Source organism: Frigidibacter sp. SD6-1 (assembly GCF_030143255.1).
GTDB lineage: Bacteria > Pseudomonadota > Alphaproteobacteria > Rhodobacterales > Rhodobacteraceae > TMP-24.
Genome location: NZ_JARJNR010000002.1, coordinates 164,556 through 275,970 on the forward strand (window position 1 = coordinate 164,556; position 111,415 = coordinate 275,970).

The 111,415-nt window shown below is 66.6% G+C and carries 113 protein-coding genes and 1 riboswitch (2 of these 114 only partly in view); of the genes, 50 read left to right on the top strand and 63 right to left on the bottom strand.

The genetic code is table 11. From position 1 onward, the window contains the following. On the top strand, window positions 1–79 hold the final stretch of the coding sequence (locus P0645_RS05330; RefSeq protein ID WP_284163539.1) for an adenine phosphoribosyltransferase. The gene continues 455 nt to the left of window position 1, outside the view; the window shows 79 of its 534 coding nt (coding positions 456–534); its start codon lies off the left edge, out of view; its stop codon occupies window positions 77–79. 89 nt (window positions 80–168) lie between these two features. Here P0645_RS05330 and P0645_RS05335 read toward each other — a convergent pair whose 3' ends face one another. The 11 genes from P0645_RS05335 to coxB form a co-directional block, all read right to left on the bottom strand. Then, window positions 169–1,584 (bottom strand): FAD-binding oxidoreductase, encoded by a 1,416-nt coding sequence (locus P0645_RS05335; protein WP_284163540.1) that lies wholly within the window; start codon window positions 1,582–1,584, stop codon window positions 169–171. Continuing rightward, window positions 1,581–2,117 carry a DUF1697 domain-containing protein gene (locus P0645_RS05340; RefSeq protein ID WP_284163541.1) on the bottom strand — a complete coding sequence of 179 codons (537 nt, stop codon included), beginning with the start codon at window positions 2,115–2,117 and terminating at the stop codon, window positions 1,581–1,583. The genes P0645_RS05335 and P0645_RS05340 overlap by 4 nt, the downstream gene beginning before the upstream one ends. A gap of 72 nt (window positions 2,118–2,189) precedes the next feature. Further along, the gene (locus tag P0645_RS05345) at window positions 2,190–2,774 is read right to left on the bottom strand and encodes a GNAT family N-acetyltransferase (RefSeq protein ID WP_284163542.1); all 585 of its coding nucleotides are present in this window, start codon (window positions 2,772–2,774) and stop codon (window positions 2,190–2,192) included. Then, a complete protein-coding gene (locus P0645_RS05350) occupies window positions 2,771–4,036 on the bottom strand; it encodes a M16 family metallopeptidase (protein WP_284163543.1) in 1,266 nt (421 codons plus the stop codon). Before P0645_RS05350 ends, P0645_RS05345 begins: the two co-directional genes overlap by 4 nt. After that, on the bottom strand, window positions 4,033–5,421 hold the full coding sequence (thrC, locus tag P0645_RS05355; RefSeq protein ID WP_284163544.1) for a threonine synthase: 1,389 nt from the start codon (window positions 5,419–5,421) through the stop codon (window positions 4,033–4,035). The genes P0645_RS05350 and thrC overlap by 4 nt, the downstream gene beginning before the upstream one ends. A 9-nt stretch (window positions 5,422–5,430) precedes the next feature. Next, a complete protein-coding gene (locus P0645_RS05360) occupies window positions 5,431–6,129 on the bottom strand; it encodes an SURF1 family protein (protein ID WP_284163545.1) in 699 nt (232 codons plus the stop codon). Window positions 6,130–6,194: 65 nt separating this feature from the next. After that, window positions 6,195–7,016 (bottom strand): cytochrome c oxidase subunit 3, encoded by an 822-nt coding sequence (locus P0645_RS05365; protein WP_284163546.1) that lies wholly within the window; start codon window positions 7,014–7,016, stop codon window positions 6,195–6,197. Between the two features lie 30 nt (window positions 7,017–7,046). Further along, on the bottom strand, window positions 7,047–7,628 hold the full coding sequence (locus tag P0645_RS05370) for a cytochrome c oxidase assembly protein (protein WP_284163547.1): 582 nt from the start codon (window positions 7,626–7,628) through the stop codon (window positions 7,047–7,049). Continuing rightward, a complete protein-coding gene (locus P0645_RS05375) occupies window positions 7,625–7,804 on the bottom strand; it encodes a cytochrome c oxidase system small membrane protein (RefSeq protein WP_284163548.1) in 180 nt (59 codons plus the stop codon). The genes P0645_RS05370 and P0645_RS05375 overlap by 4 nt, the downstream gene beginning before the upstream one ends. Next, window positions 7,804–8,736, bottom strand: a complete 933-nt coding sequence (gene cyoE, locus P0645_RS05380; RefSeq protein ID WP_284163549.1) for a heme o synthase — start codon at window positions 8,734–8,736, stop codon at window positions 7,804–7,806. Before cyoE ends, P0645_RS05375 begins: the two co-directional genes overlap by 1 nt. Before the next feature lie 61 nt (window positions 8,737–8,797). Continuing rightward, window positions 8,798–9,658, bottom strand: a complete 861-nt coding sequence (coxB, locus tag P0645_RS05385; RefSeq protein WP_284163550.1) for a cytochrome c oxidase subunit II — start codon at window positions 9,656–9,658, stop codon at window positions 8,798–8,800. Between the two features lie 290 nt (window positions 9,659–9,948). On the opposite strand from coxB, the gene P0645_RS05390 reads away from it, so the two are divergent. The 7 genes from P0645_RS05390 to topA all read left to right on the top strand — a co-directional run bounded on the left by P0645_RS05390 (window position 9,949) and on the right by topA (window position 18,339). Continuing rightward, entirely contained in the window at window positions 9,949–10,764 is an 816-nt protein-coding gene (locus P0645_RS05390) for an alpha/beta hydrolase (RefSeq protein ID WP_284163551.1), read from the top strand. 101 nt (window positions 10,765–10,865) lie between these two features. Further along, on the top strand, window positions 10,866–12,287 hold the full coding sequence (gene tldD / locus P0645_RS05395; RefSeq protein WP_284163552.1) for a metalloprotease TldD: 1,422 nt from the start codon (window positions 10,866–10,868) through the stop codon (window positions 12,285–12,287). Between the two features lie 113 nt (window positions 12,288–12,400). Beyond that, entirely contained in the window at window positions 12,401–12,997 is a 597-nt protein-coding gene (locus P0645_RS05400) for a hypothetical protein (protein WP_284163553.1), read from the top strand. Between the two features lie 19 nt (window positions 12,998–13,016). Further along, window positions 13,017–13,625, top strand: coding sequence for a hypothetical protein (locus tag P0645_RS05405; RefSeq protein ID WP_284163554.1), 609 nt, complete (start codon window positions 13,017–13,019; stop codon window positions 13,623–13,625). A 9-nt stretch (window positions 13,626–13,634) separates the two neighbouring features. Next, complete coding sequence (locus P0645_RS05410) at window positions 13,635–14,240, top strand: hypothetical protein (RefSeq protein ID WP_284163555.1); 606 nt, start codon at window positions 13,635–13,637, stop codon at window positions 14,238–14,240. 111 nt (window positions 14,241–14,351) lie between these two features. Beyond that, window positions 14,352–15,479, top strand: a complete 1,128-nt coding sequence (gene dprA / locus P0645_RS05415) for a DNA-processing protein DprA (RefSeq protein ID WP_284163556.1) — start codon at window positions 14,352–14,354, stop codon at window positions 15,477–15,479. A gap of 268 nt (window positions 15,480–15,747) precedes the next feature. Then, window positions 15,748–18,339, top strand: coding sequence for a type I DNA topoisomerase (gene topA / locus P0645_RS05420; protein WP_284163557.1), 2,592 nt, complete (start codon window positions 15,748–15,750; stop codon window positions 18,337–18,339). A 79-nt stretch (window positions 18,340–18,418) separates the two neighbouring features. Here the strand turns inward: topA and P0645_RS05425 are convergent, their stop codons facing one another. Then, window positions 18,419–18,997, bottom strand: a complete 579-nt coding sequence (locus P0645_RS05425; protein ID WP_284163558.1) for a LuxR C-terminal-related transcriptional regulator — start codon at window positions 18,995–18,997, stop codon at window positions 18,419–18,421. Window positions 18,998–19,122: 125 nt separating this feature from the next. Between P0645_RS05425 and P0645_RS05430 the strand changes: the two genes are divergently transcribed. The 5 genes from P0645_RS05430 (at window position 19,123) to P0645_RS05450 (ending at window position 23,681) form a co-directional block, all read left to right on the top strand. Further along, window positions 19,123–19,827: a CoA transferase subunit A gene (locus tag P0645_RS05430; RefSeq protein WP_284163559.1), complete on the top strand. Its 705-nt coding sequence runs from the start codon at window positions 19,123–19,125 to the stop codon at window positions 19,825–19,827. Continuing rightward, complete coding sequence (locus tag P0645_RS05435; RefSeq protein ID WP_284163560.1) at window positions 19,827–20,456, top strand: CoA transferase subunit B; 630 nt, start codon at window positions 19,827–19,829, stop codon at window positions 20,454–20,456. The genes P0645_RS05430 and P0645_RS05435 overlap by 1 nt, the downstream gene beginning before the upstream one ends. Before the next feature lie 192 nt (window positions 20,457–20,648). Beyond that, window positions 20,649–21,620, top strand: a complete 972-nt coding sequence (locus P0645_RS05440) for a lysylphosphatidylglycerol synthase transmembrane domain-containing protein (protein WP_284163561.1) — start codon at window positions 20,649–20,651, stop codon at window positions 21,618–21,620. A gap of 1 nt (window position 21,621) precedes the next feature. Then, window positions 21,622–22,935 carry an FAD-binding oxidoreductase gene (locus P0645_RS05445; RefSeq protein ID WP_284163562.1) on the top strand — a complete coding sequence of 438 codons (1,314 nt, stop codon included), beginning with the start codon at window positions 21,622–21,624 and terminating at the stop codon, window positions 22,933–22,935. Then, the gene (locus tag P0645_RS05450) at window positions 22,932–23,681 is read left to right on the top strand and encodes an SDR family NAD(P)-dependent oxidoreductase (protein ID WP_284163563.1); all 750 of its coding nucleotides are present in this window, start codon (window positions 22,932–22,934) and stop codon (window positions 23,679–23,681) included. Before P0645_RS05445 ends, P0645_RS05450 begins: the two co-directional genes overlap by 4 nt. Before the next feature lie 154 nt (window positions 23,682–23,835). Here the strand turns inward: P0645_RS05450 and P0645_RS05455 are convergent, their stop codons facing one another. Then, window positions 23,836–25,269 carry a UbiA family prenyltransferase gene (locus P0645_RS05455; RefSeq protein WP_284163564.1) on the bottom strand — a complete coding sequence of 478 codons (1,434 nt, stop codon included), beginning with the start codon at window positions 25,267–25,269 and terminating at the stop codon, window positions 23,836–23,838. 2 nt (window positions 25,270–25,271) lie between these two features. Beyond that, entirely contained in the window at window positions 25,272–26,165 is an 894-nt protein-coding gene (locus P0645_RS05460) for a lytic transglycosylase domain-containing protein (protein WP_284176654.1), read from the bottom strand. 351 nt (window positions 26,166–26,516) lie between these two features. Here P0645_RS05460 and P0645_RS05465 point away from each other — a divergent pair, with 351 nt between their 5' ends. From P0645_RS05465 to P0645_RS05525, 13 genes are all read left to right on the top strand, one after another. Continuing rightward, window positions 26,517–26,702, top strand: coding sequence for a hypothetical protein (locus P0645_RS05465; RefSeq protein ID WP_284163566.1), 186 nt, complete (start codon window positions 26,517–26,519; stop codon window positions 26,700–26,702). A gap of 221 nt (window positions 26,703–26,923) precedes the next feature. Continuing rightward, complete coding sequence (locus P0645_RS05470; RefSeq protein WP_284163567.1) at window positions 26,924–27,112, top strand: Flp family type IVb pilin; 189 nt, start codon at window positions 26,924–26,926, stop codon at window positions 27,110–27,112. A gap of 232 nt (window positions 27,113–27,344) precedes the next feature. Continuing rightward, window positions 27,345–27,533 (top strand): hypothetical protein, encoded by a 189-nt coding sequence (locus tag P0645_RS05475; RefSeq protein ID WP_284163568.1) that lies wholly within the window; start codon window positions 27,345–27,347, stop codon window positions 27,531–27,533. A gap of 192 nt (window positions 27,534–27,725) precedes the next feature. Continuing rightward, window positions 27,726–28,604, top strand: coding sequence for a Flp pilus assembly protein CpaB (gene cpaB / locus P0645_RS05480; RefSeq protein WP_284163569.1), 879 nt, complete (start codon window positions 27,726–27,728; stop codon window positions 28,602–28,604). Window positions 28,605–28,795: 191 nt separating this feature from the next. Further along, on the top strand, window positions 28,796–30,214 hold the full coding sequence (locus P0645_RS05485) for a type II and III secretion system protein family protein (protein ID WP_284163570.1): 1,419 nt from the start codon (window positions 28,796–28,798) through the stop codon (window positions 30,212–30,214). Between the two features lie 4 nt (window positions 30,215–30,218). Beyond that, window positions 30,219–30,890, top strand: coding sequence for an OmpA family protein (locus tag P0645_RS05490; protein WP_284163571.1), 672 nt, complete (start codon window positions 30,219–30,221; stop codon window positions 30,888–30,890). Between the two features lie 249 nt (window positions 30,891–31,139). Then, window positions 31,140–32,390, top strand: coding sequence for a CpaE/TadZ family protein (locus tag P0645_RS05495; RefSeq protein WP_284163572.1), 1,251 nt, complete (start codon window positions 31,140–31,142; stop codon window positions 32,388–32,390). 33 nt (window positions 32,391–32,423) lie between these two features. Beyond that, a complete protein-coding gene (locus P0645_RS05500; RefSeq protein ID WP_284163573.1) occupies window positions 32,424–33,863 on the top strand; it encodes a TadA family conjugal transfer-associated ATPase in 1,440 nt (479 codons plus the stop codon). 5 nt (window positions 33,864–33,868) lie between these two features. Further along, entirely contained in the window at window positions 33,869–34,837 is a 969-nt protein-coding gene (locus P0645_RS05505) for a type II secretion system F family protein (RefSeq protein ID WP_284163574.1), read from the top strand. Between the two features lie 7 nt (window positions 34,838–34,844). Then, a complete protein-coding gene (locus P0645_RS05510; RefSeq protein ID WP_284163575.1) occupies window positions 34,845–35,834 on the top strand; it encodes a type II secretion system F family protein in 990 nt (329 codons plus the stop codon). A 5-nt stretch (window positions 35,835–35,839) separates the two neighbouring features. Continuing rightward, window positions 35,840–36,406, top strand: a complete 567-nt coding sequence (locus P0645_RS05515; protein WP_284163576.1) for a tetratricopeptide repeat protein — start codon at window positions 35,840–35,842, stop codon at window positions 36,404–36,406. Between the two features lie 24 nt (window positions 36,407–36,430). After that, complete coding sequence (locus tag P0645_RS05520) at window positions 36,431–37,291, top strand: tetratricopeptide repeat protein (protein WP_284163577.1); 861 nt, start codon at window positions 36,431–36,433, stop codon at window positions 37,289–37,291. Window positions 37,292–37,295: 4 nt separating this feature from the next. Beyond that, window positions 37,296–37,856, top strand: a complete 561-nt coding sequence (locus P0645_RS05525) for an A24 family peptidase (protein WP_284163578.1) — start codon at window positions 37,296–37,298, stop codon at window positions 37,854–37,856. On the opposite strand, the gene P0645_RS05530 is transcribed toward P0645_RS05525, so the two are convergent. Beyond that, a complete protein-coding gene (locus P0645_RS05530) occupies window positions 37,823–39,469 on the bottom strand; it encodes a hypothetical protein (RefSeq protein WP_284163579.1) in 1,647 nt (548 codons plus the stop codon). The two genes, P0645_RS05525 and P0645_RS05530, sit on opposite strands and share 34 nt — an antisense overlap. A gap of 141 nt (window positions 39,470–39,610) precedes the next feature. Here P0645_RS05530 and P0645_RS05535 point away from each other — a divergent pair, with 141 nt between their 5' ends. The 8 genes from P0645_RS05535 (at window position 39,611) to P0645_RS05570 (ending at window position 46,700) form a co-directional block, all read left to right on the top strand. Then, window positions 39,611–40,921, top strand: coding sequence for a DUF8689 domain-containing protein (locus P0645_RS05535; protein WP_284163580.1), 1,311 nt, complete (start codon window positions 39,611–39,613; stop codon window positions 40,919–40,921). Further along, entirely contained in the window at window positions 40,921–41,679 is a 759-nt protein-coding gene (locus tag P0645_RS05540) for an NAD(P)-binding domain-containing protein (protein ID WP_284163581.1), read from the top strand. The genes P0645_RS05535 and P0645_RS05540 overlap by 1 nt, the downstream gene beginning before the upstream one ends. Before the next feature lie 222 nt (window positions 41,680–41,901). Continuing rightward, window positions 41,902–44,322: a ligase-associated DNA damage response DEXH box helicase gene (locus tag P0645_RS05545; RefSeq protein ID WP_284163582.1), complete on the top strand. Its 2,421-nt coding sequence runs from the start codon at window positions 41,902–41,904 to the stop codon at window positions 44,320–44,322. Window positions 44,323–44,390: 68 nt separating this feature from the next. After that, on the top strand, window positions 44,391–45,038 hold the full coding sequence (gene pdeM / locus P0645_RS05550; protein ID WP_284163583.1) for a ligase-associated DNA damage response endonuclease PdeM: 648 nt from the start codon (window positions 44,391–44,393) through the stop codon (window positions 45,036–45,038). 68 nt (window positions 45,039–45,106) lie between these two features. Further along, complete coding sequence (locus P0645_RS05555; protein ID WP_284163584.1) at window positions 45,107–45,421, top strand: ArsR/SmtB family transcription factor; 315 nt, start codon at window positions 45,107–45,109, stop codon at window positions 45,419–45,421. Beyond that, window positions 45,418–45,882: an SRPBCC domain-containing protein gene (locus P0645_RS05560; protein WP_284163585.1), complete on the top strand. Its 465-nt coding sequence runs from the start codon at window positions 45,418–45,420 to the stop codon at window positions 45,880–45,882. Before P0645_RS05555 ends, P0645_RS05560 begins: the two co-directional genes overlap by 4 nt. 18 nt (window positions 45,883–45,900) lie before the next feature. Further along, window positions 45,901–46,293: a VOC family protein gene (locus P0645_RS05565; protein ID WP_284163586.1), complete on the top strand. Its 393-nt coding sequence runs from the start codon at window positions 45,901–45,903 to the stop codon at window positions 46,291–46,293. Further along, window positions 46,290–46,700, top strand: coding sequence for a DUF1801 domain-containing protein (locus tag P0645_RS05570; protein ID WP_284163587.1), 411 nt, complete (start codon window positions 46,290–46,292; stop codon window positions 46,698–46,700). The genes P0645_RS05565 and P0645_RS05570 overlap by 4 nt, the downstream gene beginning before the upstream one ends. A gap of 73 nt (window positions 46,701–46,773) precedes the next feature. On the opposite strand, the gene folD is transcribed toward P0645_RS05570, so the two are convergent. From folD to ruvC, 18 genes are all read right to left on the bottom strand, one after another. Continuing rightward, a complete protein-coding gene (gene folD / locus P0645_RS05575; protein ID WP_284163588.1) occupies window positions 46,774–47,664 on the bottom strand; it encodes a bifunctional methylenetetrahydrofolate dehydrogenase/methenyltetrahydrofolate cyclohydrolase FolD in 891 nt (296 codons plus the stop codon). 98 nt (window positions 47,665–47,762) lie between these two features. Next, complete coding sequence (locus P0645_RS05580; RefSeq protein ID WP_284163589.1) at window positions 47,763–49,439, bottom strand: formate--tetrahydrofolate ligase; 1,677 nt, start codon at window positions 49,437–49,439, stop codon at window positions 47,763–47,765. A gap of 135 nt (window positions 49,440–49,574) precedes the next feature. Beyond that, a complete protein-coding gene (locus P0645_RS05585; RefSeq protein WP_284163590.1) occupies window positions 49,575–50,180 on the bottom strand; it encodes an MOSC domain-containing protein in 606 nt (201 codons plus the stop codon). 1 nt (window position 50,181) lies between these two features. Next, window positions 50,182–50,952, bottom strand: a complete 771-nt coding sequence (locus tag P0645_RS05590; protein WP_284163591.1) for a methyltransferase domain-containing protein — start codon at window positions 50,950–50,952, stop codon at window positions 50,182–50,184. A gap of 15 nt (window positions 50,953–50,967) precedes the next feature. Then, on the bottom strand, window positions 50,968–52,884 hold the full coding sequence (gene ftsH, locus P0645_RS05595; RefSeq protein ID WP_284163592.1) for an ATP-dependent zinc metalloprotease FtsH: 1,917 nt from the start codon (window positions 52,882–52,884) through the stop codon (window positions 50,968–50,970). A gap of 100 nt (window positions 52,885–52,984) precedes the next feature. Continuing rightward, window positions 52,985–54,235 (bottom strand): tRNA lysidine(34) synthetase TilS, encoded by a 1,251-nt coding sequence (gene tilS, locus P0645_RS05600; RefSeq protein ID WP_502854459.1) that lies wholly within the window; start codon window positions 54,233–54,235, stop codon window positions 52,985–52,987. Continuing rightward, the gene (ybgF, locus tag P0645_RS05605) at window positions 54,232–55,035 is read right to left on the bottom strand and encodes a tol-pal system protein YbgF (protein WP_284163594.1); all 804 of its coding nucleotides are present in this window, start codon (window positions 55,033–55,035) and stop codon (window positions 54,232–54,234) included. Before ybgF ends, tilS begins: the two co-directional genes overlap by 4 nt. A gap of 73 nt (window positions 55,036–55,108) precedes the next feature. Continuing rightward, window positions 55,109–55,645 carry a peptidoglycan-associated lipoprotein Pal gene (gene pal, locus P0645_RS05610; RefSeq protein ID WP_284163595.1) on the bottom strand — a complete coding sequence of 179 codons (537 nt, stop codon included), beginning with the start codon at window positions 55,643–55,645 and terminating at the stop codon, window positions 55,109–55,111. Window positions 55,646–55,725: 80 nt separating this feature from the next. Beyond that, window positions 55,726–57,051: a Tol-Pal system beta propeller repeat protein TolB gene (gene tolB, locus P0645_RS05615; protein ID WP_284163596.1), complete on the bottom strand. Its 1,326-nt coding sequence runs from the start codon at window positions 57,049–57,051 to the stop codon at window positions 55,726–55,728. A gap of 104 nt (window positions 57,052–57,155) precedes the next feature. Further along, entirely contained in the window at window positions 57,156–58,355 is a 1,200-nt protein-coding gene (gene tolA / locus P0645_RS05620; protein WP_284163597.1) for a cell envelope integrity protein TolA, read from the bottom strand. A 1-nt stretch (window position 58,356) separates the two neighbouring features. Further along, window positions 58,357–58,842: a protein TolR gene (tolR, locus tag P0645_RS05625; protein ID WP_284163598.1), complete on the bottom strand. Its 486-nt coding sequence runs from the start codon at window positions 58,840–58,842 to the stop codon at window positions 58,357–58,359. 3 nt (window positions 58,843–58,845) lie between these two features. Next, on the bottom strand, window positions 58,846–59,544 hold the full coding sequence (gene tolQ, locus P0645_RS05630) for a protein TolQ (protein ID WP_284163599.1): 699 nt from the start codon (window positions 59,542–59,544) through the stop codon (window positions 58,846–58,848). Window positions 59,545–59,924: 380 nt separating this feature from the next. Further along, window positions 59,925–60,326, bottom strand: coding sequence for a tol-pal system-associated acyl-CoA thioesterase (ybgC, locus tag P0645_RS05635; protein WP_284163600.1), 402 nt, complete (start codon window positions 60,324–60,326; stop codon window positions 59,925–59,927). Window positions 60,327–60,376: 50 nt separating this feature from the next. Then, a complete protein-coding gene (locus P0645_RS05640; protein ID WP_284163601.1) occupies window positions 60,377–61,972 on the bottom strand; it encodes a trimethylamine methyltransferase family protein in 1,596 nt (531 codons plus the stop codon). 69 nt (window positions 61,973–62,041) lie between these two features. Then, the gene (locus P0645_RS05645; protein WP_284163602.1) at window positions 62,042–62,692 is read right to left on the bottom strand and encodes a hypothetical protein; all 651 of its coding nucleotides are present in this window, start codon (window positions 62,690–62,692) and stop codon (window positions 62,042–62,044) included. 134 nt (window positions 62,693–62,826) lie between these two features. After that, window positions 62,827–63,855, bottom strand: coding sequence for a Holliday junction branch migration DNA helicase RuvB (ruvB, locus tag P0645_RS05650; protein WP_284163603.1), 1,029 nt, complete (start codon window positions 63,853–63,855; stop codon window positions 62,827–62,829). 63 nt (window positions 63,856–63,918) lie between these two features. Then, on the bottom strand, window positions 63,919–64,581 hold the full coding sequence (gene ruvA / locus P0645_RS05655; protein WP_284163604.1) for a Holliday junction branch migration protein RuvA: 663 nt from the start codon (window positions 64,579–64,581) through the stop codon (window positions 63,919–63,921). Continuing rightward, window positions 64,578–65,081 carry a crossover junction endodeoxyribonuclease RuvC gene (gene ruvC, locus P0645_RS05660; RefSeq protein ID WP_284163605.1) on the bottom strand — a complete coding sequence of 168 codons (504 nt, stop codon included), beginning with the start codon at window positions 65,079–65,081 and terminating at the stop codon, window positions 64,578–64,580. The genes ruvA and ruvC overlap by 4 nt, the downstream gene beginning before the upstream one ends. A 347-nt stretch (window positions 65,082–65,428) precedes the next feature. On the opposite strand from ruvC, the gene P0645_RS05665 reads away from it, so the two are divergent. Beyond that, a complete protein-coding gene (locus tag P0645_RS05665; RefSeq protein ID WP_267633590.1) occupies window positions 65,429–65,623 on the top strand; it encodes a DUF1127 domain-containing protein in 195 nt (64 codons plus the stop codon). A gap of 115 nt (window positions 65,624–65,738) precedes the next feature. Here the strand turns inward: P0645_RS05665 and P0645_RS05670 are convergent, their stop codons facing one another. The 4 genes from P0645_RS05670 to P0645_RS05685 form a co-directional block, all read right to left on the bottom strand. Then, window positions 65,739–66,086 carry a hypothetical protein gene (locus P0645_RS05670; protein WP_284163606.1) on the bottom strand — a complete coding sequence of 116 codons (348 nt, stop codon included), beginning with the start codon at window positions 66,084–66,086 and terminating at the stop codon, window positions 65,739–65,741. Between the two features lie 75 nt (window positions 66,087–66,161). Continuing rightward, on the bottom strand, window positions 66,162–67,031 hold the full coding sequence (locus P0645_RS05675) for a 50S ribosomal protein L11 methyltransferase (protein ID WP_284163607.1): 870 nt from the start codon (window positions 67,029–67,031) through the stop codon (window positions 66,162–66,164). 29 nt (window positions 67,032–67,060) lie between these two features. Then, window positions 67,061–68,434, bottom strand: a complete 1,374-nt coding sequence (locus P0645_RS05680; RefSeq protein WP_284163608.1) for an MATE family efflux transporter — start codon at window positions 68,432–68,434, stop codon at window positions 67,061–67,063. Between the two features lie 87 nt (window positions 68,435–68,521). After that, window positions 68,522–70,717, bottom strand: a complete 2,196-nt coding sequence (locus P0645_RS05685; RefSeq protein WP_284163609.1) for a primosomal protein N' — start codon at window positions 70,715–70,717, stop codon at window positions 68,522–68,524. 83 nt (window positions 70,718–70,800) lie between these two features. Between P0645_RS05685 and fsa the strand changes: the two genes are divergently transcribed. From fsa to P0645_RS05705, 4 genes are all read left to right on the top strand, one after another. Beyond that, complete coding sequence (gene fsa / locus P0645_RS05690; RefSeq protein WP_284163610.1) at window positions 70,801–71,454, top strand: fructose-6-phosphate aldolase; 654 nt, start codon at window positions 70,801–70,803, stop codon at window positions 71,452–71,454. Between the two features lie 41 nt (window positions 71,455–71,495). After that, the gene (locus P0645_RS05695; RefSeq protein ID WP_284163611.1) at window positions 71,496–72,221 is read left to right on the top strand and encodes a DUF484 family protein; all 726 of its coding nucleotides are present in this window, start codon (window positions 71,496–71,498) and stop codon (window positions 72,219–72,221) included. Window positions 72,222–72,231: 10 nt separating this feature from the next. Beyond that, window positions 72,232–73,161 (top strand): tyrosine recombinase XerC, encoded by a 930-nt coding sequence (locus P0645_RS05700; RefSeq protein WP_284163612.1) that lies wholly within the window; start codon window positions 72,232–72,234, stop codon window positions 73,159–73,161. A gap of 63 nt (window positions 73,162–73,224) precedes the next feature. Next, window positions 73,225–73,926, top strand: coding sequence for a CDP-alcohol phosphatidyltransferase family protein (locus P0645_RS05705; RefSeq protein ID WP_284163613.1), 702 nt, complete (start codon window positions 73,225–73,227; stop codon window positions 73,924–73,926). 61 nt (window positions 73,927–73,987) lie between these two features. Here the strand turns inward: P0645_RS05705 and P0645_RS05710 are convergent, their stop codons facing one another. Genes P0645_RS05710 through ileS form a run of 3 tightly spaced genes read right to left on the bottom strand, consistent with a single transcriptional unit; the run spans window position 73,988 to window position 78,375 of the window. After that, window positions 73,988–74,824, bottom strand: coding sequence for an EamA family transporter (locus P0645_RS05710; RefSeq protein WP_284163614.1), 837 nt, complete (start codon window positions 74,822–74,824; stop codon window positions 73,988–73,990). A gap of 59 nt (window positions 74,825–74,883) precedes the next feature. Beyond that, window positions 74,884–75,351: a methylated-DNA--[protein]-cysteine S-methyltransferase gene (locus P0645_RS05715; protein WP_284163615.1), complete on the bottom strand. Its 468-nt coding sequence runs from the start codon at window positions 75,349–75,351 to the stop codon at window positions 74,884–74,886. 42 nt (window positions 75,352–75,393) lie between these two features. Beyond that, the gene (gene ileS / locus P0645_RS05720) at window positions 75,394–78,375 is read right to left on the bottom strand and encodes an isoleucine--tRNA ligase (protein WP_284163616.1); all 2,982 of its coding nucleotides are present in this window, start codon (window positions 78,373–78,375) and stop codon (window positions 75,394–75,396) included. 310 nt (window positions 78,376–78,685) lie between these two features. On the opposite strand from ileS, the gene P0645_RS05725 reads away from it, so the two are divergent. Next, complete coding sequence (locus tag P0645_RS05725; protein ID WP_284163617.1) at window positions 78,686–79,093, top strand: group III truncated hemoglobin; 408 nt, start codon at window positions 78,686–78,688, stop codon at window positions 79,091–79,093. Between the two features lie 88 nt (window positions 79,094–79,181). On the opposite strand, the gene P0645_RS05730 is transcribed toward P0645_RS05725, so the two are convergent. The 3 genes from P0645_RS05730 to P0645_RS05740 form a co-directional block, all read right to left on the bottom strand. Further along, complete coding sequence (locus tag P0645_RS05730) at window positions 79,182–81,962, bottom strand: DUF2339 domain-containing protein (RefSeq protein WP_284163618.1); 2,781 nt, start codon at window positions 81,960–81,962, stop codon at window positions 79,182–79,184. A 160-nt stretch (window positions 81,963–82,122) separates the two neighbouring features. Then, window positions 82,123–83,157: a TIGR01620 family protein gene (locus tag P0645_RS05735; protein WP_284163619.1), complete on the bottom strand. Its 1,035-nt coding sequence runs from the start codon at window positions 83,155–83,157 to the stop codon at window positions 82,123–82,125. Beyond that, on the bottom strand, window positions 83,154–84,542 hold the full coding sequence (locus P0645_RS05740; RefSeq protein ID WP_284163620.1) for a YcjX family GTP-binding protein: 1,389 nt from the start codon (window positions 84,540–84,542) through the stop codon (window positions 83,154–83,156). The genes P0645_RS05735 and P0645_RS05740 overlap by 4 nt, the downstream gene beginning before the upstream one ends. A 122-nt stretch (window positions 84,543–84,664) precedes the next feature. Here P0645_RS05740 and P0645_RS05745 point away from each other — a divergent pair, with 122 nt between their 5' ends. Beyond that, on the top strand, window positions 84,665–85,096 hold the full coding sequence (locus P0645_RS05745; protein WP_284163621.1) for a hypothetical protein: 432 nt from the start codon (window positions 84,665–84,667) through the stop codon (window positions 85,094–85,096). Between the two features lie 197 nt (window positions 85,097–85,293). Here the strand turns inward: P0645_RS05745 and folE2 are convergent, their stop codons facing one another. The 3 genes from folE2 to metZ form a co-directional block, all read right to left on the bottom strand. After that, window positions 85,294–86,391 carry a GTP cyclohydrolase FolE2 gene (folE2, locus tag P0645_RS05750; RefSeq protein ID WP_284163622.1) on the bottom strand — a complete coding sequence of 366 codons (1,098 nt, stop codon included), beginning with the start codon at window positions 86,389–86,391 and terminating at the stop codon, window positions 85,294–85,296. A 194-nt stretch (window positions 86,392–86,585) separates the two neighbouring features. Next, window positions 86,586–86,891, bottom strand: a complete 306-nt coding sequence (locus tag P0645_RS05755; protein ID WP_284163623.1) for a hypothetical protein — start codon at window positions 86,889–86,891, stop codon at window positions 86,586–86,588. A gap of 114 nt (window positions 86,892–87,005) precedes the next feature. After that, complete coding sequence (metZ, locus tag P0645_RS05760) at window positions 87,006–88,181, bottom strand: O-succinylhomoserine sulfhydrylase (protein WP_284163624.1); 1,176 nt, start codon at window positions 88,179–88,181, stop codon at window positions 87,006–87,008. A gap of 42 nt (window positions 88,182–88,223) precedes the next feature. Further along, window positions 88,224–88,302: riboswitch (SAM riboswitch) on the bottom strand. An 81-nt stretch (window positions 88,303–88,383) separates the two neighbouring features. Between metZ and P0645_RS05765 the strand changes: the two genes are divergently transcribed. Continuing rightward, window positions 88,384–88,635, top strand: a complete 252-nt coding sequence (locus P0645_RS05765; protein WP_284163625.1) for a hypothetical protein — start codon at window positions 88,384–88,386, stop codon at window positions 88,633–88,635. A gap of 93 nt (window positions 88,636–88,728) precedes the next feature. On the opposite strand, the gene P0645_RS05770 is transcribed toward P0645_RS05765, so the two are convergent. The 5 genes from P0645_RS05770 to P0645_RS05790 form a co-directional block, all read right to left on the bottom strand. Beyond that, the gene (locus tag P0645_RS05770; protein ID WP_284163626.1) at window positions 88,729–89,334 is read right to left on the bottom strand and encodes an inner membrane-spanning protein YciB; all 606 of its coding nucleotides are present in this window, start codon (window positions 89,332–89,334) and stop codon (window positions 88,729–88,731) included. Between the two features lie 8 nt (window positions 89,335–89,342). Beyond that, the gene (locus P0645_RS05775; protein WP_284163627.1) at window positions 89,343–90,242 is read right to left on the bottom strand and encodes an EamA family transporter; all 900 of its coding nucleotides are present in this window, start codon (window positions 90,240–90,242) and stop codon (window positions 89,343–89,345) included. Window positions 90,243–90,246: 4 nt separating this feature from the next. Beyond that, a complete protein-coding gene (gene ftsY / locus P0645_RS05780) occupies window positions 90,247–91,413 on the bottom strand; it encodes a signal recognition particle-docking protein FtsY (RefSeq protein ID WP_284163628.1) in 1,167 nt (388 codons plus the stop codon). Between the two features lie 59 nt (window positions 91,414–91,472). Further along, window positions 91,473–92,120 (bottom strand): lysoplasmalogenase, encoded by a 648-nt coding sequence (locus tag P0645_RS05785; protein WP_284163629.1) that lies wholly within the window; start codon window positions 92,118–92,120, stop codon window positions 91,473–91,475. Window positions 92,121–92,222: 102 nt separating this feature from the next. Next, window positions 92,223–92,501: a hypothetical protein gene (locus tag P0645_RS05790; protein ID WP_284163630.1), complete on the bottom strand. Its 279-nt coding sequence runs from the start codon at window positions 92,499–92,501 to the stop codon at window positions 92,223–92,225. A 302-nt stretch (window positions 92,502–92,803) separates the two neighbouring features. Here P0645_RS05790 and P0645_RS05795 point away from each other — a divergent pair, with 302 nt between their 5' ends. After that, window positions 92,804–93,883, top strand: coding sequence for an alkane 1-monooxygenase (locus P0645_RS05795; RefSeq protein WP_284163631.1), 1,080 nt, complete (start codon window positions 92,804–92,806; stop codon window positions 93,881–93,883). Next, window positions 93,880–94,281 carry a hypothetical protein gene (locus tag P0645_RS05800; RefSeq protein WP_284163632.1) on the top strand — a complete coding sequence of 134 codons (402 nt, stop codon included), beginning with the start codon at window positions 93,880–93,882 and terminating at the stop codon, window positions 94,279–94,281. Before P0645_RS05795 ends, P0645_RS05800 begins: the two co-directional genes overlap by 4 nt. A 68-nt stretch (window positions 94,282–94,349) precedes the next feature. On the opposite strand, the gene xseA is transcribed toward P0645_RS05800, so the two are convergent. After that, window positions 94,350–95,846 carry an exodeoxyribonuclease VII large subunit gene (gene xseA / locus P0645_RS05805; RefSeq protein WP_284163633.1) on the bottom strand — a complete coding sequence of 499 codons (1,497 nt, stop codon included), beginning with the start codon at window positions 95,844–95,846 and terminating at the stop codon, window positions 94,350–94,352. Between the two features lie 70 nt (window positions 95,847–95,916). Between xseA and purD the strand changes: the two genes are divergently transcribed. Continuing rightward, complete coding sequence (purD, locus tag P0645_RS05810) at window positions 95,917–97,179, top strand: phosphoribosylamine--glycine ligase (protein ID WP_284163634.1); 1,263 nt, start codon at window positions 95,917–95,919, stop codon at window positions 97,177–97,179. A 103-nt stretch (window positions 97,180–97,282) separates the two neighbouring features. Here the strand turns inward: purD and P0645_RS05815 are convergent, their stop codons facing one another. Together P0645_RS05815 and P0645_RS05820 are read right to left on the bottom strand one after the other, a co-directional pair. After that, window positions 97,283–98,053 carry an FG-GAP repeat domain-containing protein gene (locus tag P0645_RS05815; protein ID WP_284163635.1) on the bottom strand — a complete coding sequence of 257 codons (771 nt, stop codon included), beginning with the start codon at window positions 98,051–98,053 and terminating at the stop codon, window positions 97,283–97,285. After that, window positions 98,053–98,376 carry a 2Fe-2S iron-sulfur cluster-binding protein gene (locus tag P0645_RS05820; RefSeq protein ID WP_284163636.1) on the bottom strand — a complete coding sequence of 108 codons (324 nt, stop codon included), beginning with the start codon at window positions 98,374–98,376 and terminating at the stop codon, window positions 98,053–98,055. The genes P0645_RS05815 and P0645_RS05820 overlap by 1 nt, the downstream gene beginning before the upstream one ends. Before the next feature lie 155 nt (window positions 98,377–98,531). Here P0645_RS05820 and P0645_RS05825 point away from each other — a divergent pair, with 155 nt between their 5' ends. Beyond that, window positions 98,532–99,419, top strand: coding sequence for a DMT family transporter (locus P0645_RS05825; protein WP_284163637.1), 888 nt, complete (start codon window positions 98,532–98,534; stop codon window positions 99,417–99,419). Between the two features lie 43 nt (window positions 99,420–99,462). Here the strand turns inward: P0645_RS05825 and P0645_RS05830 are convergent, their stop codons facing one another. From P0645_RS05830 to rpiA, 6 genes are all read right to left on the bottom strand, one after another. Continuing rightward, window positions 99,463–100,896: a DegQ family serine endoprotease gene (locus tag P0645_RS05830; RefSeq protein WP_284163759.1), complete on the bottom strand. Its 1,434-nt coding sequence runs from the start codon at window positions 100,894–100,896 to the stop codon at window positions 99,463–99,465. A gap of 185 nt (window positions 100,897–101,081) precedes the next feature. Further along, the gene (locus P0645_RS05835; protein ID WP_284163638.1) at window positions 101,082–101,288 is read right to left on the bottom strand and encodes a DUF2065 domain-containing protein; all 207 of its coding nucleotides are present in this window, start codon (window positions 101,286–101,288) and stop codon (window positions 101,082–101,084) included. 1 nt (window position 101,289) lies between these two features. Then, on the bottom strand, window positions 101,290–102,183 hold the full coding sequence (gene hflC / locus P0645_RS05840) for a protease modulator HflC (RefSeq protein WP_284163639.1): 894 nt from the start codon (window positions 102,181–102,183) through the stop codon (window positions 101,290–101,292). Beyond that, window positions 102,183–103,355 carry an FtsH protease activity modulator HflK gene (gene hflK, locus P0645_RS05845; RefSeq protein WP_284163640.1) on the bottom strand — a complete coding sequence of 391 codons (1,173 nt, stop codon included), beginning with the start codon at window positions 103,353–103,355 and terminating at the stop codon, window positions 102,183–102,185. The genes hflC and hflK overlap by 1 nt, the downstream gene beginning before the upstream one ends. Window positions 103,356–103,421: 66 nt before the next feature. After that, window positions 103,422–104,780 (bottom strand): glutathione-disulfide reductase, encoded by a 1,359-nt coding sequence (gene gorA / locus P0645_RS05850; protein ID WP_284163641.1) that lies wholly within the window; start codon window positions 104,778–104,780, stop codon window positions 103,422–103,424. 30 nt (window positions 104,781–104,810) lie between these two features. Next, window positions 104,811–105,596, bottom strand: a complete 786-nt coding sequence (gene rpiA / locus P0645_RS05855) for a ribose-5-phosphate isomerase RpiA (RefSeq protein WP_284163642.1) — start codon at window positions 105,594–105,596, stop codon at window positions 104,811–104,813. Window positions 105,597–105,843: 247 nt separating this feature from the next. Here rpiA and P0645_RS05860 point away from each other — a divergent pair, with 247 nt between their 5' ends. Then, window positions 105,844–106,530 carry a glutathione S-transferase family protein gene (locus tag P0645_RS05860; protein ID WP_284163643.1) on the top strand — a complete coding sequence of 229 codons (687 nt, stop codon included), beginning with the start codon at window positions 105,844–105,846 and terminating at the stop codon, window positions 106,528–106,530. Between the two features lie 40 nt (window positions 106,531–106,570). Next, window positions 106,571–107,251, top strand: a complete 681-nt coding sequence (locus tag P0645_RS05865) for a glutathione S-transferase family protein (RefSeq protein WP_284163644.1) — start codon at window positions 106,571–106,573, stop codon at window positions 107,249–107,251. Window positions 107,252–107,267: 16 nt separating this feature from the next. Here the strand turns inward: P0645_RS05865 and P0645_RS05870 are convergent, their stop codons facing one another. Next, the gene (locus P0645_RS05870) at window positions 107,268–107,873 is read right to left on the bottom strand and encodes an EF-hand domain-containing protein (RefSeq protein ID WP_284163645.1); all 606 of its coding nucleotides are present in this window, start codon (window positions 107,871–107,873) and stop codon (window positions 107,268–107,270) included. Between the two features lie 207 nt (window positions 107,874–108,080). On the opposite strand from P0645_RS05870, the gene P0645_RS05875 reads away from it, so the two are divergent. Continuing rightward, window positions 108,081–108,743 (top strand): glutathione S-transferase family protein, encoded by a 663-nt coding sequence (locus P0645_RS05875; RefSeq protein WP_284163646.1) that lies wholly within the window; start codon window positions 108,081–108,083, stop codon window positions 108,741–108,743. Between the two features lie 7 nt (window positions 108,744–108,750). Further along, the gene (locus P0645_RS05880) at window positions 108,751–110,124 is read left to right on the top strand and encodes an L-serine ammonia-lyase (RefSeq protein ID WP_284163647.1); all 1,374 of its coding nucleotides are present in this window, start codon (window positions 108,751–108,753) and stop codon (window positions 110,122–110,124) included. Between the two features lie 173 nt (window positions 110,125–110,297). Here P0645_RS05880 and P0645_RS05885 read toward each other — a convergent pair whose 3' ends face one another. Beyond that, window positions 110,298–111,125 carry a DMT family transporter gene (locus P0645_RS05885; protein WP_284163648.1) on the bottom strand — a complete coding sequence of 276 codons (828 nt, stop codon included), beginning with the start codon at window positions 111,123–111,125 and terminating at the stop codon, window positions 110,298–110,300. Then, on the bottom strand, window positions 111,122–111,415 hold the 3' portion of the coding sequence (locus P0645_RS05890) for a YqfO family protein (protein WP_284163649.1). Its footprint extends 144 nt past the window's final position; 294 of the gene's 438 nt are visible here — the last part of the coding sequence; its start codon lies beyond the right edge, outside the window; the stop codon is at window positions 111,122–111,124. The genes P0645_RS05885 and P0645_RS05890 overlap by 4 nt, the downstream gene beginning before the upstream one ends.

Here is a 111,415-nt window from a genome sequence, read left to right on the forward strand (position 1 = left end):
GCCGGAGCTTGGCGGGCGAAAGCGCTTGGAGCGGCTGGGCATGTCCGTCCATGTCCTGTGCGAATTCGAGGGGGCGTGATTTCGCCGCCTTCGGCGTCGACCCGCCGGGGAGGCTCTGCCTCCCCGGACCCCTCCGGAGTATTTGAAGACAGAAAGTGAGACGCAGGATCAGCGCGTCAGGACCGCCCCGGGGTTCATGATGCCCTGAGGGTCGAGCGCCTGCTTGATGGCGCGCATCGCCGCGAGTTTCGCAGGCTCGGCGTAGCGTTCGAGATCGGATGTCTTGAGCCGCCCCACCCCGTGTTCGGCGCTGAAGGAGCCGCCGAGTGCCGCGACCCGGTCATGGACGGCGCGCTGGATCGCGGATGTCCGGGTCAGGTAGTTGTCGCGTTTCTCGCCCTTCGGCGGGAAGATGTTGAAATGCAGGTTGCCGTCGCCGAGATGGCCGAAGGCATGGATGCGGAAGGGGCCGAAGGGCGCGATGAGCGCGGGGCCTTCGTCGAGGAAGGTGGGGATTTCCGACAGCGGCAGAGAGATATCGTGCGAGGCCACGGCACCGATCTTGCGGTTCGCCTCGGGCAAGGCCTCGCGCAGGCGCCAGAAATCCCGGGACTGCGCCGCGCCGCGCGCGATCACCCCGTCGCTGACGAGACCCTCGGCCTCGGCAGCGGTGTAGAGCGCACCAAGGGCGTCGGTCGGGTCGAGGCCGCCGGGCAGGCCCGCCTCGATCAGCACCATCCAGTCGGGGCGGGTGGCGAAGGGCTGGCGGACCTCCGGCATCACCTCGTCCAGGAAGGCGAGGCCCTGGCCCGCGATCAGTTCGAACGCCGTCACCCCGCCGGCAAGGCGGCTCTGGGCGCGGGCGAGGAGCGAGAGTGCGGCGGCGGGCGAGGCAACGGTGAAGATCGCCGTGCCGGTGGCGGCGGCAGGCGGGAAGAGCTTGAGGCTCGCCGCCGTGATCACGCCCAGCGTACCTTCGGCGCCGATCAGAAGGTTGCGGATATCGTAGCCGGTATTGTCCTTCCTGAGGCGCTTCAGTTCACTCAGGACCGACCCGTCGGGCAGCACCGCCTCGATCCCGAGGCAGAGGTCGCGGGCGCTGCCGTAGCGCAGAACGTTCACCCCGCCCGCATTGGTAGACAGCAGGCCGCCGATCCGGGCCGAGCCCTGCGAGGCGAGCGCCAGCGGGAAGAGCCTGCCCTCGGCCTCGGCCGCCTTCTGCACCTCGGCGAGGATCGCGCCCGCCTCGGCCACCAGAACCCCTTCCGCCGCATGGACCGCGCGCACCCGGTTCATCCGCTCGGGCGACAGGATCAGCGGCGCGGGCCCCTCGGCCATCACCTGCCCGAGGACCAGCCCGGTGCCGCCGCCATAGGGCACGATGCCGACCCGCGCCTCCGCGCAGGCGCGGACGATCGTGGCAACCTCGCTGGTCATCCGGGGCCGCGCCAGGCATCCGCCGATCCCCGTCACCCGCCCCCGCGCCTCCGCCAGATAGCGCGGCTCGACCGGGCCAATGACGCCTTCGGGCAGGGCAGCCTCAAGTCGCGCCGCGAAGGCCTGATCGGCGGGATTGAGCGTCATGCCGCCTCCAGCTTCCGCGCCATGGCCATCAGCGCCTCGACGGTCTTGAGATTGCGCGCCGTCATATCGACGGGAAGCCGCCCGACCCTGTCGGCAAGCTTCGACCGCCCCGCCCCGCCCGGCAGATGCAGCCAAAGGACCTTGCCCTGAAACGCGTACCGCTCCTCCACCGTCGCGAGCGATTTCAGGAAATCGCCGGTGGCGCGGGGCAATTCGCGCTCCATGAAATGAAAGAAGACCTTCTCGCCCGGCTCGCCCTTGAACGGGCAGCCACGATGGGCGGCCTCCATCTCGGCCAGCGTCCGCATCAGCACCGGCGGGCGGAAACCGAAGCGCTTGAACACATTGTCGGCGATCAGCGCCTGCAACGCGCCCGCGCTCTTCTCGGACCGGAAGACCGCATTGCCGCTCTGGATATAGGTCTTCGCGCCCTCCAGTCCCATCACCCCCAGAAGCGCGCGAAATTCCTCCATCGGCAACCGGTTCACGCCCGAGACATTTACCGCCCTGAGAAGTGCAATCCAGACCGTCATGATCCTCTTTCATCTTGGTCCAAATACCTCGGGGGTCCGGGGGCAGCGCCCCCGGCCTTGGCCCGGGAAAGATCAACCGGCGTAGGTGCGCCCGCGCCGGTCCGCCCTCAGATTGGCGTAAAGCACGTGATTGCGCCAGCGGCCGTTGATCTGCAGATAGCTTTGCGCCACGCCCTCGTACTTGAAACCCACCTTTTCCAGCACGCCGCGCGAGGCGGTGTTTTCCGGCAGGCAACCCGCTTCCAGCCGCGAGAGATCAAGATCGGTGAAGGCGTAGTGCACGACCGCCTCCAGCGCCTCGCGCATGTATCCCTTCCGCGCATGTGGGGCGCCCACCCAATAGCCAAGCGTGCCTGCCTGCGCCGGGCCGCGACGGATATTGTCGAGCGTCACACCGCCCACCAGCGCCTCGTCGGCGCGGCGGACGAGGAGAAGCGGCACAGCCGTCCCCGCGGCCTCGGCCCGCGCTGCCCAGTAGACGCGGTTGGTGAAAGCCTTGCGCGACAAGGCGTCGGCGGCCCAGACCGGGTCCCAGGGGCTGAGGAAATCGCGGCTCGCCTCGCGCAGCGCGGCCCAGCCGCGATAGTCGGAATGCTGCGGCAGGCGCAGCGTCAGCCGCTCGGTCTCGAGCCTCGGGCGGCGGCGCAGGAAGCTCATCCTTGCCCGAGCCTCTCGCGCAAGGGTTCAAGCCCGGGCGCGCCCGCGACCGGCCCGTAAAGCGCCAGCGCAGCCTCCGCCCCGCTCGCAAGCCGTTCGCCGAAGGCGCGCACATCTGCCGTCGTCACCCCGTCGATCTCGGCCGTCGCCTCTTCAAGGCCCGGCACCCTTCCCCAGATCGCCAGATAGCGCGCCATCCGTTCGGCGCGCGACGAAGGGCTCTCAAGCCCCATCAGCAGACCCGCCTTCAGCTGCGCCTTGGCCCGCGCCACTTCCGCTTCGCTCATGTCAGCGGCCGCGCGCTTCAACTCGTCCATCGTCAGCATCGCAAGATCGCCGATCTCTTCAGCCGAGGTACCCGCGTAAAGCGTGATCATGCCGGTGTCGTCATAGCTTCCGGCCTGGGCATAGATCGAGTAGCAGAGCCCCCGCTCCTCGCGCAGCTTCTGGAACAGGCGCGAGGACATGCCGCCGCCAAGCGCCATGGAATAGACCTGCGCGGTATGGGCATCGGCATCGCGGTAAGCGGGGCCGCGGAAACCCATGGCGAAATGGACCTGCTCGAGATCCTTGATCTCATGGCGCTCGCCGCCCTGCCAGCGTGCCGGTTCGGGATGAGGCCCGGGCTTCGCGGCGAGATGGCCGAATTTCTCTTCGGCCAGCCTGACGAGCGCCGCGTGATCGACCGCGCCTGCCGCCGAGAGGATCATCCGCTCCGGCCCGTAATGCGCGGCGACGAAGGTGCGGAAATCCTTTCGACCAAAGGCTTGCACCCGCTCGGCGGGGCCGAGGATCGTGCGGCCCATCGCCTGATCGGGGTAGGCAGCTTCCTGCAGCCAGTCGAAGATGATGTCGTCGGGCGTATCGAGCGCCTGGCCGATTTCCTGCAGGATCACATGGCGCTCGACCTCGATTTCCTTCCTGTCGAAGGCGGGGTTCAGCACGATGTCGGCGATCACATCGACGGCAAGGCCCACGTCCGCTTCCAGCACGCGGGCATAGAAGGCCGTCATTTCACGCGAGGTATAGGCGTTGATATAGCCGCCCACATCCTCGATTTCCTCGGCGATCTGCAGGGCGCTGCGCCGCTCGGTGCCCTTGAAGGCCATATGTTCAAGGAAATGAGCGATGCCGTTCTGCTCGGGCCGTTCATGCCGCCCCCCGGCCGTGACCCAAAGGCCGACGGCGGCGGAGGCAAGGCCGGGCATCGCCTCGGACACGATGCGAAGCCCGTTTGGAAGCGTGGTGAGGTCGGTTCTCAACGGCGGCGTCTTTCCCGGACAAGGGCTTCCAGTGCGCCAAGGTCGTTTGTCACCCGCGTCAGACGTTCCGGCCGGTCGAAGAGGTCGGCCATGCGCGCGGGCAAACCGGGGCGGGTGCCGGTCGCTGCCTCGACGGCGTCAGGGAATTTTGCGGGGTGCGCAGTGGCGAGCGTGATCATGGGTGTCGGGCCAAGATGGTCGTTGGCCACCTTTACGCCAATCGCCGAATGCGGGCAAAGCAGTTCGCCCGAGGCCGCGCGCTCGGCACGGATCGCGGCCGAGGTCTCCTCCTCGGACACCCGGCCCGAGGCGAAGGTGGCGCGCAAGGCCCGAAGCGCGCCCTGACTGACGGCGAAACCGCCCGTTGTCTTCAGCTCCTCCATCAGCTGCGCCACGGCCTTGCCGTCACGGCCATAAGCGTCGAAAAGCGCGCGTTCGAAGTTCGAGGATATCTGGATATCCATCGACGGGCTGATCGAGGGGCGAACCTCGCCCATCTGATAGCGCCCGCCGGTCAGGCAGCGGTGCAGGATGTCGTTCTGGTTGGTGGCGACCACCAGCTTGTCGATCGGCAGGCCCATGCGTTTGGCGATGAAGCCCGCATAGATGTCGCCGAAATTGCCGGTGGGCACGGTGAAGCTGACCTGGCGATGCGGCGCGCCGAGCGAGACGGCGGAGGTGAAATAATAGACGACCTGCGCCAGCACCCGCGCCCAGTTGATCGAATTCACGCCCGCAAGCCCCACCTCATCGCGGAAGGTGAAGTCGTTGAACATGTCCTTCAGGCGGCTCTGGCAATCGTCGAACGTGCCGTCGAGGGCGAGCGCATGGACATTGGCCTCTGACGGCGTGGTCATCTGGCGGCGCTGAACTTCCGAAACGCGTCCGTGGGGGTAAAGGATGAAGACATCGACATTGTCGAGGCCACGGAAAGCCTCGATCGCCGCCGACCCCGTGTCGCCGGAGGTCGCACCGACGATCGAGATGCGGCGGCCTTCCCGCGCCAGCGCGATCTGGAACAGCTGGCCGATAAGCTGCATGGCGAAGTCCTTGAAGGCCAGCGTCGGCCCGTGGAACAGCTCCAGCAGGAAGTGGTTGGGCGCCAGCTGCACCAGCGGCGCGCGGGCGGCATGGCCGAAACCGTCGTAGGCCTTGGCGATGGCTGTGCGGAATTCGTCATCGCTGAAGGCATCGCCCACGAAGGGCCGCATCACCCGGAAGGCCGCCTCCTCGTAGGACCGACCCGCAAGTGCCGCGATCTCGGCATGGCTGAGGGTCGGCACGTTTTCCGGCACATAAAGCCCGCCGTCGCGGGCAAGGCCGGTCAGCATCGCCTCGCCGAAGTTCAGGACCGGCGCCGTGCCGCGTGTGGAAATGTAGCGCATCGTCTCTCCTCAGGCCTTCGTTTGCCCAATATCCCTTGTCCGCGCCGTGCGCCAGATCAGGTATCCGCTCATCGCCACCCACACTCCCGCCAGCGAAAACCAGGTGATCGCATAATTGAGGTGATCGTTCGGGATACCGCTCGTGTCGACCGGCACGGGGACAATAGACTGCGCGTCGCCCTCTGCCGTCCTCAGGACGACAAGAACGGGTTCGGTTTTCAGGTTTTCCGACATGGTCGCGACATCGCGGGCGAACCACAGGCGGTTCGCCGGATCGGGCGCGGGCGTGTAGCCGTCTGCCTCGGCGGGCCAGTGAAGGTTACCGGTCACGGCGAGCGCAACAGGCGGACGCGACGCGTCACGACCCGCCTCGGGCACGAAACCGCGGTCGAGAAGAATGCGGCGGCCATCTTCGGTCTCGAAGGTCGCGATGATCTCATAGCCGCCACCTATGTCCTTCTTGCCGGACAGGACGCGGACTTCATCGCCGGTCGTGCGGCCGGTGACCCTGACCGGCAGGTAGCGGTCGCGTTCGGGGTCGAGCGCCGGGGCGGGCGGCAGTTCGACCGGGCTTGCGGTGATCCGCGCCTCGATATCGGCGATGACCGTCTCTTTCCAAGCCAGCCGCCTGAGCTGCCATGTGCCCAGCGACAGCAGGATCGCCACACCGACAAGTCCGAGGATCAGGGGAAAAGCCAGACGCCGCATCGTGTACCTTCAAAGAAAAAGCGCGGGGGAATGCCCCCGCGCCTGCTTTCTTGTCGCACCCGGCGTCAGCCGCCGACCACGGCACCGTGGCTGCCCCAGATGTAGATCGCGGCGAAGAGGAAGAGCCAGACCACATCGACGAAGTGCCAGTACCAGGCGGCAGCCTCGAAGCCGACATGCTGTTCGGGGGTGAAATGGCCCTTCATCGCGCGGAACATGCAGACCAGAAGGAAGATCGTCCCGATGATCACATGCGCGCCATGGAAGCCCGTCGCCATGAAGAACGAGGCGCCATAGATGTTGCCCGCGAAACCGAAGGCGGCATGGCTGTATTCGTACGCCTGGAAGAAGGTGAAGAGCGCGCCGAGCGCGACCGCCAGCAGAAGGCCGTTGATCATGTCCTTGCGGTTGTTCTCATGCGCCATCGCATGGTGCGCCCAGGTCGCGGCGGCACCGGAACACAGCAGGATCAGCGTGTTGATCAGCGGCAGGTGCCAGGGGTCGAAGACCGTGATCCCCTCCGGCGGCCAGACGCCATCGACCGCCGGGCTCATCGGCCCCATCGGATAAAGCGCATGCTTGAAGAAGGTCCAGAACCAGGCCGAGAAGAACATGACCTCGGACATGATGAACAGGATGAAGCCGTAGCGCAGGCCGATGCGGACGACCGGCGTGTGATCGCCGGTATTGCCCTCATGCACCACGTCCGACCACCAGCCGAACATCACGTAGGCGACGAGCGCCAGCCCGATGAGGAACATCCAGGGCGTGATCCCGTGCATCCAGAGCACCGCCCCGAACAGCATGATGAAGCCGCCGACCGCGCCCAGAAGCGGCCAGATCGAAGGTTTCAGAATGTGGTAGTCGTGGTTCTTTGCATGCGCCATGTCGGTTACCCTGTTTGGGCCTCGGTTTTCTCAGTTATAGGGAGCCTTTGCGCCGGGCGAAAGGCTCGCCTGCGCATCCGGCAGTTCAGTTTCGAAGAATGTGTAGGACAGGGTGATATGTTTCACCTGCATCGTGTCGGTGTCGCGGGTAATCTCCGGATCGACGAAGAACACGACCGGCATCTGCACCCGTTCATGCGGCTTCAGCACCTGTTCGGTGAAACAGAAACACTGGATCTTGGTGAAGTAAGCCCCGGCGATGTCGGGCGCGACATTGTAGGAAGCGGTCCCGGCGATCACGCGGTCGGTCGGGTTGTAGGCCTCGTAGAAGGCCATGCCCTGTTCGCCGATACGCACTTCCATCTGGTTGACGACCGGCTTGAATTCCCACGGCATGCCGTCGCCGGTATTGGCGTCGAAGCGGACGGTGATCGTCTGATCCAGGATTTCGCCGGTCGATGTCGCGGCGGTCTGCGGGGTTCCGGCAAAGCCCGTGACCCGGCAGAACCAGGAATAGAAGGGTACGGCTGCAAAGCTGAGGCTGACCATGGTCGCCACGATGCCCAAGAGCATCAGCGCGAGGCGGCCATTCTGACCGGGCCGTGCGCTCATTGACCCTGCTCCATGGTAGAGGCCATCCCGGGCGGGTTGCCATGCTCATCCTGACGCGAGACCTTCACGATGGTGAGGACGAAGACCAGTAGCACGAACGCCCCGAGTGCGAGCCCGAGCGCCATGTTCCGGCCCAGTCGGCGGCGGTGCAACTCGTGCTCTACCTGAATGGCCATTACCAGCCCCCCATGCCGAAGGCGGCAAGGCTCTTCTCGATCAGAAGCGCGCCGAAATGCAGGAAGAGATAGGCGAGCGAGAAGGCGAAGAAGGCTTTCTCGGCCTTGTATTTGTCTGCCTCGGCCTGCGTCTCGTCACGGCGGAAAATGCCGACCGCTCCCTTGATGAACCAGAGGTTCAGAGCGACGGATATCGCCAGATAGACCGGCCCGCCGATCGAAGTGAAGCCGAGCGCCAGCGCGAAGGGCGCAAGCGCGAGCGTGTAGACCAGAATATGTTTGCGGGTCGCGGGGCGGCCGTGCGTCACGGTCAGCATCGGCACGCCGGCCTTGGAATAGTCGTCCTTCATGAAAAGCGCCAGCGCCCAGAAATGCGGCGGCGTCCACATGAAGATGAGGGCAAACATCAGGACCGATTCGAGGCTGACCCCGCCCGTAGCGACCGCCCAGCCGATCATCGGCGGGAAGGCCCCCGCCGCGCCGCCGATCACGATGTTCTGCGGCGTCGAGCGTTTCAGCCACATCGTGTAGATCACGACATAGAAGAAGATGGTGAAGGCCAGGAACGCGCCCGCGAACCAGTTGGCCGCAAGCCCGAGCATCAGGCAGGAGAGGAGCGACAGCGCCAAGCCAAAGCCTAGGGCCTCGCCTTCCGAGATGCGGCCCGCAGGCACCGGACGGTTCTGGGTGCGACGCATGATGCGGTCGATGTCGGCATCGTACCACATGTTCAAGGCACCCGAGGCCCCGCCGCCGAGCGCGATGAAGAGGATCGCGGTGAAGGCGACGAACGGGTGGACCGGGACGGGCGCGACAAGCAGGCCGACGAACGCCGTGAAGACGACAAGCGACATTACGCGCGGCTTCAGGAGCTGGACGAAATCGCCCGCCCCCGCTTCCTTGCCCGTGTCGATGGCGCTGAAGTCGCTCATGTCTTTCCCGATGACGAGGGGCGCCCTTCGGCGCCCCGACTTGGATCGGCCGTGCGGCGGCTCAGTTCGAGGCGACGGCGAGCGGCGCCGAAGTGCCCGCGTCGGCGGTCTTGGTCCGCGCGAGCCAGTCATTGTAGACCTGCTCGCTCACCACCTTCACGGTGATCGGCATATAAGCATGATCCTTGCCGCAAAGTTCCGAGCACTGGCCGAAATAGACGCCTTCCCTCTCGGCCTTGAACCACAATTCCGCGATCCGGCCCGGCACGCCATCCTGCTTCACCGCGAAAGCGGGGACGGTCCACGAGTGGATCACGTCGCTCGCGGTGACCTGGACGACGACGGTCTTGTTGACCGGCACCACGACGGCATTGTCGGTGGCCAGCAGATATTCGTCCTCGCTGTAGCCATTGGCGGCAAGTGCGGTCTTGTCGAGGAGGAAGCTGTCGAAGGCCACGCCTTCGTCGGGATATTCATAGGACCAGAACCACTGGTTGCCGGTGGCCTTGATCGTCACGTCCGCAACCGGGATTTCCTGCTGCTTGAAGAGGATCGGCAGCGAATTGGCGCCCAGAACCACGAGGATCAGCACCGGAACCAGCGTCCAGACGATTTCCAAGGGAGTGTTGTGGGTGAAGCGCGCAGGTGTCGGGTTCGCGCGGCTGTTGTAGCGCACGATCACGATCAGCAGCAGCGCCATGACGAAAGCCGCCACGACGATGCAGAGCCACAGAAGCACATGATCGAGCCACTGCTGGTCGCGCGCCAGCTCCGTCGCTGCCGGCTGGAAACCGGTGAGGCCCGCATGGGGCTTGCCGACCGTCTCAAGGCCCGAAATCCCGTCCTGGGCAAAGGCCGCGACGGCGAGGCCCATCGAGGTGAAACCGGCCGCGAGGCCCGCAAGATGTTTCGCAAAACGCATGTCGTGTTCCCGTTCCTCAAGCGGCTTTGCGCCGCCCCGACCCAACGCTTCCCTTTCGCGCGGGGCCGGTTGTATCCGCGCTCTCTAAAATCATATTAGAGGCAAGGCGACAAGCAAAACCGTTGCCCCCGGAAGCTGCATTTTGACGCGCATGCGATCTGTCACGCGATCGACGACGCCGAGACTGGAATTTGAATGACACTGCTCGCTGCGGAGAGCTGTTCGGCGAATCCCCCGTTTGCGGCTGATTGCTGCCTTGGGCTGCGGCAAGACGCTGGCGGGTCGCGCCGATGAAACGATTGCTCAAGGGCCTTCTCGCGGCATGCGCGGCGCTCTATCTCCTCGTGCTGATCAGCCTTTACGCCTTCCAGCGTGACCTGCAGTATTTTCCGGGCCATCGCGCCCCGTCACCGGAGGAGGTCGGGCTGGACGGGGTGGAGGCTCTGTTCCTGACGGCACCGGACGGCACGCGCCTAAGACTGTGGCATGCGCCCCCAAGACCGGGCCACCCAACGATCCTCTATCTGCACGGCAACGCGGGCGAGATCGCGGACCGCGTGGGCGCGTTCAGCTATTTTCAGTCGCGCGGCTACGGGGTCGCCCTTCTGTCCTATCGTGGCTTTGCCGACAGCGGTGGCGCGATTTCCGAGGCGGGGCTGATCGAGGATGCGGAGACCGCTTATCGCTGGTTGACCGACGGCGGTGTCGCGGCGGGCGATCTGATCGTCATCGGAGAATCGCTTGGCACCGGCGTTGCCGTGCAACTGGCCGCGCGCCATCCGGTGGCCGCCCTCGCGCTTGAGGCGCCCTACACCTCGACGCTTGATGTCGCGCGCCGGAGCTATTGGTGGCTGCCGCTTGCACTTCTGATGAAGGACCAGTTCAGGTCGCTCGAGCATATCAAGGCGGTTACCGCACCGCTTCTGATCCTGCACGGCGACAGCGATACCGTCATCCCCTATGCGCAAGGCGAACGGCTCTTCGAGGCCGCCAACGCCCCCAAGCGTTTCATCCCCTTCCCCGGAAGAGGCCACGGCATCATCTCCGATTCCGCCGTCTGGGAGGAAGAGGCGCGGTTCTTCGAGGAGGTTCTGGCCGGGCGCTAGACCTGCGGACGCAACCTTGCGTCCTTGCGATCCGCGCGACCGAAGCTTAGCTTCACCTGATGCGCCGAACCGGCCGCCCGACCAACGTGAGCGAGAGCGAGATGACAGATACCCCCTTCCGCCCCTTCGAGACGCATCTGGACGAGAGCCGCGCGCTGGCGATTGTGCGAGACGCAGTGGCGGGCGCCGACGATGGCGAACTGTTCCTGGAACGGAAGCGCTCCGAGGGGCTGGTGTTCGACGATGGGCGGTTGAAGAATGCGAGTTACGACGCTTCCGAAGGGTTTGGCCTTCGGGCGGTGAATGGCGAGGTCGCGGGCTATGGCCATTCGACCGAGATTTCCGAGGCGGCGCTCTCGCGCGCCGCTGAAACCGCGCGGCTTGCCGTGGGCGACGGCGGCGGGAGGCTCGCCTCGGCGCCCGCGGGCACCAACCGGCGGCTCTATTCCGACGCAGACCCGATGCTGGATGCGACCTTCGGGCTGAAGGTCGAAACCCTGCGCGAGATCGACGCCTTCGCCCGCGCGCTCGACAGCCGCGTCGTGCAAGTGTCGGCGACGCTCGCCGCCTCGCTGCAGGAGGTCTTCATCCTGCGCCCCGAAGGTGGCCTCGTCTCGGATATCCGGCCCATGTCGCGGCTGAACATTTCGGTCATCGTCGAACAGGGCGGGCGGCGCGAATCCGGCTCGTTCGGCGGCGGCGGACGGTCCGGGCTGAAGGCGCTTATGGAGCCCGGCCACTGGCAGGGCGTGGCGCGCGAGGCCTTGCGGATCGCGCTCGTCAACCTCGACGCGGTCGCGGCCCCGGCAGGCGTGATGGACGTGGTCGTCGGCCCCGGCTGGCCCGGCGTTCTGTTGCACGAGGCCGTGGGCCATGGCCTTGAGGGCGACTTCAACCGCAAGAAAACCTCGGCCTTCGCCGGGCTGATGGGCAGCCGCGTTGCCGCCCCGGGCGTCACCGTGCTCGACGACGGCACCATTCCCGACCGGCGCGGGTCGATCACCGTCGATGACGAGGGCACGCCTTCGGGCAGGAACGTGCTGATCGAGGACGGCATCCTCGTGGGCTACATGCAGGACCGCCAGAATGCCCGGCTGATGGGCGTGAAACCCACCGGCAACGGCCGCCGCGAAAGCCACGCCCATATTCCGATGCCGCGCATGACCAACACCTACATGCTGGGCGGCAGTGCCGCGCCCGCCGACATAATCGCAAGCCTCAAGGACGGGATCTATGCCGTGGGCTTTTCCGGCGGCCAGGTCGACATCACCAACGGCAAGTTCGTCTTCAACTGCACCGAGGCCTACCGGGTCAGGAACGGCGTCGTGGGCGAGCCGGTGAAGGGCGCCACATTGATCGGCGACGGGGCGACGGCGCTGAAGCAGATCAGGGCCATCGGCAATGACATGGCGCTCGACCCCGGGATCGGCAATTGCGGCAAGGCGGGCCAGTGGGTGCCGGTGGGCGTGGGGCAGCCGACGCTGATGATCGGCGGGCTGACGGTCGGCGGCTCGGCCGCCTGACGTTTCTCACTGCCCGATCCTTGGGTCATGGATTCCACCGTTGACGGTCGGCGGCGCCTGCCTAGGGTGCGGCGGCAAGAGATTGCGCCACCACTCAACCGGACAATCCGTCGATGAATAGACTTTCCCTCTGTGTGCTGCTGTGCGCGGCCACGCCCTCCATGGCCGAAACGATTCTTTCCGAGGCCTCGGGCAACTGGCAGCCCCCAGACATGGCCGCCTATGCCCGCGCGGTTCTCACCCAGGACGGCGAGGCGCTGCGCCTGCGGATTTATGAAAGCGAGACGCCGGGCGCGACCGACGGCACGCTCGTCCTCGACAATCCGGCGATCGGGACCGCGGCGATGATCGCCGATGGCCGCGCGTGGCTGGAGTTTGACGGTACCGGCACGCTGGGCCTGATGACCCGCGGGATCGACGGCACCGGCCTGACCGTGACGCGTACCGCAATCGCCTCGACATCCGAGGGGCTGCTTGTCGTTGGCTACTACCGCGGCCATTTCTCCGCCAAAGCCCAGAACAGCGAAGACGAGCTTCTGAACTGCTACGGAACCGAATGCCCGACCTGCAGCCTGAGCGTGATGAAAAGCGACCTGCTGCTATGGGGCGAGCGGATGGCGCTTCCCGACCTTCGCAGGTCGGACTTCACGCTCGGCGACTGGCGCGACGCAAAGATCGCCGAATTGGGCCTGTGCGAAATCGAACCCTGAAAGAGTGAAAAGGCAACCGATGCGTATCTCAACCTATGCACTTCTGGCCGGTCTCGCCGGGGCCTTGCCCGCCTCGGCCGAAACGGTCCTCAGCGAGGTGACCGGCAACTGGGCCGCACCCGCGAACGACGGTTTCTATTATCGTGCTCTTCTGACGCACGAAGGCGACTATCTGCGGCTGCGCATCTTCGAGGGGATGAGCGCCGACGCGCTGCCCGCCGAACCAACCTTCGACAGCCCGAGGATCGCCTATGCCAGCACCCTGCCCGAGGCGCGCGACTGGCTGGAGGTCGGGCCGGAGGGCCAGCTTTTCCTGAACAGCGTCGCGGTGAACGAAAGCCACGTCTATTCCGAGCGGTTGTGGGTCCATCACATGGACAACCAGGTCACCGTGATGGGCTACGAGACCTACAACAACGGTCCCGACGCCGTCGCATCGATGCCCGCCAATCCTTTCACCTGCTGGGGAACGCACTGCTATTCCTGTGTCGCCGATGTGTGGGACGGAACATCCGCCATCGGCGACGAGCCTTACGCCCATATCAGCGCGCCGGTCGAGGCGATCAATGCCGCGACCTGGACCCCCGAGACAATCTATGAACTCGGCCTTTGCCCGGCCCCAGACTGAGGATCTTTCATGCGCCCTCTGCTTTCCCTTTGCCTCCTGCCGCTCGGCCTTCCCGCCGCTGCGGACGAACTTGCCCGCGCAGAAGGCACCTGGGCCGACGGCTCGGCCTATACCGCGATCGTCACCGACGAGGGCGAGGATGGTCAGGCGCGGATCATGATCTACGATTCCCCCAGCGCCCGGGGCGAGGCGGGCGGCGAGGCGGGCGGCGAGGCGGGCGGCGATCCGCTTGTCGACAATCCCGCGCTGACCTGGGTCTTCGAGACGGTCGCGATGGAGCCCGGTCCCGACGGCACGCTGATCTTGCGGACGCGGGCGGACATTCCCGACCAGGTGATCTTCAACGAGGTCTTCACCATCGGCCAGTGGGACAGCGAGATCGCCGTATTGCGTTACCAGATCCTCTTCGGCGACCCGGCGGCACCGGATGCCGAGCCGGGCCTCTTCTGCGATGCCGATGTGGCAGCGGGCCGCATCACCTGGCCCGACCCCGAGATGCAGCGTGACCCCGCCCTGCCGATGCCGACGGCGGCCGACATGCGGTTGCAGGACTGGACGATGAACCGCGCCACGTCGGTCGATCCGGGCCTTGGCCTGTGCATCGCGTTCGGGTGAGCCGAGAAAATTCTCGCGGCTCGGATGAAGGCGCGCGAATCGTAACGATTGATTAACCTTAAGGTTGCAAGGTGGCCTTGCGAATGAGGCGAAGGCACGAGGGAAAAAGGTTTGTTCTCTTACCCCACCCCCTTCACCCCACCCACCACGGAAGAAGACAGACTGTCGTGGCTCCGTCTCATTCGCTCCCGCCGGGTCGGCCCTGCGACCTTCTGGCGGCTTCTCAGCGAACATGGCTCCGCCCAGGCCGCGCTTCTGGCCCTGCCCGGGCTTGCGCGCGCCGCAGGCGTCCAGGGCTATGAGCCCTGCCCCGAAGGCGTGGCCCTGGCCGAGATGAAAGCGGCGCGACGCGCGGGCGCCCGGATGATCGTCAAGGGCGACAGTTCTTATCCACCCGATCTGGCGCTTCTGCCCGAGGCTCCGCCGCTTCTCTGGGCACTGGGCGATCCGGGGTTGATGGCGCAGCCGATGGTGGCGCTCGTCGGCGCCAGGAACGCATCCTCGCTCGGCACCCGCATGGCGCGCCGCCTCGCCGAAGGGCTCGGCGCGGCGGGCGTCGCCGTCGTGTCGGGCCTCGCGCGCGGCATCGACGCGGCCGCCCATGCGGCAGCGGTCGAAACCGGCACGATCGCCGTGCTCGCGGGCGGGGTGGACGTGATCTATCCGGCCGAGAACGCGGGCCTTGCGGCCAGCCTGCGCGACAAGGGGCTTCTGCTTTCGGAACAGCCGATGGGGCTTGAACCGCTCGCGCGGCATTTTCCGATGCGCAACCGCATCATCTCGGGCCTTGCGAAGGCAGTCGTCGTGGTCGAGGCCGCGCATGCCTCGGGCAGCCTGATCACCGCGAAATGCGCGCTCGATCAGGGGCGCGAGGTGCTTGCCGTGCCGGGCCACCCGTTCGACGGCCGCGCGGGCGGCTGCAATGCGCTGATCCGCGACGGCGCAACCTTGGTACGCGGGCCCGAGGATGTGCTTGAGGCGCTGGCTCTCGACAAAGTGCCCGCCACCGCGCCGCCGGTACCGCAGAACGACGCTGGGCCTGCCGCCCCCATACCGGCCCGCGACATGCGGGCGCTCCACCAGCTGATCCTCGACCGGCTCGGGCCAAGCCCGCTGGCCGAAGACCAGCTTCTGCGCGATCTTTCCCTGACGGCGGCGCAGGCGGCACCCGAACTTCTGGCGCTCGAACTCGACGGACAGATCCTGCGCGCGCCGGGTGGTCTCCTGTCCCGGGTCTGAGGGGCGGCGCAGCCCCTCGTCGCGCCCTTGCGCGCGCTCCCCGGGTCCGGCGAAGACGGCGCAACGCGCCGGATGAGTCGCTGGCGAGAAAGCACCACGCCGCCATCACCCCGGCATAACAGGCAGTCGGCGCCGACCGGCGAAGAGAGCACGAAGGGCTTGATGAGCCGCACTCCGGACAGGCCCGCAACCGCATGTCATTGACAGTCCCCGCCCCGCCCCCCATGTTCGCCGCCCATATCGCAAAACCGCTTCGCCCGAGGATCCCATGGCCGTCGTCGTCGTCGAATCTCCCGCCAAGGCCAAGACAATCAACAAATATCTGGGCTCCGACTATACGGTCCTCGCCTCTTACGGTCATGTCCGCGACCTGCCGCCGAAGGACGGATCGGTCGACACGGAGGACGGATTCGGCATGACCTGGGAAGTGGCCGCCGACAGCCGCAAACATGTCCGCGCCATCGCCGAGGCGCTGAAATCCGACGATACGCTCATCCTCGCCACCGACCCCGACCGCGAGGGCGAGGCGATCTCCTGGCACCTGAAGGAAGCGCTGGCCTCCTCCCTCAAGAAAGGCAAGACCGTCCGCCGCGTGACCTTCAACGCCATCACCAAGGCCGCTGTAACCGAGGCGATGGCCAAACCCCGCGATGTCGACATGGAACTGGTCGAGGCCTATCTCGCCCGCCGCGCGCTTGATTATCTCGTGGGCTTCAACCTGTCGCCCGTCCTGTGGCGCAAGCTTCCGGGCGCGAAGTCCGCGGGCCGCGTGCAGTCGGTCTGCCTGCGCCTCATCGTCGAGCGGGAACTGGAGATCGAGGCCTTCCGCGCCCGGGAATACTGGAGCGTCAAGGCACTCCTGAAGACGCCGCGCGGCCAGGAATACGAGGCGCGGCTGACCGTCCTCGGCGGCAAGAAACTGGACAAATACGATATTGCGAACGCCACGGCGGCGGAGATCGCCGTCCAGGCCGTCACTTCCCGCACATTGGCGGTCAAGCGGGTCGAGGCCAAGCCCGCCGCCCGCAACCCCTACCCGCCCTTCATGACCTCGACGCTCCAGCAGGAAGCCTCCCGCAAGTACGGCATGGGGGCGAAGGCCACGATGTCGGCCGCCCAGCGCCTCTACGAGGCAGGCCACATCACCTACATGCGGACCGACGGCATCGACATGGCGCCCGAGGCGGTGATGGCGGCGCGTGACGAGATCAGGCGGCGCTTCGGTGCCGACTACGTGCCCGACAGCCCGCGCATGTACAAGAACAAGGCCAAGAACGCGCAAGAGGCGCATGAGTGCATCCGGCCGACCGACATGGGTGCCTCGCCCGAGAAGCTGCGCCTCGAAGACGATCAGAAGAAGCTCTACGACCTGATCTGGAAGCGCACGATCGCCAGCCAGATGGCGGCGGCGCGGATGGAACGGACCACGGTCGACGTGGGCAGCGCCGACAGCGAGGTCGAACTGCGCGCCACCGGTCAGGTGGTGATGTTCGACGGGTTCCTGAAAGTCTATGACGAGGGCCGTGACGACGAAGAGGGCGACGACAGCGCCCGCCTGCCGCAGATCATGGAAGGCGAACCGGCCGAGAAACGCGCGATCACGCCCGAACAGCATTTCACGCAAGCCCCGCCCCGCTATACCGAGGCGACGCTGGTGAAGCGGATGGAGGAACTGGGCATCGGCCGCCCCTCCACCTATGCCTCGATCGTCACCACGATCCAGGACCGCGACTATGTGCGCAAGGACAAGGGCCGCCTGATCCCCGAGGACAAGGGGCGTCTGGTCACCGCCTTCCTCACGAACTTCTTCCGCCGCTATGTCGAATATGACTTCACCGCCGATCTGGAAAACGAGCTGGACGAGATCTCGGCGGGCGAGCGGAACTACAAGGAGGTTCTGGCCCGTTTCTGGCGCGATTTCACCGCGGCAATCGCGGAAACCTCCGAACTCAGGATCGGCGAAGTCCTTGAAAAGATCGACGATTTCCTGGCACCGCATCTCTATCCGGCCCGCGCCGACGGCGGCGATCCGCGTCTTTGCCCGACCTGCGGCAAGGGACGGCTGAACCTCAAGACCGCGCGTTCCGGCGGGGCCTTCATCGGCTGCTCCAACTATCCAGAATGCCGCTATACACGGCCGATCTCGGCCCCGAACGGCGAAGAGGCCGCGGTTGACGGCAAGGTCCTCGGGCAGGACGATCAGGGCAACGACATTACCGTCCGCGCCGGCCGCTTCGGACCCTACGTCCAGCGCGGCGAGGCGACTGAGGCGCAGCCCAAGCCCGACCGCGCCAGCCTGCCCAAGGGCTGGGGCGCCGACACGCTCTCGCTTGACCGCGCGCTGGCGCTTCTGTCCTTGCCGCGCGCAATCGGCCCCCACCCGGAGGACGGCGCACTGGTCGAGGCGGGCATCGGCCGCTTCGGTCCCTATGTGAAGCACAATGCGACCTATGCGAACATTCCCGATGTCGAGGAGGTCTTTACCATCGGCATGAACCGCGCGGTCGAGGTGCTGGCGCAGAAAGCCGCACGCGGCAGCCGGAGCGGCACGGCGCCCGCCGCGCTGCGCGAACTGGGCGCCCATCCCGATGGCGGGCCGATCCAGATGATGGCCGGGCGCTACGGGCCCTATGTGAAGTGGGAAAAGGTCAATGCCACCCTGCCCAAGGAGGCCGATCCCGCGACAGTGACGCTGGAGGAAGCGCTTGTCCTGATCGCCGAAAAGGCGGCGAAGGGCGGAAAGAAACCTGCCCGCAAGGCCGCCGCCAAGGCAAAACCTGCGCCGAAGGCCAAGACGACGAAAACCGGGGCGGCGACGCCGAAGGGCAAGGCCGGGGCGGCGAAGGCGGCGGCTGGATAGGACCGGGGCCGGGGCACGACCCCGCCCCCACCCCCAGCCCCTCCCCACGAGGGGGAGGGGAGGCACGAAACACCTGCCGTCAGCGCGGCGGGTCCGGTGCGGCCAGAAGCTTCCGGACCAGTTCGAAACTGTTCCTCACCCCCATCTTGCGGATCATGTTCGCGCGGTGAACCTCCACCGTCCGGTGCGAACAGGAGAGCGCCTGGCCGATCTCCTTGCTGGTGAAACCGTTCACCAGGTAATGCGCGATGCGCTTTTCGGCGCCGGTCAGCGGGCCGAAGGCCGCCTTTTCCGCCGCCGGGCGGTAGGTCCAGATCGCCAGCCTTTGCGGATCGGCCCGGTCGAGCGCCGCCCCGCAGCCCTCCATCCACACCACCTGCCCGTCCTTGCGCAGCATGAACCGCTCGTCACGATAGACGGGCTCAGCCTGCAGCGCCCGCCGCGCCCGTTCGCCGATCAGCTCGTAGTCGCTCTGCCCCGGATAAAGCAGGCGGATCGACTGGCCCTCAAGCTCCGCGGGCGTCCATCCGAAGACGTCACCCACCCTGAGGCTCGCACGCAGGATCACGCGGTCGGCGAGGATCAGCGTCGCATCCGGCGCATGCCGGAAGGCCAGCCGTTCATAATCACGCCCCTGCGCGCCCTGCCCGCTTTGCATCGCCAACCTCTACGTATCCACATACGTATTCTTACGGATGGCAGCCTGCCCGGCAATCCGTCACTTTCACTCCCGAAAACCGCGCCGGGGCACCGGCAGACGGCGACATCGGAAGGAGGATGCCGGTGAAGAAAGTCTACAAGGATGCAAGATCCGCGCTGGAAGGCGCGCTGTTTGACGGAATGACGATCGCCGCGGGCGGCTTCGGCCTCTGCGGCATACCGGAACTCCTGATCGCGGCGATCCGCGATGCGGCAACGAAGAACCTGACGATTGCGTCCAACAATGCGGGCGTCGACGGGTTCGGCCTTGGCCAGCTTCTGGCGACGCGCCAAGTGAAGAAGATGATCTCCTCCTACGTGGGCGAGAATGCCGAGTTCATGCGCCAGTACCTGTCGGGCGAGCTGGAACTGGAATTCAACCCGCAAGGCACGCTCGCCGAACGGATGCGGGCGGGCGGCGCGGGCATCCCCGGCTTCTACACCGCGACCGGCGTCGGCACGGTCATTGCCGAGGGCAAGGACCACAAGCAATTCAACGGTCGCACCTATATCCTCGAAACCGGGATCGTCGCGGACCTTTCGATCGTCAAGGCCTGGAAGGCGGACCCGTCGGGCAACCTCGTCTTCCGCAAGACCGCGCGCAATTTCAACGCGCCTGCGGCGACCTGCGGCAGGATCTGCGTGGCGGAGGTCGAGGAAATCGTGCCGCTCGGCTCGCTCGACCCCGACAAGATCCACCTGCCCGGCATCTATGTGCACCGCATCATCGAAGGCACGCACGAGAAGCGCATCGAAAACCGGACCACCCGCAAGAAGGAGACCGTCTGATGCCTTGGGATCGTGATCAGATGGCCGCGCGGGCGGCACAGGAACTGCAGGACGGCTGGTATGTGAATTTGGGCATCGGCATCCCGACGCTGGTGGCGAACTACATCCCCCATGGCGTCGAGGTGACGCTGCAATCGGAAAACGGCATGCTGGGCATGGGGCCCTTTCCTTTCGAGGGCGAGGAAGACCCCGACCTGATCAATGCGGGCAAGCAGACGATTACCGAACTGCCGCAGACCGCCTATTTCGACAGCGCCCAAAGCTTCGCGATGATCCGGGGCGGCAAGATCGCCATGGCGATCCTCGGCGGCATGGAAGTCTCCGAAACCGGCGATCTCGCCAACTGGATGATCCCCGGCAAGCTCGTCAAGGGCATGGGCGGCGCGATGGACCTGGTGGCAGGCGTCGGCCGCGTCGTTGTCGTGATGGACCATACCTCGAAGCACGGCGAATCGAAGGTGCTGAAGGAATGCACGCTCCCCCTGACCGGCAAGGGCGTGGTGAACCGGATCATCACCAACCTCGGCGTCCTCGACGTCGTCCCCGGCGGGCTGAAGATCGTCGAGACCGCCGATGGCGTGACCGAGGCGGACCTCCGCGCCGCGACCGAAGCGACTATTGTAGACTGATCCTTTCATCTTGGCCCAAATACCTCGGGGGGTCCGGGGGGCAGCGCCCCCCGGCGGATCGGCCCGCCAAAGGCGGGACGAAATTCGGTGGCGATTGTAAGAAATTCCGAAACAACTCCATAAAGCTGCCCCAATCTGTCTCTAGCTCCTTCCTGAATGATGAGCAGAGACCTCCCAGGCCCCGGACCGCTTTTGCCGCGCCCCCCGTCGCGGGCGCGCGATCGGTTCCTTGTCGGCGCTCTGCTCCTCCTGCTGGCCATCGGACTTGTCGGCGTCAGCCGTGGCACCGACTGGGCCGAGATCGGCCAGGTCGCCAAGCGCCTCACCCTGGTCAATATCGCGCTTCTCCTCGCGCTTTCGCTTCTGAACTACCTGCTGCGCGCCTTCCGCTGGCAGATCTTCTCCCGCGCACTCGGGCTGCAGGTCCCGCCACGGACCGGGCTCCTTCACTATTTCGGCGGCTTCGCCATGAGCGTGACGCCCGGCAAGGTCGGCGAGCTTGTGCGCCTTCGCTGGCTCGCCCGGGCGGCAAACGCCCCGGTCGAACGGGCCGCGCCCGCCGCTCTCGGCGATCGGGCATTCGACCTCGCGGCCCTGGCGCTGCTCCTTGCCGCCGCCCTGCCCTTCGCCATCCGCATACCGGGCGCCCCGGCCATCGCGCTCCTGGCGCTCGGCTTCGCCGCTGCCGCCACCCACCCGCGCCTCCTCGCCGCGCTCGTCGGGCTCGCCCATCGCCTGAGCGGTCGCCGCTTCCCGCGGCTGACGGCGCGGCTTCGCCGCGCGGCGCTCTCGCTCGGCGCCTTCGGCGCGCCGCCTGTGCTGGCCGCCGCGCTCGGCCTCGGCCTCGCGGGATGGCTCGCGGAGATCTGGGCCTTCCACCTTCTCCTCGGCTGGCTCGGCGCCGAGGTGGGCTTCGCGACCGCGCTCGCGATCTTCGTCTTCTCGACGCTTGCTGGCGGGCTCACCGGCGCGCCGGGCGGGCTTGGCGGGGCCGAGGCGGCGATGGTCGCGCTTCTTTCGGTCGCGGGCGTCCCGCTGCCCGCCGCCATCGCCGCGACCGCGCTCATCCGTTTCACGACCCTCTGGTTTGCCGTCCTCCTTGGCCTTCTGGCCTTCCCCTTCGCGGAACGGGGCGGACACGCGACCAAAGGACCTAGGGGCTGACATGATCTGGAAAGACACGACATACACCGGCTGGGGCCGCGCGCTGGCGGCCAAGGGTGGACTGGCGCGGCCCGAGCGGCAGGCGGCACTTGCATCGCTCCTCGCCGACGGGCTCCTGCCCGCCATCGGCAACCGCCGGTCCTATGGCGACGCGGCCCTCAATACCGATGGCCGCGCCATCGACATGACACGGCTCGACCGGTTTCTATCCTTCGACACGGAGAGCGGCGTGCTCGAGGTCGAGGCGGGCGCCATGATCGGCGATATCGCCCAGCGTTTCGCCCCCCTTGGCTGGCTGCCCGCCGTGATGCCCGGCACCGGCTTTGCCACCGTCGGCGGCTGCATCGCCCAGGATGTGCATGGCAAGAACCACCATCACATGGGCTCCTTCTGCCAGCATGTGATCTCGATCCGCATCCGCACCCACAAAGGCGTGCAGGAGGCGGGACCGGAGAAGAATGCCGACCTCTTCCGCGCCACGGCGGGCGGCCTCGGCCAGACCGGGGTAATCCTTTATGCGAAACTCCAGCTGATCCCCTGCAAGGGTGACGTGATGGTCGTGACCGAGCGGCGGATCGCGGGCTGGGAGGATTTCCTCGCCCATCTCGACCGGTCGGAGGCGACCTATACCGTCGGCTGGATCGACGCGACCGCGACCGGTGCGTCGCTCGGGCGCGGCATCCTGGAAGAGGGCGAGACCGGCGCAGGCCTGGTGCCCAAGCGGATCAGATACCGCAAGGTTCCGTTCGAGGCCCCGCATTTCGCTTTGTCGGCGCCGATCGTGCGGGCCTTCAACCAGCTCTACTATCGCCGCGTTCCCGCCTCGGGCCGCACGGTGGTGAAACCGATCTCGGATTTCTTCTTCCCGCTCGACAAGATCCACGACTGGAACCGGCTCTACGGCAAGCGCGGCTTCCACCAGTTTCAGTGCGTGGTGCCGATTGCCTCAGCGCCCGCGCTGCGGGAGATGATGGAAAAGATCGCCACCTCCGGCCTCGCCTCGCCGCTTGCGGTCCTCAAGCGCATGGGGCCGGGACGGGCGGGCCATCTGTCCTTCCCGATGGAAGGCTATACGCTCGCCGTCGACTTCCCGAACCGCGCCGAGGCCCGCGAACTGATCGGGCGGCTCGAAGGCATGACGGTCTCGGCGGGCGGTCGGCTTTACTTCGCCAAGGATGCGCTCGCGGGGCCAGAGAGCATGGCGGCGATGTATCCCGAACTTTCCCAGTGGCGCAAACAAGTGACAAAGGCCGATCCCGAAGGGCGGCTCGCGACCGACATGGTGCGGCGCCTGAAATTGAGGGACGAGGCATGACCAAGACCGCGAACCAGACCTGGATCATCCTTGGCGCAACCTCCTCGATGGCGCGCGCCTTCGCCCGCAAGCAGGCGGCAGAGGGCGCGGCCGTCCTTCTCGCCGGCCGCGACATGGACGATCTGAAGCTGCTGGCCGAAGATTGCCGCCTGCGCGGCGCGCGCCTCGCCGAGGCGCTGGCCTTCGATGCGCGCCGGCCGGAGGGGTTCGATGCCCTTGTCGCGCGGATGGAGGCAGAGGACGGCCTTCTGAACGCCGCCGTCTTCGTCGGCTCCATGCCGCCGCAGGCCGAGATCGACGCCGACCCGTCGTTGATCGACGGCACCATAACCGACAGCTTCACCGGCCCGGCCCGATTCCTGCAGCTGCTTGCGCCCAGGATGGAGGCGCGCGGCGGCGGAACGGTGGTGGGCGTCGGCTCGGTCGCGGGCGACCGGGGGCGGCTAGGCAATTATGTCTACGGCGCCGCCAAGGCGGGCTTCCACACCTATCTCTCGGGCCTTCGCAACCGCCTCACGCGCGCGGGCGGTCATGTGGTGACGGTGAAGCCCGGCTTTGTCGACACGTCGATGACCTGGGGCCTGCCCGGCATGTTCCTCGTCGCCGCGCCCGAGAAGGTGGCGGACGATATCGCCCGGGCGGTCCGGAAGCGGCGGAACGTGATCTATACGCCCTTCTTCTGGCGCTTCATCATGCTGATCATCATCCATGTGCCGGAGATGATCTTCAAGAAGATGAAGATCTGACGGCAAGGGGCTACTCGTCGGCCTCCGGCCGCTCGTCGCCGACGAGAAGCGGAGCGTACGAGGAGGCTTTTCGAGCCAGCCGCTCATCCGCCCTTTCAGGCGTCTTCGCTGAGAGAGGCGAGGAGCGCCCGCCCGGGCGCGAGGAGCCGCCCGGTCAGCCGCCGAACCACTCTGCCCAAAGGCCCGCCGCCCAGAACATCAGGCTCAGGATGATCATCAGAAGGCCGATCCCGAACTTGTCGCGCATGGCAAAGACGATCGGGTCGTAATCCTGCTTGCCGAACCAGCCCAGAAGCACCATCCGGACAAGCCAGACAGCCATCGGGATCATGGCAAGCCAGAGGATCCAGGTCGTGGGATAAAGCTCCCGCCCCTGCGCCGACAGCGAATAGAGGAAGAAGATCAGAAGCGCGCCCGCCGTGCCCAGACCCGCGACATTCAGCAGGTCGCCGCGGTCCGGGCGGCCATAGCCGCGGCCGGGCAGGCGCTCGTCCGAGGTCGCGAGCGTCAGTTCGGTCAGCCGCTTGACGCAGCCGAGCGTGATGAAGATCGGGAAGATGAAGATCAGCATGTAGATCGAGACATAGACCTGCGCCGCCGCTGCCCCGGCGATCACCCGGATCGTATAAAGGGCGGCGAGCGTCGCCACATCGACCCAGCGCATGCGCTTCAGTTTCAGCGAATAGGCCAGCGACGTCACCATATAGAGGACGACGACCGCCAGGAACCCGACGTTCAGTGCGGCGGCGATGCCCAGTGCGGCAGAGGCCAGGATCAGGAAGGCCACCATCCCCCACTGGATCGGCACCGTGCCGCTCGCGAAGGGCCGGTTCTTCTTGGTCGGATGCAGCCGGTCGGCCTCCAGATCGAGAAGGTCGTTCACTATATAGATAGACGAGGCCGCGGCCGAGAAGGCGGCGATCGCCCAGAGGATCGGGATGAGCGTGGCCAGATCGAACCGGTGCGCCGCGATCATCGGCAGGATCAGAAGCGCGTTCTTCACCCATTGATGCGGCCGAAGCGCCTTGAGGAGTGCTGCGGGCCGGTGCGGACGGCTGAGTTCCACCACATTGCGCCCCTGCGCGGCGAGCGCGCGCGCCGAGGACGTATGACCGATGATCAGCGCGTGATCGGATTTTTCCCATATCGCCATGTCTCGCGCTTCGTTTCCGGCGTAGTCGAACCCGCCTTCGCCAAGCGCCGCCGTCAGGGCAGCCGCCTTCGCGCGGCTCACGAGGTTCGTCTGCCCGTCCGAGGCGAAGACCCGGTCAGAGAGGCCGTATTCGGCGGCGAGACGCCGGACGAGGCTTTCGTCCGACCCGGAGGCAAGGATGACCTCGCGCCCCGCGACGCGGCTGTTCAATGCCAGCTCCGCCACCTCCGGATTGACCGGCAGCAGATCGGTCCGTATCCCGGCCAAGGCGGCCAGTTCGGCCTTGAGCATGGCCGGACTGGAAAAATGCCGGAGCGCCGCCTTCAGCGTCGCCAAAGGGTGCCGTCCAAGCCCGGCCCAGAAACATTCCCACAGCATGTCGGTCTTCAGGAACGTGCCATCCACGTCCAGAACCAGCGGCTTCACCTCAGACATCCTTATCCTTTCACCGCGAAGACACAGCCATCCGAGACCAGCTCCGGCGGCGTGACGCACAGGCCGCGCGCCACCGCCCAGGCGGCAAGTACCTTGGGGACATAGTCGCGCGTCTCGGCGTAATTCGGCACGCCCCCCGCGCCCTTCACCGAGTTCTCGCCCGCGTTATAGGCGGCGAGCACCATCAGGGGATCGCCGCCGAACTCACGCATCAGCCAGTCGAGGTAGGCGACGCCACCGGCAATGTTCTGCACCGGGTCCTTGGCGTCCGCGACACCGAACCGGTCGGCCGTCGCCGGAATAAGCTGCATCAGCCCCTGCGCCCCGGCCGAGGAAACCGCATCGACCCGCCCCGCACTTTCGACAGAGATCACCGCCAGCACCAGCGCGGGCGACACCTGCTTGTCGATCGTCGCCTTGAGAATGTCGGTCCCGTGCGCTTCCGCGATATTCTGCAGGGCCTGCAGGCGCGGCGCCGCGACGGTCGCGCCATCCGGCCCCTGCGTCAGAGAATGAAGCGCGAGCGAGAAACGCCCCGCACCCTCGCCGAGATTCGGCGAGACCCGATCCCAGAACCAGGCATAGCTACCCAGAGGAACGCCGGGCATCGCCGGAAGCGGCTTCAGGTCCGGGTCCGCTCCCCCGCGCGGGATCGGATTTTCCGGTGGCGGCAGGACGGGTGCGGCCAGCCGGGCGGCCTGTTCCGCCGGATCGATCTGAACGGTGATCCGCTTTGTGGTGCCCGCTTTGGGCGCCGAGATACGTTTGAACGTGAAGGAAGGGTAAGGCTCGGGCGCGGCGGCCGCAGGCGCGCTCTGCGCATATGACAGCTGACCGGCCGCGCATGCGAACACGCAAGCGATCAGTACCGCTGCCCCTCGCCTGGCCTGCGCCATGTTTGCTGCCCTGACTTGCCTCGTTCTGTTCTTGGAAATCAGTCTGACGATTTTTCGAGGGGCTTTCCATTGCTTTCGCGCGAAGGGGCAGAGAATGTGGCCGCAGCGGCTCTTTTGGCAACATATTCCAGCGCCACACAGCGGCCGACAAGCACAATAATCATTTATATTCAATGATTTAGATTGAGAATGCCAACATGGAAAATCACGAAAAATGTACGAACAGCGCCCCAATCGCGCCACGATTCGCGGGCTAGATATGTCCATGCCGCGACGGGGACGGGATCAGAGATCTCCCGGGAGACACGGGTGCGGATGGTGCAGAAGCTGAACATCTACGGAGACAGACAAATGAAATTCTTCAAATCGGTCAAAGAGTTCCACAATGAAGAAGAAGGCGCGGTCACGGTTGACTGGGTCGTGCTGACCGCCGCCGTCGTCGGCCTCGGCGTTCTCGCCCTCGGCGCGATCAAGTCGGGCACCGGCGCGCTCTCGACCAAGATCAACAACTACCTCTCGACCGTCAGCGTCGGCTAATCGCCGATCTCGCGCAAATCGGATCGAGCCGCGCCCGAGGCGCGGCTCGTTTCGTTTGTGCCTTCTGGCAACGCCTGCACTATGCGCAAATGAGCATCGGTCTGTTTCGCAGTTGGAGCTTTCGTTTCACCAAATTGAACCATCCTCGCCCAATTATCGTCACCGACACAGCGGACCGTCTCCATGCTTGTAGACCAGTGTGATCCAGTTTGGAGTAGAAAATGAGAATCTTGGCGATCGATATCAAGAAATTCAACCGCGATGAAAGCGGTGCAGTAACCGTCGACTGGGTCGTTCTGACCGCCGCCGTCGTCGGCCTCGGCGTGCTCGCCCTCGGCGCGGTCAAATCGGGCACCGGCGCGCTCTCGACCAAGATCAACAAATACCTCTCGAGCGTGTCCGTCGGCTGATCGCCGCGCTCACGCAAATCGGATCGAGCCGCGCCCGAGGCGCGGCTCGTTTCGTTTCTGGCTTCGCGCATCCGGTATTTGTGCGTCTTTGGGTATCGCACTGTTTCCATACCGTGCGCCCGGTCCGCCAAATCGGCCTATGCCTGCCCAATTCCTGACATTAACCGCAGGCAACCTCTTCACAAGATTGGGAACCACGCGGGCGCTGCGCGCCGCGACTTGGGAGATTGAAATGAAGCGCTTCGTACTCGATTTCAAGAAGTTCAACGACGATGAGACCGGTGCAGTCACCGTCGACTGGGTCGTGCTGACCGCAGGCGTCGTTTCACTGGTGGCAATCGCCATGGGGGCGATCAAGGGCAACATGTCCTCGATCGGCGACAAGGTGGAAGCCTATCTCAGCAGCGTGTCGGTTCCCTGATCGCCGCGCTTTGCGCCGGCTTCCGACGGAAGTCCGGCCCTGGCGGAATGTTTCGAGAAGCGGCTATTTCCATCTCCAAGACCCGCTTTGACCACCATTAAGTCATAATCCATTCGGATAGTGCGGCCAGACGGGTACGGTCGCCGGATCAGCAAGCGCCGACTCAGAGGATTGAATGAGAGGGCGCGTTTCATGCGGATCATCTTCGGACTAGTCTTTGTCGTCGGCCTCGGGCTCGCCGGCTTCGCCGTCTACATGGCGCAAGACTTCATCAAGCAAACCCAGGTCGACCGGGACCGGCTCCTGGCCGAGCAGGCCGCCGCGCCGCGCCTTGTCGATGTCGTCGTCGCCACCAAGGCGATGAAATACGGCGAGCGCTTCACCCGTAACGATCTGGAAGTCATCAAATGGCAGGCCGACAAGGTTCCGGCTGGCGCCTTCCCGATCGTCGTCGCGGCCCAGGGCGGCGATCCGGCCATCGTGCCGGTGTTCTTCGAAGGCGAGACCCGCCCGCGTGCGATGCTGAGGTCGATCGAACCGTTCGAGCCGCTCTTGGCCTCGAAGATCACCGAGCCCGGCATCGACGCGGGCATCACGGCAAACCTCAGCCCCGGCATGCGGGCGCTTGCGCTGAATGTCGACGTCTCCTCGGGCGTGTCGGGCTTCCTGCGCCCAGGCGACCGCGTGGACGTGATCTGGACCGGCGACGCCAACAACCGGCAGATCACAAAGCTCATCCAATCGGCGGTGCGCATCATCGCCATCGACCAGAGCGCAGACGCCGACCGGACCGAGGAAACCCAGATCGCCCGCACCATCACGATCGAAGGCTCGATCGACCAGGTGAACGCTCTGACACTCGCCCAGAACTCCGGCCGCCTGACGCTCGCTCTCGTCGGCGCGAGCGACGACAGCTCGGCCGCAGCCGTCGGCAGCGAGATCGACCGCAAGACGCTGCTTGGCATCGAGGACGCCCCCGCGCCCGTCGTGGTCGAGGAAGAAAAGGTCTGCACGATCCGGACCAACAAGGGCGGCGAAATCGTCGAGACACAAATCCCCTGCACCAACTGACTCCGTTCAGGGCCACCCTATCTGGTGGATCGGGTGGCCCTTGAACACAACGGCTTCCCGACTGTTGCGGACAACCCACATAAGCGACGCGCCACAAACAGCTGATTCTTGAAATAAATCCGGCTTTGGCGCATGCTGGCGGCAATATGGGCATGAAGACCCGATAACCGTGATCCGAGAGGCAGGTCACAATGAGCGCTAAATATATCCTGACGGCAGGATTGCTGGGCCTTGTGCTTGGCACTCCGATGAACCGGGTCCATGCCGAGACCCTCAAGGTTGTGGAAGGCTCCACCTCCTCGACGCTCGAGGTTCCGATGAACCGCGCCGTCGTGGTCGAAGCCGACCAGCCCTTCGCCGAACTGTCCATCGCCAATCCGGCGATCGCCGATATTTCCACCCTGTCCGACAAGTCGATCTACGTACTCGGCAAGGCGCCGGGGCGCACGACGCTGACCCTTCTTGGTCCGGACGGCAAGCTCATCACCAATGTCGATGTGCAGGTGTCGCTCGACGTGGCCGAGTTCAAGGAGCGGCTGAAGCAGATCCTCCCGAACGAGAATATCGAGGTCCGCACCGCCAATGACGGCATCGTGCTGTCGGGCGTCGTTTCCTCGATCGCCGCCCTCGACCGCGCTCTCGATCTCGCGGAGCGTTACGCGCCGCAGCGGGTCTCGAACCTGATGGGCGTCGGCGGCACACAACAGGTGATGCTCAAGGTCCGCTTCGCGGAAATGCAGCGCTCGGTCGGCAAGACGCTGAATGGCGGCCTGCTGTTCAACAGCGGCAATGTCGGCGGCGGCACGGGTACGGGCGGTCTTACATTGCGCCCGGACCCAACCACGCCGGGCCGGAACGTCATCGACACCGGATTCAGGGTATCCCAGAACTTCGCTGGGGCTGGGATCATCGACTTCAGTCTTGGCGGCGTCCAGCTTGCGGCAATGCTTGAAGCATTGGAAAGCAAAGGTTTGGTGCGCACTCTCGCAGAGCCCAATCTTACAGCTCTCTCGGGTCAAGAAGCGAAGTTCCTCGCCGGGGGCGAGTACCCGATCCCGGTGCCCGACAAGGACAATAACGTCACTATCGAGTACAAACCCTTCGGTGTGGAATTGGCCTTCACACCGCGTGTCGTCGATGGAGACATCATCAATATTGCACTGAATGCGGCGGTTTCCGGAATTGACACCACCGTGAGCATCCAGAACGGAAGCTTCGCGGTAAATGCGTTCAAACGGCGCGAAGCGGAAACCACAGTTGAAGTGCGTGACGGCGAGAGCTTCGCCATCGCAGGGCTTTTGCAGGACGAATTCACCGACCTGAACAACCAGGTGCCATGGCTCGGCGACATCCCGGTTCTTGGCATTCTGTTCCGCAGCGCCGACTATCAGCGCAACCAGACCGAGCTCGTGATCATCGTGACCCCGCATCTGGTGTCGCCGGTCCGTGGCGAGGCGCTCGCGCTTCCCACAGACCGTGTGAAGCCGCCGACCGAGGCACAGCTTTTCCTCTTCGGCCAGACCTCGGCGAACGGAAAATCCAAGAGCGGGTCCGCCGCAGAAGTCGCCAAGCAGGACTTCTCCGGTTCCTACGGCTATGTGATGGAGTAAGACGATGCAAAAGCACCTTGCCCTCGCCCTCATCTCCGTCAGCGCGCTCGCCCTCGCGAGCTGCTCGAAGGAAACCAACATCGCCCGGTCCTTCTACGCCGAGGCCGGATCGGAGATCGAAACCCGCGACTTCGGCCATTCGACCATGGCCAACACCCAGATCCAGTCCGGCGAACGGGACTATGTCATTGACCTGACACGCAGATTCGCAGCGGACGTCCCGAACACCGTGAACTTCGAATTCAACAGCGCGGTCCTCGACGGCGCCGCGCAGGACGCGCTCATGCGTCAGGCCGACTGGATCCGGCAGTTCCCGGAAGTGCGTTTCCGTGTCTACGGTCACACCGACCTCGTGGGTTCGGACGCCTACAACAAGCGGCTCGGCCTGCGCCGGGCGAATGCGGTCGTGTCCTTCCTCGCCTCGCAGGGCATCAGCAAGTCGCGGCTGGAAGCAGTGGCCTCGTTCGGCGAGACCCAGCCGCTGGTCTTCACTCAGGACCCCGAGCGCAAGAATCGCCGGACGGTCACCGAAGTGTCGGGTTTCGTCGCCAACAGTTCTCTGGTGCTGAACGGAAAGTACGCGCAGATCATCTTCCGCGAATATGTCGCCAGCGCGATGCCGGTCCATACCCAGGCGGAAGTCACCGAAGGCAGCGGGGCGGCGGGTTCCAATTAGTCCTGACTTCCCATTGTTTCAGCTTCGGGGCGGCCTTTGGCAACAAAGGCCGCCCTTCGCTTTTGATCGTCTCAACAAATCGCATAATTTCGATCTTTTGGCCCCAATCTTGCCAAGTTTCTCCCTGAGTTTCGAAACCCGGGAGTAAGGCCGAAGGCTTATCTTCGGTCGCTGTGGCGAGTGACGGGTGGGCAAAGTCCGCCGTTCGGAACTGTGGCGCGGGAAATCGCGCGGAAAAGGACGTTGGGAATGAGCAGTGTAGCAGCTTTGCAGCCGGAGGCGGCGCCGATCCTCGCCTGTACGGTGGCGCGCGATGTCTCGAACTTCGATCTTCTGATTGAGGATATGGAGGCCGAGCTTGGCGAAAGCTGGGGCGACCTGACCTTCGCCGACGCCCAGGTCTTTCTCGGCCAGCCCGAAGCCAATGCCCTTGAATTCATCGCCATCGCCGTCGACGCCCAGGACGAAAGCGACATCGCCCAGATCGCCGCGACCATCACCACCGCCAAGGACAAGGGCGTGAAGGTGATCCTGATCGCCGACGAGGTCAGCCCGATCGCGCTCCACCAGCTTCTGAAGCTCGGCGCCGACGGATTCGTTCCCTACCCCCTACCTGAAAACGCTCTGCACGAGGCAATCGAACGGATGCGTGCCGCGGCTCAGGCGGCCGAACACGGCGAGCATGGCGCCCATGCGCCGGCCTTCAAGGGCAAGGGCGACAGGGACGGCGTGATTCTGCCGGTCCACAGCCTCGCCGGCGGCTGCGGGGCGACGACACTGGCGGTAAACCTCGCCTGGGAACTGGCGACCGTCCAGAAGGACAATCCCCCGCGCGTGGCGCTTCTGGATTTCAACTTCCAGTTCGGTTCGGTTTCGACCTACCTCGACCTGCCCCGCCGCGAGGCGGTCTATGAAATGCTGTCGAACACCGCAGCGCTCGACGCGGAATCGCTTCTGCAATCGATGGTCGTCTATCAGGAAAAGCTCAGCGTCCTGACCGCGCCCGCCGACATGCTGCCGCTCGACATCGCCACATCGGACGATATCAACCGCATCCTCGACGTGGCGCGCGCGAATTTCGACTATGTCGTGATCGACATGCCCGCGACCATCGTGCAGTGGACCGAAGCGGTTCTGTCGAAGGCCAGTGTCTATTTCGCCCTGATGGAACTCGACATGCGCTCGGCCCAGAATGCCTTGCGGATGATCCGCGCGCTGAAGTCCGAAGACCTGCCGCACGAAAAGCTCCGGTTCGCACTCAACCGGGCACCGAAGTTCACCGACCTGTCGGGCAAGAGCCGCGCCAAACGCCTGGCGGAAAGCCTTGATATCACGCTTGAATTGCAGCTTCCGGATGGTTCCGCCCAGGTGACCCAGTCCAATGACCACGGGGCGCCCCTGGCCGAGACCGCGCCGAAGAATCCGCTGCGCAAGGAAATCGCCAAGCTCGCCAAGCAGATCTTCGACCTGAACAAGGCCGCGGCTGACGCCCGGGCCTGACCGACCTGACCGACTTACCCCTGGGGGAAGACAATGTTCTCGCGTTTCAAGAAGCCCGATCAGGCCGCGCCGCAGCCGGCCGCACCCGCCGTCGCGCAGGCGGCGCCGCAGGCCGCCGCCCAGGCGGTATCGATGCGGCGTCCTGCCGCGGCGGGCGCCCAGCCCGCGCAGGTCACCGCCGCCGACAAGGAAAGAAAACGCCGCGAGCGGATGGGGGAAATCAAGGTCGAGCTGCACAAGCGGCTTCTCGACAACCTCAACCTCTCGGCGCTTGAACATGCGACCGAACAGGATCTGAAGCAGGAAATCAGCGCGATTTCCATCGAGGCCCTCGAGGAACTGAGCGTCGTGCTGAACAAGGACGAACGCGCGACGCTGAACCAGGAACTCTATGACGAGGTCATGGGCCTTGGCCCGCTGGAACCCCTGCTCAAGGACGAGACGGTCAACGATATTCTGGTGAACGGTCCGCAGCAGATCTTCGTGGAACGCGCGGGCAAGCTGCAGCTGACCGACATCACCTTCAAGGACGAACGCCATCTTCTGAGGATCATCGACAAGATCGTGTCGGCCGTGGGCCGGCGCGTCGACGAATCGAACCCCTATTGTGACGCCCGTCTGGCCGACGGATCGCGTTTCAACTGTATGGTGCCGCCGGTCGCGGTCGACGGCTCGCTCGTCTCGATCCGGAAATTCAAGAAAGACAAGCTCGGGATCGACGACCTCGTGCGCTTCGGCGCCTTCACCGAGGAAATGGCCGCCTATCTTCAGGCCGCCGTCGCCACGCGCCTCAATGTCATCGTCTCGGGCGGTACGGGCTCGGGTAAGACGACGACGCTCAACGCGCTCTCGTCCTTCATCGACAATGACGAGCGCATCCTGACGATCGAGGATACGGCGGAACTTCAGCTGCAGCAGGTCCATGTGGGCCGGATGGAAAGCCGCCCGGCGAACGTCGAGGGCAAGGGCGCTGTCACCCAGCGCGACTGTCTGAGGAACGCGCTTCGTATGCGTCCCGACCGCATCATCGTCGGCGAAACCCGCGGCGAGGAAGTCATCGACATGCTGCAGGCCATGAACACCGGCCACGACGGATCGATGACCACTATCCACGCCAACAGCGCGCGCGACGGCATCAGCCGTCTGGAAAACATGGTCGCCATGGCCGGTATCGAGATGCCGCTGAAAGCCGTGCGCAGCCAGATCGCCAGCGCCGTCAACCTGATCGTGCAGGCCTCGCGCCTGCAAGACGGCTCCCGCCGCATGACCTCGGTCACCGAGATCACCGGGATGGAGGGCGAGGTCATCTCGATGCAGGAGATTTTCCGCTACGAGCGGCTCGGCCTAACGCCCGAAGGCAAGATCATCGGCCGCTTCACCGCGACCGGCGTGCGCTCGGCCTATGCCGACCGCTTCAAGCAGTGGGGCTATGACCTGCCTGCCTCGATCTATGAACCCGTGGCTGCGGAGTAAGCGCCATGATCATCAGCCCGACCCCGATCATCTACGGCCTGATCTTCGTTGCCGTGCTCTTCCTCGTCGAAGGCATCTATCTGCTAGCCTTCGGCAAGTCGATCTCGATGAACTCGAAGGTCAGCCGCCGCCTTGCCCTTCTGGAGAAGGGTGGCCAGCGCGAGAAGGTCCTTGAACAGCTCCGCAAGGAAGCCAGCCAGCACCTGCGCGCCACCGGCATTCCGCTCTATTCCCTCCTCGCCAAGAAGGCGCAGAAGGCCAACATCGCCTTCTCGCCGCAGGCGCTTATGGGGGTGATGGCTCTTCTGGCGGTCGTGGCCTTCCTCGGCCTGACGATCGGCACCGCCGCATCGCTGCCGATCCGCATCGCGGTGTCAATCATCATGGGCGTCGGCGCGGTCTTCTTCTGGGTCAACAAGAAGGCCAAGAAGCGCATCGACATGATCGAGGAGCAATTGCCCGAGGCGGTGGAACTGATGGTCCGCAGCCTGCGCGTCGGCCACCCTTTCTCGGCGGCGATCCAGATCGTGGCGAAGGAAATTCCCGATCCCCTTGGGACCGAATTCGGCATGATCGCCGACGAGGCGGCGTATGGCCGCGAGATCACCGAATCCCTGAAGGACCTCGCCGAACGTATCGACATGCAGGATCTCCGCTTCCTTGCCGTCGCCGTGACCATCCAGAGCCAGTCGGGCGGCAACCTGGCCGAGATCCTCGACGGCCTGGCCAAGGTCATCCGCGCCCGCTTCCGGCTGTTCCGCCGGGTGCGCGCCATCACCGCAGAGGCGAAATGGTCGGGCATGTTCCTGTCGGGCTTCCCCTTGGGCGTCCTGGTGATCATCCAGGTGACGAAGCCCGACTATTTCGACACCGTGAAAGACACGCCCTACTTCATCCCGGCGGCGCTCATCGTGTTCACCTTCCTCGCGGTGAACATCATCTTCATGAAAATCATGACCAACATCAAAGTCTGAGGCGGCGATGGAACAGCTGAACCAACTGCTCACCGACACGCTCGGACCGCTCGGGCCGCTGATCGTCGTAGGCGTTCTAGGAATCGCCCTGATCGCCGCCGTGCTGCCTGTGCTGCTGAAGAAGACGGTCGATCCCCTGTCGAAGTTCCGCGACATGGCCAAGCCGCAGGCGGCGACGACCACGGCCAAGGACGGCAAGCAGAAGAAGCTCCGCGCCAGCGCCGGCGGCGGTGCCAAGCTCGACAAGTTCGCGACCTTCCTCGAACCGCAAAGCCAGGAAGAGATGAGTGCGGCACGCCTGCAAATGACCCGCGCGGGCTATCGCGGCAAGCATGCAGTCCGCACCTTCCACGCGATCCAGTTCATGCTGGGCATCATCTGCCTGATTCTCGGCGTGATCTATGCCTTGTCTCAGGCGGGTTCCGCCGACGTATCGACCACCAAGCTCGCCATGTATGTGATCGGGCCGGGTTGCCTGGGCTATTACTTCCCGAAATACTGGGTGCAGCGCCGGGTTGAATCCCGCCAGGCCGAGATCCAGAACGGCTTCCCCGATGCGCTGGACATGCTCCTGGTCTGCGTCGAGGCGGGCCAGTCGCTCGACCAGGGGATCATCCGCGTCTCGAAGGAACTGAAGACCGGCTATCCCGCGCTGGGCGAAGAGCTGGAGATCGTGTCGCAGGAAGTGAAAGCGGGCAAGGACAAGCCCACCGTTCTCAAGGGCTTCGCCGAACGGTCGGGTGTGCAGGACGTCGCCTCCTTCGTCACCGTGATGATCCAGTCCCAGCAATTCGGCACCTCGATCGCCGAGGCGCTCCGCGTCTATGCCGGGGAAATGCGCGACAAGCGCGTGATGCGCGCTGAAGAGGCTGCGAACAAGCTGCCGACGAAGATGACGCTCGGCACGATGATGTTCACCGTGCCGCCGCTGCTGATGATCCTTGTCGGCCCCTCCGTCTACGATATGATGCAGCTGTTCGCGAATTTCAGACTGTAGGACGGATGATCCGTACAAAGCTCGGCCTGGCCGCCCTGATCGGCCTTCTGGCCGCCTGCCAATCGGCAGGCGGCCTTTTGGCACCGAAGAAGGACAATCCCTATGCGCCCGGCGTGGCGCGCGGCGAGGACTCCGTCGATGGCCTGATCGTCGGCCACCGGCTGATGGCGGCGGGCGAGTATGAACTGGCGCTGAAGGCCTATTACCGCGGCGCGGCCGAACAGGGGCCGACGGTCGATGTCCTTTCCGCGATCGGATCGGCCGACCTGAAACTCGGTCGCCTCGGGCAGGCGGAACGCATCCTCCGCCAGGCGATCGAAGTTGACGAGACCTTTGTGCCCGCCTGGAACAACCTTGGCGTCGTGCTGATGGAAAAGGGCGAGGTCGCCGAGGCAAGCCTCGTCTTCAAGACCGCCTTCGCACTCGACAGTGGCCAATCGGACGAAATCCGCGAGAATCTGCGTCGGGCGCTCGCAAAACTGGAAAATCCCACCTATGATGCGCCCGAAGAGGCGAAGTTCTCGCTGGTGAGACGTGGCAACGGCACCTATCTGCTTCTCACCAATAACTGAGGCAACGAGCAAAGGACGCAGCAAATGCGCCACCCGGTTCTGATCTCGCTCTGCATCGCAGGGATGTTTTCGCTGTCGGCCTGCCAACAGGATCGCAGCAAGGAAGCCGCCAAGGCCTTGAAGGAATTCACGGAATCCGATCAGGCGGGTCTCAATGCCCTGATGCTGCAGGCAGCCAATCCCGACGAGGCGGTCGCCTATTTCACCAAGGCTTCCGCCGCAAACCCCGAGAACATCGATTACCGCCGGGGGCTTGCCAAATCGCTCGTCCGCGCCAAGAAACCGCTCGAAGGCGCCCAGGTCTGGCGCGAGGTGATCGCCATGCCCGGCGCGACCAACGACGACCGGGTGGAACTTGCCGATGCGCAGATCCGCAACAATCAGTGGAAAGAGGCGGAAGCCACGCTGAACCAGATCCCGCCGACGCACGAGACGTTCGAGCGCTACCGGCTGGAAGCGATGGTGGCGGATTCGAAGAAGAACTGGAAGAAGGCCGACAGTTTCTATGAAACCGCCTTCGGGCTGACGACCAAGCCCTCGGGCGTCCTGAACAACTGGGGCTTCTCGAAGCTGACGCGCGGCGATTATGCCGGGGCCGAGAAGCTTTTCACCCAGGCGCTGACCTACGACCCTTCGGTCTTCACCACCAAGAACAACCTTGTCCTCGCCCGCGCCGCGCAGCGCAAGTACGACATGCCGATCGTGTCGATGACGCAGGCCGAACGCGCGCAGCTTCTCTATACGGCGGCGCTCAGCGCCATCAAGCAGGGCGATGTGGCGACCGGCCGGACCCTTCTGCAAGAGGCGGTCGACACCGCGCCCCAGTATTTCGAGGAAGCCCAGCGCGCCCTCGATACGCTTGACGCCAACGTGACGAAGGGCTGAACCGATGCTGAACATGCCGGTAGAAGATATCCAGCGCGCCTATCTCATCCTGCTCGCGCTGACGCTTCCCATCTCGCTCTGGGCCTTCTTCTCCGACCTCAAGCACATGAAGATCCCCAACCGCGCGGTCTATGCGCTGGCAGGGGTCTGGCTGGTGGCCGGTGCGCTTCTCTTTCCGCTCGACGCCTGGGCCTGGCGCTGGGTGAATGCGGTCGTCGTCTATTTCGTCGGCTACATCCTTTTTGCCCTGCGCGCGCCCGTCGGCCCGGGCGACGCGAAATTCGCCGCCGCCGCCGCACCTTTCGTCTTCCCCAACCATCTGGGCGTGATCCTCGTCTCGCTTTCGGTCTTCGCGATTGCCGCGCTCATCGCCCACCGCACGCTGCGGGCCATCCCGGCGGTCGTGCGTGCCACGCCCGACTGGGCCTCGTGGAAGCGCGGCAAGAACTGGCTGACCGAGAAGTTCCCCTTCGGCCTGGCGCTTGTTGCCACCTTCGTCTTCTACCTCAGCTTCGTGGCGCTGCCGCCGGTTCACGGTTGGGTCGCAAGCCTCATGAGCCGGTAAAGCGGCGTCCGCCGCTCCTCGGTCAGCACATAGTTGCCGTCCTTCAGCGATTTCAGGGTGCCGTAGCGGGCCTTCTCGTAGAGCGGGCATTCCGGCACCAGCACGTAGTCGGCATGCTCGATCCCCGGCAGGCCGCCGTAATACCAGGGCGCGGCGCCCTTGATCGGCTCGAAAGGTCCATACATCCAGAGCTGCGTGAAAAGGTCGGCCACGAAGATGCGCTTGCCCGCATAACCCGCCCCGTCCAGATCGCGCGCCAAGGTCTCGAACCAGGCCGCGAAGCCGCCCCCGGTTTCGCACTCGGGCAGGCTCTCGCCATTCAGAACCGCGATGTCGCGCGCGCCGGCAAGCGGCCGGTATAGCGCGAAGGGCGCGCCCGGCCCGTCCGCCGTGACCGTTTGCGTGACCTTGTAGATACGTCCCTGTTCGGTCAGCACATCGCCGTGTTGCGGCAGGTTCGACAGAAGCGGGCGCGTCTTGTCGGTCGGCTGTGCCAGATGCCTCAGCGGGCTGTAGGCGAGATTGAGCGCCGAGGGCAGGCCGAAACAGACGAGCGCCACGGCAGAAAGGCCCATCGCCTTCCGCAAGTCCCAGCCAAACCCGTTCACCAGACCCGCCGCAGGCCTCAGGCCAAGGCCGATCAGGGCCGCCAGCGCCAGCCATTGCGGATCGTTGCCGTAATTCTGGTAGGTGATGTAGAGAAACGCCGGCGCGAGGAAGAGAAGCGCCACCCCGGCTGCATCCCGGCCCGCCTGCCTGAGAAAGATCACCAATGCGAATAGCGCGATCGTGCCGCCAAGATAGGCGGGCGCGGCGGCAATCATGCCGAAATCCTTGCCCGGCATCGGACGCACTTCAGAGGCGGAAACGATGGCGAGGTCGTGCAGATAGGCGAGCCAGAAGGCAGGTCCGGAAAAAGCCGTCACGATGCCAAGGACGACAAGACCCGCGATCACCGCAAAAGCGACTTCCGCCCACCAGCGTCTAGCGATCAGGCCGATCAGGAGGCCGGGGAACAGAGCGACCGCATAGGTCATCTTGATCAGCACCAGTGCCGCCATCCCTGCGCCGATCAGCATACCATCCAGACGTCTCCCGGTGACAGTCGGCTCGCCGCTCCGGTCCAGCACGACAAGCGGCACGATCAGAAAGGCGATGGCCCAGGCCCAGCGGTTGTAATGCATCGAGACCGAGATGCTGATCTCTGCCTCGCCATGGACGAGCGCAAGGCAGAGCACCATCACCAGCGCGCCATAGGCCCAGGCTGCCGCGCGCCCGGTCAAGGGTTCCACCCGCCGTGCACTCACCCAGACGGTCGGCACCAGAAGCACCAGCGCCACCAGAAGCTGCGCGAGGAAGATCGCATGCCCGAACCCCCAGCCCGCCTTCACGAAGAGCGCAATGGGCGCGGTGGCCATAAGCCCGATCGGCGTCATGAAATCCAGATGCGGCCATTCGCCCGCCGCCATGCGCAGCACGATATCCGCCAGATGCAGCGTATCGCCCTCGTGCTTGCCGATATAGAAGCCGCCCTTCAGGAACGGCAGCCCGCCCATGACCAGAACAACGCCCAGAAGCAGGGCCGTCAGCCCGCGCCAGTCAAATCTTCTCATGCCCAAATTTCCCGCCCGATCTTCCCTTTTTTGGCCACATTAGCCCGCCAGTCTCGCCATTGGAAATCTTTTGCGCAGGCCTGCCACCGCCCCTGAGTCGGGCGGCCCATGCCGGGGGCGCACGAACACGGGCAGAGTGCAATGAACATGCAGGTCACCAACGTCATCGCACCGGCGCAGCCGAAGTCGCTGGCCGAGACCGGACTGAACACGGTGATGATGCGCGATGTGGTCCTGAAGACCATCTTCCGCATGAACATCGACCAGGCGAGCGACATCGCGCGCCAGGTCTGCCTGCCGCTCGGTCTTGCCCAGGAACTGATCGACCTCTGCCGCAGCCAGCGCCTTCTGGAAGCGACAGGCACGCTCCATGCCAATTCGGGCGGCGAGATGGGCTATCAGCTGACCGACGCGGGCAAGGCGCGCGCGCTCGATGCGCTGGCGCAGTCGGAATATTACGGCGCCATGCCCGTGCCGCTGGAAATGTACCGCGAGCAGGTCAAGAAACAGTCGATCCGCAATATCCAGATGACCCGCCAGCAGCTCACGGGCGCCATGGGCCATCTGATCCTGCCCGACGAACTGCTCGACCATCTCGGGCCCGCCGTGGGCTCGGGCCGCTCGATCCTCATGTACGGTCCGCCCGGCAACGGCAAATCCTCGATCTCGAACGGTATCCGCGACGCGCTCGGCGACAAGATCTATGTGCCGCGCGCCATCGAATATGCCGGGCAGGTGATCACCGTCTATGACCCGATCGTCCATTCCGCGGCGCAATCGTTCGAGGATGACCCGACCAGCCTGCGCCGATCCTCCGGCCGGTTCGACACGCGCTATGTGCTGTGCGAGCGCCCCACCGTGATCACCGGCGGTGAACTCTCGCTCGACATGCTCGACCTCACCTACAACCCGACCGCGCGGACCTATACCGGCTCGCTGCAGCTCAAGGCCACCGGCGGCGTCTTCATCATCGACGACCTTGGCCGTCAGGCCGAGCCGCCGCAGAAGATCGTCAACCGCTGGATCGTGCCGCTTGAAGAAAGCCGCGACATCCTCGCCCTGCAATCGGGCGAGAAGTTCGAGGTGCCCTTCGACACGCTCGTGATCTTCTCCACGAACTTCCACCCCAACGACATCTTCGACAAGGCGGCCCTGCGCCGGATCTTCTTCAAGATCAAGATCGACGGGCCGAACCAGGAAAACTTCCTGAAAATCTTCGCGATGGTCGCGAAGAAGAAGAAGATGCCCTTGGAAGAGAAGGCACTGCTTCACCTTTTGAAAGTCAAATATCCCACCATCAACAACGAATATGCCAATTACCAGCCGGTCTTCCTGATCGACCAAATGATTTCGATCTGCAATTTCGAAGGCATCCCCTACCAGATGACGCCGGAATTGATCGACCGGGCTTGGGCGAACATGTTCGTCAAGGAAGAAAAGATCGTTCATTGATGTCTTCGATCGCTGCTGCCGGCACGCATTCCGCCCTGCCCTTCCTTGCTGCCCGCCTGCGCGATGGCGGCGGGGCGGTCACGCGCCCCGCGCAGCCGGGCGACGAGGCGGTCGAGACGCTTCTCTTCATGCCGCGCGACCTGATGGAAAGCGAGCGGCTCCTGTTCGAGGAGGAGCGTCTGGCCAAGGCGCTTCCGTCGCTCAGGACGATCATCCTGCTTTCGACCTTGTCGCCACGCTATGTGCGGGCGCTGCGTGGCCGGGTGGCGAAACATGTCACATTGATCGACGCGCCGGTGATCGGCGCGCAGCGCCTCGCCGACGGCGGCCAGGTGACGCTGCTTCTCGGCGGTCCGGCCGATGCGCTCGATACGCTGGCACCGCTCTTTGCGGCAATGGCCGGGTCGGCGGTCAGGATGGGCGAGTATGGCACCGCGATGGCCGCGAAGGCCCTGCAGGATTGCCTCGCGGCCGCCTCCTCGGCGATCACCCGCAGCGCGCTTGGCTGGGCCGAGGCGCAGGGGATCGACGAACAAAGGATGCTGCCCTTCCTGCGCGCCACCTTCGGGCCGAGTGCCGCCGACGGGCTCTTCGATCCCGCCGCGCTGATGCCGCGGGCGCTGCCTGAGGACAATGCGGGCGAGGTGCTGGTCAAGACGGTGGAATCGGCGCTCGACAAGGCGCTGACCGGCGCCCACCTGACGCCGCCGACGCAACTGCCCGGCGCGCTCGCCGCGCGGCCGCGTCACCTGCACTGAAGGCTCATCGTCGGGCTTGCGCCCGCTCTTCGCAGATGCGCAAACGACGAGCAGGCGCTAGCCTGACGAGGAGTGACGGTCGCGGGCCCCGGCTGCCGCGCGCAACCGCTCATCGCCGGGCGTGCGCCCGCTCTTCGCCGTTGTCCATGCGACGAGCAGGCGCTAGCCTGACGAGGAGCAGCCCCTCTGGCCAGCAGCGCGGCGCCGTCCTATCGTCGCCGCATGTCCGCGCTGCCGCCACCCTTTTCAGACTGGTTCGCCGCCCGGGGCTGGCAGGTCCATCCCCATCAGCGGGCGCTCCTCGCCCGCGCGGGCGAGCCCGCGCTCCTGCTCCTCGCGCCCACCGGCGGCGGCAAGACGCTTGCGGGCTTCCTGCCGACATTGGTCGAACTGGCGGACGGCAGGCATCAGGGCCTGCACACACTTTACATCTCGCCCCTGAAGGCGCTTGCCGCCGACATCCGCCGCAACCTCTCTCGCCCGGTCGAGGAGATGGGCCTGCCCGTCCGGATCGAGGATCGCACCGGCGACACATCCTATCAAAGGCGCCTGCGCCAGCGCGCCGATCCGCCGCATATCCTGCTGACGACGCCGGAAAGCCTGGCGCTGATGCTTTCCTACCCCGACGCCGCCCGCACCTTCGCGGGCCTTTCCCGGGTGATCGTCGACGAGATCCACGCGCTCGCGGAATCCAAGCGCGGCGATCAGCTGATGCTCTGCCTCGCCCGCCTGCAATCGCTCTGTCCGGGCCTGCGCCGCGTCGGCCTGTCGGCCACGGTCGAGGACCCCGAGGCCATCGCCAGCTTCCTCGCCCCCCATCCCGCCCCCTGCCCGATCGTCGCCGCCGACCCCGGCCCCGATCCCGAGATCTCGATGCTCGTCACCGACGAGCCGCCCCCCTGGTCGGGTGGCGGCGGCCGTTACGCGATCCCCGCGATCCTGAACGAGGTGCGCGGTCACAGGACGACGCTCATCTTCCACAACACCCGCGCCCAGGCCGAGATTTTCTTCCACGACCTCTGGCTGCAGAACGAGGATGCACTTCCCATCGCCATCCACCACGGCTCGCTCGCCCGCGAGGCGCGGCTCAAGGTCGAGGCAGCGATGGTCGCAGGCAGCCTGCGCGCCATCGTCTGCACCGGCTCGCTCGACCTCGGCATCGACTGGGGCGATGTGGACCTGGTGATCCAGGTCGGCGCGCCGAAGAACGTCAAGCGCCTCGTCCAGCGGATCGGGCGGGCCAACCATCGCTACAACGCGCCCTCGAAGGCGCTTCTGGTGCCCGCGAACCGCTGGGAGGTCGTGGAATGCGCGGCGGCGCTTGCGGCGGTCCGCGCCCGTGACCTCGACGGCGAGCCCCGGGGCCCGGGGCCGAAGGATGTGCTCTGCCAGCATATCCTGATCGCCGCCTGCGCGGCGCCCTTCGAGGCCGACGCGCTTTTTGCCGAGGTCACGGCCGCCGGCCCCTATGCCACCCTCACCCGCGCCGAATTCGACGCCTGCCTCGATTTCTGCGCGACGGGCGGCTATGCGCTGAAGGCCTATGACAAATGGCAGAGGCTTGTGCTGAAGGGCGGCCACTGGCAGCTGCGCGACCCGCGCGCGGCCCAGATGATCCGCATGAACGTGGGCACCATCACCTCGTCCGAACTTCTGACGGTCGCGCTGAAGGCCCGCTTCGGGGCCAAGCCCCTGGGCGAGGTCGAAGAGGCCTTTGCCGCCTCCCTCACCCCCGGCGACACGTTCCTGATCGGTGGCGAGGTGGTGCGCTACGAAGGCCTGCGCGAACTGACGGTCGAGGTCAGCCGCGAACGCGGCCGCGAACCGAAGGTCGCGGTCTTTTCGGGCACGAAATTCTCGACCTCGACGGAGCTTTGCGCGCGGATGCTCGCCATCATGGCCGAGCCCGATTGGCCGGACCTGCCCGCCCATACCGCCGACTGGCTGCGCCTTCAGCGCGAGCGTTCGGACCTGCCGCGCGACGGCGAGTTGCTGATCGAGAGCTTTCCCGCCGAGGGGCGCGAGTACGTCTGCATCTACGGCTTCGCGGGCCGCAATGCCCAGCAGACGCTCGGCCTTCTCATGACCAAGCGGATGGAGGAGGAGGGGCTGCACCCCCTTGGCTTCGTCGCCACCGATTATGCGACGCTGATCTGGGGTCTCGATCCGGTCACCGACCCCGCACCGCTCTTCGATCTCGCCCGCCTGCGCGCGGGGCTCGAGGACTGGCTTGCGGGCAATGCGGTGATGAAGCGCACCTTCCGCAATGTGGCGATCGTCGCGGGGCTGACGCCGCGCAACCATCCCGGCCAGCGCAAGTCCGGGCGGCAGGCGACCTTCTCAACCGACATACTCTATGACACGCTTCGCAAATACGACCCCGACCATCTGATGCTGAAGGTCACGCGCGAGGAGGCGATGCGCGGCATGGTCGATTTCGCCCGGATCGAGGCACTGATCAACCGCACCGGCGCCCGCATCCGCACCCGGCGGCTGGACCATGCCACCCCCTTCGCGGCGCCGCTCTTCTTCGAGGTGGGCAAGGTGCCGGTCTTCGGCGCAGCGCGCGAGCGGCTTCTGGAGGAAGCGGCGGAACGGTTGATGGCGGAGGCCGGTCTTTCCGGGCCAAAGGCGGGGGGCTGACTGCCCCCCGACCGCCCCGGATTGCATCCGGGGCGCCCCCCGTGGATATTTGCGCCAGAATGAAGGACATGGGCGGTTTCGATTTCGATCTTCAGGGCGCGCGGCTGACGGCGCTGCCTTCGGGCGCGCTTTACTGGGCGGCGGAGGCGATCGTGACCGTCTCTGACCTGCATCTTGGCCGCTCGGAACGTTACGCGCGGCGGGGTGGGGCATTGATCCCACCCTATGAGACGTCGGATACGCTCTCTCGGCTCGACGCCGACCTGGATCGCACCGGGGCGCGGACAGTGATCTGCCTCGGCGATTCCTTCGACGATCTGGCCGCCAGCGCGCTGCCCGAGGCGGATGCGCTTTGGCTGGCGCGGATGCAGGCAGGACGGCGCTGGGTCTGGATCGAGGGCAATCACGATCCGGGGCCGGTCGATCTGGGCGGCGCGCATCTGGCCGCGGTGACTATTGGCCCCCTGACGTTCCGCCATATCGCGCTGGACGGGGCGGCTGGCGAGATTTCGGGCCATTATCACCCGAAGGTCCGCCTGGCCGGCCAGGCGCGCCCGGCCTTCCTGACCGATGGCAACCGGGCGATCCTGCCGGCCTACGGCACCTATACCGGCGGCATGGAGGCGACCCACCCAGACCTGCGCGGACTGTTCGAAGCGGGGGCGCTGGCAATCCTGACCGGATCACGCTGCGTCCCCTGTCCCTTGTCCCGCTAACGCGCTGTCATGGATTGACCGGATCGAGGTTTTAATATAGTTATGTACTTATATAAGGAATTGACTCAATGGATTCGACCCTGCACGCTCTTGCCGATCCGACCCGCCGGGCCATCCTGGCGCAACTCGCGCGGGGCGAGGCGACCCCAACCGACCTTGCGCGCCCCTTCGCGATCAGCCAGCCGGCGATATCGCAGCATCTGAAGGTTCTGCAGGACGCGGGCCTGATTCTCCGGCGCATTGACGGCAACCGCCGCCCCTGCCGCCTCGCGCCCGATCGATTGGGCGAGATCGAGGACTGGCTCGGCCAGTTGCGGCGCACTTTCGAGGCCAATTATGCCCGCCTCGATATCCTCCTTGCAGAACTGGAGACCAAGGAATGAGCCTGACCGTCGATCTCGTCGGCGACACGCAAGTCGTCATCACCCGGCTGTTCCGCGCCCGACCCGAATTTGTCTGGCGCGCCCATACCGACGCCGTCCTCATTCCGAAATGGTGCACCGGACCCGATGGCTGGACCATGCCCGTCTGCCAATGCGACCCGCGCCCGGGCGGCAGCTTCCGCTACGAATGGACCAACGGCGAGATGGGATTTCATGCGACCGGCGAATTCATCAGCCTGACGCCCCATTCCCGCATCGAGCATGTCGAGCGGATGTTCCTGCCCGACCCGACGCCTGAAAACCATGTCGTGACGGTATTCACTCCTGTCGAGGCCGGTACCCGCATGGTCATGACAATGTCGCTTCCCGACGCGTCCACGCGCGAAGCGATGCTCGCGACCGGCATGGCCGACGGGATGGAAGACAGCTACGCCCGCATGGAAGGCCTGCTGGCCGCCTGACATCCCAGGGACAACGCCATGAAGATCGCCGTGTCCGTCGATGTCCCGAGCATTGAAGAAGGCCTGGCCTTCTTCGGCGACACTTTTTGCTTCCGCACCGTGGCCGAACCCTACACCGGCCTCGCGCTGATCGAGGCCGATGGCCAGCGCCTTCTGTTGACGGCACGGGCCGAGGGCAGCACGCCCCATCCCGACGCGACCGCCGGACGGACCTACCGGCGCCACTGGACGCCCGTGCACCTCGACTTCCATGTCGCCGATGTCGCCGCCACGCGCGACCGGGCGCTTGCCGCCGGGGCGCGGCTCGAGGCCTGGCACGAGCCGCCCGGCCGTCCGCCGGTCGCCTTCATGAGCGACCCGTTCGGCCATGGTTTCTGCCTGATCGGCGACCCAGCGCAGGCCGCGACATGACACCCGACATCCCGGCATACAACCAGCGTCAAGCACCCGAGCCCCGGGCGATCTGCGACCGCCTGGCGGCCGAGATTACCGCCGGACTGCCCGAGGCCCAGGCGAAGGTCTGGCATGGCGGGCCGGTCTGGTTCCTGAACGGCAATCCGGTGGCGGGCTATTGGGTGCGCAAGGCCCATGTCCAGCTTCTGTTCTGGAGCGGCCAGTCCTTCGGCGAAACCTCGCTGCGCCCCGAAGGCAAATTCAAGGCGGCTGAAGCGCGACTGACCGATGTCGCGCAGATCGATCGCGCGGCCCTCGTCTGCTGGTTTGAGAAGGCGCGCGCCATCCAGTGGGATTACAAGAACCTCATCAAACGGCGCGGCGTCCTGGAATGGCTGGCTCGACCGGATGAGCCGATTTCTTGAAAAGAAATCGGACCGGAACCTTTGAAAGGTTCCGGCCGGATTTCGTATCGAAATCCGGCACGCGCAGCAAGGATCAGGCGGTCAGACCCTTCGGTTCCGCCAAACCATGCGCCCGACAGGCGGCCGTCAGCGTATTGGCCAGAAGGCAGGCGATGGTCATCGGGCCGACGCCGCCCGGAACCGGGGTGATGGCGCCCGCGACGGCGGCGCAGCTTTCGTAATGGGCATCGCCCACCAGCCTGGCCTTGCCATCACGCTCGATACGGTTGATGCCGACGTCGATCACCGTCGCGCCCGGCTTCACATAGTCGCCCGTGATCATCTCGGGGCGACCGACGGCAGCCACCAGAATGTCGGCCTGACGGCAGACGGCCGGAAGGTCCTTGGTCTTCGAATGCGCGATCGTCACCGTGCAGCTGTCGCCCAGCAGCAGCTGCGCCATCGGCTTGCCGACGATGTTCGACCGACCCACGACAACCGCATTCATGCCCGCCAGCGATCCGTGATGGTCGCGCAGCATCATCAGGCAGCCAAGCGGCGTGCAGGGCACCATCGACTTCTGACCGGTGCCCAGAAGGCCGACGTTCGAAATATGAAAGCCGTCGACATCCTTGGCCGGATCGATCGAGTTGATCACGAGGTCCGAATTCAGATGAGAAGGCAGCGGCAACTGCACGAGAATGCCGTGAACTTTCGCATCCGCGTTCAGCGACTTGATCAGCGCGAGAAGATCGGTCTCGGACGTGTCGGCGGGCAGCTTGTGTTCGAAAGAGTTCATGCCGACCTCGACGGTCATCTTGCCTTTCGACGAGACATAGACCTGAGAAGCCGGATCCTCGCCCACCAGCACCACCGCCAAGCCCGGGGTCAGGCCGCTCTCCGCCTTCAGCCGCGCCACATGGTCTGCCACCTGGCCCCGTACCTTCGCCGCGAAGGCCTTGCCGTCGATCACCTTAGCCGTCATCTCGTTCCTCTTTCCTGCTCCCGGGGCCTCGGGATGAAACAGGCGCCCACCAGAGATGATCCTGGGGGCGCCTGAGGGTTATTCCATGTCAGAGAGGCTCAGAACAGCCCCTCGACGTTTCCTTCCGCGTTCAGCCTGATCACCTCGGCCGACGGTACCTTGGGCAGGCCCGGCATCGTCATGATCTCGCCGCAGATCACCACGATGAAGCCGGCGCCCGCCGACAGGCGCACCTCGCGGACCGGCACCGAATGGCCCGTGGGCGCGCCACGGCGGTTCGGATCGGTGGTGAAGCTGTACTGGGTCTTGGCCATGCAGACCGGGAAATGGCCGTAGCCCGCCTCTTCCCAGGCCTTCAGCTGGTCGCGGATCGACTTGTCGGCCAGAACCTCGTCAGCGTGATAGATGCGCTTGGCGACGGTCTCGATCTTCTGAAAGAGGCTCATCTCGTCGGGATAGAGCGGGGCGAAATTGGCCGATCCGCTTTCGGCGAGGCTCACGACCTTCTTCGCCAGGTCCTCGATGCCCGCCGAGCCGTTCGCCCAGTGCTTGCACAGGATCGCCTCGGCGCCCTGTTCGGCGACATAGGCCTTGACCGCTTCCACTTCCGCATCGGTGTCGGAATAGAAATGGTTGATCGCCACCACGACCGGCACGCCGAACGATTTCACGTTGGCGATATGGCGGCCGAGGTTCGGGCAGCCTTTCCTGACCGCATCGACATTCTCGGCGCCCAGATCGGCCTTGGCGACGCCGCCGTTCATCTTCATCGCGCGCACGGTCGCGACGATGACTGCGGCCGAGGGCTTCAGCCCCGCCTTGCGACACTTGATGTCGAAGAACTTTTCCGCACCGAGGTCGGCCCCGAAGCCCGCTTCGGTCACGACATATTCCCCCAGCTTCAGCGCGGTCTTGGTCGCGATGACCGAATTGCAGCCGTGCGCAATGTTGGCGAACGGGCCGCCATGGACGAAGGCGGGGTTGTTTTCCAGCGTCTGCACCAGGTTCGGCTGCATCGCATCCTTCAGCAAAACGGTCATGGCGCCGTCGGCCTTCACGTCGCGGGCATAGACCGGCTTCTTGGCGCGGGTATAGCCGATGACGATGTCGCCCAGACGTTTCTGCAGGTCTTCTAGGTCTTTCGAGAGACAGAGGATCGCCATCACTTCCGAGGCGACCGTGATGTCGAAGCCGGTCTGGCGCGGGAAGCCGTTCGCGACACCGCCCAGCGACACGACGATGTCACGCAGCGCGCGGTCGTTCATGTCCATCACCCGGCGCCACGACACGCGGCGCTCGTCGATGTCAAGCTCGTTGCCCCAGTAGATATGGTTGTCGATCATCGCCGAGAGCAGGTTGTGCGCCGAGGTGATCGCGTGGAAATCGCCGGTGAAATGAAGGTTCATCTCCTCCATCGGCACGACCTGCGCGTAACCGCCGCCAGCCGCACCACCCTTCATGCCGAAGTTCGGCCCGAGCGAGGCTTCGCGGATGCAGATCACCGCCTTCTTGCCGATGCGGTTCAGACCGTCGCCAAGGCCCACGGTGGTCGTGGTCTTGCCCTCGCCCGCGGGCGTCGGGTTGATCGCGGTCACCAGGATCAGCTTGCCGTCCTGTCTGCCTTCCAGCGAGCGGATGAACTCCTGGCTGACCTTGGCCTTGTCGTGACCATAGGGCAGAAGATGCTCCGCCGGGATGGCCAGCTTGGCACCGATCTCCATGATCGGTTTCTTCTTCGCCTCGCGGGCAATCTCGATATCGGTCTTGAAACCCATGGATCTCTCCTCTGATCACGGCGGCGGGCGCATTCCGGGGCACCGGCCTTTGCGAAAGGTTCTAGCCCCGGCACACGATGGGATACGGACGATTTCCGACATTTTCCAGTCGGGAATCGCCAAGGGGCTGTTTCTCTATCCGGCCGCCACCGCGGCCGTCTCCGGCGCCCAGGCCCGCTGGTCGGGAATATGCAGGCGCAGCCGGTCACCGACCTTCAATATCCCCTCGCGTTCCACCCAGGCGGTCACGCCGCGCCGCCCCTCCGCCGCCGGTTTGAAGGCCTTGCCATGGCCTGGCCGGGCAGCCTCGATCGTGCGGGCGGGGAACTGGCAGGGGCGGTTCTGCATGTCGATGACTAAAGTCGCGCCGCTTTCCGCCTGCAGGCGTGCGGAGGGCGGCAGGTGGCTGAAATCGGCGATGCCCGACACGACGACCGATGCCCCGACCCAGGCCGGGTCGATCGCCTCAAGCCCCAGCTCACGGGCAATCAGCGCCAGTTCCTCGGCGGAGACCAGCGACAGTTGCCGCGTATTCCGGATCTCGGTGCCGACTGGATGCTGGCTCTTCACCCGGCTGCAGGAGGGCCGCGTCAGGCCCGCATGGCAATCGCCCGCCTCGCCCGCGAAGGTCAGAGCCATCTCGCCCAGCGCCAGGCTTTCCAGTTCCGGCCGGTCGCGATGCGCCATGCGACCAAGCCAGGTGACGGTGCCGACATGGTCGGTGGGGATGAGCGCGGGCATTCTACCTCGTGACGATCAGGAACAGGCGGCGGAAGGGGAAAAGGACAGAGCCGTCCGCCTCGGCCGGATAGGCGGATGCGAGCGCCGCCTCGTAGCGGGCAAGGAATTCACGGGCCTCGCTCTCTTCCATCTTCTCAAAGAAAGGCCGCATCGCGGTGGATTCGGTGAAGCGGCGCACCGGATGGCCGTCCTTCGACGGCGCAAGGCGCTGCACATAGTCGGTCTCCCAGACATTCACCTCGCCCAGCGGCGACAGCGTCCTTGCGTATTCGACCGGCGGCGCGACCGGCGCTTGCCAGCCGGACAGGTCGAAGCGACCCGGGAACATGTCGGCGGCGAAATCCCTCAGAAATCGGTGCGACGGCGCGCCATACTGGCGCGGCATCTGCACGGCAAGCGAGCCCCCGGGCGCCAGGAAGCCCGCAAATCGGGGCAGAAGCGCGCCGTGATCGGGCAGCCAGTGCAGCGCCGCATTGGAAAAGATCAGCGCGGGCGGCTGATCGGGCGACCAGTCGCCCGCGTCCGCCTCTTCCAGCCGCGCGTAAATCCCCCGCTCGGCCGCCTTGGCCAGCATCGCGGGCGACGCGTCGATGCCAAGCAACTGAAGCCCCGGCCAGCGCCGCGCCAGTTCCGGCCCGACGACCCCGTCGCCACAGCCGAGATCGACAATCGCCCCCGCAGGCAGGTCCGGCACCCGGTCCATGAGATCGAGCGCCGGGCGCAGCCTCAGGTCACGGAAGCGGGCATAGGCGTCGGGGTTCCAGTCCGCCATCGCCCGCCCCTCCGATCAGGCCGACGGCTCGGGTTCCAGCCCGCCCGCCTTCGGCGCCTTGGGACGGCCGGCCTTGGGCACCATCGTGACGGGAGGCGCTTCGCCGCCGCCATCGCCCTCGTCGCCGCCCAAGGGCTGCCCGGCCACCACCTTGCGGATCTCGTCGCCGGTCAGCGTCTCATATTCCAGCAGCCCCTTCGCCAGCCGCTCGAACGCCTCGGACTTGGCCAGAAGGATCTTGCGCGCGCTGTCGTAACCTTCCTCGATCAGGCGTTTCACCTCGCCCTCGATCAGCTCCTTGGTCTTGGCGGAGATGGAGAAGCCCGGCGTCTGGCCCTGATAGCCTTCATGCGCCTCCGCATAGTCGATATTGCCGACCTTGTCGGACATGCCCCAGCGCATCACCATCGCCCGCGCAATCGCCGAGGCCTGCTGGATATCGCCCGCCGGGCCGTTCGACACCCGCTCTTCGCCCCATTTGATGATCTCGGCCGCCTTGCCCGCCATCGTCATGGCGATCTTCTGCTTGGCCTCGTCCTTGTGATAGTTCAGCCGGTCCATCTCGGGCAGGCTGACGACCATGCCAAGCGCCTGGCCGCGCGGAATGATCGTCGCCTTGTAGACCGGATCGCAGAGCGGCAGTTCCATGCCGACGATGGCGTGACCCGCCTCGTGATAGGCGGTCATTTCCTTCTGCTCGGGTGTCAGCACCATCGACCGGCGCTCGACCCCCATCATCACCTTGTCCTTGGCATTCTCGAAATCGTCCATCGTCACGAACCGGCGGCCAACGCGCGCGGCCATCAGCGCCGCCTCGTTCACGAGGTTGGCGAGGTCGGCGCCGGAGAAGCCAGGCGAACCACGCGCGATCAGGCGCAGGTCGACATCGGGGCCCAGCGGCACCTTGCGGGCGTGAACGGTGAGGATCTTCTCCCGCCCCTTGATGTCGGGGTTCGGCACATGGATCTGGCGGTCGAAGCGGCCGGGGCGCAGAAGCGCGGGGTCCAGCACATCCTTGCGGTTCGTCGCCGCGACGATGATGATCCCCTCGTTCGCCTCGAACCCGTCCATCTCGACCAGAAGCTGGTTCAGCGTCTGCTCGCGTTCGTCATTGCCGCCGCCGATGCCCACGCCGCGCGACCGGCCGACCGCGTCGATCTCGTCGATGAAGACGATGCAGGGCGCGTTCTTCTTGGCCTGTTCGAACATGTCGCGCACGCGGCTCGCGCCGACGCCCACGAACATCTCGACGAAGTCGGACCCAGAGATAGTGAAGAACGGCACGCCCGCCTCGCCCGCGATGGCGCGCGCCAGAAGCGTCTTGCCGGTACCGGGCGGACCCACAAGCAGCGCGCCCTTCGGAATCTTGCCGCCGAGGCGCGAGAATTTCTGCGGATTGCGCAGGAACTCGACGATCTCCTCAAGTTCCTCCTTCGCTTCGTCGATGCCCGCGACATCATCGAAGGTCACGCGCCCCTGCTTTTCGGTCAGAAGCTTCGCGCGCGACTTGCCAAAGCCCATGGCCCCGCCCTTGCCGCCGCCTTGCATGCGGTTCATGAAAAACACCCAGACGCCAATCAGCACGATGAACGGCAGCCAGACGCCAAACAGCGACATGAAGCCCGACTGGCTTTGCTTTTCGGCGACGACATCGACGTTCTTGCCAATCAGCCGATCGACAAGCTGGTTGTTCAGCTCCTCGCCCTCGGGCTTGATCGTCACCCACTGGCTGCCGTCGCCGGTCTTCACGATCAGCTGCTCGCCGTCGATCGTCACGCTCTTCACATCGCCCGCATCGACCTTCGCGATGAAGTCCGAATAGGACAGGGTCCGCGCGCTGAGCGTCGCCTGATTGCCGCTGAACAGATTGAACAGCGCCAGGATCAGGACGAACAGCACGACCCAAAAGGCGATATTTCTCGCGTTGCCCAAGGAAGCCTCCAGTTATCTTCTCGCGCGGGGCCGGGTCGGCCGGAGCATCCCGGGGGCCGCCGCGCAGTTCCTGACTAAAATAGAGATTAGCGTGCCGGGTTCAATGCACGATTAAGCCATGAACGAGGCTTGTCTTGTCATAAAGGCACTCTACCGCCCATCCTTCGGCCCGTCCTGCCAGCGGCGCGGCGATCAGCCGACCGTTTTGCCAGACCGCCGGTGACGCCAGAAGCGACGGCCGCGGCGAGCCCGTCGCCCGCCAGTCGGGGCATTCGGCGAGCCCCGCCTCGCCCAAAGCGCGAACCTCCTGCCCCGGCTCGGCCGGCCCGGTCACGCGCCAGCGCCCATCCCAGACCCTTCCGATCTGCGCCGTCACGCCCAAGACCGCCGCTGGCTCACGGGTGATGTGTAGCGTGCCCTTGCGCGGCAGGATGATGCACCCCGACAGCGTCGCCCGGGTCCCCGACAGCGCCTTGGCCAGAACCGCCTTCAGCGCGTCGAAGCGCGGGCGGTAGTCAGTTCCCGAGACCAGCATCAGCGCCTGCGCAAACAGCCGGTATCGCAACTCTTCCGCCGCGCCGCCCATTTCGTCGCGGGCAAGGATCACATCCCCGGCCTCGACCCTCGCCGCTTGCCTCGCCAGCGCCGCCGCCGCCTCGGCCAGCGCCGCCCGCGCCATCGCCATCCGCTCTGCCGTGTCCACAAGACCCTCGACGGATAGGCCAAGCGGCGCGAGCGCGCCAAGCGCAGCGCGCGCCTTCACCCGGTCATAGCTCGCATCCTCGTTCGTCGGATCCTCGATCCAGCTCACCCCGCGCGCGGCAAGAAAGGCGCGCAGCGCCGCCCGCCGCGCCGTCAGAAGCGGCCTGACCCAACGCCGTCCCAGATGGTCGCGGCTGTCCGCCATGCCCGACAACCCGTCCACCCCCGATCCACGCGCCAGCCGCATCAGAACCGTCTCGGCCTGATCGTCTGCCGTATGGCCAAGCGCGACAGTCCCGATCCCTTCCTCCTTCGCCCACTCCGCGATCAGCCCATAGCGCGCCCGCCTTGCGCGGTCGGACAGGTTTCCGCCCTCCGGTCCGCCTTCCCAGCGCAACGTCCGGTGCGGCAGGCCAAGTGCCCTGGCCGCCGCGGCCACGCCCGCTGCCTCCGCCGCCGCCTCGGGTCGCAAGCCATGGTCGACCGTGATCACCGTAAGATCCGGGCCGCACTCCCGCCGCCAGTCGTTCAGCAGATGCAGCAGCGCCACGGAATCCCCGCCCCCCGAAACGGCGACGCCCAGCCGCGCGGGCGGGCTGGGCGTGAAGAAGGTCCGGACAAGGGTCGCGAGGTCCGCTTGATCCGTCACTGGCATCCGAGCGACTGCATGGTGGACCGCGCCTCGCCCGCTTCGGGCGCCTGCGGGAACCGCGCGGGCACTTCGTTCAAGGTGACGCAGGCATCCTGCGTCTGGCCAAGCAGGCCAAGCGCCGCCCCGAGCCGCAGAAGCGAGGCGGGCGCACGCGGCCCCGCCGGATCGCCGGAGAAGGAGGCGAGATAGGCCCGCGCCGATCCCGCCGCGTCACCAGTATGTCCAAGCGCCTCGCCCTGCAGGAACTGCGCCTCGCCGGTCAGGGGGCCGCCCGGATAATTCGCCACGAACTGCGCAAAGCCAAGCGAGGCGCCGGGATAATCGCCCGCATCGAGCTTGGCCTTGGCCGCGTCGAAATCGGCCTGCTCGTTCATCGCAAGTTCAACCTTGGGCGCGTCAAGCGTTGCCGTGGGGGCGGTCGTAGCTCCGCCCGTCGCGGGCACCGCGCCAGCCGCATCGCCGCCGATCGTCGCCGTGATCGGCAGGTTCGCCGGATCGCAGCCCTCTTCCAGCTCGCAGATCCGAAACTCCAGATCGCCGACCCGGTTGGTGCCGTCGGCCACCACCTTCTCGACCCTCAGCTGCAACTGCTCGGTCGCCGCCGTCAGCCGCGACAGCTCCGCCTCCATCGCATTCATCCGGTCAAGCGCGCCCGGGCCGCCCGCGGCCTGAATCGCCGCCTGCCCGCCCGCGACAAGCTCGGACCGCAAGGCCTGCAACTGGCCCGCCAGCACCTGCAATTCGGCGCGCATCTGGGCAAGGCTCTCGGCCTTGTCCTGCGCCGCCGCACTGCTCATGGCCCCTCCGGCGGCCAGAAGGGCCGCCGAAAGAAACGATCCTGCGAGAAAGGCTCTCAGTGCCACGATCGCCTCAGACCCCTGCGCCCGCGCCGATCACCGTGACCGAGCGGCGGTTCTGGGCAAAGCAGCTTTCCTCCGAACAGACCGCAAGCGGGCGTTCCTTGCCGTAGGAGACGGTCTTCAACCGGGCCCCGGCCACGCCCTGCGCGATCAGGTACTGTTGCACGGCGCTGGCGCGGCGGGCGCCGAGGGCGAGGTTGTAGTCCCGCGTGCCCTGTTCGTCGGCATGGCCCTCGATGATCGCGGTCGCGGCGGGGTGCGAGTTCAGCCACTGCGCCTGCGCGGTCAGCGTCGCCTGCGCCTCGGGCGTCAGCACCGACTGGTCGACGGCGAAACGCACGGTATCGCCGATCCGCTGGTTGAAATAAGCCACGGAATTCGGGTCGTTCGGATCGCCGAGCGCGCCCGAGGTGATGCCGCCCGCACCGCCAAGGCCGCCCGCGCCACCGGCGCCGGCACCGCCCGCGCCAAAGCCGCGCTGGGGATTGTTACAAGCGGCCAGCGCCAGCGCGCCGACCATCAGGATCGTCAGGGAAAGTTTGTTCATCTGCTCCGCCTCTTTTTTTCTGCCCGAAGGTTGCCTTCAATCTATCATCCCGTTTGACGCTTGGAAACGCCCCTTCCGCCTCACGGCAGAAGCGGCGACCAGGCCGGGTCGGACGCCGCGCCGACGGTCGGCACCTGCCTGAGCGCCCGGCCCGAGATATCGACCGAATAAAGCTGCGCCGAGCCTGCCGCGCCGGGGCTTTCGCGGGTGAACATGATCACCCGCCCGTTCGGTGCCCAGGTCGGGCCTTCGTCGAGGTAGGAGGCGGTCAGAAGCCGTTCCTCGCTGCCATCGGTGCGCATGACGCCGATATGGAACCGCCCGCCGTTTTGCTTGGTGAAGGCCACGAGATCGCCGCGCGGCGACCAGACCGGCGTCGAATAGCGCCCCTCGCCCGACGATACCCGCACCGGCTCGCCGCCCGAGACCGGCATGATATAGATCTGCTGGTTGCCCGACCGGTCGCTTTCAAAGGCGATCTGGCTGCCGTCGGGGCTGAAGGACGGCGCCGTCTCGATCGAGGGCGCATTCGTCAGCTGCGTCGTCTGGCCCGAGGACAGGGACATCGCGTACAGGTCTGTATTGCCGTCATTTTCCAGCGAGAAGACCACCGTATCGCCATCGGGCGAGAAGCGCGGCGCGAAGGTCATGTTGCCCTGCAGATCGGCGATGGCGCGCGCTTGCAGCGTGGCGAGGTCCATCAGCTTGATCCGGGGGAAGCCGCTATCGAACGACGTATAGAGAATCCGGTCCCCCGCGGCCGAGAAGCGCGGCGCCAGCACAATCGCGGAGGCATCGGTCAGATACTGCACATTCGCCCCGTCATAATCCATGATGGCGAGCTGCTTCTGCCGCGCATCCTTCGGTCCGCTCTCGGAAACGAACACCACCCTGCTGTCGAAATAGGGGCCCTCGCCGGTGATCTCGTGATAGACCGCATCGGCGATCTTGTGCGCGATCCGGCGCCAGTCACCCTGCCCGCCGCCGAACTGGAAACCGTCATTGTAGGCTTCGCCCGCGAAAACGTCGTGGAGGCGGAATTTCACATTGATCCGCCCGTCGCCGCCCACCGCGACCGCGCCCGAAATCAGCACCTGCGCATTGATCGCCTTCCAGTCGGCAAAGGCGACCGGCGCGTCGAAGCTGGTAACCTGGCTGATGTAGGCGCCAGTCGGAATGTCCTTCAACAGGCCAGTACCGGTCAGATCGGCGCGGATCACGTCGGTGATTGCCTGTGCGACATCGGCCGCGCCGCCCTCGTCAACGAAGGTCGGCAGCGCATAAGGCAAGGGCTCGATCACCGGATTGTCGAAAACGATCCGGGGGCGATCCTGAGCCTGCGCGGAACCCGGAGGCACGAGCGCGGCAAACAGCAGAAGACCTGCCACGAAAACCCTGTTCAACATCTGCCTTCCCTCAAACATACTCGTCCCTACTGTGCATATCATCCGCCGACAGGCGATGGTCAATTTCGCGGTTTCTTCCCCGCAACGCGACGCTGCATACCGCATCACCGGATTCCCTTGGTGTTTTCGAAGACCATCTCGATCTCCTTCCAGGTTTCATACTTGCCCTCTGGCATCGGATAGCCGTCGGCCCCGCACCGCAGGATCGCGCGCCGGGCGGCCTGAAACGCCGTCTGTACCGCCGCATCGCTGCCCTCCGAACCCAGAAGCTCGACGCTTGCCGGTTTGGTATCTTGCGAAAATTTCACCAGAACGGTCACGACCGCGCGGGTCGCGTCGGTCGAAACCGCCCCGAGGCTCCAGCATTTGTTCACATCCACCTTGATGGCCTCCAGCTCCCCGCTCGTGAGAGGCGGCCCCCGTTCGGCGGCGCCCGTCCCCGGCGCAGGCTCCTCGGAGGCCTCGCCCGACAAAGCCTCGCCCAGTGCCGCCGCGACCGCATCGTCAGCATTCACGCTCGGCGCCTCGGCCGGCACCTCGGCAGGCGCCTCGGGCGGGGCCTCCGCCGTCTCGACCGGCGCAGGCTTCGGTTCCTCTGGCTTCCTCTCGGGCTTCTTCTGCGGTCGCGGCGAGGTCGCGGGCGCGGCGGTTTCCGGCTCCTTGTCCTTGTTCTCCTCGGTCAGAAGCACTTCGCCCGTGTCCCTGGGCGCGGCCTCCTCGGTCGGAGGCTCGGGCGTCATGTCCGGCGCGGGTTCGGCCGTCGTCGCCTCGGTCACCGTGTCCGAGGTCGTGGTCTCGGGCGGGCTGTCGGGCGAGGGGTCGGGCGCCACGATCTCGGCCGCCTTGGGTTGCGGCTTGTCGGTCGGCTGATCGGGGATCTGCGACAGGCTGTCGGGCGTAGGCGCCGTGGTTTCCTCGGGCGGCGCATCGGTCACCTCGGCCTCGACCACCTGCGTCTCCTCGACATCCGGCGGCTGTTCCGGCTCGGGCTGGGTGACCTCGGGCGCGGGCTGCGGCTCGGGCTTGGTCTCGGGCTTCGGCCTCGCCGGCGGCGCGACGCTCGCCTCGGGCGCCGACGGCTGGGGCGGGCTCTCTTCGGCCGCCGTGGGCTTGCGGCCCTCAAGTTCGGCAAATTCCGCCGATGACATCAGCGAGACATTGGTGGCAATCGGCGCGGGCGCCGGTTCCGGCGTGAAGAAGATGCCGCCCAGCAACGCCCAGAGGATCAGCGCCAGATGCGCGCCCCCCGAGACGTAAAGACCGATGCGCATCGCCCGGTCCTCTGGAAGCCATCTCTCCAGCATCTCAGCCGCCGTTCTGGCCCGCGCCGTTCATCGACGGCCCGCCGCCGTCGGTGACGAGCGTGATGTTGGAAAAGCCGCCATTGTTCAGCGCCCCCATCACCTGCACCACCCGCTCGTAGGGAATGGCGCCATCGGCGCGCAGGAACAGCTTGTCATCCTGCCGCTCGGCCGCGATGGCCTGCAGCTTGGCGATCAACTCGCCCTCGGCAATCGGCGTGTTCTGGATCGAGATCGTGCCATCGGCCTGAACCGAAATGGTCAAGGGCTCCTCCTGCTCGGTCGGCACGGCCTTCGCCGCCGTCTTCGGCAGTTCAAGCGGCACACCCACGGTCAGAAGCGGCGCTGCCACCATGAAGATGATCAGAAGCACCAGCATCACGTCCACGAAGGGCGTGACGTTGATCTCGCTCATCACCGCCGCCTTGCCGCGCGAGCCACGGCGGCGCCGTCCGCCCCCGCCCCCGCGCTTCATCACACCTGCGCCCATGGCTCAGGCGTCCAGCTGGCGTGACAGGATGGTGGCGAATTCGTCGGCAAAGGCCTCGTAGCCGCCGATGATCCGGTCGCTGTCGGTGGAAAGCTTGTTGTAGAAGATGACCGCCGGGATCGCCGCCAGAAGGCCGAGCGCCGTCGCCACCAGCGCCTCGGCGATACCGGGCGCCACGACGGCGAGCGAGGTGTTCTGGCTGATCGCGATCTGCTCGAAGGCGACCTTGATCCCCCAGACCGTGCCGAAAAGCCCGATGAACGGCGCGGTGGATCCCACGGTCGCCAGGAAGGGCAGACCGCGCGTCAGATCCTCGGTTTCCTTCTGGATCGCCACATCCATCGACCGGTCGATGCGCGCCTGCGCGCCGGCGATCAGCGCGCCATCCTGGCGGTGGCTCCGCCGCCATTCGATCATGCCGGAGGCAAAGATCGCCTCGGACCCGCCCTGCGGCGCCGAGCCGATCTTGTCGAAAAGCTCGTCGAGCGGCTCGCCCGACCAGAAGGCCTGATCGAACAGTCCCGCCTCACCCCGCGCCTTGCGGTAGGTGATGAATTTCTGGATGATGATCGCCCAGGACCAGACCGAGGCGACGATCAGCATCAGCATCACGATCTTCACGATGAAGGATGCGCGCGCGAAAAGCGCGAGCAAGGAGAAGTCGATCTCCGCCGCATGCTGGGCAAGTGCTGTGGTTTCCATAACTCTGCTCGCGTTTGGGCCGCCTGTCCGAACGGCTCTGATTTGACGCGATTCTAGCCTGCTTTCCTGGCGAAGGAAACGGGGCGCGCCGGAAATCCGCCGATCCGGGCGCCACGGCTGAAATCTCCTGAAACATCGCGCCCGCCGCAGGCCTGTCGTGATCCAGCGGAGCCGCGCCCGAAAGGGCGCGGCACGCCTTTCCTCTCGCGGCCCGCGCACAAGGCGCGGGCCGCTCGGCGCGCCTCCGGCGGGAGTATTTCAGGACAGAAAGGACAGACCACTCCTCTCACTTTCTGTCTCCAAGTACTCCGGGAGGGGCGCGGGGAGGGCAGCGCCCTCCCCGCACGGATCGGCCGGGCGAAGCCCGGACGAAATTTCCTTCAGTGCACCGCGGGGAATAACTTCCGTCGAATGTCTGCCGGGAGCCGCGCCGCCTGTCCCGTCTCGGTGAGGCAAACGAGTGTCACCTGCGCCGTGAAGAGCCGCTCTCCCGCACGCAGCACCTCCTGTTCAAGCTGAATGCGGGCGCCGGTCGCGCCGACGGGTCGCGTGAGCACCGTCAGTTCATCATCGAACCGTGCCGGTTTCAGATAGTCCGCCTCGACCCGACGCACTGCGAAGACGATCCCTTCCTCACGCTTCAGCCGCCCCTGATCGACGCCAAGGGACCTGACCCATTCCGTACGGCCACGCTCGATGAATTTCAGATAATTGGCATAATAGACGATGCCCGCGAGGTCGGTGTCCTCGTAATAGACGCGGATCGGGAAGATGTGGGACATGAGGCCTCCTGCCTCCCGACCCTAGGCGGGCGCGCGGGCACCGACAAGCCTCACCAGCGGCCGCAGTCCGCCCGCATGTCGCCGGGCGCCAGCCGGATCGGAAAGCGCGCGCGGATCGCCGCATCGCGGTCGGGATCGGCCAGCGACGGGTAATGGCTGCCGAGGATGTCCTGCACGCGGCCCCGCGCATGGTCCATGATCGTCGGACGCCCCGTCGAGGCCCACATCGACAGAGTCTGGCGGTCGGCAACCTCGGGGTAGAGGAACTCCGATTGCATGAGGCTCAGCGTCTGCGCATGGCCGAGGTAATGGTTCGGGCCCCTCAAGACCACATCCTCCATCACCTCGTAGGACAGAGTGTCATCCGTCACTTCGATCCCCCTCAGCGCCCGCTGGACGGTGCCCAGAAGCTCGTTATCCATCACCATCGCCTCGAACGAGGTGGCGAGTAGCGACGACATCATCCCCGCCGCCTCATAGACCATATTGCCGCCCGCGAGCCCCGCGAGCGCGACCGTCAGCCCCTTTTCGAACCCCGCCTGATAGTCGAGCGCCTTCGAATCCGTCATCCCCGCCGCGACCGAGCCGGGCAGGTCATAGAACCGCGCCATCTGCGCCGCGCCTGCCATCAGCACCGCCTCCTCGCCCGAGCCGCCGGTGAAGGCGCCGGTCCTGAGGTCCGACACGAAGACCCAGTTGCCGAAGAACATCTTGGCGCCCTTGCGGGTGAGATGGACCTGGACAAGCGCGGCGAGCGTCTCGGCGCAGGCCTGGACCAGGGCGCCTGCAAGGGCGGCAGGCGCCGTGGCGCCCGCCTGCGGCGCCACGCACATGTCCGAGATGATGCCAAGTTCCGCGCAACGCACCTGTACCGCACTCGTATCCGTCCCGAACCGCAAGGGCGAGACGACCGGGCAGTGCCCGACCTGGAAGAAGGGCCGCTTCAGGAATGCCCCCTCCTCGCCCAGCACCATGTCAGCAAGGGCCACCACCTCATCGACATGCTCGGCATTGGCCATGGAAAAGCCGAAGCTTTTCGTCGTGCCCGCCATGCCGGCATAGGCGACCGAGAGATTGTGCGCGCGGATATCCTCGATGTCGGTCGCCACGATCGGCTGGCCGACATGGTGGATATGGTCCAGCCGGTCAGCCAGCCGGTAATAGTCATAGAGGTCAAGAAGGGTCGAGGGCCGGTGCTCGCCGGTCTTGAAATCGATCACCTGCACGGCCTCGCCCGCCGTGCAGAAATGCACGCGGTCCTCGCCGACCATCCGGTCATGCGACGGATCGCGGGCAAAGATCGGGAAGGCGCGGGCCTGCGCCGCCACGACATCTTCGACCAGCGCGCGCGGGAAGCAGAGCCGCCCGTGTGCATTCAGCCAGCAGCCGGCATCGAGCGCGCGCTTCAGCGTCGCCGGAATCGGGTCGGCCATCCCGATCCGTTCCAGCACATCAAGCGCGGTTTCATGGATCCGCGCCATGTCGCGATCGCCCAGCGGCCGGTACTGTCCGCCCGCCAGCCCCGGGCGCACGACATCGGCCGCAACCATCGCCGCCCGCGCCGCGCGCCGGGCATCCCGGCCGCCACTTCTGGCGGCTCGCGACTGGCCTGCAACTGGCGCGGCTTCACTCGTCTGACCCGTCATCCCGACCTCCCCGGCGAAGGCACGCCGAAAGGCGGCTGGCGGACAGGCTGCATCATTCTGACTGACCAGTCAACAAGAATCCATCCAACCCGGCGGCGCACCCGCCGCCGCGAGCCTGGCGAAAATGCGCAGCGCATGGCTCGGGTCGGTTGAGGCGTCCGGCAGAACCGGGTCATAGGCGGCGCGCAGAAGCGCCGCGATCTCTGATCGTAGGGTTACCCGCCCCTCTGCGGCGATCAGGGGTGAACGGTCACGGAAGGCAGTGTCCGACCACAGAAGCAGGCACTGCAGCGCGACGGTCAGGCCAAGGTCCGCGGCCGGCATGTCGGCCAGCGCGCCCTCCATCCTGAGAAAGACGAAGGCCGCGCGGACCGCTCCATCCGCCTCGAAGCGGAAATACCGGTACTGGTCGGCAGCCTCTCGCCCGAGCCGCGGCGCAAGCCGGTCGAGCCCGGGCACCAGATCGGCGACACCGGGCAGGTCCGCCACCTCCTGCCAGTCGCGGAAGAAGAAGATCATCAGGTTCGCGCCAAGCTCTGCATCGGTCTCGGCCAAAGGATGGCCCGCCGTCGCCGCGACCGCGCTGATCGCCCCTTTGATCGTTGCCAGTGTCTCGTCCTGGACGCCGAACACAACGGGCGCAACCGGCCGCCGCCAGCGGGCGAAGGCGAAGCGTCCGTCCGGTCGGGTGAATTGGGATGCGATCTCGTCTGGGCTCATGGGTCAACCTTTCGCCCGCCCCATAATCCGCGTCGGGCCAGAGGTCCAGAACGACGGTGCCGCCGAAGAATTTTCGCGAAAATTCTTCGGTCCAGCGGAAAAATCTTCGCGAAGATTTTTCCGCTCGGGCAGCGCTACTTTCCGAACAGGTCGGATTGCCCGGTCGCCCGCGGCTGCGGCAGGCCGAGATGGGTCCAGGCCTTCTGGGCAAGCATCCGGCCGCGCGGCGTGCGCTGGATCAGGCCCTGCTGCAAAAGGAAGGGCTCGATCACCTCCTCGATCGCATCGCGACTTTCGGAGAGCGCCGCCGACAGCGTCTCGACCCCGACCGGCCCGCCCGCGTAATTCTCGGCGATCAAAGTCAGATAGCGCCGGTCGGCTCCATCGAGGCCGAGGTGATCGACGCCGAGCCGGGTCAGCGCGCTGTCGGCAATGGCGCGGGTCAGCCGCCCGTCGCCCTCGACCAGTGCGAAATCGACGACGCGGCGCAGAAGGCGGCCCGCGATGCGCGGCGTGCCGCGCGCGCGCCGGGCGATCTCGAGCGTGCCTTCCGGATCCGAGGAGATGCCCATCAGCCGCGCCCCGCGCGCCACGATCAGGTCCAGTTCCGCGACCGTGTAGAACTGCAGCCGGGTCGGAATGCCGAACCGGTCGCGGAGCGGCGTGGTCAGAAGGCCGAGCCGCGTCGTGGCGCCCACAAGCGTGAAGGGTTGCAATTCGATCCGGACGGTCCGGGCGGCAGGACCCTCGCCGATCACCAGATCAAGCTCGAAATCCTCCATCGCCGGGTAGAGCACTTCCTCGACCGCCGGGTTCAGCCGGTGGATCTCGTCGATGAAGAGCACATCGCGCGCCTCGAGATTGGTCAGGATCGCGGCAAGGTCGCCCGCCCGCGCCAGCACCGGCCCCGAGGTCATGCGGAAATTGACGCCCAGTTCCTTCGCCATGATCTGGGCGAGCGTGGTCTTGCCGAGGCCCGGCGGGCCATGAAAAAGCGTATGGTCCATCGCCTCGCCGCGCATGCGCGCGCTTTCGATGAAGACGCGCAGGTTGGCCCGCGCCTCCTCCTGGCCCACAAATTCGGTCAGGGCCTGAGGTCGGAGCGCCCGGTCGGCATCCTCGGGCTGCGGCGCGGCGCGAAGGGTGGGGTCGGGCGTCAGCATCGGCAACAGCGTGGGGGCTCTGCCCCCACACCCCCGGGATATTTGCAAACGAAAGAGCGCATATTACCCCTTCGGTGCCAGGAGTTTCAGCGCCGCGCGGATCAGCGCGGGCGTTGCGGCACCCTCGTTCTCGCCTGCAGCCTGCGCCACGGCGCTCGCGGCCTCGGACTGGGCATAGCCGAGGTTGAGAAGGGCCGAGAGCGCGTCGGCGGTTGCGGCGGCGGAAGGCGCGGGCGCGGACCTTGGTGCCGACTTCGGCGCGGGCGCGTCCATCTCGATCACCGCCGATGCATCGACCGTCAGCGTGCCGCCAAGCGCCATGACCGAGGGCGCCTTGTCCTTCAGCTCCATCACCACCCGCTGCGCGAGCTTCGGCCCCACCCCCGGCGCGGCCTTGATCGCCCCCCAGTCGCCAAGGGCAATCGCCCGGCCCGCCCCTTCGGCGCCAAGCGTGCCGAGGATCGCCATCGAGGCTTTGGCGCCGACCCCCTGCACCGTGGTCAGAAGCCGGTGCCATTCCTTTTCCAGAAGCGTCGGGAAACCGAAGAGCTGCAGCAGATCCTCGCGCACCAGAAGTTCGGTATACAGCGCGCAGGCCTCGCCCACCGGCGGCAGGCTTGCGGCAGTGCGCTGCGAGATATGGACCACATAGCCCACGCCCCGCACATCGATCAGCACCTGATCGGCGGCGCGGTGCAGGATGACCCCGGCGATGCGCCCGATCATGCCGCCCCCTTCAGCGCCGCGGCCAGCCGCCCGGCACTTTGCAGATGATGGGCATGGCAGATGGCGATCGCCAGCGCATCCGCCGCGTCCGGCCCGGCCAAATCGACCCCGGGCAGCTGGAAGCGGACCATATGCGCGATCTGGCCCTTGTCGGCGTGACCCACGCCCACCACCGCCTTCTTCACCGCGTTCGGCGCATATTCGCCCACCGCGATCCCCGCCTGCGCGGGCACCAGCATCGCGATCCCGCGCGCCTGGCCAAGCTTCAGCGTCGCCGCGCCATCCTTGTTCACGAAGGTCTGCTCGACCGCCGCCGCATCGGGGCTGTGATCCGCGACCACCCGCGTCAGCGCGAAATGCAGCGACAGAAGCCGCTGGCCAAGGTCGTCGCCCTCGGAATGGACTATTCCATTGGCCACATGCGCAAGCCGCGATCCCGCCACATCGATCACGCCCCAGCCGAGGTTGCAAAGGCCCGGATCGATCCCGAGAACGCGCATGAAGTGCCTGCCTGTTGGTTCTTTTCCAGAGAACTAGCACGAAAGGAGAACATCGCAAAGGACAAAGCGAACCGAAAGCCATGACCTGAGCGGGCAGCTTTTCCGCCGATTTTCGACACCACACAGAGGAAAAGCGACAAAACTCCCGGCATGAATGTCACAAAAATGCTTTAATTGTTTACCGTTTCGCACCGAACATCGGATCCGTTCGGCAAGATCATAGATATGCAACTAGTGCATGGCTGAAATGCTTTTCCGGGCCTAGCTCCGTTATCTCGGATGTACTATCTGTCATTGCGTCGAGGGCGAGATGCCGTCGACCGCTGTATGTGAGAGAGGACATGAACATGACCGCGTTTGAAACGACCCGCACCACGACCGGCTTCAGTGCTCTGAACCTGGTGAGCAACCTTGTCGCTTCGATCGCTTCCTGGAACGACGCGCGTGTTACGCGCAACGCCCTGTCGAAGCTTTCGGATCGCGAGCTCGACGATATCGGCCTCTGCCGGGGCGACATCGAATTCCTCGCGTCGCGCGCCTGATCAAGGCCAGCGCGACCGGCGACTAGGTCGCCAGAAGGCCCCGCGGTTCACCCGCGGGGCCTTCTGCATTTCCACCTTTGACATGACTGCTCCGGATAGGGTCCCGCGGCCCGCGTCAACCGAGTGCTGTGCGGATCTTGTCAGCGAGAAACAGGGTGAACGGATCGGGCGCCATCAGAAGGGCGCCTGCCCGGTCGACGTCGGTCCCTGCCCGCAGCACCGCCACGCGCAGGTCATAGGCCTCGGCCCCGATGGCCACGTGCATTGCCGCCTTGAAGACGAAGATGAACGCGATCACCATGAGGAGGATCGAGGGCAGACGCGATCCCTGCTCGCGGCGCCGCCGCGCCGAATAGTGCGACATGCCGATCGTCCCCTCGGCCTCGAAACCGCCGCCGGCAGCGTGAATACGCTGAATACGGTCGAGACGCCCGTGGAAGTTCCGCATGTTCGGATCGTGCATTCTTGCCTCCCGGGCCCCCACCCGAGGTGAATATGATGATTGTCGGGCAAATACGGCGAAAATAGGGCGGATTGTTCAGCTTTTGACCAGTTCGAGAGTCACCCACTCGCCAATGTCCTCGCGATGCGCCGGGGCCAGTCCGAAGGACATGTACTTTTGGACAAGTTCGTCGGCCTGAGAGGTCAGGATGCCCGACAGGATCGCACGACCGCCGACGGTCAGGTTCGCGGCCAGATCGGGCGCAAGGGCAAGCAGCGGGCCCTTGAGAATATTGGCAAAAATCAGGTCGTAAGGCGCGCGTGACCGCAGGTCGGACTGGTCGAACCCGGCCGCCTCCACGACCTCCACGCGCCCCGCCTGCCCGTTTGCCGCCACATTCGACCGCGCCACATCGACCGCCACCGGATCGATGTCAGAGGCGATAGTGGCACAGTCCCAGATCGCCGCCGCCGCCATCGCCAGAACCGCCGTGCCGCAGCCGATATCGGCGACGTTCCTCGCGCGCACCCCTTCACGGTCGATTCGGTCCAGCGCCAGAAGGCAGCCCTTGGTCGTGCCGTGATGGCCCGTGCCAAAGGCCATCGCCGCCTCGATCAGAAGGGCGACCGAGCCCTCCGGCACCTTGTCGGCATCATGGCTGCCATAGACGAAGAAGCGCCCGGCCTCGACCGGCTGCAATTCGCGCTTCACATGGGCGACCCAGTCGGTCTGCGGCACTTCCGACACGGCAAAGGGCGCCGCACCATAGATCGCGGCCATCAGCGCCAGCACGATATCATCAGGCTCTTCCTCGAAATAGGCGCCGACCTCATAGCGCCCCGACCCGTCCTCGATCTCGAAGCAGCCGACGCCGGTCGGTTCGGGGTCGAACCCTTCAAGGCTTTCGGCCAGTGCCTCGGCCGCCTCGCGCGTGGCAAGGGTCGTCAGGGCGGAATAGAACGGCATGGCGGGCCTCCTCGTGGGTCGGGCCGGGCTTAGGCGCGCGCGGCCGCAGGGTCAAGCGCCGGCACGGCGGCCCGGAGCCGCGCGATATGGCGCCAGGCCAGCCAGGCCGCCAGCGTACCCGCGATCAGGTTGGCGGCGGCATTGGCCCAGACGATCCCCTCGGCCGCGAAAAGACGGCTGAAAAGCAGGGCCGCCGGAAACATCATCACCCCGTCGCGCAACCAGTTGGCGGCGGTGCTGGCCAGCGGCCGCCCGAGGCTGTTGAAGCTCGCGTTCGCCACGAAAAGCGCCCCCGTCGCGATGAAGGCGCCGGCCGCCCAATGGGTGAAGGTGCGGACGATCGCCTGACCCTCGGCCGACAGGCCGAACGAGGTCGAGATCGGCCCGGTCAGCGCCGCCATCAGCGCCCAGGTGCACAAAGTGTAGATCGCGCAGAATTTCAGCGCCGCGACAAAGGCCTCCGCCACCCGGTCAAGCCGCTTGGCCCCGTAGTTCTGACCGATGATGCCGCCGATGGCACCCGACAGCGCGAAGATGCCGCCAAAGGCGAGGATGGTCAGCCGCATCACCACGCCCCAGCCTGCAATCGCGCCCTCGCCATACTGCGCAATCTCGCGCGTCAGGATCCAGTTGCCGAACGGGGTCGCAAGCTGCGTCGCCACGGCGGGCAGGGCGATGGCCGCATAGGGCCGCAGGAACAGGGCGAAATCCGACAGAAGCGGGCGCGCGAGCAGGTCATGCGTGCGGATCAGGAACCAGAAACCGACGCCGCAGGCCACCAGCCGCGCGATGACGATCGACCAGCCCGCCCCGTCGATCCCCCAATCCATCCAGACGATGAGCATCGGGTCCAGCACCACCGCAACCAGACCGCCGGTCATCGTCACCGCCATCGACCGCCAGGCATCGCCCGCCGACCGCAGCAGCGAGGCCGCCATGATCGCCGCAGAGATCAGGAGCATCGAGGGCAGGGTGATCGCCAGGAACCGCTCCGCCATCTCCAGCACCTGCCCCTCGGCGCCCGAGGCCCGAAGGATCGCATGCCGAAACAGCCAGACAATCAGGGAAAGGACCACCTGCACCGAAAGCGTGACCACCATCGCGACCGAGGCGATCCGCCGCGCGCGCGCACGCTCGCCCATGCCGATGGCGCGCGATACCAGCACCACCGCGCCGATCATCATGCCCACACCCAGCGAGATGATGGCGAATTGCAAGGTCCCCGCGATGCCGACCGCCGCCATCTCCGCCTCGATCCGGCGCTGGGAAATCCACCACAGCGCCAGGAAATCGACGAGGAAGGTGAAGGACAGGCCCAGAGCGCCCGACAGGGCCATCACCGTCACATGCCGCATCAGGCTGCCGGTGACGAATTTTGCTTCCGGGGCGGCGGGGCGGCTCATATGCGTCTCCTCTTCCGCCGCCAGCGTTAGCGCAACCCGTGGCCGAGCACCATGCCCGACGGACCGGCCCGCCTCGCGAACCCGGGTTCAGTAAAAGCTCTGCGGGTCGATATCGACCGACAGGCGCAGATTATTGGGCACCCGCAACTGACCCAGCCATTCCGCCACCGCCGCCTGCAGGCTCGCCCCCTTCGGGCCTTTCACCAGCAGCCGCACCCTGTGCCGCCCGCGCACCCGCGCCACCGGCGCGGGCGCAGGGCCGAAGACCTGCGCGCCGATCCGGGCAAGCGGCCAGGCCCGCCGCGCCAGTTCCGCGCCGAAATCGAAGACCTGTTGCACATCGGGCGACGACAGGATGATGCCCGCCAGCCGTCCGTAGGGCGGCATGCCCGCCGCCTGCCGTTCCGCCGCCTCGGCCCGCCAGAACGCCTCTTCCGCGCCCGACAGGATCGCGCGGATCACCGGATGGTCGGGCTGGCAGGTCTGCAGGTAGGCCTCGCCCTTCTTCTCCGCCCGCCCCGCCCGGCCCGAGACCTGCCGCATCAGCTGAAACGTCCGCTCGGCCGCACGCAGGTCCGATCCCTGCAGTCCCAGATCGGCGTCAATGACACCCACCAATGTCAGCAGCGGGAAGTTATGCCCCTTCGCCACCAGTTGCGTGCCGATGATGATATCCGCCCCGCCGCGCGCAATCTCCTCGATCTTCTCCTTCAGTGCCCGGGCCGAGCCGAAGAGGTCCGACGACAGGACCGCGACCCGCGCGTCCGGGAACCGCTCCGCCACTTCCTCGGCCAGCCGCTCCACCCCCGGCCCCACCGGCGCGAGCCGCCCTTCGGCCTTGCAGGAGGGGCAGGCCGTGGGCATCGGCGCGCTGTCGCCGCATTGATGGCAGACGAGACGCTTCAGGAACCGATGTTCCACCATCCGCGCGTCGCACTGGTGGCAGCCGATCTGATGGCCGCAGGCCCGGCAGATCGTCACCGGCGCATAGCCCCTGCGGTTCAGGAACAACAGCGCCTGTTCACCACCCGCGATCCGCCCCGCCACCATCTGCACCAGAGTCGGGCTGATCCAGCGGCTGGCTTCCAGCCGCTCCTCCCGCATGTCGATCGCCCGCATCGGCGGCAGTTCCGCCGCCCCGAACCGCGCCGTCAGGTCGATCCGCGCATATTTGCCGCTTTCGGCATTCACCCAGGTCTCCAGACAGGGCGTGGCCGAGGCCAGCACCACCTGCGCATCGGTCATCGCCGCGCGCAGCACCGCCATGTCGCGGGCATTGTAAAGGACGCCATCCTCCTGCTTGTAGGATGTGTCATGTTCCTCGTCGACGACGATCAGCCCCAGATCGCGGAACGGCAGGAACAGGGCCGACCGCGCGCCGACGACCAGCCCAACCCCGCCTTCCCCCGCCATTCGCCACAGCCGCCGCCGCTCGGTCTGGGTCACGCCCGAATGCCATTCGCCGGGCCGCGCGCCGAACCTTTCCTCGACGCGGGCCAGAAATTCCGACGTCAGCGCGATTTCCGGCAGAAGCACCAGCGCCTGCCGCCCCTTGCGCAGGCACTCCGCCACCGCCTCCAGATAGACCTCGGTCTTGCCCGACCCGGTCACACCCTTCAGAAGCGTGGTCCCATAGCGGCCCGCCGTGATGCCCGCGCGCAAACGCTCCGCCGCCGCCGCCTGATCCTCGGTCAAGGCCTTGCCCGACAGGTCCGGGTCAAGCCGCGGATAGGGCACATCGCGCGGCGCCTCCTCCTCGGCCACCGCGCCCTGTTTCACCAGCCCCTTCACCACACCCGTGGTGACCCCGGCCAGCCCAGCCAGTTCCGACAGGGTAAAGGCCGCCCCGCCATAGGCCTCCAGCACCTCCAGCACACGCGCCCTTGCAGCGGTCATCCGGTCTGGCTCCTGCCAGCCCCTGCGATAGACCTTGCGCGGCCCCGGCGGATCGGCCAGCCCCGGCGCCCGCGTCGCAAGCCGCAGCATCGCGGGCATAGGTGTCAGCGTGTAATCCGCCGCCCGCATCAGAAAGGCCCGCATCGCCTCCCCCATCGGCGCCGCATCCAGTACCCGCGTCACCGATCTGATCTTCGCCGGATCGAAGCCCCCCTCCCCCGGCCCCCAGACCACCCCCAAAACCCGGCGCGGCCCGAGCGGCACCTCGACGAAGGCGCCCGCGAAACAGCCGCCCTCCGGCGCCTTGTAATCCAGCGCCCGACCCAGGGGCTCGGTCGTCAGCACCGCCACCAGATCGCCCTCGACGAAAAACTGTGCCTCAGCCACGCGCGCGGCCTTTCCCGGGTTTCAGCCGCGCGCGGCATGCGCTAGAAGAACGCCGACCCATTCCAGAAGCCCCGGAGCGCGCCATGAAATTCTTCGTCGATACCGCCGATGTCGCCGCCATCAAGGAACTGAACGACCTCGGCATGGTCGATGGCGTGACGACCAACCCCTCGCTGATCCTCAAGGCGGGGCGTGACATCATCGAAGTCACCAAGGAAATCTGTGACATGGTTTCCGGCCCCGTTTCGGCTGAGGTTGTGGCGACAGAGGCCAAGGCCATGATCGCCGAAGGGATGAAGCTTGCCAAGATCGCCCCGAACATCGCGATCAAGGTTCCGCTCACCTGGGACGGCCTCACCGCCTGCAAGGCCTTCGCTTCCGAAGGCCATATGGTCAATGTCACGCTCTGCTTCTCGCCCGCCCAGGCGATCCTTGCCGCGAAAGCAGGCGCCAGCTTCATCTCGCCCTTCATCGGGCGGCTTGACGATATCCATCTCGAAGGCGTGAACCTCATCGAGGATATCCGCATCATCTACGACAATTACGATTTCAAGACCCAGATCCTCGCCGCCTCGATCCGCTCGGTCAACCATATCGTCGACTGCGCCAAGATCGGCGCCGACGTCATCACCGCGCCCCCCGCCGTCATCAAGGCGATGGCCCAACATGTGCTGACCGACAAGGGGCTTGAGATTTTCCTGAAGGACTGGGCAAAAACCGGGCAGAAAATCCTCTGACTTCGTGTATCCTGCCCGAAAGTAACAAGTCCGGGGCGAAGATGTCCGAACCGAAACTGTCCGACGCCGCACCGCTTGGCCCCGATCTGCGCGACCGCCTGATCGCCAGCCCGGAAGTGATTCTGGAAGACCGCGACCTGATGCGCGCGCTCATCGCCGCGAACGAACGCGCGATGGGCTCGAACATCGTCGACCTGCGCGGCATCGCGATGGAGCGGCTGGAACAGCGCCTCGACCGTCTGGAGGATACCCACCGCTCGGTCATCGCCGCGGCCTATGAAAACCTCGCGGGCACCAACCAGATCCAGCGCGCCGTGCTCAGGCTGCTCGACCCGGTCGATTTCGAGGATTTCCTCAAGGTGCTTGTCTCGGACGTCCGCCAGATCCTGCGGATCGAGGCCGTGCGGCTCGTCCTCGAAACCGAGATCGACGGGCAGGAGGAAGTGGCAGTCCAGCGCTTTTCCGACGTGCTGAGCGTGGCGCCGCCGGGCTTCGTCGAACGCTACATGAGCGACGGGCGCACCGGGGCGCCGCGCGACGTGGTGCTCAGGCAGTCCGCCGCCGACCGGCAGACGGTCTATGGCGCGTCCGAACCGAGGATCGGCTCGGAAGCGGTCATGCGGCTCGACCTCGGGTCCGGGCGGCTACCCGGCATGCTGGCGCTCGGCGCCGCCGATCCGCACCAGTTCCGCTCAAGCCAGGGCACCGATCTTCTCACCTTCTTCGCCGGGGCCTTCGAACGGGCGATGCGCCGCTGGCTGGCCTGAGGTCGGGCGGGTGGAACCGCTTCTGACCGCCGGCGTCCGTGACAGCATCTCGCGCTGGTGCGATCACCTCTCCGCCCTCGGCGGCGCCTCGGCAAACACCGTGAACGCCTACCGCGCCGACGTTCTGGCCTGGGCCGCCTTCATGGCCCCCCATCTCGGCGGCGCGCCGACCGCCACGGCGCTCGCCGCCGCCACGCCGTCGGACATGCGCGCCTTCATGGCGCACGAGCGCAACCGCGGCCTCGGCGCCCGGTCGCTGGCGCGCAGGCTCTCCTCGGTCAAGGGCTTCATCCGCTGGCTGACCGACCGCGAAGGCGGCGAGGCGACCGCGATTCTGGCCCAGCGCGGCCCTAAATACCGCCGCAAGCTTCCCCGCCCGCTGACGCCCGAGGCCGCGCAGGACATGATCGCCACCGTCGATGTGCAGGCCCGCAACGACTGGCAGGCCGCCCGCGACGTGGCGGTTGTGACGCTCCTCTACGGCTGCGGCCTGCGGATTTCCGAGGCGCTCTCGCTCACCGCCGCTGACCATCCGTTGGGCGAAGTGCTGCGCATCCGCGGCAAGGGCGGCAAGGAGCGGCTGGTGCCGGTCATTCCCGCCGCCCGCGCTGCCGTCGCCGATTACGTCCGCCTCTGCCCCTTCCCGCTCGCCTCTGTCCCGCATGGCCCGCTCTTCCTTGGCGCACGCGGCGGCGCCTTGAACCCCCGCCTTATCGCGAAAGCAATGGAACAGGCGCGCAGCTCGCTCGGCCTTCCCGCCTCGGCAACGCCCCACGCAATGCGCCACTCCTTCGCGACCCATCTCCTCGCCGCAGGCGGCGACCTGCGCACCATCCAGGAACTTCTGGGCCATGCGTCCCTGTCAACGACCCAGGCCTATACAGCCGTCGATACCGCCCGCCTGATGGAGGTCTATGCCGCCGCCCACCCCCGGGCCTGACAGGTTGTCAAGGCCGGGAAGCCGCAGGTTGCCAGCCCTGCCAATTTGCGCCAGAAAGACCCCATGACACCGCGTATCAAAGCCCTCTGCGTCCATCTCCTCACCGCCACCGGCGCCGTCCTTGCCATGATGGCCATGCTCGCCGCGGCCGAGCACAAATGGGCGCTGATGTGGGTCTGGCTGGTCATCGCGCTCATCGTCGACGGGATCGACGGCCCCCTGGCCCGTGCCTATCACGTCAAGACCAATTGGCCGACCTATGACGGGGTGCTGCTCGACCTGATCATCGACTATCTGACCTATGTCTTCATCCCGGCCTATGCGCTTTTCGAATCCGGGCTGATGAACGGCTGGACCGGCTGGTGCGCGATCATCGTCATCACCTATTCGAGCGCGCTCTACTTCGTCGATACCCGCATGAAAACGACGGACTATTCCTTTGCGGGCTTCCCCTCCTGCTGGAACATGGTGATCCTCGTCATCTTCGCGCTGGAGCCGAATTTCTACGTGACGCTTGCGATCATCCTCGCGCTCGCCGTGACCCAGTTCACCAATTTCAAGTTCGTCCACCCGGTCCGCACCGATCGCTGGCGCTGGATCACGCTGCCCATGGCGCTTCTCTGGGTCGCCTGCGCGGGCTGGTCGGCCTGGGTCGAGTTCGGGCCGATCTCGCTCGCCCATCTCGGGCTGATGGTCAGCTCGGCCTATCTCCTGCTTGCGGGCATCGCCCAGCAGCTGATCCCCGAGCGCACCGCAAGCGCCTGACCGGCACCGAAATCTTTGAAAGATTTCGGACCGGATTTCGTTTCGAAATCCGGCGCCTCCCTCAAAGCCGCGTGATCGCCACTCCGGCGGCGATCATCAGCGCCGAGAACCCCTTCACCCAGGTCATACGCTCGCGGAAGATGAGCCAGCCGATCACCACCCCGAAGACGATCGAGGTTTCGCGGATCGCCGCCACCAGCGCGATCGGCGCCTCGGTCATCGCCCAGACCACGATCGCGTAAGAGGCGTAGGAGGCCACCGCCGCCGCCGACCCCGCCCCCCAGACCCGTGACCGCGCGGGCCAGGCTGCGCGTCCGCGCATCAGCGTCATCACTGCGGCAAACAGCACCCCGTCGGCGGCAAACATCCAGGCCACATAGGCCGCCGCATCGCCGCCGATCCGCGCCCCCTGCCCGTCGATCAGCGTATAGCTCGCCGTCGCCACGGCCGCGCCCATCGCATAGGGCAGAAGCCGCACGGATTCTCCCGAGGTGAAGACCCCTGTCGCCAGAAGGAATATCCCCAAGCCCAGAACCGCGATCCCCAGAACCTCGGCAAGGACCAGATGGTCTGTCCCGAAAATCGCCCCCACCACCAGCACGATCAGCGGCGCCGTACCCCGCGCCAGCGGATAGACACGGGAAAGGTCGCCATGCTCATAGGCAAAGGTCAGGAAGGTCTTGTAGGCGGTATGAACCAGCGCCGAGGCGGCGATCCACGGCCAGACCTCCGCCCCCGGAAAGGGCTCGAAAAGCCCGAGGACCAGGCCGATCACCCCCTGCACCGCAGAGAGCACCATCATCACATGGACCCGGCTCGCACCGCCTCGCACAAGCCCGTTCCACAGCGCATGCAGGAAAGCCGCGCCCAGAACGGCGAGAAGGATGACAAGGCTCAATCGCGGCTCCCCCGTGCTTTCCCGAAACGGCTATCAGCCGCCCCGACCGGCAGCAAGGGTCAGATCAGCAGCGAAGCCGCGCCCTCGTGCTTCAATAGCGCCACCTTGGTCTCCACGCCGCCGGGCGCCGAGAAGCCGCCCAGCCCGGTGGCCGACAGGATCCGGTGGCAGGGGATGAGGATCGGTATCGGATTTGACCCGCAGGCCTGCCCGATCGCCTGAGCGGGCGCGCCGAGAGCCTTGGACAGATCGCCATAGGTCCGCACCTCGCCCATCGGAATCGCGCACATGGCGCGCTGCACCGCGCCATTCAGGCCCGGCAGGAAGGCAAGCGGCAGATCGAACACCCGCCGCCGCCCGGCGAAATAGTCGGCCAACTGCGCCGCCGCTTCCAGAAGAAGCGGCGTCTCGTCGTCCCCCTCGCCGCCCCAGGACAGGCGAGTGATGAGGCCGCCCTCATCGGTCAGCACCAAGGGCCCGAAAGGCGAAGCCACCCGGACCCTCTTCGCGCCCTCGCATGCGCTCATCGGGCGCCCCGGCGAAGAGGCCTGCAAGGGCCGATGAGCGGCCTAGCCAAGCGCATCGTTGCAACGCTGACACGTACCCTCATGGGCATGGCTGCCCACGTCCGGCAGGATGCGCCAGCAGCGCTGGCATTTCTCGCCGTCGGCCAGTTCGAAGACCACGCCCACCCCCGGCACTTCGGACAGGCGGAAGGCTTCTTCCGGCGCGGGGTCGGCGGTCAGCTGGATCGCCGAGGTGATGCACAATTCGGCGAAATCGACCGATTTCAGCGCTTTCAGCGTCGCCTGATCCTCGACATGCACCACGGGTGCCGCCTCCAGCGAGGCGCCGATGACCTTGGCCGTCCGCTGCACCTCCAGGGCCGCCGTCACCACCCGGCGCACCTTGCGGATCGCCTCCCATTTCTGCGCCAAGGGCTCGTCCAGCCAGTCGGCGGGCGTCTCGGGCATGTCGGTCAGATGGACCGATGAGCCCTCGCCCGGGAAACGGCAGAGCCAGACCTCCTCCATCGTGAAGACGAGGATCGGCGCCAGCCAGGTGGTCAGGCGATGGAACAGGATGTCCAGCACCGTCCGCGCCGCCCGGCGGCGCGCACTGTCCGGCGCGTCGCAGTACAGCGCATCCTTGCGGATGTCGAAATAGATGGCGCTGAGGTCCACCGTGCAGAAGGTGAAGAGCGTCTGGAACACGCCCTGGAAATCGTATTTCGCATAGCCGGTGCGGACCACGTGATCCAGTTCCGCCAACCGGTGCAACACCCAAGCTTCCAGCTCCGGCATCTCCTCCGGCGCGACCCGCTCTGCCTCGGTGAAGCCCGCGAGGTTGCCAAGGATGAAGCGCAGTGTATTGCGCAGACGGCGGTAGCTGTCGGCGGTGCCTTTCAGGATCTCCTTCCCGATCCTCAGGTCGACCGTATAGTCCGACTGCGCCACCCAGAGCCGCAGGATATCGGCGCCATATTCGTCGATCACCTGCTGGGGTGCGACGGTATTGCCCAGCGATTTCGACATCTTCATGCCCTTCTCGTCGAGCGTGAAGCCGTGGGTCAGCACACCCCGATAGGGCGCGCGCCCCTTGGTGCCGCAGGCCTGCAGCATCGAGGAATGGAACCATCCCCGGTGCTGGTCGGTGCCTTCGAGGTAGAGGTCGGCGAGGCCATCCACCGTGCCATCGGGCCGGTCGCGCAGCACGAACGCATGGGTCGAGCCACTGTCGAACCAGACGTCGAGGATATCGAAGACCTGTTCATAATCCGACGGATCGACCAGACCGGACAGGACCTTCTCCTTGAATCCTTGCACATACCAGACATCAGCCCCCTCGGCCTCGAACGCCGCCTTGATGCGGGCATTGACCTCGGCATTGCGCAGAAGGAAGTCGGGATCGGTGGGCTTTGCCCCCTTTTTCGTGAAACAGGTCAAGGGCACGCCCCAGGCGCGCTGGCGCGAGAGCACCCAGTCGGGCCGCGCCTCGATCATCGAATAGAGGCGGTTGCGGCCCGTCACCGGCGTCCATTCGACAAGCTGGTTGATCGAATTCAGCGCGCGCTTGCGGATCGTGTCGCCATAGGTCGACAGGCCATCGTCAAGGCTTTTGTCGATCGCCACGAACCATTGCGGCGTGTTGCGGTAGATGAGCGGCGCCTTCGACCGCCAGGAATGCGGGTAGGAATGCTTGATCTTGCCCTTGGCGAACAAGGCGCCCGCATAGGCGAGTTGCTTGATCACCGAGACGTTCGCCGGGCCTTCCTTGCCGTCGGCTCCGATGATCGCCTGCCCGCCAAAGAGCGGCAGGTCGGCGCGGTAGCTGCCGTCCGGTTCGACATTGTAGGTCATCGGCAGGCCGTGCTTCAGGCCCAGCTGATAGTCGTCGTCGCCGTGAGAAGGGGCGGTGTGGACAAATCCCGTGCCTGCGTCGTCGGTGACGTGATCGCCGGGGAGGAGGGGGACGTCGTAGTCCCATTCGCCGTGCGCGCCCTCGACACCCCGGAAGGGGTGCGACAGGGTCAGCGTCGCCAGTTCCTCGCCCGGAACGGCACGCAGCTTGCGGAAACTCTCGACCCGCGCGGCGGCAAAGATCGCCTCGGCCAGCTTGTCGGCCACGAGGATCGTTTCACCCACCTTCGCGCTCGCGTTTTCGCCGACCGCGGACACCTCATAAAGACCGTAGGCGATCGCGGGGTTGAAGGCGACTGCACGGTTTTGCGGGATGGTCCAGGGCGTCGTGGTCCAGATCACCACCGACGCGCCCTCAAGCGCGTCCCCGTCCCGGGCTTGACCCGGGACCTCTGTGGCGGAGGCCCCGGCTCGGGGGCCGGGGCGGGGTGCGCTGACGTTGAACCGCACCCAGATCGTGTGGCTCGTATGGTCGTGATATTCGACCTCGGCCTCGGCCAAAGCGGTCTTCTCGACCGGCGACCACATCACCGGTTTTGATCCCTGATAGAGCGAGCCGTTCATCAGGAAGGCCATGAATTCCTCGGCGATCACCGCCTCGGCATGGTAGTTCATCGTCAGGTAGGGGTCGGCCCAGTTGCCGGTGACGCCGAGGCGCTTGAACTCCTCGCGCTGCACGTCGATCCAGCCTTCGGCGAACTTGCGGCATTCCTGACGGAAGGCGACCGTATCGACATCGTCCTTGTTCAGGCCCTTGGCGCGGTACTGTTCCTCGATCTTCCATTCGATCGGCAGGCCGTGGCAGTCCCAGCCCGGCACGTAGCGGGCATCGCGGCCCATCATCTGCTGGCTGCGCACTACCATATCCTTCAGGACCTTGTTCAGCGCGTGCCCGATATGCAGGTGACCGTTCGCATAAGGAGGGCCGTCATGCAGGGTGAAGGGCGCCCGCTTCTTGCCATCCGGGCCGGTCTTTTCCCGCAGCCGGTCATAGACGCCGATCCGTTCCCAGCGCGCCAGCCAGTCGGGCTCACGCTGCGGCAGGCCCGCGCGCATCGGAAAGTCGGTTTCCGGCAGAAAGACGGTGTCGCGATAGTCGGGTGCAGTCTTTTCGGGCGTGTCGGCGCACATGTCGGGGCGTTCCTTCGGAAGTCGGTCAGGAAGGGGCGGGGGCGCCCCTTAAGCAAACGGGCAATCCCGGCGGCTGAGGGATCAGCGCGCCGGGCCGCTAATTCGACGTATCTGCGCGGCCTTCATCTGCATGGCCGCCTTATAGGCGGTCGCCTTCCGCTGGTCCAGTGCGGGCGTGCGGCGGCACCGGAATGCACTCGCCAGCCGGTTTCAGCGGCAGGGCGAACCCATCCTGATCCAGGCCGGGCGGCGAAGAGCCGCATTGCACTTTCCGCGCCGGCGGAAAGAATGCGGCGCGAAAGGAGCTCCCATGCCGCCACCACCCCCCCGCTTCCCGGTGACCCCCGAGGAGATCGACCGCGTCGTCGCCGATTTCTACACCGCGATCCGGGTCCATCCCGGCCTCGGCCCGGTCTTCGCGGCCCATGTCACCGACTGGCCCGCCCACGAGGAAAAGATCGCCCGCTTCTGGCGCAACGCGATCCTCTATGAGCGCTCCTACGACGGCAACCCGATGGAGGCGCACCGCGCCGCGGGCAATGTCCGGCCCGGCATGTTCCCGGTCTGGCTCGGGCTCTTCGACAGCGTGCTGGCGCGCAACCTCGCGCCCGAGACCGCCGCCCGATGGTCAGCGCTCGCGCACCGCATCGGCGCGGGCCTGCGTTATGGCGTGACCGAGGGCGCGGCCTTCGCGGATGGTGTACCGAAACTCAGGTAGAGTTCGTCCCGCCTACGGCGGGCCGACCCGCCGGGAGGGCTCTGCCCTCCCGGACCCTCCCGGAGTATTTTCCGACAGAAAGTGAAGATCAGCCGGAGCTTGTCTCGGTTGAAGCGTCGCCCTGCCGCTCCGCCGCCCAGCGGTTCAGCCAGGCGAGGCCCGCGAGCGCGAGGCCGAGGGCGAGGAAGGAGAAGACGCGGGTAAGCCCGGACAGGCCCGAGGCGTCGATCAGGAAGACCTTGGCGATGGTAAGCGCGATCACCGCCATGGCGATCCGCCTGAGGCTGCCCGAGCGGCGGGCGATCGCCTGATAAAGGAGCGCGGCACCGAGCGCCATCAGCGCGACGGTGTAGCTGTAAAGCTCGGCCTGGGTGACGCCATGGACCGACAGGTCCGTGCCGCGCCAGAGCCGCCGGATCTCGAGCCCTGCGTAGAGCGCCGCAAGCGCGATACCAAGGCCCTGCATCGGCAGAGACAGCCAGCGCGGCAGATGACCGAGGCGCCGCGCGGCGATGGTCAGCATGAGACCGGGGATCAGGTAGGCGACCATCAGGCTGTCGAAGATGACCGGGCCGCGCACCCAGCCGTCGCTGCCAAGAAGCCCGGCAAGCGGGTTCGCAGGCAGCGCCGACAGGCCAAGCCCGCCGAGCGCCAGGAGGCCCGCGACCGACGCGATCGCCCAGCGCAGCCAGCGCAGCGCGCCGCCGAGCTGCAGCCGGTAGAGCTGCACCAGCGCCAGCACCAGCCATGGCATCGCATAGAGGGAAAGCGCCCAGTGGCTGAAAACCGCGCCCCGCCCGTCGAACTGCCGCAGCACCATGACGTTGAAGAACAAAGCCAGCGCCGCCGCCCCGCCGGATTCGAGGAAGACCCGCGCATTGCGCCGCTCGCCCGGCAGGATCAGCCGCAATGTACCCAGCATCGCCGCCGATGCGCCGCCATAGGCGAGGATCGCGTCGATCAGGCCTGCGGCGTCCACCGCCCAGTCGAGCCCCGGATCGATCACCAGCCGGTAGGACAGCGCCATCACCGCCGCCTGGATGAACCAGCCCATCTCCGGCAGGCGGAAGCGACGGTCGAGCAGTGCCGCGACCGGGATGAGCGCGGCCAGCGCCAGGGTCAGCGCCGCCTTGGTCAGGACGAGGCCGAAGGCCAGCGCGATGAGCGCGAGCGTCGAGAGGGTCGCGTAGGCGGCCCGGCGCCGGTCCTCGCCGTCTGCCGCCGCGAAGCGACTGGCGAGGAAGGCCATGAGCGCGGCAAGCGCTATGACATGCAGGGCCCAAGGGTATGGCCCGAGGATCGAAGACGGCGCCCAGAAGAACTCCAGCACCGCCGCCGCAATCGGCGCGACCAGCGCCGCCGCCGCGCCCCAGGGCGCGCGCCAGTGATCGCCCGCTTCGCCCCGACCGCTGCGCCAGGCGGCGATCAGGCTCATCACCACGCCAAGCCCGAGCAGCAGCGCCGCGGTCTGCGGCGCCGCGACCTCGGGCAGGCGCAGATCGGCGGCCTTGTCCGCATAGGACCGCGCCATCGGCCCGTTGGCAGCGCCCTCGAGTGCCAGACGGGCAAGGAAGCCAACCGCCGGTATCAGGGCGAGGTCGGACAGGGCACGGGCGCGGGCGGACCAGAGAGTCAGGAGGCACGCAAGACCCGTGAGGCAGAGCAGGGCCAGTGGGCTGCCTGCCTCGCCACCTCCCCATACCATAACCAATCCGGTGACCGAAAGCGCCACCGCTCCCGCTGCCAGACGGGTCGGGAAGATAGGCCAGCCACCGGCGCCGCGCCGCAGAACCGCCTCCAACACCGTCGGACCGTCGTGATCCGGCGCAGACCGGAGGCAGGGCACAAGGACCGCAAGTATAGCGAGTGCCGTAAGCGCCAGTGCCGCGTAGCCCTCCTCTCCGCCGCCGTCGAAGACAAGCAAGAGCCCGCCATAACCGACCGCCAGCGCCAGAACCGAGACCCAGGCCCAGCGCCGGGCGGCATCGATGCCGAGGCCGAGAGCGGCAATCAGGCAGAAATAGGCATAAAGCGGATCGATCGTTTCGCTCGACCCGCCGACAGCGAAGGGCGCGATGCCCGCGCCGATCAGGCCGACGGCGGCAAGGAAGGGCCCGTAATACCAGCCGATGACGAGCGCCAGCACCGAAACCGCCGCCAGCCCGCCGAAAGCGGTACCGGTGCCGATCAGGTCGTAAAGCTGGCGCGCCGCCAGCACGCCCGCGAACATCGAGACAATCCCCGCGCCCGCGAAGGTCGAGGGCAGATAGGCAGTGGCGGATTTCACCCCGTCGCCCGACCGGCGGCGGATGAATTCACCCGCCGCAATCAGCGCCAGCCCGAAGAGAAGCGCCATGGCGACCCGGGCGGGCGGCGGCAGAAGGCCGTTCTCCACACCATATTGCACGAAGAAGACACCGGCGAAGGCCAGCGACAGGGCAGAGATCGCATAGACCCAGTTGGCCTTCAGCCAGTCGCCGAGCGCCGAAGCGCGTTCACGCGAGACGACGACCGGCCGGTCGGCGTTTGGCACGGATGTCACGTCAGGGGGCGCGGCGGCTGCAGCGGCCGCAGGTGCGCCCGACCAGGGATCGGCGGGCTCCGTGCCCGGGTCGGCCGCGTCCGGCTGATCGGCAACCGGTGTGGCATGCGGTGCGGCAGGCGGTCCGGCCACAGCAGGGTCATCCGCCCGGTCCGACCCGACCCGAGGCATCACCGCCGCCGGTATGGACCGACCGGCAAGGTCGACATGGCGCCGCTCAAGATCGGTCAGGCGCCGAGAGAGCGCGGCGACCTTGAAGACCAGGACGACCACCGTCACCGGGATCGCAAGCACGGCAAGCGCCGCCAGTACCGCCAGAAATTGCATTCGCACCATCCCCGCATCCGGCCGCGTCCTCGGGCCCGGTTTTCGGCGGAGATTAGGCGGGCGGCGCCCCGCTCACAAGTCAGCTATTCCCGCCCCGGTCCGGGTATCGGCCTTGCGGCCCGGCGGCCGAAATCTTTCAAAGATTTCGGACCGGAGCCTTTCAAAGGCTCCGACCGGATTTCGTGTCGAAATCCGGGGCCGCCGCCTCGCCGCGGCGCCCGAATAGTCCGGCGAGACCGCGCGTCAGAAGGTTCGTCACCTTCGGGCGCGGCAGGGCGGCGAAGGGAAGTGGCCGGCAGACCTCCATCGCGGCGACACCCACCCGCGCGGTCAGGGCGCCGTTGATCACCCCTTCGCCGAAGCGGCGCGAGAGTTTCGACAAAAGCCCGCCGCCCGCCACCGAATGGATCAGGTCATCACCCACCGCGACCGCGCCGGTCGCCACCAGATGCACCGCCACCCGCCGCATCAGCCGCCAGCTGCCGAAAGCGCCCGAGCGGCCGCCATAGATCGCCGCGATCCGCCGCACCATCCGCGTATTGGCGATCAGCGCCACCGCCACATCGGCCAGCGCCAAGGGCACGATGGCCGTCGCCGCCGCCACCTGCCGCGCCGCCGCCTCGATCTCGCGCCGCGCCAGCTGGTCTAGGGGCCCGAGGTAATCTTCCTCGACCAGCGCCAGCACCGCCCCGGCCTCGGCCAGGTCATGGCTCCGCTCGCCATGGCGCGCCGCGACCCAGGCAAGCTCCGCCCGTCCCCGGTAGAGCGCGACGACCTCTGCCTGCACGGCCCGTGCGGCGCCAAGATCGCCCGGCCCGACCGCCGCCCGGGCACGCTCCCTCAGCCCGTCGAGCCGCCTCAGCCGCATCAGCGCCAGAAGCTCGCGCGCCACGAAGAGCAGGCTGAGCAGCGCGAGAAGTCCGGCCAGCACCACCGCCACCGATCCCAGAAGCGGATAGCTGACAAACAAGCTCTCCACATAGGACCAGAGCGCCAGTGTCAGAAGGAACAGCAGAAGCGACCCGGCCGTCCCGACCAACCAGGCACCGAGCCGCCATCCTCGCCGCGCCGGGGCGGGGATGGCAACGTCAGCAGGTTCTGCCAAAGGCGCCAGATCGGCGACGACCGGCATCTCGGCCGGATCAAGCTCCACGAGCAGCGGCCCCCGCCTCCCGGTTCCGGTCTCGCCCTTCACAGCCTGTCTCCGATCAGGAAATCCACCGCCCGGTCGAGCCTGATGTGCGGCAGGCCCCGCCCCGCCCCGCCGCCCGGCGCGGGCAGGAAGCGCATCGCCTGATAATCGCCGTCAAGCCAGCCCGCCGCCGCCTCGCGCGCGGGCGTCAGTATCTCGGCCGGATTGTCCGGCAGGTCGCCCGCATGAAAGGCCGCAACCCGCCCGTCCTCCAGCCGCCCCTTCACGCAGGCCACCTCGCGCCCGCCCGACCGCACCATATCCTCCGCCGTTACCCTCAGCGCCGCTATCGCCATCGCCGCGGTACCCGCCCCCGCGAAATCCGCCCGCTCCTTCGCCGCCCGCATCAGGCCCGCCAAGATCGCCGCCAGCCGCGCATGCTGGCTTGAGTGCAGATGATCGGCCTTGGTCGCGGCAAACAATATCCGCTCCACCCGCCGCTGCCCCAGGAGGGCAGCAAGCCATCCCCGCCGCCCCGGCCGGAAGGCCGCCAGCACTGCGGCCATCGTGGTGCGCAGGTCTTCGACCGCGCGCGGACCCGCATCCAGCGCCGCCAGAAGATCGGCCAGCACCACCTGCCGGTCGATCCTCGCGAAATGGTCGCGGAAGAAGGGCGTCACCACCTTGGTCTTGTAGGCCTCGAACCGCCGCGCGAACTCACGCCCGACCGAGCCCCGCCCCGGCGCCAGATCAAGCCGCAACGGCGCGAAGGTCAGCGCAGGCGACCCCGCCAGATCGCCGGGCAACAGGAACCGCCCGGGCGTGCAATCGGCATAGCCTGCCGCCCGCGCCGCCTTCAGATATTCCGTGAAGAGCCCCGCCAGCCGCGTGGCCTCCCCCTCGTCGAGCCGGGCCCCCGCATCCGCCGCCACCAGCGCCTCCAGACAGACGCGCGCCTCCGCCATCTCCTCGGCCCGCGCCGCAAGCTTTGCCAGCGCCCCGCGCGACCAGTCCTCATAGTTCTGGTCCATCAGCATCAGGTCCAGAAGCCACTCGCCCGGATAATCGACGATGTCGAGATGCAGGATCCGCTCGCCCATGACTGCCCCCGCCAGCCCCCGCCCCTGCAGCCGGAACGAGAGCCTGAGTTCGCTCACCGCCCGCGTGCTTTCGGGCCAGTGCGGGGCCGTCCCGGTCAAGGCCGCCAGATGCGCCTCGTAATCGAAGCGCGGCACGGTATCGTCAGGCTGCGGCTGCAGATAGACCGCCCGTATGCGCCCCGCCGCCTCGGCCCGAAGGCCCCCCATCCGCGCCCGGTCCAGCAGGTTCGCGACAAGCGCGGTGATGAACACCGTCTTGCCCGCGCGCGACAGGCCGGTGACGCCAAGGCGCAAGACCTCCTCCGCCCCCACAAGGCCCCGCACCGCCTGCCCGATCCCGCCGATCATGCCATCCTTCCGTTTCCTCCAAGATAGGCGCGCGGGGGCCACGGCGAAAGCCCCCGGCTTCCCCCGATCACCCCCTTGCCAAAACCCCCCGCCCGCTCCACCGTGAGGCGAACGGGGCTGACATGACACCACGCACCATCGCCGAGTATGAGGCGCTGACCGGCGCCGACGCGCTGACCGAGGCGGAACAGCGCCTGATCGCCGCCTGCCGGGCGGGTGCGCCATGCGTGCTGGGGGAAGAACGCCCGACCGAAGCCAGGACGCCCCTGCCCGAGGCTTTCGCGGGCTGCGATCCGAACCCGGCCGCGACATGGGCGAACGACCCCGCCCTCGGGATGGACTGGGACTCGTTCAACTCCGTCGGCTATGGGCTCGACCTCGTGGTGCCGATCCTCAACCTTGGCCAGACCGAGGCCTGGGCGCCGTCGAAGGATCGGGGCTGGTGGGGCTGGGGGCTCTGGTGGGGCCGGTGGGTGTTTCAGGCCGCTGGCTGGATCGTCACCGCCCTCGGCGCCGCCGCGATCACCGGCATCATCCAGCGCGGGCGGGAGTGAGCGCGCCGGAGCGCCGTCACCGGACCCGCCCGCCCCGGCCCCGAGCCGGGGCCTCCGCGTCAAACCGCAATGCGCATCCAGAGAGAGGCCCCGGCTCGGGGCCGGGGCGGGGTCGGCCTGCATTACCCGACGCTCTTCCTTACCATACGTCCAGACATACCTCCTGCCATACGCAGGCTGCACCCGTTCCGCCGCCCTCAGGCGCTGCGGTGGAGGCTAGCGAAGAGGCGGGGCTCCAAGCTTTCGGAGGCGAAGGTCGGCCCCTCGGTCAGCACCGACACGGCATCGTGGCTGTGCAGGCTTTCCTGATGGACGGCGACGATGCGGAAGTCTCCGACACGCGGTTCGGCCAGCAGCCGTTCGGCGAACGACCGGGCCGCATCCTCGACGAAGATCGGGTGCGCGGCATTCAGTTCGGCGAAGGCCTGTTCATCCTCGCGCTTGACCATCACCTGCGTCTCGGTCGGCACGGCGGCGCGGGCGATCTCGATCAGATCCTCGTACCAGAGCCGCTTTCCCCCTGATTCCACAGCGGAAATCCGCGCGATCGAGCGTTGCGAATGCGGCGTCGCCAGTTGCCCGCGCGCCTGGCGGGCATGTTCGGAAAGCTCCAGCGAACAGGGGCAGGTCGAGGAATAGACGTAATCCAGATGGATGATCCGTTTCCGCACCCCCGCCGTCTCGGCCAGTTCCAGCGCGATGTCGTAATATTGCCAGCCCATCAGACCCGAGCGCAGGCTTTCGACCCGGGCGGGGAAGGAAAAACGCATCTGCAGGCGGGCATCCAGACTGTCATGGTCGGCCTTGTAATCGTCCAGCGCCTTGGCCATCACGTCGAAAGAGAACGTCCGTTCCGCATGCGCATAGAAGGACCGCATGATGCGGCTCATGTTGATGCCCTTGCGCTCCTCCGTCAGGGAAACCGTTCCGGTGACCGAGGTTTCCAAGGTCAGGTCCGCGCCGTCGCGGGTATGGTAGCGGATCGGCAGCCGGAAGTTCGAGATGCCCACATGCTGGATCGGCGCCTTGGCGCCCACGATCAGGCTCGACGGTCCGTTCTGCAGGTCGGGCATCGAGCCGCGATAGGCGGCGTCTGGGCGGAACTCCTCGGGGTAAGTCCGCGACAGATCGGGATAATTCCCGACCTCGCGCCCGGGCAGAAGCCGCGCGATGGCGGGGTCGAGCCTTGCCACCTCGGTCGGGTCGGCCTTTGCCGCCCAGGCCCGCAGGACCTCAAGCGCCTCTTCCGCCTCGGCGCGGTTCGGTTCGCGGTCGATCTCGCCTATGAAGTTCATCAGACCCCCCAAGGGCGTGGAGCCCGCTTTCTACACGATCGCGGCTGCGGATGACATAGTCTATCGCGAACTGCGCCGCTGCGAAAGCGACCTTGCCGTGCCCCGGGACCTTCAAGGATCACTCGCGCCGCGTGGCCGCGGCGCGAGCGCGTATCGGCGACTGACGGAAACCGGTCCTTGAACTACGCGCGACCCTATTCGCTCGCCATTTCCAGGGCGGGCACGGCCGGGCGCGAGACGGGATGCGGCAGGGGCAGGACCACCGACGCGGACGGCAGGGCGTAGGGCTTCGAAACCGGGTGTGCGAGCGGAAGGGTCACAGCGCGGACGCGCGGCACCGAAACTGGATGCGCGAGTGGCGTGCCAAGTTTCCCGGACGCGGGCGCGGGGACCGAAATCGGATGTGGCAAGGGCAGGACCCGCACGCTCTGATCGGCCGAGGCAGAGACCGGCAGGAGAGCAGCAACGGCAACATAGGCGAGCGTCGAAAACTTGTGCATCAGGGAACCACTTCTGAGAGTTGAGCGCAGAAGCGGGAGAACCATGCTGCCAAGGCGCTCGTACGGCCAAAACCGTACAATGCGTTGTTGGATTTGCGGCGTCTCTGCGGCCGATCAGGCGCGCTGCAGGGCCTGCACTATGTCGCTGACGATATCGTCCCCGTCCTCGATCCCCAGCGACAGGCGCACCAGCCCCGGCGTGATGCCGAGAAGCGCCTTCTGCTCGGCCGGCAGCCTCTGGTGCGTAGTCGTCGCCGGATGGGTGATGATCGATTTCGCATCGCCGAGATTGTTGGAAATCTTCACGATCTGCAGCGCGTTGAGGAAGCGGAAGGCCGCCGCCTGCCCGCCGCGCAGTTCCAGCGTCACGACCGTGCCGCCCGCCCCCATCTGCTCCATCGCGATGGCATGGTGGGGATGGTCCTTCAGGCCGGGGTAGATCACCTGCATGAGTTTCGCATGGCCCGTCAGCCGCTCCGCCACCTTCAGCGCCGTCGCCGCCTGGGCCCGCACCCGCAGGTCAAGCGTCTCCATCCCCTTCAGCATCACCCAGGCGTTGAAGGGCGAGAGGGCCGCGCCGGTGTGCTTGAGGTAGGGCTCCAGCACTTTGCGGATATAGTCACGGCTGCCGCAGACGACGCCGCCGAGTGCCCGCCCGCCACCGTCGATATGTTTGGTCGCGGAATAGACCACGACATCTGCGCCAAGCGATACCGCCTTCGAGAAGGTGGGCGTCGCGAAGACATTGTCGACGATCACGGTCGCACCCACCGCATGGGCGATCTCGGCCACCGATTTCAGGTCGATCACTTCCAGCGTCGGGTTCGACACGCTTTCGAGGAAGACTGCCTTCGTTCCCGGCCGCACCGCCGCGCGCCATGCGTCGAGGTTCGTGCCGTCGACCAAAGTCACCTCGACGCCAAAGCGGCCAAGAACTTCCAGAACATACAGGCAGGATCCGAACAGCGCCCGCGCCGCAACCACATGATCGCCCGCCTTCAGCAGCGCTGTCAGCGCGCCGTTCACCGCCGCCATGCCCGAGGCGGTCGCGAAGGCATCCTCCGTCCCCTCGATCGCGGCCATGCGTTCCTCGAACATCCTGACCGTCGGGTTGCCGTAGCGGGCATAGATGAATTCGTCCGGCCCCGCCTCGATGAAGCGCGCCTCCGCCTCTTCTGCGCTGTCGTAGACGAAGCCCTGGGTGAGGAAAATCGCCTCGGACATCTCGCCATACTGGCTGCGGCGCGCGCCCGCATGAATGAGTTTCGTCCGCGTCTTCCAGTCTGTCATGGCCGCCTCCGGCAACAAAAAACCCCCGACCGGAACGGCGGGGGTGAAACACCTCCGACCCTTTTAGCGGCTTCTTTAACGTGGCCCGCAATCCGGTCATCAAATCGCCACGGGCGAGGGCTTAGCCCAAAGCCGGGCCCTGGTCAACGGGCCTTGCGGCGACTGCGGAATTGGGTTGAACTGCGGGAAACGGGAGATATCCATGCGCCGCCCTGCCCTTGCCGCCTGCCTCGCCTCGACCCTCGCCGCCTGTGTGGCCGATCTGCCGCCCGAAGTACCTCAGGGATCGGTTGAGTTCGCCGGCGTGACCTACCCCGTCACCGCGCGGGGCGACCTGTGGTTCGTCACCGCAGGTGACAGGCGCGTCCAGTGCCGGGCCGCGACGAGCGAGGATTGCTACTGGTCGCTGCGCGCCCATCTGGCCGCCGAGGCGGCGCTGGCCGATCTGGGCTAGGTCGGCGGGGCAGGCCGAAATCTTTCAAAGATTTCGGACCGGACCCTTTGAAAGGGTCCGGCCGGATTTCGTGCCGAAATCCGGCTGGCGCGCCTATTCGTCCGGCTGGCCTTCGGTGCCGTAGGCCTTCAAGAGCCCGCCCTGCGCGATGAAGAAGAGGAACAGCGCGGCAGGCAGGCCGAAGGTCTTGAAATTCACCCAGGCCTGATCCGACATCGTGCGCCAGATCGCCTCGTTGGCGACCGCGAGGCCAAGGAAGAAGGCCGTCAGGCGCCGGGTAAGGATCATCCAGCCTTCCTCCTTGAGCGGCATCGCCTCCTCGATCGCGAGCGCGAGGTAGGAGCGGCCTCGCATCAGGCCGAAACCGAGGATGCCCGCAAACAAGAGATAGATGATCGTGGGCTTCATCTTGAAGAAGCGCTCGTCGTTCAGCCAGACCGAGAGGCCGCCGAAGACCACGACCAGCACCAGCGTCGCGATCTGCATCGGCGCGAGCCGCCCGGTCAGCCGCCAGAGGATCAGCGTCGTGGCGACCAGAAGCGGCACGAAAAGCGCGGTGGCGAGGATGAAGCCGCCATATTCGGTGCCGCCCAGGGTGAAGGTCTTGTCCTTCAGCCGCCCGAAGGCGAGGAAGAAGGCCAGGATCGGGCCGAACTCCAGCCCCAGCTTCAGCCATGGATTGATCTTTCTGCCCGCCATTCCGTTCCTCACCGTCCGAATTCCACAATCACCGCGCCCGCCGCGATCAGCGCCATCAGTGCCACCCGCACCGCCCCCACACGCTCGCCCAAGACGAGCCAGCCGATCAGCGCGGCAAAGACCGTCGAGGTCTCTCGCAGGACCGCCGCCTCGCCCACACGATCGAGCCGCGTCGCCATCATGATGGCGCCGAAGCTGAAGAAGGCGACCAAGGCACCGACGACACCGCGCCTCGCCAGCGCCCGGGCCTCGGCCCCGCGCATGGCCAGAAGCTTCCGCCTCATATAGACCGGCATGAAGAAGCCGTCGATGAAGAAGAACCAGGCGAGGAAGGTGAACGGATCGGCGGTCGAGCGGATGCCCCAGGCGTCGTAGGTCGTGTAAAGCGCCACGAAAAGACCGGTCAGGATCGCGAAACCGAGCGCGGGCGCGAGCGTCTCGCGTCCCACCGCCAGATGGCGCCAGTTGTAAAGCGCAAGGCCGTAGATGCCCGACATGAGCACCGCGACACCGAGCCATTGGCCCGCGCTGAAATGCTCGCCGAAGAACAGCCCGGCGCCGAACACAGCGAAGAGCGGCCCGGTGCCCCGCACCACCGGATAGACGACCGTATAGGCCCCCCGGTCATAGGTCATCGCCTGCGCGATCTTGTAGCCCACATGAATGACGAAGGCCCCCGCGAAGATCGGCCACATATGCGGCTCGGGCCAGGGCACGACGAAAAGCGCGAAGGGCGCGGCGATCAGCGCATAGGAGCCATCAATCGCCGCGCGCGAGGCCCAGGGGTCATGCCGCCCCTTCTGCAGCGCACCAAAAAGCGCATGCAGGACGGCGGCCATCAACGCGAGCGCCAGCGCCGCCTGATGGCCGGCCGGTGTGCCTTCCAGCGCGCGCAGCCAGTCGCTCAATCCCTCATGCCCCGCCGCCGACGAGGGCGCGGGCGAACTCCTCGGGGTCGAAAGGGGCGAGGTCGTCGATCTGCTCGCCCACCCCGATCGCATGGATCGGCAGGCCGAACTTGTCGGCGAGCGCCACCAGCACACCGCCCTTGGCGGTCCCGTCGAGCTTGGTCATCACCAGACCCGACACATCGGCGATCTTGCGGAAGATATCGACCTGCATCACCGCATTCTGCCCCGTCGTCGCGTCCAGGACGAGAAGCGTGTTGTGGGGCGCCGAGGGGTCTTTCTTGCGGATCACCCGGACGATCTTGGCCAGTTCCTCCATCAGGTCCTGGCGGTTCTGCAATCGGCCAGCCGTGTCAATCATCAGAAGATCGGCGCCCTCGGCCTCGGCCCGTGTCATCGCGTCGAAGGCGAGCGAGGCGGGGTCCGATCCTTCGGGCGCCGTCATCACCGGCACGCCTGCCCGGTCGCCCCAGATCTGCAACTGCTCGACGGCCGCGGCGCGGAACGTGTCGCCCGCAGCGATCACCACCTTCTTGCCCGCCGCGCGGAACTGGCTGGCAAGCTTGCCGATGGTCGTGGTCTTGCCCGAGCCGTTCACGCCCACCACCAGGACAACCTGCGGCTTCTTCGGATACAGCGGCAGGGGCCGGGCGACCGGGGTCATGATCCGCGTCACCTCGGCGGCGAGGATATCCTTGATCTCGCTCACCGACAGGCGCTTGCCCATCCGGCCTTCGGCAAGGTTCGCGGTGACGCGCATTGCCGTCTCCACCCCCATGTCGGAGCGGATCAGAAGCTCCTCGAGGCTTTCGAGCATCGCATCGTCAAGCTCGCGGCGCGGCTCCGCCTCGGCCTTCGCGCCGCCGAAGATCCGGCCGATCAGGCCCGGGCGGGCCGGGACTGCGGCAGGGGTGGCGGCGGGCGCAGGTTGCGGTTTGGCGGCGGGCTCTGGCGTCCGGGGCACGGGCGTCGCGGCGGCAGGCGGCGGAGCCGCCGGTTCAGGCGTCGCGGCGGGCGCGGCCGCTGGTGCCGGGGCGGGTTCGGGCGCTGGCGGGGCGGCGGGTTCGGGCGCCGCGTCCGCAGGCGCCTCGGCGATGATCGCCTCCAGCCCCTCGTCGAGTTTCGACGAGCTTTTGAACAGCCGGTCCTTGAGCTTGTTGAAAAATGACATAAGCCACCCGCCTTCTGACCTTCCCCCACCTAATCGCTTGAAGGGGCCAAGGAAAGGGGTCAGGCCGGATGCGCAGGCAGGAGGCCGATCAAAATCAGCGCCTGACCGCTCCAGTAGGCGGTCCAGAGCAGGCGCTGGATAAGCGGGCGCATCCGGGCGCCCGGCGGCAGGACGAAGAGATCAAGCGCCAGAAGCGCGTCAGAGAGAACGAAAAGCAGCGCACCCGCCAGCGTGACCCCGAAACCCGGCGGCAGGCTCAGCGCCGCCAGCGCCATCAGCGTGATGATGACCACATAGGCCCTGACCGGCCAACGCAGCGCCCCGGTTTTCGGCGCGAGCCAGACCTCTGTCGAGAGCGCCAGGGCGATCAGCGGAAGCGCGAGGAAAGGCACGGGCGCACCGGCCCCCTGCCCCCAGAACTGCGCCGCATAGGCCAGATGACCAAGCCCGAAGGCGCCCATCCCGGCAAGGAAGGCCCGCTCGCCCGGCCGCGACAGAAGGAAATCGCCCAAGGCGCCAAGCGCCAGACCGATGAGGACCGGCACCGGAGCGCCGAGGAGAAGGCCGAAGGGCAGAAGCGCCGCCACCGACAGAACCTTGACCGCCGATTTCACGCCCGAGACGGGCAGAACGGCGAAACGCGCGCCATAGATCAGCGCGAGACCGAGCGCGAGGGCAAGGCAGGCAGCAGGCAGGAAAAGATCCATTCGGTCCCCGGTCGGAAGATGTGCACCGGGACCATGCCCGGCGCCGCACCGCCGGGCAACCGTTCCCTCGCGTCGTCAGCCGCGAGAGGGGCCGCACTCAGGTCACGGGCGCAGAAGGATCGCGACCGCGATGAAGCCGATCAGAAGGACCGCATCGACGATCCAGGCCCAGACCGGCAGGCGGGTATAGACCGCCCAGATCGTCGGCGGCGGGGCCGTCACCCGGACCGACCCGTTGTTGACGGCAAAACCGACGATGCCGGTAAAGACCGCCATCGCCGCGAAGATGTAGAAGGCAGGGAACGGGGTTAGCACACCCGCCACCACGGCAGCGATACCGATCGCGATGGCGACTATCATTGCAAGAAGGGGGCTGTTCATGACTTTTCTCCGAAGGATGCTGAAAATGGACCCGGCGGCCAGGGAACGGACGAAATCGAACGGTGGACACTCCCGCCGGGCTGTCGGCATCATAGCAGATCGCAACTCCGGGCCGAACAACCTTCCGTTGCGTAAATCGTCGGGTATTCATGGCTTGACGCGCCCTTCGCATGGCTTCGCGCAGGTGGCGAGGCGCTCCTCGCGCCGCGCCCGAGGTGGCGAAGCCCGCTTGAGTCGCGCCCCCCGCTCGGGCAAGACTGCGGGCGCGATGGCGTTGCCAGCGCTGCCAAACGGAGGTTTCCTTGCCCCTCAAGCGCCCGGACCTGTCTGTCCTTGCCCATCCCGCGCTGCGCTTCGCGCTGGCGGCTCTCCTGCCTGCGCTCCTTCTCGCGCTCGGCGCGGTCCTTGGCGGGGGCTGGGCCTTCCTCGGCTTTCTGTGGATGACCGGCCTTGTCTTCGCGGGCGACCAGCTGGCGCGCTCGCTGGGTCTTTCCCAGCCGGAGATGCCGCGCGATCCGCTGTCGGACCGGGTGGTCCTGTCCGTTGGTGCCGCGCATTTCCCGTTCCTGGCCATCGTGCTTTACGGCCTGTCGGGCGGCACGGGGCTCGGGTTTTTCGGCTGGCTCTTCACCGCGATCGGCGCAGGCCTCTGGTGCGGGCAGGTATCGAATTCGGTCGCCCATGAGTTGATCCACCGGACCGAGCGCGCGCCGTTCGAGCTTGGCCGCTGGATCTATGTCTCGCTTCTCTACGGCCATCACACATCGGCGCACCGGCTGGTTCATCACCGCCATGTGGCCACGCCCGATGATCCGAACAGCGCAGCCTTCGGGGTAAGCTTCTACGAATTCCTGATGCGCGCCGTGCCGGGGGAATTCATGGCAGGCTACGAGATGGAAAACAGCCTCAGGGCGGCGAAACCGGGCGGCAAGCCCGGCATCCATCCTTACGTGATCTATGTGGGCGGCGGGTGCCTCTTCCTGATGGTCGTGGCCGAGCTCTTCGGGCTTTTCGGATTCCTCGCCTATCTCCTTCTCTGCGCGCACGCGCAGTTGCAGCTTCTCCTGTCGGACTATGTCCAGCATTACGGGCTGGAACGCAGGAAGGCCGGGCCTGACGCCTATGAGCCCTTCGGGCCGGAGCACAGCTGGGACGCGCCGGATTTCCTCTCGGGCCTGATGATGCTGAACGCGCCGCGCCATGCCGACCATCACGCCCATCCGGGGCGGAGTTTCGGCGAATTGCAGCTCTCGCCCGACGGCAAGGCGCCCCTCCTGCCCGCCTCGCTGCCGGTGATGGCGACGATCGCGCTGGTACCCTCCGTCTGGCACCGGATCATGGATGCGAGGATCAGCCGCATGCGGCGCGGATCACCGGCATGAGGCCTGGGCTTGTGCTGGCGGCGGCGTTTCTCGCCGCGGGCGGCGCACTCGCCGATCCCTTGCCGCTTCAGGGCGAGGCATTCGACAAGGCGGTCACCGGCCGGACCTTTCACTATCGTGCGGGCCCGACCTCGTTCGGAACCGAGCAATATCTGCCGGGACGGCGGGTGATCTGGGCCTATACGGGCGACGATTGCGTGAAGGGTGTCTGGTATCCCGAGGGTGAGGATATCTGCTTTCTGTACGAGGATCAGGAGGGGCCGGTCTGCTGGTCCTTTGCGACCACCGACACGGGTCTTGTGGCGCGATCGCTAGGCAATCCCGACCTGCCACCGCTGACCGGACGGCAGACCTTGCCCGGCACTCTCGCATGTCTTGGACCCGACGTCGGGGTATAGGGGCCGGTATTTCGTCCCGCGTGGCGCCCGCGCCGACCCGCCGGGGATATTTGAAAACGAAAGAGAGATCAGAAGAGTGTTCCCTGATCCGGCGGTGGCGGCTTCCTGGAACCTGCCTTCGGGCGGGCGCCCGTCGCGATGCGGCCGTCCTGGAACTCGATCTCCAGATGTGTCGCCCCTTCGGCAACCGCACGGCTGGTGACGATGCGGTCGTCGGCGCGGACGACGGCGAAGCCGCGTCTCAATGTCTCGCGGTAGCCAAGCGTCTGTCGGGTGCGATCCAGTGCAGAGAGATGGTCGAGGAGCGCCGCGAGGCGCGCGGAGACCGCCCGGTCAAGGGCCTGACCGAACCGCGCCAGATCGGCACGGCGCTGTCTGGCATCCTTCGTCTCATCCTCGAGCCTGCGGCGAAGCGCGGGGGCGAGGCGGGCGGAGAGCTGGCCGAGATGGCGCCGTTCCGCCTCGATGAAGCGTGTCAGCAGCGGCGGCTGGACGCGGGCGCTGATCCGCGTGAGCGCAGTGCGCTTGGCAAGGGCCGCCTGCCGCAGCGCGCCGGGCAGCCGGTCGGACCAGAGGTCGAGCCGCTGGCGCGCGTTGCCGGTCAGCGCCTCGGGGCGGCCGAGCCCGCGGGCAAGGTCGGAGAGGCGCTGCTGGCGCTGGTCGAGGCGCTGGCGCGTGGCGCGCGCAAGGCGGGCGGATTGTTCCTGCGTCCAGGCCAGAAGCTCCATCCGGACCGGCACCGCCATTTCGGCCGCTGCCGTGGGCGTGGGCGCGCGGCGGTCGGCGGCATGGTCGATGAGCGTCGTGTCGGTTTCATGGCCGACGGCCGAAATGAGCGGAATGGCCGAGCCAGCGGCGGCGCGCACCACCTGTTCGTCATTGAAACCCCAGAGATCCTCGATCGAACCGCCGCCGCGCGCGACGATCAGAAGGTCGGGCCGCGGGATCGGGCCGCCCTTCTGCAGGGCATTGAAGCCCCGGATCGCGGCGGCAACCTCGGGGGCGCATTTCTCGCCCTGCACCGCCACTGGCCAGATCAGCACCCGGCGGGGGAAGCGGTCGCGCAGCCGGTGCAGGATATCGCGGATCACCGCGCCCGAGGGCGAGGTGACGACGCCGATGACCTCTGGCAGATAGGGGATCGGCTTCTTGCGGTCCGCCGCAAAGAGGCCCTCGGCGGCGAGCCGCGCTTTCAGCTTTTCCAGCATCATCATCAGGGCGCCCGCGCCGGCGGGCACGATATCCTCGACGATAAGCTGGTATTTCGACTGGCCGGGGAAGGTGGTGAGGCGGCCGGTGGCGATCACCTCCATCCCCTCCTCGGGCCGGACCGACATGCGCGCCGCCTGGCCTTTCCAGGACACGGCGGCGATGACCGCGCGGTCATCCTTGAGGTCGAAATAGAGATGGCCCGAGGCGGGGCGCGAGACGCGGGAAATCTCACCCCTGACCCGGACATGGCCGAACTCGCCCTCGATCACCCGCTTCACCGCGCCGGAGATTTCCGAGACGGTGAATTCCGGGGCATTGCCGGGGCTGGGGGTGGCGTCTTCGAAAATGTCCATGTGCTGCGCTTGTCTGGCCTCGGCGATCACCTTATGACGCGCCCATCCAAAGGAAAAGCCGGGGGCGCGCATGAATATCCTGATCCTGGGGGGCGGCGGGCGTGAACATGCGCTCGCGTGGGCGGTCAAGCAGAACCCCAAATGCGACCGGCTGATCGTGGCGCCGGGCAATGCCGGGATCGCGGCGATTGCCGAATGTGCCGATATCGACGTGCTGGACGGGGCGGCGGTGCTGGCTCTGGCGGTCGAGAATGCGGTCGATTTCGTCATCGTCGGGCCTGAGGCGCCCTTGGCCGCCGGGGTGGCGGATGCGCTGCGCGCGGGGGGCATCCTGACCTTCGGGCCCTCCGCAGCGGCGGCGCGGCTGGAGGCGTCGAAGGCCTTCACCAAGGAAGTGTGCGATGCGGCCGGTGCGCCCACGGCGGGCTGGGCGCGGTTTGCCGACAGGGACGCGGCGCTGGCCCATGTGCGTACGACGGGCGCGCCGATCGTGGTGAAGGCCGACGGGCTGGCGGCGGGCAAGGGGGTCGTGGTGGCGATGACGCTCCCGGAGGCAGAGGCTGCCATCGAGGACATGTTCGGCGGCTCGCTGGGCGCGGCGGGCGCCGAGGTGGTGATCGAGGAATTCATGGGCGGCGAGGAAGCCTCGCTCTTTGTCCTCTCTGACGGGACGGAGGTGCTGGAGATCGGCACGGCCCAGGACCACAAGCGCGTGGGCGACGGCGATACCGGCCCGAACACCGGCGGCATGGGCGCCTATTCGCCGGCGCCGGTCCTGACCGATGCGGTGCTGAAGCAGGCGATGGACGAGATCGTGCGGCCAACGGTCGCCGAGATGGCACGGCGGGGGACGCCGTTTCAGGGCGTGCTCTACGCGGGCCTGATGATCGAGAAAGGCCGCGCTCGGCTGGTCGAATATAACGTCCGTTTCGGCGATCCCGAGGCCCAGGTCCTGATGATGCGGATGGGGGCGCAGGCCTTGGATCTGATGCTCGCCTGCGCCGAGGGGCGGTTGGCGGGGGCGCGGGTGAACTGGGCCGAGGATCATGCGCTGACGGTGGTGATGGCGGCCGGGGGCTACCCCGGCAGCTACCGGAAGGGGACCGAGATCCGCGGGCTGGGCGATTTGCCCGAGACCTCGTCGGAGATGGTCTTTCATGCAGGCACGGTCGCGCGCGACGGCAAGGTTATGGCCAATGGCGGGCGGGTCCTGAACGCCACGGCGCGCGGGGCGAGCCTCGCCGAGGCGCAGGCTCGGGCCTACGGGCTCGTGGACCGGATCGACTGGCCCGAGGGCTTCTGCCGCCGCGATATCGGCTGGCGGGCGCTTTAGGGTCTGAAGCAGGTTTCGTCCGGGCTTTGCCCGGCCGATCCGCGCGGGGGGCCCTGCCCCCCGCGACCCCCCGGAGTATTTTTAGACAGAAAGTGAAAGAGTTTCAGTCGCAGCCCGGCAGGTTGGCGAAGCTCCCGGGGTCGCGATAGGCGGAAAGGTCGCGGCTGATCAGCGCGCCACCGGAAAGCGCGATGGCCACGACCCGCGTCCAGTCTGCATTGGCGGCAAGGATCGTCGGAACCCCGCCGCAGCGGGCGATGCCACCCTGGATGAAAGGATCACCGTACCGATGGTTGGTCAGGCCGCGCGCCTCGGCCACCGGGGCAAGCCGGTCACCGTCCAGCCGGACGATCTTCAGGATCTTGCCGAGGTGGGGGGTCTCTACATAGGCGATCTCGACCCGCCCGTCGCCGTCGAGGTCGGCGGCACCGACCGGCGCTAGCCAACGGTGGCGGGTGCCGATGAACGGGGTTGCGGCGATGCGGCCCTTCCCGCCCCAGACCGCAAGACGGGAGCCCTGGGTAAGGCTCGATTCCACCACGATCACTTCAAGGTCGCCATCACCGTCGAGATCGGCAAGGCGGGGTGCCACATCTTCGAAAACGAGAGCATCGCCCGCGGGAAACTCGGTGCCATCAAGGCCCAGCGCCGCCCACTCATTGCCGGGACCCAGGGCCTCATGGTTGTAGCGCGTCGATGGCTGAGCGAAAGACGCGCGGGCGACGCCATCGCCCCCTGCCTCGGCTGCAGGGCTCACGCAGGCGGCCAGAAGCCCTGCAAGGGCGCCCACGGCGGCGAGAGCCGCCCGGCCAGACCATCTGGCGGCGGCAGCCGCCCGGCCAGACCATTCGGCGGCGGCAGCCGCCCGGGCCATCAGATCTGCTTTTCCGGCATATAGACCTTCAGCCCGTCGAGCGCGTCCGACACTTTCAGCTGGCAGGTCAGACGCGAGCGCGCCGGATCGGGCTCGTAGGCGAAATCGAGCATGTCCTCTTCCATCGCCTCGCGCTTCGGCAGGCGGCCGGTCCAGGCCTCGTCGACATAGACATGGCAGGTCGAGCAGGCGCAGGCGCCGCCGCAATCGGCCTCGATCCCGGGAATGCCATTGTCGCGGGCGCCTTCCATCACGGTCAGGCCATTGGCCACCTCGACCACATGTTCCTTGCCGCCAAATTCCACGTAAGTGATCTTCGCCATATCCCGCCTCTTCTGCCAAGCCGGGCCGACATAGGCGAAATCCCGGGGCTTTTCCAGAGGGCGCCACCCACCCGGCGACGCCTGTGGTGCTTGTGACGCTTGCGTGGCGCAGCGCGCGGCCCTAAGCAGGGCCGACATCCGGGGGCGGGGCCGACATGCGCGAGAGACATCCCTATTTCGGCCTGGCGCTGGCGGCCTTCGGCGCGCTTGCCATCACGCCTGACACATTCTTCATGCGGCTGACCGACATGGACGGCACCCAGCTGATTGCCTGGCGCGGCCTGTCGAATGGCACGGTCTTTCTTCTCGCCTGGCTTCTCAGCCACCGGGGCCGGATCCGGCAGGACCTCGGCGTGCTCTCGAGCCCCACGGGCATTGCCATCGTTCTGGTGAACATGGTCAATATCGCGCTCTTCAGCTTCGGCATCGCCGCGGCGCCGGTCTCGATCGTTCTTTTCGCCGCCGCCAGCATGCCGATCTTCGCGGCCATCTTCGCCCATCTCTTCGCGGGCGAGCGGAGCGGGCGCGCCACCTGGATCGCGACCCTGGCGGTAATGACCGGAATCGCGATCGCGGTCTTCGGCCGTGATGCGGGTGGCGTGGGGTTCAACCTCGCCTCGCTGGTGGGCGCGCTCTGCGGGCTGGGGGTCGCCGCGGCACTGGCCACCACCTTCGTCACCATCCGCCATCACCCGGCCCTGCCGGTCCTGCCGGTGATGGGGGCGGGCTCGCTGATCCTCGGGACGGTGGCGGCCGTTTCCCTCGGGCCGGAGGCGATGTTCAGGGGCAACATCTGGGCGGCGCTCATGTCGGGGGCGCTGATCCTGCCGGTTTCCTTCGCGGCCCTTGCCTATGCCAACCGCCATACGGCGGCGGTGAACGTGAGCCTCCTGATGCTTCTGGAAACGATCCTCGGCCCCGCCTGGGTCTGGATCGGCATCGGCGAGGCGATGTCGCCTTGGGAAATCGCGGGCGGCCTGATCGTGATCGTCAGCCTTGCCGCCTATATCCTGTCGGTCGGCCGCCAGACCGCCACCGCATGAAAAAGGCGCCCCGCAGGGCGCCTTTTCCGGTAGGATTGCAGGATCACTCGACCGAGATCGCGACGAAGCGCGGATCGCCCTCGCGCCGGATCAGGAGGAGGAGCGACTTGCGCCCCGCGTCCTTCGCCTCCTCGATCCGGCTTTCGATATCCTTGATCGAGGCGACGCGGGCCTGACCGGCCTCGGTGATCAGGTCGCCCGCGCGCAGGCCCTTGGCGAAGGCCTCGCTCGTCTGGTCGATGTCGGTGACCAGAAGGCCCTGATCTTCGGGCGAGAGATTCAGCTGGCTGCGCATCTCGTCGGTCAGCTCGTTCAGCTGCATGCCAAGGAGGTTCTTCTCCATCGGCTCGGTCGGGCTGGCCTTGGCGGGCACCGGCACGGCCTCGGCTTCCTCGCGGCGGCCAAGCGTGATGGTCAGCGCGACGCTTTCGCCGTTGCGCAGGACAGTGATCGGCACCGGCTTGCCGACCTCTGCATCGCCCACGGTGCGGACAAGCTCGCGCGAATCCTTCACCTCATGGCCATCGAACTCGACGATCACATCGCCGGACTCGACGCCCGCCTCTTTCGCCGGGCCATCCGGCACATCGGTCACAAGCGCGCCATGCGCGGCCTCAAGCCCCATCGCCTCGGCCACATCGGGCGTCACGTCCTGGATCTTCACGCCAAGCCAGCCGCGCCGGGTCTCGCCGAAATTCCGCAACTGATCGACGACTTTCGTCACCACATTCGACGCCATCGAAAAGCCGATGCCGATCGAGCCGCCGGTCGGGCTGAGGATCGCGGTATTCACCCCGACCACCTCGCCGTTCATGTTGAAGAGCGGCCCGCCCGAATTGCCCTTGTTGATCGCCGCATCGGTCTGGATGAAATCGTCATAGGCGCCCTGCAGTTCGCGGTTGCGGGCCGAGATGATCCCGGCCGAGACCGAGAAGCCCTGACCCAGCGGATTGCCCATCGCCATGACCCAGTCGCCGACGCGCATCCTGTCGCTGTCGCCGAAAGTGACGAAAGGCAGCGCCACGTCGCTTTCGACCTTCAGGACCGCGATATCGGTCTTGGGATCGGTACCCACCAGTTTCGCATCGAGCGTCTCGCCCGAGAAGAATTCGATCTGTATCTCGTCGGCGCCGTCGATCACATGGTTGTTGGTGACGATGAACCCGTCTTCCGAGATCACGAAGCCCGAGCCGAGCGCGTTGGCGCGCTGTGGCCCCCGGTTGCCCGGCCCGCCGAACCGGTCGCCGAACTGATCGTTGAATTCCTTGAAGAAATCTTCGAAGGGCGAGCCTTCCGGTACCATCGGGCCCGGCCCTGTTGGCGCTTCGACGACGGTCGATGTGGTGATGTTCACCACCGCCGGACTGACCTGGTCGGCGAGATCGGCAAAGCTTTCGGGGGCGCCGAAGGCCTCGACCTGCGGCGCCTGTACGGCGAGGTAGACAGCCGAAACGATGGCGATCCAGACCGTGCGCATCCCTTTTGCCTGCCTGCCATGGCGCGGCGCGGGAGCGAGGACTTGAAGTGTCACGATGAAACTCCTGTTGTCTCTGGGCCTCGGGAAGAGAGGCACGGGTCTTTTCAACACTGTCGGCGGGCAGAAGGGAACTCACTCCCGGTCGCATGCCGTCAAAAAGTGGTGAGCGGACGGCGCGAAGTCAATCAGCCGCCCGCCAAACCTACCAGCCAGATCGTGGCGACGCCCGTCGCGATGGCGGCGAGGCCCATCAGTCGGCGGTTTTCCACCGAGATCCGGGACAGCAGCGCCAGTATCTCCTCGATCTTGCCGGGGGCCAGTGCCAGCACCAGCCCCTCGACGACGCACAGAAGGCCAAGGGCGAGGCCGATCTCGGTCAGCCCCAGGCCCATGTCATTGATCCGCGACCGCTCCGCCGCCCCCCGCCGTGGACGAGCGCAGATAGTCGAAGAACTCGCTGTCAGGCGCGATCACGAGGGTCGAGTTGTCGCCAAGCAGCGAGGCGCGATAAGCGGCGAGCGACCGGTAGAAGTCGAAGAACTCCGGGTCGGCGCCATAGGCGTCAGCGAAGATCGCGGTGCGTTTGGCATCAGCCTCGCCGCGGATGATTTCGGCCTGACGCCTGGCGTCTGATACGGTCTCGATCACCGCGCGGTCGGCGGCGGCGCGCAGGCGCTGCGCCGCCTCGTTGCCGCGCGCAACCTGGTCGGCCGCCTCGCGCTGACGCTCGGCCCGCATCCGGGCAAATGTGGCTTCAAGGTTCTGCTCCGGCAGGTCGGTGCGCCGCAGCCGCACATCGACGATCTCGACCCCCAGTGCCGCCGCCTCGGTCCGGGCGGCATCGCGGATCTGCAAGGCCAGTGCCGCGCGGTTCTCCGACAGGATGGCCGAACTGTCGACACCGCCCAGAACCTCGCGGATCTGGGCACGCAGGATCGTGTCGATGCGGTTTTCGGCGAAGCTTTCGCCACCCGCACCGGTCGCCTGACGGAAACGGGTCACATCGACGATCCGGTAACGGGCAAAGGCATCGACCACCAGACGCCGGTCGTCCGACGGCGTGACTTCCAGGGGCTCGATGTCGCGGCCGAGGATACGGTCGTCATAGCGCACGACTTCCTGGATCAGCGGAACCTTGAAATAAAGCCCCGGCTCTTCATGGATCGCCTTGATCTGGCCGAACTGCAGCACAAGCGCCTTTTGCCGTTCATCGACGATGAAGACCGACGACAGGACGGTGGCCAGAAGCACTGCCGCGAGCGGCAGGAGGAGGGTTGTCCGGTTCATCAGTTGTTACCTCCGGCTGCGGGCTTGGCGCCGGCGGGCGGCTTGCCGATCTCGTTCAGGGGCAGGAAGGGCACGACGCCCTGCTGGCCGCCCGCATTCTCGTCGAGGATGACCTTGTTCACCCGGCCCATCACCTCTTCCATCGTCTCCAGATACAGCCGCTTGCGCGTCACCTCGGGCGCCTTCCGATATTCGGCCAGCACGGCCGAGAAGCGGCTGGCCTCGCCTTCGGCCTGGTTCACCACCTGCGCGCGATAGGCCTCTGCCGCTTCCAGCGTCGCGGCGGCTTCACCGCGCGCGCCCGCGACCACGCGGTTCGAATAGGCGTCCGCCTCTTTCTGCAGCCGGTCGCGTTCCTGTTCGGCTGACTGCACTTCCTTGAAGGCGTCGATGACCTCGCGCGGCGGGTCGGCGCGGTCGAAGTTCACCCGCACCACATTCAGCCCGCTGTCGTAACTGTCCAGCGTCTGCTGGATAAGTTCCTGCAACCTTTGCGCGATCGCGCCCCGGTCGCGGTTCAGGATCGGGGCAAGCGGCGATTGCGCGATGATCTCGCGCATCGAGCTTTCCGACACGGCGCGGATCGTAAGCTGCGGGTCGCGCAGGTTGAAAAGGTATTTTTCGGGGTCGCTGACATTCCAGACGACCTGGAAGTCGATGTCGACGATATTCTCGTCGCCGGTCAGCATCAGCCCCTCGTCGCCGCCGGTTTGGCCCACGCCGATATCCTCGGTCCGTTCCGGCGTCACCGCGATGACCTCATAGGTATAAAGCGGCCAGGGCGCGAAGTTCAGACCCGGCTCGCCCACGGCAGAACGTTTGCCGAGGAACAGTTCGACCGATTTCTCTTCGGGTTTGACCGTGTAGAAAGAGGCGAAGGCCCAAAGCCCGACCGCCGCCAGCGCGCCAAGCGCCAGGGCGTTGCGCGGCAGGCCCGGCCCGCCCGAACCACCGCCCCCAAAGCCGCCGCCCCGGTCGTCACGCCCGCCCCGGCCGCCCATCAGCACCTTGAACTGTTCGGTGCCCTTGCGGACCAGATCGTCGATCTCGGATATCGGCGATCCCTCGCCCCGGCGTCCGCCGCGCGGCGGCTCGCGGTCCCCGCGCCGCCGGTCATCGTCCTCGTCGTTGCCCGAACCGCCGCCGCCCCAGGGGCCCCCGCTTCCAGCCATACGCATCATCTCCCGTTCATTCCTGCCCAAGCAACTGGGCACTCATCCCTGAATGTCAAGTCCGCCTCAGGCGGTGCGGACCGGTTTGCGCAAGGTCACCAGTTCCTCCGCCATCACCGGATGGACGGCGACCGTGCGGTCGAAATCCTCTTTCGTCGCGCCCATCTTGATGGCGATGGCCGCAAGCTGGATCATCTCGCCCGCCCCCGGCGCCACGATGTGACAGCCCAGAACCTTCCTCGTCTCCGCGCAGACGATCAGCTTCATCAGAACCCGCCCCGGCCGCCCGGCGAAGGCCGTCTGCATCGGCCGGAAGGCGGTCGCATAGACCTCGATGGGCCCCCGGTCCCGCGCCTCTTCCTCGCTCAGCCCGACGGTGCCAAGCTCGGGCTGGGTGAAGACGGCGCTTGCCACCAGATGATGATCGGCCTTCGCGGGACGCGCTCCGAAGATCGTGTCGGCGAAGGCATGGCCCTCTCGGATCGCCACCGGCGTCAGGTTGATCCGGTCAGTCACGTCGCCCACCGCGAAGATCGAGGGGACGGCGGTCTGCGACCAGTCGTCCACGATCACCTCGCCCTTGCGGCCGAGCGTCACGCCTAGGGCCTCCAGCCCCAGCCCTTCGGTATTCGGGCTGCGCCCCGTCGCATAGACCACCTTTTCATAGACCGCCTCGCGCCCGTCGGTCGAAGAAACCCAGGTGCCGCCGTCAACCGGCTTCATCTCGATCACATCGGTGCCGACATGCAGGTTCACCCCCTGCGCCTTCATCTCCTCGGCGACATGGCCGCGCGCCTCGCCGTCGAAGCCGCGCAGGATCTGCTCGCCCCGGTAGAATTGCGTGACCGCGACGCCAAGCCCGTTCAGGATGCAGGCAAACTCGCAGGCGATGAAGCCGCCGCCGACGATCAGAACCGATTTCGGCAGGGCGTCGAGCTTGAAGATTTCGTTCGAGGTCAGCGCCCCCGCCTCTGCCGCCGCCTGCGGCACCGAAGGGCGGCCACCCGTGGCGATCAGGATATGTTTCGCTGTCACCTTCCGCCCGTCGGCCAGCGCGACAGTATGGGCGTCCGCGACGGTCGCGCGCATGTCGAAAGTGGTGACGCCCGCATTCTTCAGCCCCGACCGATAGGCGGCCTCCAACCGGTCGAGTTCGGCGTCAAGCTTGCCCCGGAACGCCTGCCAGTCGAACGCGCCCGCCTCCGCCGCCCAGCCATAGGCGTGCGCATCCTCGATGGCGCTCTTGTAGGACGAGGCGAAGACCATCAGCTTCTTCGGCACGCAGCCGCGGATCACGCAGGTGCCGCCCATCCGGTATTCCTCGGCCAGGGCAACCTTGGCGCCGTAGTCCCCCGCCGCGATCCGCGCCGCGCGCACGCCGCCCGAGCCGCCGCCGATGACGAAGAGATCATAGTCGAAGGCCATCACGCCCGCCTTTCTGCCGGCCCGCCGGCGTCAGCCGACGATGTCGGCGAAGGGATTTTCCTGGCGCGGGCGCACCGCGCGCATCTGCTCCGCCAGCCCCGGCTCCGCCTCGATCAGTTCGGCCCGGCCATCGGTGTGGCCGATGACCACGAGGTCGGACATATTGATGAAAAGCCCGTTTTCAACCACGCCGGGGATCTGGTTCAGGCTGCGCGAAAGCACAGATGCGTCAGCGATTGTGCCCATATGCAGATCAAGGATCGCATTGCCCTCGTCGCTGACGAACGGCACCGCCCCCGCCATCCGCCGGGTGATCCTGACATCGGCGCACCCGAGATCGGTCAGGACCGCACCGATATGACGGATCGTCGAGGCCAGACCGAACTGCAGCGCCTCGACCGGCAGGGGAAAGGCGCCGAGGCGGGCGACCCGCTTGCCCGGATCGGTAATGACGATCATCCGGTCTGACGCCGCCGCCACCACCTTCTCCTGCAGATGTGCCCCGCCGCCGCCCTTGATCAGCGTCAGGTCGGGGTCGAACTCGTCCGCCCCGTCAATCGTCACGTCGAGCCAGCCCGCCTGATCGAGCGTCACGACCCTAATGCCTTCGGCCCGCGCGAGGTCAGCGGTGCGCGACGAGGTCGGCACGCCCACGACCCGCAGGCCTTCCTCTCGCACGCGCTCGCCCAGCCGCTTCACCATGAAGGCCGCCGTCGACCCGGTGCCCAGCCCCAGCCGCATCCCGTCCTGAACGAAGGCCACGGCGGCATCGGCGGCGGCCTTCTTGGCCAGATCGGCGGGGGTGAGGCTGGTCATGGGCATCTCCGTCTGCGGTCGCCCCGCTTATAGGAAAGCCCCCCCGGGGAAGCGAGGGGAAAACGGCCTCCCGGACGGTGGCGCCTGAACAAATGCCGACGCAGCCACGCCCTTGGCCCCGAAGAACCGTCCGGACCGGTGACGTCAGATGGTCAGAAACCGGCATATCCGGTCGCGCACCGACGGTCGCCTGCGCCGCGCAGCCGTCAGCCTGCCATCTGAACCTGCCAGGCGAAGGAGAGCCCGCATGTACATCCTGCACGGTATTCCCGACTGGGGATCACAAGTCATCCGCATGGCGCTCGAGGAATTGGGCGCGCCCTACCGGTTCGCCGAGGTCGACTGGCAGGCCGGCGGCCTGACCACACCCGACTTCCTCGCCCTGAACCCGTTCGCGCGCATCCCGGTGCTCGAGACGCCCGACGGCACGATGTTCGAAACCGCGGCGATCCTGCAGTATCTGAGCGAACGCCACGGCCAGCTCGCCCCGCCCCCTGGCGACACCGAACGCGCAGGCTTTCTTGTCTGGTTCACCTTCATCACGAACCAGCTGCACCCGACGACGATGACACTTGTCCATCCGCACCGGCCGGGGGGCGAAGCCTGCCGCCGCCCGGTCGCCGAAGCGACGCACACGCTGCTGCGGGAACAGCTCGCCGCACTCGAGCGCAGCGCCGCCACCGGGCCCTGGTGGCTTTCGCCCGACCACCCCTCGATCGCATCGCTCTACGTTCTGATGCTTCTGCGCTGGATCAGGGCCTATCCCGCATATCCCGACCATTCGATCCCGCTGGCGAACTATCCAGCCTTGCGCGCAATGGCAGAGGGTCTGGAACGCAGGCCCGCCGTCCGTCGGGTGCTTCAGGCCGAAGCAATCACAGATGCCGCGCCCTTTTCCGATCCGCCGCCCCCCGCTTCGGCTGAAACCGCCTGACGGCAAGCCCGTCCGCCCCATGCCGATCCGGAGATTCTGAATGTATGTCCTGCACTATTCCCCCGACCTGTCCTCGCTGATCGTGCGGCTGGCGATGGAGGAGATGGGCCTGCCATACCGCGATATCCTGGTGGATTTCGACGGCGGCGAACATCGCGGCGCGGCCTATCGGGCGATCAATCCCACCGGCCTCATACCGGTTCTGGAAACGCCCGCGGGCCCGGTCTTCGAAACCGGCGCGATCCTGCTGTGGCTGTCCGAGACCCATGGTCAGCTCGCCCCGCCTCCCGGCGATCCGGACCGGGCCCCCTTCCTGAAATGGCTTTTCTTCATGGCCAACACGCTGCACGCCGACCTGCGCGCCCGCGCCTATGCGACCCGTTATTCCGGCGCAGCCCAGCCGGGCGACGAAACCGAACAGGCCTTCGTCCGGGCGGTCGAAGACCGACTTCTCGGCCATCTCGACCTTCTGGAGGCGCTGGCCACCGACGGCTGGCTCTGGTTCTCCGCTGACCGGCCGTCGCTCCTGACGCTTTATGCCGCCTGCATCCTGCGCTGGCTGCGCTACTTTCCCGGCGAGCGTCCGGACTGGTTCCGCCTTGCGCGCTACCCGGCGCTTCAAGGGATACTTGCCGAACTGGAAAGGCGGCCAGCCGCCCTTCGCGCCGCCGCGCGCGAGGAATTGGGACCGACGATCTTCACCGATCCGACCTTCGGCTGAAGCGCGATCCCGGGGGTTACAACTCAGCGCGGACGACATCCGCGTCCAGCGTCTGGACCGCCAGCATCGCGCCGGTAAATTCCTCAAGCGTCAGATAGCCATCGTGATCAAGGTCCAGCAGCATCAGCGCCTGCAGCACCTCCTCGTCGGCGACAGACATGCGGTCTGCAGCCCGGAGCATCAGATAGACGCGCCGCTCGCGCTCATCCACCTTTTCGTCGCCCGTCAGGTCGGCTGCCCGGAAGGCAAGGTCAAGCCGCCCGCGCGACCCCTCCGCCGTCAGGGCCATCAGCCGGTCCATCTCGGCCCGCGTGACCGTGCCATCGGCGTCGAGATCGGCCTTCACCAGCGGCGTGAGCGCCTGCGCGCGCGCTGCCGCCCGCTCCGCCGCGACCCGCCAGTCGATCCCCTCTGCCGTCAACCCCCGCGCCTCGCCGTAAGAGGCGATCATGTCGGCGACATCCGCCAGAAGGCTGCGCGACCCGCCGCGCAGCCGCTCGAACAACGGATCGGGCAGGGTCTCCGCCAGCGCCGCCGCCTGATCGGCTGTCAGCAGCGGCACCTCGGCCCGGCCCGCGGGCGCGCCGAGAATCAGCATCAGGCAAGCAATGAGGCAACGCATGGACCGCTCCGCACAAGGCTGCGGCGAGGCTAGTCCCCTCGCCTTAACGCATGGTTAACCGAAACCGGCTCTCTCTGCCCTGGCCCGATGGTGCAGGCCCGGTCATCCATGCCATGCCGGGCTGACGCCCGCTGCACCGCTCAGGTCGAAATCCGACTGTTCCTTGCCGCCATTTCCGGGCAGAGAGGGCCGAAGGGAGGCGCGCCCATGTACAGACTGCATTTCACTCCGGATGCCGCATCGCTGGCTGTCCGGCTGGTTCTGGAGGAACTCGGCCAGCCCTACGAGGCGCGGCTGATCGACCGGGCCGGGGGAGAGTTGCAAAGCGAGAGCTACCGCGCGCTGCAGCCCCTCGGGCTCATCCCGGTTCTCGAAACCCCCGACGGGCCGATGTTCGAAACCGCCGCGATCCTTCTTTACCTCGCCGACAGGCATGGCGGCATCGCCCCCGCACCCGCCGACCCCGACCGCGCGCAGTTCCTGAAATGGCTCTTCTTCATCGCCCACAATATCCACCCGACGCTCCTGCAGCTTTTCTACCCGGACCGGACCGCCGGACCGGACTGCGCGCGCCAGGTCGTCGACCATGCCAGCACCCGGATGCAAGGGTTCCTCTCGATCTTCGACCGGATGCTGGCGGAAGAACGGCCCACATGGTTCTCGGCCGACCGCCCGTCGCTGATGGCCTACTACCTCGGCTTGCTCATGCGCTGGCTCGCAGCCCCCGGCGCCCGCCACAGCTTCCGCTTCCCGCCGTCGGATTATCCGGCGATCCACGCCGTGCTCCTCGCCCACGAGGCCCGGCCCGCCGCAATCAAGGCGGCCGGGGCCGAAAGCCTCGGCCCCACCCTCTTCACCGATCCTGCCTGAGGTTCCGATGTTTCTCTCCGTCTTCGACATGTTCAAGGTGGGCGTCGGCCCCTCCTCCTCGCACACGATGGGGCCGATGGTGGCGGGCGGGCGGTTCCTCGACCTGCTGCGCGCCTCGCCCTTCCAGGCCCATGGCCTGCGCGCCTCGCTCCACGGCTCCTTGGCCTTCACCGGCAAGGGCCACGCGACCGACCGCGCCACCATCCTCGGGCTCGCGGGCTTCCTGCCCGACAGCTACGATCATGCGAAGGCCGAAGCGGCGCTCGCCGCGATCGCCGCGACCGGCACCGTCACCCCGCCCGGCCTGCCGACACTGGCCTTCGCGCCGGAAACCGACCTGATCTTCGATTACAAGCACCCCCTCCCAGGCCATGCCAACGGCATGGTCCTGATGGCGACCGACGCACAGGGCGACGTGATCCTGCAGGAGACCTACTATTCCATCGGCGGCGGCTTCGTGGTGACCGAGGCAGAGCAAGAGGCTGGCGCCGCCGCGAAACCCCGTGCCGACTGCCCCTATCCGTTCGAGACGGCGGCCGAAATGCTCGCCATGGCGCGCGCCTCGGGCAAGACCATCGCCGAGATGAAACGCGCCAACGAACTCAGCTTCCGCTCCGCCGCCGAGATCGACGCGGGCATGGCGCGGCTCTGGCAGGTGATGAACGATTGCATCGACCGCGGTCTCGCGGGCGAGGGCATCCTGCCCGGCGGGCTTAAGGTCCGCCGCCGCGCGAAGGCGATCCACGAGGCACTGAAGGCCGAACACGGGCTGAACCTGACCGCGCCCCATACGATCAACGACTGGATGTCGACCTATGCGATGGCGGTGAACGAGGAAAATGCCGCCGGCGGACAGGTGGTGACGGCGCCCACCAACGGCGCGGCAGGCGTGCTTCCGGCCGTGATCCGCTATTGGCTCGACCATGTGCCCGGCGCTTCCCGCTCGAAGATCGGCGACTTCCTTCTGACCGCCGCCGCCATCGGCGGGCTCTGCAAGCACAATGCCTCGATCTCGGGCGCCGAATGCGGCTGCCAGGCCGAGGTCGGCTCCGCAGCCGCGATGGCCGCCGCGGGCCTCTGCGCGGTGATGGGCGGCACGCCCGAACAGGTGGAAAATGCCGCCGAGATCGCGCTTGAACACCATCTCGGCATGACCTGCGACCCGGTGAAGGGCCTCGTCCAGGTGCCCTGCATCGAGAGGAACGGCCTTGGTGCGATCAAGGCGGTCTCGGCCGCGTCGCTCGCGCTGCGCGGTGACGGCAAGCATCTCGTACCGCTCGATGCCGCGATCGAGACCATGCGCCAGACCGGCAAGGACATGCACGAGAAATACAAGGAAACCTCGCTCGGCGGCCTCGCCGTCAACGTCCCAAACTGCTGAAGGCCCGGGCGGGGGCCAGCCCCCGCACCCCCGAGGTATTTCGGCCAAGATGAAGGCATATGTCTTCTTCTTTGCGAAAATACTCCCGCCGGAGGCGGCCCCGAGTGCCCCGGACCCCGGTCCGGGGCGCGAGAGATGGCTTGACCCGCGCCATGGCGCGGGTCTCCGCCGGATCAGCGCCCAAGGTCGCGCCAGCCCTGCCGGAAGACCGCGAAAAGCACCACCGACCCGCCGAGCCAGGTCAGGGCGGGCGGCCATTCGCCGAGAAGCGCCGCCGCAAGCACGATCGCGATCGGCACGTCCGCCCCGCCGAGAAAGGCCACTTCGGCAGGCGGTATGCGCCGCGCGCCCTCGGTCAAGAGGATGGTCGCGAGCGCGAAGGAACAGCCGAACGCCGCGAGCAACATCCCGTCCCGCGCCGAGACGGAAAGCGGATCGCCAAAGGTCAGTCCCGCAAGCCCGAGCGGCAGGGCGGCGGCGGCCATCGCGCGCAGGACCGGCACGCCTTCGCCTCGCCGGATCAGGATCATGGTCATGGCCATCAGCACCGTCATCAGAAAGGCCATCAGATCGCCCGCGACCCGGCCCTGCCCGAGCCCGCCGCCCACCACCAGAAGCACGCCGCCAAACGAGAGGAGCGCTGCCCGCATCACGTCCCGCCTTGGCCGTTCCCCGCGCCCGAGCCAGTCGAGCCCGGCGGCCACGAAGGGTGCCAGAGTGTAGATCAGCGCGACATTGGCGACCTGCGTGGCACGAAAGGCACCGAGGAAAGCCGCGCTCGCCAGCGCCGACACGAGCGCGATCCGCCAGCCAGGCAAGCCCATCCGCGCCCGCCCCTCGCGCCAGAGCGCATAGATCAGGATGATCCCGCCGCCCACTGCCCCTCGCCAGGCCAGCACCGTCCAGACATCCGCCGCGATCGCCCGGGTGAAGACACCGGCCAGCGCGAAGGGCAGGGTCGATGCCAGAACCAGCAGAACCCCCGCCTGATGCCGCGTCATGCCTGACCTTTCCAGTCGCCGGTCGTATTCCACCAGCGATGCGGATTGGCACTTTGATCAAGCCCTTTCGACCGCGCCGTCAGAAGGGTCGTGATCCGGATCACCGGCTCCTGATAGCTGTGCACCTCGAAGACCGCCTCGACGATCCGCGCCGCCACTTCCGCGCCCTCTACCGTCTCGAAGGTGATCGACACGACCCCAGGCCGCTGCCGCACCGCCTCCTCCACCCCGGCCACCGCGCCTTCGCGCGGCCGGTAGCGTTCGGTGCCCGGCGCGCTGACGAAAGCATT

Coding starts and splice junctions, on each gene's coding strand:
- P0645_RS05335 (WP_284163540.1), bottom strand. CDS start 1,584: ATGACGCTCAATCCCGCCGATCAGGCCTTCGCGGCGCGACTTGAGGCT.
- P0645_RS05340 (WP_284163541.1), bottom strand. CDS start 2,117: ATGACGGTCTGGATTGCACTTCTCAGGGCGGTAAATGTCTCGGGCGTG.
- P0645_RS05345 (WP_284163542.1), bottom strand. CDS start 2,774: ATGAGCTTCCTGCGCCGCCGCCCGAGGCTCGAGACCGAGCGGCTGACG.
- thrC (WP_284163544.1), bottom strand. CDS start 5,421: ATGCGCTACATTTCCACACGCGGCACGGCGCCGGTCCTGAACTTCGGC.
- P0645_RS05360 (WP_284163545.1), bottom strand. CDS start 6,129: ATGCGGCGTCTGGCTTTTCCCCTGATCCTCGGACTTGTCGGTGTGGCG.
- P0645_RS05365 (WP_284163546.1), bottom strand. CDS start 7,016: ATGGCGCATGCAAAGAACCACGACTACCACATTCTGAAACCTTCGATC.
- P0645_RS05370 (WP_284163547.1), bottom strand. CDS start 7,628: ATGAGCGCACGGCCCGGTCAGAATGGCCGCCTCGCGCTGATGCTCTTG.
- P0645_RS05375 (WP_284163548.1), bottom strand. CDS start 7,804: ATGGCCATTCAGGTAGAGCACGAGTTGCACCGCCGCCGACTGGGCCGG.
- cyoE (WP_284163549.1), bottom strand. CDS start 8,736: ATGAGCGACTTCAGCGCCATCGACACGGGCAAGGAAGCGGGGGCGGGC.
- coxB (WP_284163550.1), bottom strand. CDS start 9,658: ATGCGTTTTGCGAAACATCTTGCGGGCCTCGCGGCCGGTTTCACCTCG.
- P0645_RS05390 (WP_284163551.1), top strand. CDS start 9,949: ATGAAACGATTGCTCAAGGGCCTTCTCGCGGCATGCGCGGCGCTCTAT.
- tldD (WP_284163552.1), top strand. CDS start 10,866: ATGACAGATACCCCCTTCCGCCCCTTCGAGACGCATCTGGACGAGAGC.
- P0645_RS05400 (WP_284163553.1), top strand. CDS start 12,401: ATGAATAGACTTTCCCTCTGTGTGCTGCTGTGCGCGGCCACGCCCTCC.
- P0645_RS05405 (WP_284163554.1), top strand. CDS start 13,017: ATGCGTATCTCAACCTATGCACTTCTGGCCGGTCTCGCCGGGGCCTTG.
- P0645_RS05410 (WP_284163555.1), top strand. CDS start 13,635: ATGCGCCCTCTGCTTTCCCTTTGCCTCCTGCCGCTCGGCCTTCCCGCC.
- topA (WP_284163557.1), top strand. CDS start 15,748: ATGGCCGTCGTCGTCGTCGAATCTCCCGCCAAGGCCAAGACAATCAAC.
- P0645_RS05425 (WP_284163558.1), bottom strand. CDS start 18,997: ATGCAAAGCGGGCAGGGCGCGCAGGGGCGTGATTATGAACGGCTGGCC.
- P0645_RS05435 (WP_284163560.1), top strand. CDS start 19,827: ATGCCTTGGGATCGTGATCAGATGGCCGCGCGGGCGGCACAGGAACTG.
- P0645_RS05445 (WP_284163562.1), top strand. CDS start 21,622: ATGATCTGGAAAGACACGACATACACCGGCTGGGGCCGCGCGCTGGCG.
- P0645_RS05450 (WP_284163563.1), top strand. CDS start 22,932: ATGACCAAGACCGCGAACCAGACCTGGATCATCCTTGGCGCAACCTCC.
- P0645_RS05455 (WP_284163564.1), bottom strand. CDS start 25,269: ATGTCTGAGGTGAAGCCGCTGGTTCTGGACGTGGATGGCACGTTCCTG.
- P0645_RS05460 (WP_284176654.1), bottom strand. CDS start 26,165: ATGGCGCAGGCCAGGCGAGGGGCAGCGGTACTGATCGCTTGCGTGTTC.
- P0645_RS05465 (WP_284163566.1), top strand. CDS start 26,517: ATGAAATTCTTCAAATCGGTCAAAGAGTTCCACAATGAAGAAGAAGGC.
- P0645_RS05470 (WP_284163567.1), top strand. CDS start 26,924: ATGAGAATCTTGGCGATCGATATCAAGAAATTCAACCGCGATGAAAGC.
- P0645_RS05475 (WP_284163568.1), top strand. CDS start 27,345: ATGAAGCGCTTCGTACTCGATTTCAAGAAGTTCAACGACGATGAGACC.
- cpaB (WP_284163569.1), top strand. CDS start 27,726: ATGCGGATCATCTTCGGACTAGTCTTTGTCGTCGGCCTCGGGCTCGCC.
- P0645_RS05485 (WP_284163570.1), top strand. CDS start 28,796: ATGAGCGCTAAATATATCCTGACGGCAGGATTGCTGGGCCTTGTGCTT.
- P0645_RS05490 (WP_284163571.1), top strand. CDS start 30,219: ATGCAAAAGCACCTTGCCCTCGCCCTCATCTCCGTCAGCGCGCTCGCC.
- P0645_RS05495 (WP_284163572.1), top strand. CDS start 31,140: ATGAGCAGTGTAGCAGCTTTGCAGCCGGAGGCGGCGCCGATCCTCGCC.
- P0645_RS05500 (WP_284163573.1), top strand. CDS start 32,424: ATGTTCTCGCGTTTCAAGAAGCCCGATCAGGCCGCGCCGCAGCCGGCC.
- P0645_RS05505 (WP_284163574.1), top strand. CDS start 33,869: ATGATCATCAGCCCGACCCCGATCATCTACGGCCTGATCTTCGTTGCC.
- P0645_RS05510 (WP_284163575.1), top strand. CDS start 34,845: ATGGAACAGCTGAACCAACTGCTCACCGACACGCTCGGACCGCTCGGG.
- P0645_RS05515 (WP_284163576.1), top strand. CDS start 35,840: ATGATCCGTACAAAGCTCGGCCTGGCCGCCCTGATCGGCCTTCTGGCC.
- P0645_RS05520 (WP_284163577.1), top strand. CDS start 36,431: ATGCGCCACCCGGTTCTGATCTCGCTCTGCATCGCAGGGATGTTTTCG.
- P0645_RS05525 (WP_284163578.1), top strand. CDS start 37,296: ATGCTGAACATGCCGGTAGAAGATATCCAGCGCGCCTATCTCATCCTG.
- P0645_RS05530 (WP_284163579.1), bottom strand. CDS start 39,469: ATGAGAAGATTTGACTGGCGCGGGCTGACGGCCCTGCTTCTGGGCGTT.
- P0645_RS05535 (WP_284163580.1), top strand. CDS start 39,611: ATGAACATGCAGGTCACCAACGTCATCGCACCGGCGCAGCCGAAGTCG.
- P0645_RS05540 (WP_284163581.1), top strand. CDS start 40,921: ATGTCTTCGATCGCTGCTGCCGGCACGCATTCCGCCCTGCCCTTCCTT.
- P0645_RS05545 (WP_284163582.1), top strand. CDS start 41,902: ATGTCCGCGCTGCCGCCACCCTTTTCAGACTGGTTCGCCGCCCGGGGC.
- pdeM (WP_284163583.1), top strand. CDS start 44,391: ATGGGCGGTTTCGATTTCGATCTTCAGGGCGCGCGGCTGACGGCGCTG.
- P0645_RS05555 (WP_284163584.1), top strand. CDS start 45,107: ATGGATTCGACCCTGCACGCTCTTGCCGATCCGACCCGCCGGGCCATC.
- P0645_RS05560 (WP_284163585.1), top strand. CDS start 45,418: ATGAGCCTGACCGTCGATCTCGTCGGCGACACGCAAGTCGTCATCACC.
- P0645_RS05565 (WP_284163586.1), top strand. CDS start 45,901: ATGAAGATCGCCGTGTCCGTCGATGTCCCGAGCATTGAAGAAGGCCTG.
- P0645_RS05570 (WP_284163587.1), top strand. CDS start 46,290: ATGACACCCGACATCCCGGCATACAACCAGCGTCAAGCACCCGAGCCC.
- folD (WP_284163588.1), bottom strand. CDS start 47,664: ATGACGGCTAAGGTGATCGACGGCAAGGCCTTCGCGGCGAAGGTACGG.
- P0645_RS05580 (WP_284163589.1), bottom strand. CDS start 49,439: ATGGGTTTCAAGACCGATATCGAGATTGCCCGCGAGGCGAAGAAGAAA.
- P0645_RS05585 (WP_284163590.1), bottom strand. CDS start 50,180: ATGCCCGCGCTCATCCCCACCGACCATGTCGGCACCGTCACCTGGCTT.
- P0645_RS05590 (WP_284163591.1), bottom strand. CDS start 50,952: ATGGCGGACTGGAACCCCGACGCCTATGCCCGCTTCCGTGACCTGAGG.
- ybgF (WP_284163594.1), bottom strand. CDS start 55,035: ATGAGCAGTGCGGCGGCGCAGGACAAGGCCGAGAGCCTTGCCCAGATG.
- pal (WP_284163595.1), bottom strand. CDS start 55,645: ATGAACAAACTTTCCCTGACGATCCTGATGGTCGGCGCGCTGGCGCTG.
- tolB (WP_284163596.1), bottom strand. CDS start 57,051: ATGTTGAACAGGGTTTTCGTGGCAGGTCTTCTGCTGTTTGCCGCGCTC.
- tolA (WP_284163597.1), bottom strand. CDS start 58,355: ATGCTGGAGAGATGGCTTCCAGAGGACCGGGCGATGCGCATCGGTCTT.
- tolR (WP_284163598.1), bottom strand. CDS start 58,842: ATGGGCGCAGGTGTGATGAAGCGCGGGGGCGGGGGCGGACGGCGCCGC.
- tolQ (WP_284163599.1), bottom strand. CDS start 59,544: ATGGAAACCACAGCACTTGCCCAGCATGCGGCGGAGATCGACTTCTCC.
- ybgC (WP_284163600.1), bottom strand. CDS start 60,326: ATGTCCCACATCTTCCCGATCCGCGTCTATTACGAGGACACCGACCTC.
- P0645_RS05640 (WP_284163601.1), bottom strand. CDS start 61,972: ATGACGGGTCAGACGAGTGAAGCCGCGCCAGTTGCAGGCCAGTCGCGA.
- P0645_RS05645 (WP_284163602.1), bottom strand. CDS start 62,692: ATGAGCCCAGACGAGATCGCATCCCAATTCACCCGACCGGACGGACGC.
- ruvB (WP_284163603.1), bottom strand. CDS start 63,855: ATGCTGACGCCCGACCCCACCCTTCGCGCCGCGCCGCAGCCCGAGGAT.
- ruvA (WP_284163604.1), bottom strand. CDS start 64,581: ATGATCGGGCGCATCGCCGGGGTCATCCTGCACCGCGCCGCCGATCAG.
- ruvC (WP_284163605.1), bottom strand. CDS start 65,081: ATGCGCGTTCTCGGGATCGATCCGGGCCTTTGCAACCTCGGCTGGGGC.
- P0645_RS05665 (WP_267633590.1), top strand. CDS start 65,429: ATGACCGCGTTTGAAACGACCCGCACCACGACCGGCTTCAGTGCTCTG.
- P0645_RS05670 (WP_284163606.1), bottom strand. CDS start 66,086: ATGCACGATCCGAACATGCGGAACTTCCACGGGCGTCTCGACCGTATT.
- P0645_RS05675 (WP_284163607.1), bottom strand. CDS start 67,031: ATGCCGTTCTATTCCGCCCTGACGACCCTTGCCACGCGCGAGGCGGCC.
- P0645_RS05680 (WP_284163608.1), bottom strand. CDS start 68,434: ATGAGCCGCCCCGCCGCCCCGGAAGCAAAATTCGTCACCGGCAGCCTG.
- fsa (WP_284163610.1), top strand. CDS start 70,801: ATGAAATTCTTCGTCGATACCGCCGATGTCGCCGCCATCAAGGAACTG.
- P0645_RS05695 (WP_284163611.1), top strand. CDS start 71,496: ATGTCCGAACCGAAACTGTCCGACGCCGCACCGCTTGGCCCCGATCTG.
- P0645_RS05705 (WP_284163613.1), top strand. CDS start 73,225: ATGACACCGCGTATCAAAGCCCTCTGCGTCCATCTCCTCACCGCCACC.
- P0645_RS05715 (WP_284163615.1), bottom strand. CDS start 75,351: ATGAGCGCATGCGAGGGCGCGAAGAGGGTCCGGGTGGCTTCGCCTTTC.
- ileS (WP_284163616.1), bottom strand. CDS start 78,375: ATGTGCGCCGACACGCCCGAAAAGACTGCACCCGACTATCGCGACACC.
- P0645_RS05725 (WP_284163617.1), top strand. CDS start 78,686: ATGCCGCCACCACCCCCCCGCTTCCCGGTGACCCCCGAGGAGATCGAC.
- P0645_RS05730 (WP_284163618.1), bottom strand. CDS start 81,962: ATGCAATTTCTGGCGGTACTGGCGGCGCTTGCCGTGCTTGCGATCCCG.
- P0645_RS05740 (WP_284163620.1), bottom strand. CDS start 84,542: ATGATCGGCGGGATCGGGCAGGCGGTGCGGGGCCTTGTGGGGGCGGAG.
- P0645_RS05745 (WP_284163621.1), top strand. CDS start 84,665: ATGACACCACGCACCATCGCCGAGTATGAGGCGCTGACCGGCGCCGAC.
- folE2 (WP_284163622.1), bottom strand. CDS start 86,391: ATGAACTTCATAGGCGAGATCGACCGCGAACCGAACCGCGCCGAGGCG.
- P0645_RS05755 (WP_284163623.1), bottom strand. CDS start 86,891: ATGCACAAGTTTTCGACGCTCGCCTATGTTGCCGTTGCTGCTCTCCTG.
- metZ (WP_284163624.1), bottom strand. CDS start 88,181: ATGACAGACTGGAAGACGCGGACGAAACTCATTCATGCGGGCGCGCGC.
- P0645_RS05765 (WP_284163625.1), top strand. CDS start 88,384: ATGCGCCGCCCTGCCCTTGCCGCCTGCCTCGCCTCGACCCTCGCCGCC.
- P0645_RS05770 (WP_284163626.1), bottom strand. CDS start 89,334: ATGGCGGGCAGAAAGATCAATCCATGGCTGAAGCTGGGGCTGGAGTTC.
- ftsY (WP_284163628.1), bottom strand. CDS start 91,413: ATGTCATTTTTCAACAAGCTCAAGGACCGGCTGTTCAAAAGCTCGTCG.
- P0645_RS05785 (WP_284163629.1), bottom strand. CDS start 92,120: ATGGATCTTTTCCTGCCTGCTGCCTGCCTTGCCCTCGCGCTCGGTCTC.
- P0645_RS05790 (WP_284163630.1), bottom strand. CDS start 92,501: ATGAACAGCCCCCTTCTTGCAATGATAGTCGCCATCGCGATCGGTATC.
- P0645_RS05800 (WP_284163632.1), top strand. CDS start 93,880: ATGAGGCCTGGGCTTGTGCTGGCGGCGGCGTTTCTCGCCGCGGGCGGC.
- xseA (WP_284163633.1), bottom strand. CDS start 95,846: ATGGACATTTTCGAAGACGCCACCCCCAGCCCCGGCAATGCCCCGGAA.
- purD (WP_284163634.1), top strand. CDS start 95,917: ATGAATATCCTGATCCTGGGGGGCGGCGGGCGTGAACATGCGCTCGCG.
- P0645_RS05815 (WP_284163635.1), bottom strand. CDS start 98,053: ATGGCCCGGGCGGCTGCCGCCGCCGAATGGTCTGGCCGGGCGGCTGCC.
- P0645_RS05820 (WP_284163636.1), bottom strand. CDS start 98,376: ATGGCGAAGATCACTTACGTGGAATTTGGCGGCAAGGAACATGTGGTC.
- P0645_RS05825 (WP_284163637.1), top strand. CDS start 98,532: ATGCGCGAGAGACATCCCTATTTCGGCCTGGCGCTGGCGGCCTTCGGC.
- P0645_RS05830 (WP_284163759.1), bottom strand. CDS start 100,896: ATGCGCACGGTCTGGATCGCCATCGTTTCGGCTGTCTACCTCGCCGTA.
- P0645_RS05835 (WP_284163638.1), bottom strand. CDS start 101,288: ATGGGCCTGGGGCTGACCGAGATCGGCCTCGCCCTTGGCCTTCTGTGC.
- hflC (WP_284163639.1), bottom strand. CDS start 102,183: ATGAACCGGACAACCCTCCTCCTGCCGCTCGCGGCAGTGCTTCTGGCC.
- hflK (WP_284163640.1), bottom strand. CDS start 103,355: ATGGCTGGAAGCGGGGGCCCCTGGGGCGGCGGCGGTTCGGGCAACGAC.
- gorA (WP_284163641.1), bottom strand. CDS start 104,780: ATGGCCTTCGACTATGATCTCTTCGTCATCGGCGGCGGCTCGGGCGGC.
- rpiA (WP_284163642.1), bottom strand. CDS start 105,596: ATGACCAGCCTCACCCCCGCCGATCTGGCCAAGAAGGCCGCCGCCGAT.
- P0645_RS05860 (WP_284163643.1), top strand. CDS start 105,844: ATGTACATCCTGCACGGTATTCCCGACTGGGGATCACAAGTCATCCGC.
- P0645_RS05865 (WP_284163644.1), top strand. CDS start 106,571: ATGTATGTCCTGCACTATTCCCCCGACCTGTCCTCGCTGATCGTGCGG.
- P0645_RS05870 (WP_284163645.1), bottom strand. CDS start 107,873: ATGCGTTGCCTCATTGCTTGCCTGATGCTGATTCTCGGCGCGCCCGCG.
- P0645_RS05875 (WP_284163646.1), top strand. CDS start 108,081: ATGTACAGACTGCATTTCACTCCGGATGCCGCATCGCTGGCTGTCCGG.
- P0645_RS05880 (WP_284163647.1), top strand. CDS start 108,751: ATGTTTCTCTCCGTCTTCGACATGTTCAAGGTGGGCGTCGGCCCCTCC.
- P0645_RS05885 (WP_284163648.1), bottom strand. CDS start 111,125: ATGACGCGGCATCAGGCGGGGGTTCTGCTGGTTCTGGCATCGACCCTG.